The organism is Candidatus Caccoplasma merdavium (genome assembly GCA_018715595.1).
Taxonomy (GTDB): domain Bacteria; phylum Bacteroidota; class Bacteroidia; order Bacteroidales; family UBA11471; genus Caccoplasma; species Caccoplasma merdavium.
In genome coordinates this window covers 1-107,500 of the sequence record DVLI01000011.1, presented here as the reverse complement: position 1 = coordinate 107,500, position 107,500 = coordinate 1, and the positions used below count along the sequence as shown (strand labels likewise).

96 protein-coding genes, 3 tRNA genes and 1 pseudogene are annotated in these 107,500 nt (G+C 53.8%); 28 read left to right on the top strand and 72 right to left on the bottom strand.

What is annotated here, in order from left to right; genetic code table 11:
• From IAD09_03855 to ychF, 22 genes are all read right to left on the bottom strand, one after another.
• The coding region (locus IAD09_03855; GenBank protein ID HIT81361.1) for a hypothetical protein at positions 1–320 on the bottom strand (320 nt) is incomplete at its 3' end.
• Positions 321–346: 26 nt separating this feature from the next.
• Positions 347–1,219, bottom strand: coding sequence for a hypothetical protein (locus IAD09_03850; GenBank protein ID HIT81360.1), 873 nt, complete (start codon positions 1,217–1,219; stop codon positions 347–349).
• Positions 1,220–1,256: 37 nt separating this feature from the next.
• Positions 1,257–2,474, bottom strand: coding sequence for a DUF4857 domain-containing protein (locus IAD09_03845; protein ID HIT81359.1), 1,218 nt, complete (start codon positions 2,472–2,474; stop codon positions 1,257–1,259).
• A 2-nt stretch (positions 2,475–2,476) separates the two neighbouring features.
• Entirely contained in the window at positions 2,477–3,157 is a 681-nt protein-coding gene (locus tag IAD09_03840) for a hypothetical protein (protein ID HIT81358.1), read from the bottom strand.
• Positions 3,154–4,407, bottom strand: coding sequence for a DUF4857 domain-containing protein (locus tag IAD09_03835; GenBank protein HIT81357.1), 1,254 nt, complete (start codon positions 4,405–4,407; stop codon positions 3,154–3,156). Before IAD09_03835 ends, IAD09_03840 begins: the two co-directional genes overlap by 4 nt.
• Positions 4,407–5,090 carry a hypothetical protein gene (locus tag IAD09_03830; GenBank protein ID HIT81356.1) on the bottom strand — a complete coding sequence of 228 codons (684 nt, stop codon included), beginning with the start codon at positions 5,088–5,090 and terminating at the stop codon, positions 4,407–4,409. The genes IAD09_03835 and IAD09_03830 overlap by 1 nt, the downstream gene beginning before the upstream one ends.
• Before the next feature lie 6 nt (positions 5,091–5,096).
• On the bottom strand, positions 5,097–5,990 hold the full coding sequence (locus tag IAD09_03825; protein HIT81355.1) for an ABC transporter ATP-binding protein: 894 nt from the start codon (positions 5,988–5,990) through the stop codon (positions 5,097–5,099).
• A 22-nt stretch (positions 5,991–6,012) separates the two neighbouring features.
• Positions 6,013–7,518, bottom strand: a complete 1,506-nt coding sequence (locus tag IAD09_03820) for a hypothetical protein (protein HIT81354.1) — start codon at positions 7,516–7,518, stop codon at positions 6,013–6,015.
• Entirely contained in the window at positions 7,515–8,228 is a 714-nt protein-coding gene (locus IAD09_03815; protein HIT81353.1) for a DUF4843 domain-containing protein, read from the bottom strand. The genes IAD09_03820 and IAD09_03815 overlap by 4 nt, the downstream gene beginning before the upstream one ends.
• A 20-nt stretch (positions 8,229–8,248) precedes the next feature.
• Positions 8,249–9,706 (bottom strand): RagB/SusD family nutrient uptake outer membrane protein, encoded by a 1,458-nt coding sequence (locus IAD09_03810; GenBank protein ID HIT81352.1) that lies wholly within the window; start codon positions 9,704–9,706, stop codon positions 8,249–8,251.
• Positions 9,707–9,710: 4 nt separating this feature from the next.
• Complete coding sequence (locus IAD09_03805) at positions 9,711–13,058, bottom strand: SusC/RagA family TonB-linked outer membrane protein (GenBank protein ID HIT81351.1); 3,348 nt, start codon at positions 13,056–13,058, stop codon at positions 9,711–9,713.
• Positions 13,059–14,528 carry a RagB/SusD family nutrient uptake outer membrane protein gene (locus IAD09_03800; protein HIT81350.1) on the bottom strand — a complete coding sequence of 490 codons (1,470 nt, stop codon included), beginning with the start codon at positions 14,526–14,528 and terminating at the stop codon, positions 13,059–13,061.
• A 10-nt stretch (positions 14,529–14,538) separates the two neighbouring features.
• Positions 14,539–17,013 carry a hypothetical protein gene (locus IAD09_03795; GenBank protein ID HIT81349.1) on the bottom strand — a complete coding sequence of 825 codons (2,475 nt, stop codon included), beginning with the start codon at positions 17,011–17,013 and terminating at the stop codon, positions 14,539–14,541.
• 282 nt (positions 17,014–17,295) lie between these two features.
• Positions 17,296–17,369 (bottom strand) — tRNA-Gln (locus IAD09_03790).
• Positions 17,370–17,452: 83 nt separating this feature from the next.
• Positions 17,453–18,745: a tyrosine--tRNA ligase gene (locus IAD09_03785; protein ID HIT81348.1), complete on the bottom strand. Its 1,293-nt coding sequence runs from the start codon at positions 18,743–18,745 to the stop codon at positions 17,453–17,455.
• A gap of 139 nt (positions 18,746–18,884) precedes the next feature.
• Entirely contained in the window at positions 18,885–19,799 is a 915-nt protein-coding gene (gene yidD / locus IAD09_03780; GenBank protein HIT81347.1) for a membrane protein insertion efficiency factor YidD, read from the bottom strand.
• Between the two features lie 10 nt (positions 19,800–19,809).
• On the bottom strand, positions 19,810–20,220 hold the full coding sequence (locus IAD09_03775) for a ribonuclease P protein component (protein HIT81346.1): 411 nt from the start codon (positions 20,218–20,220) through the stop codon (positions 19,810–19,812).
• A 233-nt stretch (positions 20,221–20,453) separates the two neighbouring features.
• Entirely contained in the window at positions 20,454–21,035 is a 582-nt protein-coding gene (locus IAD09_03770; protein HIT81345.1) for a hypothetical protein, read from the bottom strand.
• Between the two features lie 330 nt (positions 21,036–21,365).
• On the bottom strand, positions 21,366–22,118 hold the full coding sequence (locus IAD09_03765) for a uroporphyrinogen-III synthase (GenBank protein ID HIT81344.1): 753 nt from the start codon (positions 22,116–22,118) through the stop codon (positions 21,366–21,368).
• Between the two features lie 33 nt (positions 22,119–22,151).
• Complete coding sequence (locus tag IAD09_03760) at positions 22,152–23,651, bottom strand: DUF4271 domain-containing protein (protein HIT81343.1); 1,500 nt, start codon at positions 23,649–23,651, stop codon at positions 22,152–22,154.
• Between the two features lie 5 nt (positions 23,652–23,656).
• Positions 23,657–24,244: a TIGR00730 family Rossman fold protein gene (locus tag IAD09_03755; GenBank protein ID HIT81342.1), complete on the bottom strand. Its 588-nt coding sequence runs from the start codon at positions 24,242–24,244 to the stop codon at positions 23,657–23,659.
• An 18-nt stretch (positions 24,245–24,262) separates the two neighbouring features.
• The gene (gene ychF, locus IAD09_03750) at positions 24,263–25,366 is read right to left on the bottom strand and encodes a redox-regulated ATPase YchF (protein HIT81341.1); all 1,104 of its coding nucleotides are present in this window, start codon (positions 25,364–25,366) and stop codon (positions 24,263–24,265) included.
• Between the two features lie 483 nt (positions 25,367–25,849).
• Between ychF and IAD09_03745 the strand changes: the two genes are divergently transcribed.
• Positions 25,850–27,178 carry a mechanosensitive ion channel gene (locus IAD09_03745; GenBank protein ID HIT81340.1) on the top strand — a complete coding sequence of 443 codons (1,329 nt, stop codon included), beginning with the start codon at positions 25,850–25,852 and terminating at the stop codon, positions 27,176–27,178.
• A 151-nt stretch (positions 27,179–27,329) separates the two neighbouring features.
• On the opposite strand, the gene polA is transcribed toward IAD09_03745, so the two are convergent.
• Positions 27,330–30,110: a DNA polymerase I gene (polA, locus tag IAD09_03740; protein ID HIT81339.1), complete on the bottom strand. Its 2,781-nt coding sequence runs from the start codon at positions 30,108–30,110 to the stop codon at positions 27,330–27,332.
• Positions 30,111–30,316: 206 nt separating this feature from the next.
• Here polA and IAD09_03735 point away from each other — a divergent pair, with 206 nt between their 5' ends.
• Positions 30,317–31,291, top strand: a complete 975-nt coding sequence (locus IAD09_03735) for a polyprenyl synthetase family protein (GenBank protein ID HIT81338.1) — start codon at positions 30,317–30,319, stop codon at positions 31,289–31,291.
• Between the two features lie 105 nt (positions 31,292–31,396).
• Here the strand turns inward: IAD09_03735 and deoC are convergent, their stop codons facing one another.
• The 8 genes from deoC to IAD09_03695 all read right to left on the bottom strand — a co-directional run bounded on the left by deoC (position 31,397) and on the right by IAD09_03695 (position 39,185).
• On the bottom strand, positions 31,397–32,275 hold the full coding sequence (deoC, locus tag IAD09_03730) for a deoxyribose-phosphate aldolase (GenBank protein ID HIT81337.1): 879 nt from the start codon (positions 32,273–32,275) through the stop codon (positions 31,397–31,399).
• A 40-nt stretch (positions 32,276–32,315) separates the two neighbouring features.
• On the bottom strand, positions 32,316–32,642 hold the full coding sequence (locus tag IAD09_03725; GenBank protein HIT81336.1) for a nucleotide pyrophosphohydrolase: 327 nt from the start codon (positions 32,640–32,642) through the stop codon (positions 32,316–32,318).
• A gap of 4 nt (positions 32,643–32,646) precedes the next feature.
• Positions 32,647–33,099, bottom strand: coding sequence for a D-tyrosyl-tRNA(Tyr) deacylase (locus IAD09_03720; GenBank protein HIT81335.1), 453 nt, complete (start codon positions 33,097–33,099; stop codon positions 32,647–32,649).
• A gap of 30 nt (positions 33,100–33,129) precedes the next feature.
• A complete protein-coding gene (uvrC, locus tag IAD09_03715) occupies positions 33,130–34,938 on the bottom strand; it encodes an excinuclease ABC subunit UvrC (protein HIT81334.1) in 1,809 nt (602 codons plus the stop codon).
• Positions 34,939–34,945: 7 nt separating this feature from the next.
• Positions 34,946–35,470, bottom strand: a complete 525-nt coding sequence (locus IAD09_03710; GenBank protein ID HIT81333.1) for an adenine phosphoribosyltransferase — start codon at positions 35,468–35,470, stop codon at positions 34,946–34,948.
• Between the two features lie 29 nt (positions 35,471–35,499).
• Complete coding sequence (mnmG, locus tag IAD09_03705) at positions 35,500–37,377, bottom strand: tRNA uridine-5-carboxymethylaminomethyl(34) synthesis enzyme MnmG (GenBank protein HIT81332.1); 1,878 nt, start codon at positions 37,375–37,377, stop codon at positions 35,500–35,502.
• Between the two features lie 3 nt (positions 37,378–37,380).
• Positions 37,381–37,836, bottom strand: coding sequence for an rRNA maturation RNase YbeY (gene ybeY, locus IAD09_03700; protein HIT81331.1), 456 nt, complete (start codon positions 37,834–37,836; stop codon positions 37,381–37,383).
• Between the two features lie 116 nt (positions 37,837–37,952).
• Positions 37,953–39,185 carry a spore maturation protein gene (locus IAD09_03695; protein HIT81330.1) on the bottom strand — a complete coding sequence of 411 codons (1,233 nt, stop codon included), beginning with the start codon at positions 39,183–39,185 and terminating at the stop codon, positions 37,953–37,955.
• A 195-nt stretch (positions 39,186–39,380) separates the two neighbouring features.
• Between IAD09_03695 and IAD09_03690 the strand changes: the two genes are divergently transcribed.
• Together IAD09_03690 and IAD09_03685 are read left to right on the top strand one after the other, a co-directional pair.
• Positions 39,381–40,349 carry a dihydrofolate reductase gene (locus IAD09_03690; GenBank protein HIT81329.1) on the top strand — a complete coding sequence of 323 codons (969 nt, stop codon included), beginning with the start codon at positions 39,381–39,383 and terminating at the stop codon, positions 40,347–40,349.
• Between the two features lie 17 nt (positions 40,350–40,366).
• Positions 40,367–41,098 carry a DNA alkylation repair protein gene (locus tag IAD09_03685; GenBank protein ID HIT81328.1) on the top strand — a complete coding sequence of 244 codons (732 nt, stop codon included), beginning with the start codon at positions 40,367–40,369 and terminating at the stop codon, positions 41,096–41,098.
• A gap of 204 nt (positions 41,099–41,302) precedes the next feature.
• On the opposite strand, the gene IAD09_03680 is transcribed toward IAD09_03685, so the two are convergent.
• From IAD09_03680 to IAD09_03645, 8 genes are all read right to left on the bottom strand, one after another.
• Positions 41,303–42,052 carry a glycosyltransferase gene (locus IAD09_03680; protein HIT81327.1) on the bottom strand — a complete coding sequence of 250 codons (750 nt, stop codon included), beginning with the start codon at positions 42,050–42,052 and terminating at the stop codon, positions 41,303–41,305.
• Positions 42,053–42,078: 26 nt separating this feature from the next.
• On the bottom strand, positions 42,079–43,530 hold the full coding sequence (locus IAD09_03675; protein HIT81326.1) for a lipopolysaccharide biosynthesis protein: 1,452 nt from the start codon (positions 43,528–43,530) through the stop codon (positions 42,079–42,081).
• 61 nt (positions 43,531–43,591) lie between these two features.
• Positions 43,592–45,631, bottom strand: a complete 2,040-nt coding sequence (metG, locus tag IAD09_03670) for a methionine--tRNA ligase (GenBank protein ID HIT81325.1) — start codon at positions 45,629–45,631, stop codon at positions 43,592–43,594.
• A gap of 28 nt (positions 45,632–45,659) precedes the next feature.
• Complete coding sequence (locus tag IAD09_03665) at positions 45,660–47,168, bottom strand: GH3 auxin-responsive promoter family protein (GenBank protein HIT81324.1); 1,509 nt, start codon at positions 47,166–47,168, stop codon at positions 45,660–45,662.
• A gap of 58 nt (positions 47,169–47,226) precedes the next feature.
• Positions 47,227–49,011 carry a DEAD/DEAH box helicase gene (locus tag IAD09_03660; GenBank protein HIT81323.1) on the bottom strand — a complete coding sequence of 595 codons (1,785 nt, stop codon included), beginning with the start codon at positions 49,009–49,011 and terminating at the stop codon, positions 47,227–47,229.
• 188 nt (positions 49,012–49,199) lie between these two features.
• Entirely contained in the window at positions 49,200–50,264 is a 1,065-nt protein-coding gene (locus tag IAD09_03655; protein ID HIT81322.1) for a tyrosine-protein phosphatase, read from the bottom strand.
• A 102-nt stretch (positions 50,265–50,366) separates the two neighbouring features.
• Positions 50,367–51,305 (bottom strand): carbohydrate kinase, encoded by a 939-nt coding sequence (locus tag IAD09_03650; protein ID HIT81321.1) that lies wholly within the window; start codon positions 51,303–51,305, stop codon positions 50,367–50,369.
• A 19-nt stretch (positions 51,306–51,324) separates the two neighbouring features.
• Positions 51,325–51,945, bottom strand: a complete 621-nt coding sequence (locus tag IAD09_03645; GenBank protein ID HIT81320.1) for an SIS domain-containing protein — start codon at positions 51,943–51,945, stop codon at positions 51,325–51,327.
• A 154-nt stretch (positions 51,946–52,099) separates the two neighbouring features.
• On the opposite strand from IAD09_03645, the gene IAD09_03640 reads away from it, so the two are divergent.
• Positions 52,100–53,323, top strand: coding sequence for an insulinase family protein (locus tag IAD09_03640; GenBank protein ID HIT81319.1), 1,224 nt, complete (start codon positions 52,100–52,102; stop codon positions 53,321–53,323).
• Positions 53,324–53,435: 112 nt separating this feature from the next.
• On the opposite strand, the gene IAD09_03635 is transcribed toward IAD09_03640, so the two are convergent.
• The 3 genes from IAD09_03635 to IAD09_03625 all read right to left on the bottom strand — a co-directional run bounded on the left by IAD09_03635 (position 53,436) and on the right by IAD09_03625 (position 57,031).
• Positions 53,436–54,449 (bottom strand): 2-oxoacid:ferredoxin oxidoreductase subunit beta, encoded by a 1,014-nt coding sequence (locus IAD09_03635; GenBank protein HIT81318.1) that lies wholly within the window; start codon positions 54,447–54,449, stop codon positions 53,436–53,438.
• Positions 54,450–54,451: 2 nt separating this feature from the next.
• A complete protein-coding gene (locus tag IAD09_03630; GenBank protein ID HIT81317.1) occupies positions 54,452–56,299 on the bottom strand; it encodes a 2-oxoacid:acceptor oxidoreductase subunit alpha in 1,848 nt (615 codons plus the stop codon).
• Between the two features lie 192 nt (positions 56,300–56,491).
• Positions 56,492–57,031, bottom strand: coding sequence for a shikimate kinase (locus IAD09_03625; GenBank protein HIT81316.1), 540 nt, complete (start codon positions 57,029–57,031; stop codon positions 56,492–56,494).
• 110 nt (positions 57,032–57,141) lie between these two features.
• Between IAD09_03625 and IAD09_03620 the strand changes: the two genes are divergently transcribed.
• Complete coding sequence (locus IAD09_03620; protein HIT81315.1) at positions 57,142–57,774, top strand: ribonuclease H family protein; 633 nt, start codon at positions 57,142–57,144, stop codon at positions 57,772–57,774.
• 129 nt (positions 57,775–57,903) lie between these two features.
• Here the strand turns inward: IAD09_03620 and IAD09_03615 are convergent, their stop codons facing one another.
• The 4 genes from IAD09_03615 to xerD form a co-directional block, all read right to left on the bottom strand.
• Positions 57,904–58,701: a hypothetical protein gene (locus IAD09_03615; GenBank protein HIT81314.1), complete on the bottom strand. Its 798-nt coding sequence runs from the start codon at positions 58,699–58,701 to the stop codon at positions 57,904–57,906.
• 72 nt (positions 58,702–58,773) lie between these two features.
• The gene (locus IAD09_03610) at positions 58,774–59,736 is read right to left on the bottom strand and encodes a glycosyltransferase (GenBank protein HIT81313.1); all 963 of its coding nucleotides are present in this window, start codon (positions 59,734–59,736) and stop codon (positions 58,774–58,776) included.
• Between the two features lie 102 nt (positions 59,737–59,838).
• Complete coding sequence (locus IAD09_03605; protein HIT81312.1) at positions 59,839–60,678, bottom strand: glycosyltransferase family 2 protein; 840 nt, start codon at positions 60,676–60,678, stop codon at positions 59,839–59,841.
• Between the two features lie 109 nt (positions 60,679–60,787).
• Entirely contained in the window at positions 60,788–61,696 is a 909-nt protein-coding gene (gene xerD, locus IAD09_03600) for a site-specific tyrosine recombinase XerD (protein HIT81311.1), read from the bottom strand.
• A 120-nt stretch (positions 61,697–61,816) separates the two neighbouring features.
• Between xerD and IAD09_03595 the strand changes: the two genes are divergently transcribed.
• The 6 genes from IAD09_03595 to IAD09_03570 all read left to right on the top strand — a co-directional run bounded on the left by IAD09_03595 (position 61,817) and on the right by IAD09_03570 (position 67,865).
• Entirely contained in the window at positions 61,817–62,248 is a 432-nt protein-coding gene (locus tag IAD09_03595) for a 3-dehydroquinate dehydratase (protein ID HIT81310.1), read from the top strand.
• Between the two features lie 16 nt (positions 62,249–62,264).
• Positions 62,265–63,731 (top strand): pyruvate kinase, encoded by a 1,467-nt coding sequence (gene pyk / locus IAD09_03590; GenBank protein ID HIT81309.1) that lies wholly within the window; start codon positions 62,265–62,267, stop codon positions 63,729–63,731.
• A gap of 1 nt (position 63,732) precedes the next feature.
• Positions 63,733–64,386 (top strand): O-methyltransferase, encoded by a 654-nt coding sequence (locus tag IAD09_03585; GenBank protein HIT81308.1) that lies wholly within the window; start codon positions 63,733–63,735, stop codon positions 64,384–64,386.
• Between the two features lie 54 nt (positions 64,387–64,440).
• On the top strand, positions 64,441–64,776 hold the full coding sequence (rbfA, locus tag IAD09_03580; protein ID HIT81307.1) for a 30S ribosome-binding factor RbfA: 336 nt from the start codon (positions 64,441–64,443) through the stop codon (positions 64,774–64,776).
• A 13-nt stretch (positions 64,777–64,789) separates the two neighbouring features.
• The gene (locus IAD09_03575; GenBank protein HIT81306.1) at positions 64,790–66,040 is read left to right on the top strand and encodes an ABC transporter permease; all 1,251 of its coding nucleotides are present in this window, start codon (positions 64,790–64,792) and stop codon (positions 66,038–66,040) included.
• Between the two features lie 97 nt (positions 66,041–66,137).
• Entirely contained in the window at positions 66,138–67,865 is a 1,728-nt protein-coding gene (locus IAD09_03570) for a hypothetical protein (protein HIT81305.1), read from the top strand.
• Between the two features lie 389 nt (positions 67,866–68,254).
• Here the strand turns inward: IAD09_03570 and IAD09_03565 are convergent, their stop codons facing one another.
• The 3 genes from IAD09_03565 to IAD09_03555 form a co-directional block, all read right to left on the bottom strand.
• Entirely contained in the window at positions 68,255–68,650 is a 396-nt protein-coding gene (locus IAD09_03565) for an HIT family protein (protein HIT81304.1), read from the bottom strand.
• A 67-nt stretch (positions 68,651–68,717) separates the two neighbouring features.
• On the bottom strand, positions 68,718–69,188 hold the full coding sequence (greA, locus tag IAD09_03560; GenBank protein ID HIT81303.1) for a transcription elongation factor GreA: 471 nt from the start codon (positions 69,186–69,188) through the stop codon (positions 68,718–68,720).
• Between the two features lie 179 nt (positions 69,189–69,367).
• Positions 69,368–70,525, bottom strand: coding sequence for an AhpC/TSA family protein (locus IAD09_03555; protein HIT81302.1), 1,158 nt, complete (start codon positions 70,523–70,525; stop codon positions 69,368–69,370).
• 341 nt (positions 70,526–70,866) lie between these two features.
• On the opposite strand from IAD09_03555, the gene pnp reads away from it, so the two are divergent.
• The gene (gene pnp / locus IAD09_03550; GenBank protein HIT81301.1) at positions 70,867–73,065 is read left to right on the top strand and encodes a polyribonucleotide nucleotidyltransferase; all 2,199 of its coding nucleotides are present in this window, start codon (positions 70,867–70,869) and stop codon (positions 73,063–73,065) included.
• Positions 73,066–73,240: 175 nt separating this feature from the next.
• Here the strand turns inward: pnp and IAD09_03545 are convergent, their stop codons facing one another.
• Positions 73,241–74,521, bottom strand: a complete 1,281-nt coding sequence (locus tag IAD09_03545; protein HIT81300.1) for a DUF2851 family protein — start codon at positions 74,519–74,521, stop codon at positions 73,241–73,243.
• A 546-nt stretch (positions 74,522–75,067) separates the two neighbouring features.
• Here IAD09_03545 and dapB point away from each other — a divergent pair.
• The 3 genes from dapB to IAD09_03530 are packed head-to-tail and all read left to right on the top strand — an operon-like array spanning position 75,068 to position 77,853.
• The gene (dapB, locus tag IAD09_03540) at positions 75,068–75,781 is read left to right on the top strand and encodes a 4-hydroxy-tetrahydrodipicolinate reductase (GenBank protein HIT81299.1); all 714 of its coding nucleotides are present in this window, start codon (positions 75,068–75,070) and stop codon (positions 75,779–75,781) included.
• 44 nt (positions 75,782–75,825) lie between these two features.
• Positions 75,826–77,226, top strand: a complete 1,401-nt coding sequence (gene lepB / locus IAD09_03535; protein HIT81298.1) for a signal peptidase I — start codon at positions 75,826–75,828, stop codon at positions 77,224–77,226.
• 3 nt (positions 77,227–77,229) lie between these two features.
• Positions 77,230–77,853, top strand: coding sequence for a WbqC family protein (locus IAD09_03530; protein HIT81297.1), 624 nt, complete (start codon positions 77,230–77,232; stop codon positions 77,851–77,853).
• A gap of 59 nt (positions 77,854–77,912) precedes the next feature.
• On the opposite strand, the gene rnc is transcribed toward IAD09_03530, so the two are convergent.
• From rnc to pdxB, 5 genes are all read right to left on the bottom strand, one after another.
• Positions 77,913–78,683: a ribonuclease III gene (gene rnc / locus IAD09_03525; GenBank protein ID HIT81296.1), complete on the bottom strand. Its 771-nt coding sequence runs from the start codon at positions 78,681–78,683 to the stop codon at positions 77,913–77,915.
• Positions 78,684–78,725: 42 nt separating this feature from the next.
• Positions 78,726–79,982: a beta-ketoacyl-ACP synthase II gene (fabF, locus tag IAD09_03520; GenBank protein ID HIT81295.1), complete on the bottom strand. Its 1,257-nt coding sequence runs from the start codon at positions 79,980–79,982 to the stop codon at positions 78,726–78,728.
• 22 nt (positions 79,983–80,004) lie between these two features.
• Entirely contained in the window at positions 80,005–80,241 is a 237-nt protein-coding gene (locus IAD09_03515) for an acyl carrier protein (GenBank protein ID HIT81294.1), read from the bottom strand.
• A 226-nt stretch (positions 80,242–80,467) separates the two neighbouring features.
• On the bottom strand, positions 80,468–80,731 hold the full coding sequence (locus tag IAD09_03510) for a hypothetical protein (GenBank protein ID HIT81293.1): 264 nt from the start codon (positions 80,729–80,731) through the stop codon (positions 80,468–80,470).
• A gap of 8 nt (positions 80,732–80,739) precedes the next feature.
• On the bottom strand, positions 80,740–81,867 hold the full coding sequence (pdxB, locus tag IAD09_03505) for a 4-phosphoerythronate dehydrogenase PdxB (protein ID HIT81292.1): 1,128 nt from the start codon (positions 81,865–81,867) through the stop codon (positions 80,740–80,742).
• A gap of 169 nt (positions 81,868–82,036) precedes the next feature.
• Here pdxB and IAD09_03500 point away from each other — a divergent pair, with 169 nt between their 5' ends.
• The 6 genes from IAD09_03500 (at position 82,037) to IAD09_03475 (ending at position 87,475) form a co-directional block, all read left to right on the top strand.
• Positions 82,037–82,642: a DUF4254 domain-containing protein gene (locus IAD09_03500; GenBank protein HIT81291.1), complete on the top strand. Its 606-nt coding sequence runs from the start codon at positions 82,037–82,039 to the stop codon at positions 82,640–82,642.
• Between the two features lie 4 nt (positions 82,643–82,646).
• Positions 82,647–82,841: a hypothetical protein gene (locus IAD09_03495; GenBank protein HIT81290.1), complete on the top strand. Its 195-nt coding sequence runs from the start codon at positions 82,647–82,649 to the stop codon at positions 82,839–82,841.
• A gap of 168 nt (positions 82,842–83,009) precedes the next feature.
• Entirely contained in the window at positions 83,010–84,098 is a 1,089-nt protein-coding gene (locus IAD09_03490) for a glycosyltransferase family 9 protein (protein HIT81289.1), read from the top strand.
• Between the two features lie 54 nt (positions 84,099–84,152).
• Positions 84,153–84,899 (top strand): hypothetical protein, encoded by a 747-nt coding sequence (locus IAD09_03485; protein HIT81288.1) that lies wholly within the window; start codon positions 84,153–84,155, stop codon positions 84,897–84,899.
• Positions 84,900–84,917: 18 nt separating this feature from the next.
• Complete coding sequence (ruvB, locus tag IAD09_03480; GenBank protein HIT81287.1) at positions 84,918–85,931, top strand: Holliday junction branch migration DNA helicase RuvB; 1,014 nt, start codon at positions 84,918–84,920, stop codon at positions 85,929–85,931.
• A 47-nt stretch (positions 85,932–85,978) separates the two neighbouring features.
• Positions 85,979–87,475, top strand: coding sequence for an oligosaccharide flippase family protein (locus IAD09_03475; protein ID HIT81286.1), 1,497 nt, complete (start codon positions 85,979–85,981; stop codon positions 87,473–87,475).
• Positions 87,476–87,478: 3 nt separating this feature from the next.
• Here the strand turns inward: IAD09_03475 and priA are convergent, their stop codons facing one another.
• Entirely contained in the window at positions 87,479–89,950 is a 2,472-nt protein-coding gene (priA, locus tag IAD09_03470) for a primosomal protein N' (protein ID HIT81285.1), read from the bottom strand.
• 157 nt (positions 89,951–90,107) lie between these two features.
• On the opposite strand from priA, the gene IAD09_03465 reads away from it, so the two are divergent.
• From IAD09_03465 to ung, 4 genes are all read left to right on the top strand, one after another.
• Positions 90,108–90,839, top strand: coding sequence for an HAD-IA family hydrolase (locus IAD09_03465; protein HIT81284.1), 732 nt, complete (start codon positions 90,108–90,110; stop codon positions 90,837–90,839).
• 7 nt (positions 90,840–90,846) lie between these two features.
• Positions 90,847–91,905: a 3-dehydroquinate synthase gene (aroB, locus tag IAD09_03460; GenBank protein HIT81283.1), complete on the top strand. Its 1,059-nt coding sequence runs from the start codon at positions 90,847–90,849 to the stop codon at positions 91,903–91,905.
• Between the two features lie 97 nt (positions 91,906–92,002).
• Positions 92,003–92,077, top strand: a tRNA-Pro gene (locus IAD09_03455).
• Between the two features lie 337 nt (positions 92,078–92,414).
• Positions 92,415–93,077, top strand: coding sequence for a uracil-DNA glycosylase (gene ung, locus IAD09_03450; protein ID HIT81282.1), 663 nt, complete (start codon positions 92,415–92,417; stop codon positions 93,075–93,077).
• A gap of 544 nt (positions 93,078–93,621) precedes the next feature.
• On the opposite strand, the gene IAD09_03445 is transcribed toward ung, so the two are convergent.
• From IAD09_03445 to mobC, 11 genes and pseudogenes are all read right to left on the bottom strand, one after another.
• A complete protein-coding gene (locus IAD09_03445) occupies positions 93,622–93,960 on the bottom strand; it encodes a hypothetical protein (protein ID HIT81281.1) in 339 nt (112 codons plus the stop codon).
• A 14-nt stretch (positions 93,961–93,974) separates the two neighbouring features.
• Positions 93,975–94,955, bottom strand: a complete 981-nt coding sequence (locus IAD09_03440) for a virulence RhuM family protein (protein HIT81280.1) — start codon at positions 94,953–94,955, stop codon at positions 93,975–93,977.
• A 77-nt stretch (positions 94,956–95,032) separates the two neighbouring features.
• Positions 95,033–95,265 (bottom strand): annotated as a pseudogene (locus tag IAD09_03435) (ATP-binding protein).
• Position 95,266: 1 nt separating this feature from the next.
• Positions 95,267–96,067: a hypothetical protein gene (locus IAD09_03430; GenBank protein ID HIT81279.1), complete on the bottom strand. Its 801-nt coding sequence runs from the start codon at positions 96,065–96,067 to the stop codon at positions 95,267–95,269.
• Positions 96,064–97,053: a hypothetical protein gene (locus tag IAD09_03425; GenBank protein HIT81278.1), complete on the bottom strand. Its 990-nt coding sequence runs from the start codon at positions 97,051–97,053 to the stop codon at positions 96,064–96,066. Before IAD09_03425 ends, IAD09_03430 begins: the two co-directional genes overlap by 4 nt.
• A gap of 8 nt (positions 97,054–97,061) precedes the next feature.
• Positions 97,062–98,171, bottom strand: a complete 1,110-nt coding sequence (locus tag IAD09_03420; GenBank protein HIT81277.1) for a DUF262 domain-containing protein — start codon at positions 98,169–98,171, stop codon at positions 97,062–97,064.
• Positions 98,172–98,174: 3 nt separating this feature from the next.
• Complete coding sequence (gene dinD, locus IAD09_03415) at positions 98,175–99,032, bottom strand: DNA damage-inducible protein D (protein HIT81276.1); 858 nt, start codon at positions 99,030–99,032, stop codon at positions 98,175–98,177.
• A gap of 5 nt (positions 99,033–99,037) precedes the next feature.
• Positions 99,038–100,072, bottom strand: coding sequence for an adenine-specific methyltransferase EcoRI family protein (locus tag IAD09_03410; protein HIT81275.1), 1,035 nt, complete (start codon positions 100,070–100,072; stop codon positions 99,038–99,040).
• A gap of 4 nt (positions 100,073–100,076) precedes the next feature.
• A complete protein-coding gene (locus IAD09_03405; GenBank protein ID HIT81274.1) occupies positions 100,077–100,277 on the bottom strand; it encodes a helix-turn-helix transcriptional regulator in 201 nt (66 codons plus the stop codon).
• Between the two features lie 85 nt (positions 100,278–100,362).
• Positions 100,363–101,283 (bottom strand): relaxase/mobilization nuclease domain-containing protein, encoded by a 921-nt coding sequence (locus IAD09_03400; protein ID HIT81273.1) that lies wholly within the window; start codon positions 101,281–101,283, stop codon positions 100,363–100,365.
• A complete protein-coding gene (gene mobC, locus IAD09_03395; protein ID HIT81272.1) occupies positions 101,280–101,645 on the bottom strand; it encodes a plasmid mobilization relaxosome protein MobC in 366 nt (121 codons plus the stop codon). The genes IAD09_03400 and mobC overlap by 4 nt, the downstream gene beginning before the upstream one ends.
• Positions 101,646–102,502: 857 nt before the next feature.
• On the opposite strand from mobC, the gene IAD09_03390 reads away from it, so the two are divergent.
• Positions 102,503–102,814: a helix-turn-helix domain-containing protein gene (locus IAD09_03390; protein HIT81271.1), complete on the top strand. Its 312-nt coding sequence runs from the start codon at positions 102,503–102,505 to the stop codon at positions 102,812–102,814.
• Between the two features lie 33 nt (positions 102,815–102,847).
• Entirely contained in the window at positions 102,848–103,150 is a 303-nt protein-coding gene (locus IAD09_03385; protein HIT81270.1) for a helix-turn-helix domain-containing protein, read from the top strand.
• Positions 103,151–103,225: 75 nt separating this feature from the next.
• Here the strand turns inward: IAD09_03385 and IAD09_03380 are convergent, their stop codons facing one another.
• The 5 genes from IAD09_03380 to IAD09_03360 form a co-directional block, all read right to left on the bottom strand.
• A complete protein-coding gene (locus IAD09_03380) occupies positions 103,226–104,350 on the bottom strand; it encodes a Fic family protein (GenBank protein HIT81269.1) in 1,125 nt (374 codons plus the stop codon).
• 199 nt (positions 104,351–104,549) lie between these two features.
• A complete protein-coding gene (locus IAD09_03375; protein ID HIT81268.1) occupies positions 104,550–105,416 on the bottom strand; it encodes a WG repeat-containing protein in 867 nt (288 codons plus the stop codon).
• A 4-nt stretch (positions 105,417–105,420) separates the two neighbouring features.
• Positions 105,421–105,780, bottom strand: coding sequence for a hypothetical protein (locus IAD09_03370; protein HIT81267.1), 360 nt, complete (start codon positions 105,778–105,780; stop codon positions 105,421–105,423).
• Between the two features lie 167 nt (positions 105,781–105,947).
• Positions 105,948–107,186, bottom strand: coding sequence for a site-specific integrase (locus IAD09_03365; protein HIT81266.1), 1,239 nt, complete (start codon positions 107,184–107,186; stop codon positions 105,948–105,950).
• Positions 107,187–107,429: 243 nt separating this feature from the next.
• Positions 107,430–107,499: transfer RNA gene (locus IAD09_03360), tRNA-Phe, on the bottom strand.
• Between the last annotated feature and the right edge of the window lies 1 nt (position 107,500).

Here is a 107,500-nt window from a genome sequence, read left to right as displayed (position 1 = left end):
AGTACCGAAATAAGAGCCTTGTTGCCCATGAAGGTTGCTTCGGGAATGGTGTTCTCGGCGTAGGAAGTTTCGCCGTCGGACGAAGCCACGATGTTGGCGCCGCTGAGGTCGAGGGTAGCCAGGGCGGGCATGCCGTTGAGGGTGTTGAGGTCGGCTTTGTTGATGGAGCCGGTTACGGTGAGGTCGGTCAGGGTAGCGGTCTCATCGGCTGTGAGGAGGGTACTGAGCGTACCGGCGGTTTCAACAGCCACGTTTTTGGTCTGTGCGTATCCCCAGGCAAAGCAGCCAAGGAATGCCGTGAAGAGTAAAATTTTCTTCATAGGATTTTTAATTAAAGGTGAATAGTTTATTTGGTTTCCTGTTTTTTGCGGAAGAAGAGGTAGGCCGAGAAGAGGAGGAAGACGACGAACATGATGATGATTTCGGTCTTGTACTGGCCCGGTTCGGTCCATATTTCGTGGAAGAAGTCCCAGCGGCCGAGAATTTCGACGAAATTCCAGAAGATGATGACCGTGGGAATGGCATAACGTATGGCGTATCCGATGTGTTTGATTTTCATGAGCTTCACAAAGAGATAGGCCGACCACACGAGACTGCCGAAGGCGATGAAGGCCGTGACGGGGTGGCGGTCGCCCAGCAGGTGGTCGTCATAGGCGAACATGAGCACCATGTAGCAGGCCCAAAGCAGCACGTTGGTCTCCATGAAGGTCGTGAGCGAGGGGTTGCGGTGGACGGTCTGCAACGACTCTTCGTGCCGGTTGAGGCCGAGTTTCTTTTGCACCCAGCAGAAGAATACACAGCGGGTGCGCGCGCTGAAAATGTAGAACATCATCACCACGGCAAAGAATCCTATCGACGACATCATCACCAGATATTCGGGTTTGGTGGCGACTTCTCCGTTTTCGATATAGGGAGCCACGCCGTAGCGGTGGGCGTAGTAGACGAAGGTAAATTCTATCCACCCGGTCCATGTCATGAGACCGCCGATGAGGCCGGCAAAGGTGGCTCCGTTTTCGTTTTTCATGTAGAAGCCCCAGATAGCCAGAGCGGCGCCCAGGAGCCCCAGTACGAAGGCCGCGGGGGTGAGATAGGTTTCTCCTAATGTCTTTTCCATGATAATCATGGCGGCATGACCCAGCGGCATGGTGAAAAGTACAATCATGAAGGCGGCGAACCCTACAAACGAGATTTTTTGTTGTTTAGCATTTGTTGTCTCCATAATAGTGATGAATTTTTGGGGTGAGAAGATAGATGGTTTATTTCCGGTTGGGGAAGAGCCATACGGCTATCAGGCCGTAGATACCTGTCAGCAGTATGACGATGGCATCGCCGATGTTTTCGGGGCGGCGGAACGAGCGGCGTTTGTAGGCTTTGACCGCGGCCCACACGAGGAAGCACACGAGGTTGGTTATCCAGAAGTCGCGCACCGGGTTAGGCAGGGGAATGAAGTGGGCATAGCCCGGAGTCTTCATCGTCGAGAAGGGGAAGAGGCGTCTCTCCCACGCGGCCTCGGGGGTGTCGTCGTAGTGGTCGATTTTCTCGGCGTAGCGGGCGACGAAGCCGAACGACGGGTCGAGGGCGAAGAGGATACTCGTGTCTTTCTCTGTCGTCTTGTAGGTGCGGAAGAAGTCGTTCGAGGTCATGAAGCAGCGTCCCGACGGCGTCTCTACCGGGAGCGGCAGCAGCCGGTAGTCGGTCGTGAGCACATAGAGGCGGTTGTCGGTGTCGAAGAGGTGGCAGAATATCTCTTCGTCGGTGTGGCATTTGATGTTCTTTATCTCGAATCCGGTCTCGATGGCGCGGCAGTAGGGTGCGCCTTTTACCATCATCAGGTGGAAGAGGCGGCCGTTGCGGTCGGTGATGAAGTAGCCGCTGTCCCAGCGTTTGATGATGGAGGGTATGCCATAGATGTCGCGGGCGGGTGCTTCAAAGCCGGCTGCCTGCATGGCCCGGGCAAAGCGGGCGCTTTTTTCTTGGAGCACCTCTCCCGTCGTGCAGTCGATAAACTCGATGCCCTTCTTCCCGATGCGGAAGATGTCGTCGGGGAGCGAGACCCCTACCCTTTCGGGTGCCGACTCGAAGAGCGGGGCAAGTCCGTAGCTGAACGAGCGGTCGGCCACGAGCATGCTGCGTTTCACGTTTTTCAGCACGTCGGTCGTGAGGGCGACACCGTCGAGCGAGTCGGGCATGAGGCCCATGAGTTTCAGTTTACGGCGGTTGTTGAAGGGCAACAGCTGCATGTATTCGGTCTCGGTGAGAAGATTACCCCGGGTGTCGTAGTAAAGCATGGCGGCTTCCTGGGTGGTGGAGTCGATGCTTTCGCGGGCAATGACGAAGTCGTGCGACACTTCGCTGAAATATATCATGGTTTTCAGCGGACGTTTCTCGACCGTGCGTTGGTAGAGCGACGGCAGATAGAACGACAGGGTGAAGATGGTGATGAGTATCAGGAGGAAACGTACAATCTTTGCCATAATCAGAGCTCTCCTTTGTTGAAACGGTGCGACGTGTAGATGACCGCCAGGCTCGACACCAGGGTGATGACGAGCAGCAGCGGGTAGGCGGTTACAGCATTTCCCACCCCGTAGCCGAGGTAGAAAAAGCGCAGGGTGAGATAGGCGATGAGGATATAGCCGAAGCGGAATTTCCACACTGGCTCAAAGGCTATCATCGCCGTGAAGAAGTAGGCGGTCATGCCGCCGAGCAGCCAGGGCAGCAGGGTCTGCAAGGTGGCGACGACCACCTCGGCGGGGAAGCAGGCCGCCAGCGTGGCCGTGGTGATGAGCAGGGCCGGGAGCAGCGTGCAGCAGAACACGGCGAGGCCGTAGAGCACCATCGTGTAGACGACGGCCGTGCTGCCCACGGGCAGGTGCAGGGTGAGGCGTATGCGCTTGTTGGTAATCTCGGGCAGGAATTGGGGCAACCCGATGAGCAGGGCTATTGCCAGGGGCAGGTATTTGAGCTGCGTCATGAGGGCGATATTGCCCGTGAGCAGGGTCGAGTAGAAGAAGGTGCCGCCCATGTCGTGGAAGGTGGAGACGGCATCGATGCAGGCATAGACCGACAGAATGAGGCTTCCTGCGAGCCCCACGGCGGCATACCAGCGTGTTTTTATCCACTCTTTGTAGAGCAGGTGTTTTATCTGTGTGCGTGTCATAGCGGGAGGTTTTCTTTTTTATCGTTACGGCGGTAAGGTATGGCAAATGCGCCAGCCATGCCGCAGAGGCCCAGCAGCAACACGAGGAGGGTGTCGATGAGCTGTGCCGGGAGTTTGTATCCCTGCCGGCGGCGCAGAACGAAGGTGATGATGGCCAGCACGACGTTGACGAGCAGGAAGCGGGCCGGGTCGCCCCAGCGGAGGTCGATGCCCGACGAGGCCGACTGGGTGATGCGCACCGGCAACAGGTAGTCGGCGGCTTTAAAGGCACGGTCGGGTGCGGGGTGTGCCAAGGTGTGGCGGTTTACCGGGCGCAGGGACTTGTCGACGACGACATACTCGGTGGAGTCGGCCGCATCGAGCGTGAAGAAGTAGTAGAAGAGATTGCCCGAGAGCGAGACGCTCTTTCCCTTGAACGAGGGCAGCGGCAGGCGGCGGTATGACGCGCGGTCGCGGGGCATGAGGTAGCTGCTGCCGTCGGTGGTGACGACGATGGCCAGGAAATCTTCTTCGTCGCCGAAGCTCATGAGAAGCACCTCCTTGTCGTCGGGGCGGGCGATCGGTTCTGCGACGGGGGCTCCCTCGGTCATGGAGAGGCGGAAGAGGCGGCCGTTGCGGTCGTTGAGGAAGAAACCCTGCTGTTCGATGTCGGTGCGGTTCGAGGGTGACCATATGCGGGTCATCGGCGCTTCAAAGCCACTCTCGGCGAGTGCCCAGTCGAAGATGCGGGTCTTGGCCGTGTCGATGCTGTTGCTTTCGGGAAGGAGAAATTCCAGCCCCGTTGCGGTGAAGCGCAGGAGGTCTTGCGTGTTGAATTTTTGCGACAGGTAGCTATGGCTGTCGACCAGGTCGTAGAGGCCATAGTCGAGAGCGGGCATCGATATGCGGTGGCGGAAGACGGCCTCTTCGGCCTGCCGTGCCGTAACGGCTACACCGCAGATGGTGTCGGGGAAGCGGTTTTCAAAAGCCAGTTGGGTGGCATTGTTGAGGGGGCAGAGCGAGTCGACGGCCGAGCGGTCGATGCGGTTGCCGCGGGAGTCGCGATAGACGGTATAGGCCGTTGTCTGCCCGTCTCGGTCGACGTATTCGTAGCGCGAGAAGATGAAGTCCTGCAAGATTTCGGAGTAGACGACGTCGGTATAGAGGTGGGAAAAGAACGTCGGGCTGCTCTTGCAGAAGTAGGGCAGGACGAGAGCGGCGGCTGCGGCCGTGAAAAGGGCGGCAATGATGTGCAGTATCTTGTGTGTCATTATCTTTCTCCTTTGTTTAATCGGTATCCGCTGAACAGGACGAGGGGGCAGGAAAGCAGCGCCAGCAGTGCCAACACGGGCATGGAGGTGCTGTAAGCCCCGTGGAAGGGAACGTCGTAGAGGTAGAGCGAGAGCAGGACAAGCCCCGTGAGGGCATAGAAGAGCTGCCGCATGCGGTTGGGTTCGAGGGCCGTGAAGGCGATGAAGTTGTAGACCCAGTATGCGGCGAGGAACCACCCCAGCAGGGTCTCACGCACGGGCACCGTCACCTCGGCCGGGAAGAGTGCGCTGTTTTTGAAACAGAACAGGGTGAGGACGATGGCGTTGAAGAGGGTGAGGAGCAGCAGTCCGTAGAGCGCCATGCCGGCGATGAGCGTGCGGTTGCCCACGGGCAGGTGCAGGGTGAGGCGTATGCGGCGTTGGGCCACTTCGGGGGCGTACTGCGACGCGCCTATGCACACGGCGGCCAGCAGCGGTATATAACGCAACAGGCCGTAGTAGATGACGGGCGGATTGTTGTAGAGCATATACAGGGTGTAGCCCTTGGCGCCCATGAGCGTGATGCGGTTTTCGACGCCGATGAAGATATAGAAGACCACGCCGATGCCCACTATCAGCGTGCCGAAGAAGGCGGCGCGGGTCTTAATCCATTCCTTGTAGAAGAGATGCCATATCGGTTTCATTGCCTCTTAGTATTTACCGGTGAGACCTATGAATGCGTCTTCGAGCGTGAGGTTCATGCGCGAGAAGTTGCGGTAGGCGAGCCCTTTGGCATCGAGCAGGGCCTTGACGGCCGTCTCGTCGTCGTAGGTGTAGAACTCGTAGTGGTTGTTGATGTGTTCGACGTTGGCCGCCTCGTCTTTGCCGAAGGTCACGTCGTCGCGGTCGAGGTCGAAGGCGAAGCCCTTGAAGCGGTCGGTAAAGTCCTTGACGGGCCCTTGCACCAGCATGCGGTTGTAGTCCATGATGATGACGTCGTCGATGAGGCGTTCCATGTCTTGAATGATGTGCGAGGTGAGGAACACGGTCTTGTGCTGGCTCTTGCAGTACTCTCTCATGTAGTCGATGAAGAGGCGGCGGTAACCCGGGTCGAGACCGAGCGAGAAGTCGTCGAGAATGAGCAGGTCGGGATCCTGGGCGAGGATAAGGCCGAGGGCCACCTGAGCACGTTGTCCGCACGACATGGTCGATATTTTCTGGCGGGGGGTGATTTTCAGGCGGTTTATCAGTGACCAGTAGGCGTCGCGGTTCCAGTTGTCGTAGAATCCGGAGTAGAATTTCTCTATCTGGTGTACGTTCATGAAGCTATACTGGATGTGCCCCTCGATGAGGTATCCGATGCGTTTCTTGGTCTCGGGCGAGAGGTTCTGCGTGTCTTCGCCGTAGATGAGGCATTGGCCCGAGCGGGGTTCGAGAAAGCCGTTGAGAATGTTTATCGTGGTGCTTTTCCCGGCGCCGTTCTTTCCCAGCAGGCCCATGATGTGGCCTTCGGGAACGACGATGTTCAGATTTTCGTAGACGAGTTTCTTCCCGTAGTAATGGGTGAGATTCCTACATTCGATGACAGGACGTTCTGCGTTCATATTTAGAGGATTAGGTTTACAATTATCGAGCTGTGAAGAAGACACCGCGACCCGGCAGCAGGTCGGTGTATTCGGCATAGATGCGGCCGGTTACCGTGTCGTAGACACACAGGGTGGTCTTGCGGGTCTCGGCGTTGTAGAGGAAGGCTACCGTACAGTCGTCTTCGTCGCGGAAGGTGCTGCCCTGCAAGACGAAGAGGTCGAGAAGTTCGAGGTTCTCGTCCCATTGTACCAGCGGGGCGGCTGCGGGGGTGAAGGCGGTCATGTCGTGGTAGTCGAATCGGTAGACGGCATTGCGGGTGGCGTAGAAGGCATACTCCTCGCCGAAGGAGCCGAACCAGTAGCGCACCTCTCCCACCAGGTCGGCCGGCAGGTCAAAGGCGGCTTCGTGTACGATGGGTTGCACCGTGGTCTTGACGTAGTCGACGTGGAAACGGTGCATCTGGTAGGCGCCGTTGCGTCCCCCTACGAGGAAGATGTCGTAGGGCTTGTTGGAGCCTTCGCCGGTGGCTTGTGAGAAGCAGCCGCAGATGGTATCGAGCATGAACGGTTCATTGCCCGCCGTCACCCACTCCATCACGTCGTTGTAGACGTGGAAGCAGCCTACCCGGCCGTCGTTGTGGCGCACGAAGGTGGCTTTCTTGAAACGCATGAACTGCTTCGAGGAGACGCTTTGGGCGACACCGGAGCTCTTGATGTAGGTGCTCTCGTCGTACATGGGCAGCCGCTTTTCGAGCCCGTTGAAGACGTGCAGCGTGCCGTTGCTGATGAGGTATTTGCTGGCGCCTTCGCCATACACGACGTCTTTGATGTCGAGCGTGGGTTCGCTGCCGAGGTACACGCGGCCGTAGATGTTGCCCACGATTTCGCCCACGTTGGCCACGAAGTCGTCGCCTTCGTCAGAGTCGATCATGCTCACGGTGACTCCGTAGTCGGGGGCGTGGCCGGTGAAGATGGCGATTTCGTCGGTCGAGTTGAAGGCTCCGATGAAGGGGCCCGGCACGGTGGTGCCGTTTACGCGCTCTATCATGTTGTCGTAGGTGCGGGTCCATTCATAGGGGGTACCTTGCAACGACATCCATTCGACGTTTCCCTCCTCGGTCTCGTAGATGGCGATGTACTCGGGGGTGTAGCCGGTGAAGAGGCGCATGGTGAAGGGTTGGCGGAATTCGAGCTCATTGACCGTGTTGCGCACCACCAGCACGCCGGGAATGTCGCTGTTGAGCTTGTAGCCTTCGGGCAGGGCGACTTCCCAGTCGAGGTTTTTCTCGCGCGAGATGACTTCGCTTTTCCCGATGACCCAGCGGTAGTCGTAGTCGCCGGCCCGGGTGCTGTCGGAGAAGGTAATCTGCGGCTCGCAGGTGAAGCGGTCGCCGAGGTAGAGGGTGTATGCGTCGCTCGAAATGCCCGACACGGCGATGACGTGGTCGGGTGTCCAAGTGGCCGTGCTGTCCTTGTCTTGCAGGCAGCTGCCGCACAGCCCGGCAACGAGCAGGCTCAGGGTGTATAGGAGAAGATGTCTTTTCATAGGTCGAAGTAGATGCGGTTTCCGGTTTCTTCGTCGTAAATCTCGTTTTCGAGGAAGTATTGCGTGCAGAGGTTTATCCAGTATTCGAGTTGTATGGTACCGCCGGCGTCGGTCCAGTCGGGGTCGGTGATGCCGCTTATTTCGAGGAATACCTCACATTTCTTGGGGTGGTAGGGTATCTTGGCCAGCTTGCTGTTGTTCGACCAGAAGTTGGGCATGGTGTTGAGGTTCTTCATGAAGTCGATGACGACATACTGGTAGTCGGGCACGCCGGCGTCGAAGGTCTCGCCGGGCACCAGTTCGAGCCAGATGCGGTAGTCGTCTTCGGTGTTGAGGGCTCCCACATGTATCGTTACCGTCACGGAGTCCTGATAGAGACCTTTCCGGAAGGTCTGTTCCTCGCTGAGCGAGTACTGCACGCCGTTCTCGGCATTCTGGCTTTTCCCGGGGTTGGCCCGCACCGTGTAGAGGCGGTCGTTATCGTAGTCGATGGTGCCTTGCAGGCGGACGGGGATTTGCAGCTCGTAGTCGCCCGCTCCCACGCCGAGGAAGTAGGCGTTGAACGAGTAGCTCTCGGGATAGGTGCCGGGGTTGAATTCACCCTTGGCGAAGTTGAGGGCGGGACGCTCGGCGTTGTAGAGGTCGATGACATCTTCGCGGCAGGCGGTGCAGAGGCTGAGTGCCACAAGCAGGTAGAGGTATTTTTTCATGTTCACGTCCTCCGTGTATTTTATTGGGCTCCGTAGCCGAAGTCCTGTTCATACTCGGGCAGCGGCCAAGTGTAGTTGGCCGTGCTCATTTTCACGGTGTTTCCCGTGTAGTAGCCGTCGTCGATGGCCTGTGCATTGCGGCGTTTGTAGTAGAAAAACAACTGCCCCTCGCCCTTGAACTCGCAGATGTATTCGCGGGTGAGCTGGGTCTCGACGGCGCTGTTGTCGGCTCCGGTGGGGAGGAGCGTGGTGTTGCGGTGGCTTTTCAGCGTGTTGAGCCAGTCGGCGGCACTCCGGCTGCTGCACGAGGGGTCGTTCAGTGCCGCTTCGGCAGCGATGAGGTACATCTCGCCCAGTTTGAGCATCGGCACGGCGGGGGTGTCGTAGAGGTGGGCATCTTCGGCCAACGTGGAGCGCTGGTAGCGAATGAGGTTTATCTTGTTGTTGGCGCTGGGGTTGGTATAGAGCCAGTTGCGGCGCAGGTCGCCGCTCTCGTAGCAGGCACCTGATTTGACGAAGTCGCCACCGAGGCTTTCATAGTAAGCTTGTGATATGCCGAGGATATTTTCATTGCCGAGGGTGAAAATCATCTCGGGCATGAAGAGACGGTCGATTTTCTGCTCTTTTCCGTAGATATCGGTCTCGATGATTTCCTCTTCTTCGATAAACCGGAAGGTGGGGCAGGCGATGACCTCCTCGGCATAGGCGCAGGCTTGGGCGTAGTTGCCCCGGTAGAGTTCGATGCGGGCCAGCAGTGCCGTGGCGGCGTAGTAGTTCATGCGGAAGCGACGGTCGTAGTTTACATATTTGTTCGTCGAGGCGATGCCGGTGATTATCGGGTCATGCTCTTTGAGCAGCTGACGGGCCATGGTGAGCTCTTCGACGAGGTAGTCGAGGGCCTGGGCGGTGGTGGCCTGTTCGCCAAGGGCGAAACCGAAATCTTTTTTCAGAGGCACGTTGCGGCAGGTGGGGTCGACGCTGTATGCCGTGTTGTAGATACGTAGCAGGTCGAAGAACATGTAGGCCCGCAGGCCGAGGGCTTCGCCGGTGAGTATCTCGCGCACCCCTTCGTCGAAGGGCGGGCAATCCTCTTTTTGCAGGTTTTCGATGAGCAGGTTGTCGTTGACAATCGTGTTGTACATTGTACCCCATACGGCGTCGATGAAGGTTTTGGCGCCGTCGGTGGTGTAGTCGTACTGGCCCCACTTCTGCCGGTCGGGGTCGTTGTCGGGCTGGGTGTACTGCTGGGTGAGCGGTTCGAGGGCCGCGAGCGGCAGGAGGCCGCCGTAGATGTCGGAGTTGCCCATATTGACATAGATACCCGTGATGGCCGTGTAGTAGCCGTCGGTGTTGAGAAACATCTCGTCGCCGTCGATTTCGGAGTTGCTGCCCACGTCGAGCCAAGCGCAGGCCGAGAACGAGGCCGTCAGTAGCAGCGAGGCCAGCAGGTGTGATATGTTGAGGTTGACGTTTTTCATACGGTTAGAAGTTTATGTAGGCCGAAAAGTTGATGGAGCGGGCGTAGGGATAGTTGAGACCCCTCTCCTGCTTGATGGTCGAACAGTAGAATATCTCGTTTCCGGTGACGGAGAATTTCAGCATCGAGAGGTTGCGGCCGCGCAGCACCGAGGCCGGTACCGTGTAGCTCACGCGCAGCGAGGTGAGGCTCAGCAGCCGCTCGCGTTGCACAAAGCGGGAGGTCGACTGCGTAACGCTGTTGTCGTTGATGGCTTTGTAACGGGCCACGTCGCCGGGTTGTTTCCAGCGTTCGGTAAGGGCGCGGCGGTCGTTGTTGACCATGTAGTCGACATTCTCTATTTTCTCGTGCAGGGTGTAGTTGTAGCGGTCGGCGCCGAACGAGTAGTTGAACGTGGCACCTATCTCCCACCCCTTGTAGCGGAAGTTGCTCCCGATGTACCCTTCGAGTATCGGCTCGTCGACACCTACCGGCACCTGGTCGTTGGCACTCCATGTGAAGGTCTTTTCACCCTCCTTGGTGAGGAAGATTTCCTTTCCTGTGCCCGGGTCTATGCCGAGGCTGCGCACGGCGTAGATGGTGTTCATCGACTCTCCCTCCTGGAAGAGGAAGACGTTGGCAGCTCCCTCTTCGGCCTCTTTGCTTATCTCTTCGTTGTACTTGCGCAGCGTGTCGGAGATGCGGGTGATGCGGTTGGTATTATGGGCACCGTTTAGGGTGAAGTTGAGCGTCAGGTCGCGGGTGCGCAGCGGGGTGTAGCTGAAACTGAATTCGACACCCTGGTTGGTGAGGTCGCCCATGTTGGTCTTGTAGGAGCTGAATCCTATCGAGGGGGCGATGGTGATTTCGGTAAGATTGCCCTGCGTGGTGTTGTAGTAGTAGTTGACGTCGAAGTTGAACTTGTTGTCGAAGAGTGTTCCTTCGGCGCCGATGTTGCGGTTGTAGGTGATTTGACCTTTGAGGTCGGGGTTACCGAGCGTGGAGATGATGGCACCGAAGTAGCCGCCATAGCTGGCGGTGAGGAACGTGTAGAGGCTGGTAGCCTGGCTCTTGGTGAAGTTCTGGTTGCCGGTGGTACCGATGTTGAGGCGCAGGGCCAACTTTTGCAGATGGTCGTTGCCTTTGAGGAACGACTCGTTGTGGGCGTTCCAGCGGAAACCGGCCGACCAGTACGGGGCGGTCTGCTGGTTTTTTCCATAAATCGACGAGCCGTCGATGCGTCCGGTGAGGTCGACCAGGTAGCGGTTGCGGAACGAGTAGTTGAAGTTGGCAAACGTTCCGGCGGCCCGCACCTTGCTCTCGCTGCCCGACGGCCGTCCGTAGAGCTCGTACTGCACGCCGTAGGAGAGGTAGTTGAGGGCATCGCCCAGGAAGCCGGTGAGTGTGTAGCCGTCGCTGTTGTAATCGTCCTGGCTCACTTCACCACCCCAGATGGCCTGTATGTCGTGGTAGCCGAACGAGCGGGTGTAGGAGGCTACCACGTTGCCCTTGTAGCTGAGCGAAGAACTGTTTCTCAGCGTGTATTTTCCCCGGCTGTACAGCGTGCTGGGAGTAGTCGACGAGTTGTCGTCGCTGTTGATGTAGGAGAAGCTTTGCGGGGAGATGTAGGCGTCGGTGCGGTTGAAGCCGTACGATACCGAGAAGTTGGCCCGAATACGCAGGTCGGAGAATACCTCCCAGTTGATGCTGGTGTTGTTGGTGAGGTTGTAGGTCTCTTTTTCGGTAAACGAGTTGAGGTATTTGGCTTCGTACACGGGCGATTCCTGCTGGGCGAGAATGGAGAGGCTCATGCCCTCGGGGGCGACATTGGCCAGCGACAGGGTGCGGTAGTAGTTGCCATCGGCATCTTTCTCGCGGTGGTAGGGCAGAGCCTGTGTGTAGCTCGAAAATTCGCCGTAGGGCGATTCGCTGTTGTCCACCATGCTGAATTGCAGGTCGTTGGTGACGTAGAGTTTCTTGCTGTTGTAGAGGAGCTTGGTGCCGGCCTCGTAGGTGGTGCGGTCGGAGCCTTTCATCACGCCGTTGTTCTGTCCGTAGGCGAGGTTCACCGAGTAGCGCATGCCCCCCTCCTTCTCGGCGTCTTCGTTTTTCACGCTGCCGTCGATGAGCAGCGAGTGTTTGTGCTGGAAGCCCACGCGCAGCGGTTTGGAGAGCCAGTAGGTATCGGTGCCGCTCATGATTTCCTGCTTGATGAGGTTGTAGGAGTTGAGGCGGGTACCGGGGTCTTCGCCTTCGGTGAGGGCGTCGAATACGCCGGCGGCTTTCTGGAATTCGAGCGCTTCGGAGGCGTTCATCAAGTTATAGGAAGAGAGGTCGGGTACTTGCAATCCCGCGGTGAGCGAGTAGTTGATTTGCAGTTTGCCGGCTTCGGGGCTGCGGGTCTCGATGACGATGACGCCGTTGGCGGCACGGGAGCCGTAGATGGCCGATGCCGAGGCGTCTTTGAGTATGGTGACGCTCTGTATGCGGTTCATGTCGAGGTCGTAGACCTTCTCGACATCGACTTCAAACCCGTCGAGAATGAATACCGGCAGACTGGTTTCGGTGCGCAGGTTGCTCTCGGAGATGTCGGGAAAACTGTTTTGACCGCGTATGTCGATTTGCGACGGCACGAAGTTGGGGTCCGACCCGAAGAGCTCGCGCGAGTCGACTACCTTGAACGAGGGGTCAAATACTTTCAGGGCGTCGAAGAAACTTGTGTTGTTGATGGTGCGCAACTCTTCGCCCTTGACCTGCACGGCGGTACCCGTGAAGCTGTTCTTGGCTTTGGGGGCATACCCGGTCACGATGACGTCGTCGAGCTCGTTCACATCGGCTTTGAGGAGAATGCAGAAGAACGTTTTCGAGCCGATGACGAGTGTCTGTTTTTCGTAGCCGATGAACGAGACGGTGAGGCTTTTTCCGCAGCTGGCCTTTGGGAGAGAGAAGCGTCCGTCTGCATCGGTGAGGGTGGCTCCTGAGGCTTTGCCCAAGTCGCCATACAGGGTGACTCCCGACAGGGGTTCTCCGTTCTCGTCGAGCACGAGACCGATGAGCCGGTTGTCCGGGGCTTTACGGGGGGTGACGACGAGCGTGTTGTCGATGATGCGGTATGAGAGCGTGTTGTCGACCTGGCTCAGCATGGTCAGGGGCTCGCTGTATTCGGTCGATACCGAGATGTTCTTGTCGATGTCGACCGACGGGTCGACGTAGAGGTAGAGCCGCTCGTTTTTCTGTACCGTGTGCAGCAGCTCTTTCAAGGGCCTGTTTTGCAGATGCACCGATGTCTTTTTCTGGGCACGGGCTTTTTCTGCCGGGAAGAGGAACAGTCCCGTCAGGAGTATCAGCAGGATATACAGGGTGCGCGTTTTCATTTATTGCAGGTTTACCGAGATGGTTCCGGCCGGGATAGGCCAGGTGTATTGTTCGTTGGAGATGTCGATGCTGTCGCCCGCGTAGGAGGCGATGCGGGTGTCGCCCATGCGTTTGTGGAAGAAGAAGCGCTGGCCTTCACCCCAGAACTCGCGTTGGTATTCGTCGCGAATGGCGGCCGCTATGGTCTCGACCGATATTTTCCCTTCGGCTTTCAGCTGTTCGACGAGGGTGCTTCTTTTCGACGATTGCAGTTCGATGAGCCACTCGGCCGCCTCGTCGGGCCGCATGTCATGGTTGAGGGCCTCGGCGGCGATGAGGGCCACCTCACCCAGCTTGATGACGGGAATGCGGGCCGGCAGGTCCGACTCGCCGCCGCTCGTGCTGTAAATGTATCCCGAGAGCAGGGTGCTTGACCCGAACTTGTGTTGCAGGGTGTAACTCCCGTCGTCCTGGCGGGTAAACCATTCACGGAAACGGGTGTCGTTGACGTCGGGAAAGACGGCTGCCAGGTCGCTGCGCACGCGTATCTTGCGCGAGGCGAACATCGTATCGGAGAGGGCGGTGAAACCGTCGGGCATCGACGATATGCCCCAGATGTGCTCGCGTGAGAAACAGAAGTCGCTGTTGTATTTTCCCGGGACGACGTAGTAGAAGAGTTGCGAAGCGGCCGCCACCTTTTGCAGGTGGGTGAATGTCTCCTGCGCCCTTTCGAGAGCCATTTCATAGTTGCCCATGTAGAGGTAGATGCGGGCTTGCAGGGCGGTTACGGCGTAGTAGTTGAGGAAGAATGTCCGCAACCGGTTGTCGATTTGCCCCGGTGATGTGTTGGTGTAGTTCCAGCCCGACAAGATGGGGTCGTACTCTCTGAGCAGCGTGGCGGCTTGTGAGAGGTCGTCGAGAATGTGGTTCAGCAGTTGCATCGAAGTCTGCGGCGCTCCCGTTTCGGTGCCGAATTGTGTCATGTAGGGCAGCCCCGCAAAGTCGGGTTCTTGGGTCACCGACGGGTGGAAGAGGCGTAGCAGATCGAAATGCAGGGCTCCCCGCAGGGCGTAGAGCTCGCCGGTAATGATTTCCTTCTGTCCGGCGTTGTAGAAAAAGACGTCGGTGTGCTCTATCTCGTCGAGGGTCTTGTTGCAGGAGGCGATGGCCCTGTACATCTGCTGCATGACGGTGGCGATGCGGGCGCTGTTCTCGGGCGTGTCGTAACGGAACCGGCTCAGGTCGCTGCTCGGGGTGTCGTAGGGGGCGAGGTCCTGCCCCATGAATTCGAGCATGGAGAGCGTGAGATTGCCGCCGTAGAGGTCGGTGCTGCGCAGTTGGGTATAGACGTCGACGAGCGCGTTGTAGAAGGCGTTCTCGTCGCCGAAGAATTTCTTGTCGGGAATGTTCTCGTTGTCGGGCACGGCGTCGAACCAGTCGGAGCAGGCCACCAACGGGAGAAGCAACAGAACTCGTATGTATCGTTTCATGTCTTTCATATCAGAGTTGTAGACGGAGTGCCAGCGTGAAGGTGCGGGCGCAGGGATAATAATAGCCGATGTTGCTGTCGGCCGAGGTATATCGCACCAGATTCTCGCCCGAGGCGATGACGGTCAGCCCGGCGACCTTCCACAGCGGGAACGTGTATCCCACCTGCACGTTGCGCAGGGTGAAGCGGTTGTCGCTTACATAAGGATTTGGGGCAGTGGAGGCCCGTTCGGCGTCGTAGGCTTTTGCCCCGGCCGAGAAAGTGGTGAGGAGGTTGAACTGCCATTTGCCGCATGTGCCCGACAAGCCCCAGTTGCCCTGTACCGTGGGTGTGGCCGGCCCTTCGGCGGTGAGTTGCCCGGTGGCGGGGTCGGTGCTGTAAAGTTCGGTGACGGAGTAGCCCGGTTGCAGGAATCCCGCGACGGCGGCGGTCCCTGTCGTCTCGGCATTACGGGCGACGGCCTCGTTGTAGAGCGAGGCAAAGTAGGCCGGCACCTCTTCGATGCGGTTGATGTTGTAGGCTACCGAGGCGAAGGTGAGCAGCGACAGCCCCTTGTGTCCCGGCAGCAGGTCGACGGAGAGTGAGCCTTCGATGCCCCGGTTGCTGATTTTCCCGCCGTTGCCGAATGTGTAGGGGTATCCCGTCGACAGGGGGAGCGGGGTGATGACGGGCAGGTCGGTCGTGATGCGCGAGTAGAAGAGCACCGAGCCTGCGAAGTTGCGGTAACGTGCCGAGAGCGACAGGTTGTCGCGCATGACGGTGTACCAGCGCAGGCGGTCGTTGGGCATGAGCACGATGGAGGAGCCTATGAGATAGTAGTTGTAGATGTACTCGTTGCCGATATTGTTGTCGTAGGTGATGGTGTAGGCGTTATTGGCAAAGCCTATGCCTCCGCTGGTACCGTGCGAGAGGGCCAGCGTGAGTTGTTCCAGGCCGCTGTTGCGCAGGAAGGCTTCGTTGTGGAGGTTCCAGAAGAGCCCGGCGTTGTAGAAGAGGGCCGTGCGGGCACGGGGGGCCAGCAGCGATGATTTCTCGATGCGGAGGCCGGCCGACACGCCGTAGCGGTTGTCATACTGGTAGTGGGCCGAGAAAAGTCCGGCCAGGTTGTGGTCGTATTCGCGTGTTGCCACAGGCTCTTCGTCGGAGTAGCTCTGGGTGAAGGAGATATAGGCCATGCGGTCGTTCAAGATGCCATATCCGCCGAGAGTCTCGCCGTAGCATTTCTCGCTGAGAAAGGCCACGGCCAGCGAGGTGCCGAAGGCCGATTTCTTCCACTTCTTGTCGTAACGCAGTGCCAGGTCGCCCTCGAAGGCAAGTTGGTTGTCGCGGGTGATGTCGTATCGCCCCGTGTAGCTGCCCTCTTCGGCATCGACATAGCGTCCCGAGGAGGGGGAGATGTAGAGGTCGTTCTGTGCCGTCTCCCGGGTGAATGAGAACGACCCTTCGATATACAGGTCGGCCGGGAGGGTGATGGTGGCTTTCAGCCGGTCTTGAATGGTGTGTATCTTTTCCTTGTTGAAGGAGCCGGTCGAGACTTCATGCAGGGGGTTGGTCGAGCCGTCGGGGAGGAGTGTCGCTATTTTTCCCTCGTCGTTGTAGGGCGAGAGCTCGGGCGAGAGGGAGAGGTAGTAGTCGTAGGTGCCGTAGGGGCTGGCGTTGTTTTTGCTTTGGTAGAACGACAGGTGGTTCGAAATCGACACGGCGTTACGCTGGTAGGCGATGTAGTTGCTCAGTCCCAGTGTCTTGTGGTAGTCGTCTTGCATGACACCTCGGCCTGCGGGGTCGCCCTCGACCGAGAAATTGTATTTCACATACCGGTCTCCGCCTCCGATGTCGAGTTTGTGCCGGTGGCTGAATGCCGTGCGTAGCGGAGCCTCTTTCCAGTCGTAGCCCGGGGTGCCGGAAATCTCAGCCGGGAGGTGTCGGTTGCTCCGGTCGACGGTTTGCAGTTGGGCATCGAAGAGGTAGTTGATGTGCAGTTTCCCGGCGTCGGGTTTGCGCAGCACGGCTTCGATGGCGCCGTTGCCGCCTTTTGTCCCGAAGCGGGTGAGCGACCGTGCGTCTTTGTAGATGATGATTTTCTCGATGTCGTTTATGTTGAGGCACATAAACTGGTAGGCCGATACTTGTGCCCCGTCGATGAGGAAAAGCACCGATGAGTTGCTGCCGTCGAGGCTCCAAGCCGTGGTCCCTTGCAGCGTATTGCTTTGCGGTGTATAGTAGGGCACGTCGCCGTAGAGGTCGCTGCCGTTGTCGACGAGCGAGGGTTCGAGCGCCACTATGGCATTCCAGAGGTCGCCTGTGCTGGCTCGGCGCAGGACGTCGCCCGACAAGATTTTGTCGCCAGCCGGGTAGTCTGCCTCTCTATACTGCGGTTGGCGCGTTGTTGTCGAGTCCTGCCGGGCACATAGTGCGATGACGGGAACATTTGTGAACAGCAAGAAACAGAAGAAGATTTTTTTGAATGTCCGTAGGTCGGATTTCATTTTGTTTAGGTTCTCTGAAATTTTTTGCAAAGTAAATATAAAATATGATATGGAAGATGTTTTTTGTCGCAATTTGTAAAAAATACCTATAAATAGGTAGGAAATGGCACATTCCTGTTACAAATTTTCCGCATATTGATTATTTATGTGGTTTTAAAAGTTTTTTGAGGAGTGTGTGCCGCTTTTGGTGTTGCAATCGAATGTGCCGGTAGGCGTTGTTGGGGGGGGATTCTTGATGAAGTGATGAATAAAAAAAGGAGTCATCGTGAGAATGACTCCTTGTGGTTGTCTTACTAGGATTCGAACCTAGACAAACAGAACCAAAATCTGTTGTGCTACCATTACACCATAAGACAATCCTGATCTTGAAGAGATGCAAAACCTCTAAAAGCGCGACAAAGATAGCGCAAGATTTTGTATCTGCAAGGGAAATTCGGTTTTATTTTGCAATAATTAAGAAATAATTTTTCTTTCCTTTTTGCACGAGGAGGTATTTCCCGTTGAGCAGATGGTCGGTCGACAAGGTGGTATCGAACTCGGTGAGTTTCTCCTTGTTGATCGAGACGCCGCCGCCTTGTGTGGTCTTGCGCATTTCTCCTTTCGAGGGGAATACGGCGGCTTTCTCGGTGAGCAGGTCGACGGCGCGTATGCCGGCAGCCAACTCGTCGCGGGAGATTTCAAATTGGGGCACGCCTTCGAATACGGCCAACAGGGTATCTTCGTCGAGGCGGTGCAACTGCTCCGAGGTGGAGTTGCCGAAGAGTATGCCCGAGGCTTCGACGGCGGCCTCGTAGTCGGCTTCGGAGTGTACCATGACGGTGACTTCGCGGGCCAGGCGTTTTTGCAGCGGGCGCAGGTGCGGGGCGGCCTGTTGCTCGGCAATGAGTGCCTCTATTTCTTCTCGTGTGAGCGAGGTGAATATCTTGATGTAGCGGGCGGCGTCTTCGTCGCTCACGTTGAGCCAGAACTGGTAGAACTTGTAGGGCGAGGTGTAGCGGGCGTCGAGCCATACGTTGCCCGACTCGGTTTTGCCGAATTTCGTACCGTCGGCCTTGGTAATGAGGGGGCAGGTGAGGGCAAACGCTTCACCGCCGTTGGTGCGGCGTATCAGTTCGGCTCCGGTGGTGATGTTTCCCCATTGGTCCGACCCGCCGAGTTGCAGTTTGCAGTTCTTGGTCTCGTAGAGGTGCAGGAAGTCGTAGCCTTGCAGCAGCTGATAGGTGAATTCGGTGAACGAGAGTCCGTCGCGGGCTTCGCCGTTGAGGCGTTTCTGCACCGATTCCTTGGCCATCATGTAGTTGACGGTGATGTGCTTGCCTACGGTGCGGGCGAAGTCGAGGAACGAGAAGTTTTTCATCCAGTCGTAGTTGTTCACCAGTTCGGCCCGGTTGGGGGCGTCCGATTCGAAGTCGAGGAAGTGGCTCAACTGCTTTTTGATGCACTCCTGGTTGTGGCGCAGGGTCTCTTCGTCGAGCAGGTTGCGTTCTTGCGATTTGCCCGAGGGGTCGCCTATCATGCCGGTGGCTCCGCCCACCAGCGCGATGGGTTTGTGGCCGCAGCGTTGGAAGTGCCGCAGCATCATCACGCCGCAGAGGTGCCCGATGTGCAGCGAGTCGGCCGTGGGGTCGATGCCCAGGTATGCCGTAACCATCTCCTTTTCGAGGAGTTCTTTTGTGCCCGGCATCGTGGTGTGTATCATGCCGCGCCATTCCAATTCTTCTATGAAATTCATCGAAGTAGTTTTTTATTTTTAGCGTTAAAATTTTTCGGTCGGTCGACGATGGGGCGCACCGGGGCGTTTGCTCCGCCTTTTGTGCCTGCCTTTTCGTGGAAACTCCGGCAAAGATAATGATTTTATGGGGAAATCCTTCTTATAGAGTGCTTTTTTGCCCTTCTTCATTTCGTGGTGCCGGCCACACTTCTCCGGCGCTTTCGGCTGTGCGTGCCACGGCGATGTAGCGGGGGATTTTCCATTCCCGGGCTGCGGTGCGGTAGAGTGTGTCGATGGGGGTGGGCTCTTCGTCGCTCTCGAAGAAGCAAAGGCCGGGTGCCAGCGTTTGCAGGGTCGCGGGGTTGTGTTTCGTGCCGAAACTTATCGTGATGCCTTCGTGCAGCAGTTGGCCGGCTTGCTGCGGTTTCCCGCGGAAACCGTGGATAATCCATGGTTGTGCGGGTTTCCATTTGCGCCGCAGGGCGATGAGCGTGTCGAAAGCTTTCACGCAGTGAATGATGAGCGGTTTTTGTACCTCTTCGGCGAGGGCGATGTGCCGCTCGAAGAGGGCGGCTTGGCGGCTCAGGTCGGCCCCGCGGGTCGTGTCGAGGCCGCACTCGCCGATGGCGACGACTTGCGGCAGGCGGGCGATGCGGGCTGTTTCGTCCCAGTCGGCTTCGGTCGTCGTGTCGCTCTGGTAGGGGTGAATGCCCACCGAGAAACGGCAGTCGGGGCGTTCTTCCACCACCGTCAGCGGATAGTGGGGATAGGGGTTGCAGATGGCATATTCGCGCGGGGTGACGGGGCGTAACCGATGGGTGTGGACGTCATACCGGGTGATGCCCGGGACGGGGTCGTATCCGCTCCCGCCCCAGGGGTGGCAGTGGCCGATGCGTTTCAGCGCGAGCCACAGGCCGAGACCCGGGCCGTGCAGGCGTATGGCCTCGATGGCATATTGCGAGCAGGTGGGCACATAGCGGCAACTGGGTGGTTTGAGCGGTGAGATGCAGGCCCGGTAGAAGTAGATGGGGAGCAGGAGAAGGGCCGAGAGTGCTTTTTTGATGAGCCGCAGCATGGTCGGGAGGTTAGTCGTTTGTGGTTTCCTCGGAGGCCGGGACGATTCGGGCGGCCAGCTTTTGCAGCAACTCCTTCATGCGCTTTTCGAGCAGGGTGTAGGGTTGCATCTCCTTGTCGAGGTAGATGAGGGCCATGTCGATGCTTTTCCCGGCGGCCAGCAACGGGGTGTTGAGAATCGTCTTGTTGAGGCGGAAGGCTTCTTTGGTGCAGCGGCGCAGCCGGTTGCGCTTGACGGCGCGTTTGAATCGTTTCTTGGGGATACTCACCAGCAGGGCTGTCGGGGCGGGACGTGCGGCTTCGCTCACGGTGTAGACGACGCGGTAGGGGTAGGCGATAAACGATTCGCCGGAGAGAAAGAGGTTGTTTACCCGTATTTCTCCCCGCAGGCGTTCGTCGCGTGTGAGTCGGTTATCGCACATGGTGTTTTGTGTTTTGCCGGAGTTTGTTTATTTCAACGGTTTGTTACAGTAGCCATTCAGAGACAAATGTACGACTTTTCTCGGAAAGAAGAGGTTTTTAAATGTTTTTCTTTTCATGGGCCGTGGCGAGACATAAAAGACTGCCGCAAACCGTATCGGGTCGGGCAGTCTTTTATATGAATTTTCCCGTATAAAGGGTTTGGTTCTAAAAAGTTCCGGTTGCTTATGTGTTTTTAATTTTTGTAAACGGCCCTGATGGGAAGTTTGTTGTCATGGATATCTCGGTTCCCGAACCATGGGGTCTCTTCGGCTTTGCTGAATTCAAGAAAATAAAAATAGTCTTCTTCGGCCGACGGTGTTTTTGTCCAGTATGCTCCCGACCCTTCATTGTTTATTTCCCATGAGTTGCCGGAAAGATGGGCTGCGGCGGGCAAAAAAATGCTGTTTCCGTTCGATGCCTCGAAAAGCATGCCGGCCGTGTCGTTAATTACGGTATGGCGTTGTGTGGTGTGGGCCATTAGTTCTTCGAATTGCTCCTTTGTCGGTGTGGAATAGCCTGCTCCCATTTTTTTCGTGGCTTCGTCGTTGTCGTAAGATATCAGGCAGTAGTCTCCAAAATCCGTTGAAGCAGAAGCCCCTACATTCGCGATGCACCATAATGTCCCGCTTGGCAATCCCAAGTCGATGACGTTGTCGGGTTTTCCCTGCTGGGTGGTAGATGTGATGCCGCTGCCTTCTTGGTCGTTTTCATCGTTGTCGCTGCAAGCAACCATTGTAAAAGCTAGGGCTGCGAGAAGAAAGAATCTTGTTTTCATAGTGATGTGTATATATATGTTTTAGGGTTTCTTAAAGATGATTTTTGTCGGACGCGAAAGCCCGGAACCGTGATGTCCATTTTCTGGGCCAAAGTCTCTTTGTGTGCCGATTGTGGACTGTGTGGTGAGGGCTTTGGGGGGTATTGGAAAGTGGCAGCCTTTCGGTTTGCAGGGGAAAGGTTCCTTTCTTTTTTCAATTCCAAAGGTAGCGAAAAAATATTATGTTCAAACGGCCTGTCGGGAAAATTTTCCCGTCGCGGTAAAAACGCCCCGTCCCCGCATTTCAAAAAGAATGCGGGGACGGGGCGGGATAAGGTTGTGGTCCGGCTTTTATTTTTTTGCTGCCTTGCTTTGTTCTTTGAGGAAGAGGTCGAGTGCTGCGGTCATCGACGGAGCTTCGGGACGGGGCGCTTCGCAGTCGAGGCGCAAGCCGGCTTCTTTCACGGCCTTGGCGGTGGTGGGGCCGAAGGTGCCGATTTTGATGTCGCCCTGCTCGAAATTGGGGAAGTTTTTCAGCAGCGACTGTATGCCGGCGGGGCTGAAAAAGATGAGCATGTCGTAGTCGAACGGCTCGTCGGGGCCGAAGTCGTTGCTTACCGTGCGGTACATGACGGCTTTGGTGTAGTTGATTTTATGCTTGTCGAGCAGCGGGTATTCGCCGTTGTTCACGTCGGAGACGGGCAACAGGAATTTCTCGCCGTTGTGCTTGTTGAGCGCCGGCATGAGATCGTCGAGTTTCCCCGTGTTGCCGAAGAATATTTTCCGCTTGCGGTACACGGTGTATTTTTGCAGATAGAGGGCGATGGCCTCGGTCGTACAGAAATATTTCATCGTTTCGGGTATGGTGACCCGCAGGCTTTCGCACAGGGTGAAGAAGTGGTCGATGGCCGTGCGGGCGGTGAAGATGATGGCGGTGTACTCGGGCAATGATATTTTTTGTTGACGGAATTCTTTTGACGACAGACCTTCTACTTTGATAAAAGGACGGAAGACAATGTTTACCCCGTATTTCTCGGCGATGTCGAAATAGGGAGATTTCTCTGACGGCTGGGGTTGTGAAACCAGTATCTTCTTGATTTTCAAAGTAATACGATTTATTGGTTAATAATAAATTGCTTATAAAATTCCCCAACTTTTACCTGCGAGAAGAAGGGGTGCTATTTCAAGGGCGCAAAGGTACAAAATAAAGTAGAGCAAACATCGAAAATCTCGCAAAAAAAGTTTTACACCTTTGATTATAAAGAGTATGCGGGTAAGCAAATAGAGAATTATTGCACAGATGAGACACGTTTGTGCCGCTTCGGGCAGGTAGGTGGCCACGAAGGCAAAGGGAAAGAGGCCGATGCCCAATAAGAGGTTGATGATAAGGTGGGTGTCGCACCACTCCCGTCCCCGGGCATCGGACGAGAAGATTGCCGCCAATAGCACGAAGATGCCTTGTTGGAGGAGGAAATAGAGGGCTGCCGGCAAAGCCAGCAGCAGGGCATTGACGGCATAACCGCCCGAGAGGGGGAGGGGCTGCCCCACGACAAAGAGGGCGATGGCGCCCAATGCCCCCTCGACAAGAAAGGTGTAGGCCAGGAACAGATTCCGCAGATGGGCGTTGATGCCGAGGAGGTGTTTGCTGCGGTTGCTGTCGCGGTAATGTTCGGTTTTTCCGTCGGACTGCCAGGAGAGGATTCTTTTACGGTGCCGGATAAAAAGGAGGAAGACTACCAGTCCGGCCAGGAGCAGGGCAAAGAACGTGTCGTCGTGAAGTGGCGCGTTCCCGGTGCGTTCCCGGCCCGGCAGACCTTCTCTGAGGGGTATTGTGGGAATATATTCTTGGCCGGTGACCGTGTCGGCGACCGTTCCTACGGTATCGAGGACGGTCTGTGTCGTGTCGGTGGGCAGGGGAGCGACGAGGGGCGGCGTGGTGTCGCCTCCGGCTTGTGTGAGGGGCTGTGGGTTTGTGGCCGTGGTGTCGGCGGGCAGGGGTGTGGCGATCTGTGCCGACGGGTTGTCGCCGGCGGGAAGGGGTTGTGTCGCTGCTGCGTGCGGGGTGCTGTCAGTCGGGGTTCCGGCACCGGTCAGCGTGTCGGCGGGTAAGGGAGCGACGAGGAACTGCGTGGTGTCGCCTCCGGCTTGTGTGAGGGGCTGTGGGCATGTGGCCGTGGTGTCGGCGGGCGGGGGTGTGGCGATCTGTGCCGACGGGTTGTCGCCGGCGGGAAGGGGTTGTGTCGTCGCTGCGTGCGGGGTGCTGTCGGCCGGGGTTCCGGCACCGGTCAGCGTGTCGGCGGGCAGGGGAGCGACGAGGGGCGGCGTGGTGTCGCCTCCGGCTTGTGTGAGGGGCTGGGAGCTTGTGGTCGTGGTGTCGGCGGGCAAGGGTGTGGCGGCCTGTGCCGACGGGTTGTCGCCGACGGGAAGGGGTTGTGTCGGCGCTGCGTGCGGGGTGCTGTCGGCCGGTGCCGGTATATCATTTTCCCCGCGGTGCAGGGGTGTTGCGGGGGAAGCGACGGTGTCTGTGCGTGTTGGAGTCGTGTCGAGGCTGTCGCGGGACGTCATGGCCACGGGGCGAGATGAGATGCTGTCGGGCATCTCGACGTAGGGGCCATATGTGGTTACGCTAACAGGCATGGCAGCTATATGACAGCCAGTTTACACAATGTCCGGTCCCATTCCGGGGCGGTGTAGAGCGCTTTTATCGCCTCTCCGGGTGAGCCGGCGGCCTGCCACATGGCGGTGTGTTCGGTGCGCATGAAATGCCGCTCGGTGGCCCGGTCGAGCATTTGCAGCAAGGGGTCGTAGTAGCCGTCGATGTTGAGTATGACGATGGGGTGGAGGTAGAGTCCCAGTTGTTTCCAGGTGATGATTTCGAGCAACTCTTCGAGCGTGCCGCAGCCGCCGGGCAGGGCGATGACGGCATCGGAGAGGTCGGCCATGCGTTGTTTGCGGCTGTGTATGTCGGGGGTGATTACGAGCTTTTCGAGGCGGGGGTGGTTCCACCCGTTGTCGTACATGAATTGCGGAATGACTCCCGTGATTTCGCCTCCCTCTTGCATCACGGCATCGGCCAATGCGCCCATGAGTCCTTGTCCGCCGGCCCCGTAGATGCAGCGTATCTCCTCCCGGGCGAGCAGTCGCCCCAGGGCTTGTGCGGCCTCGAAGTAGACGGGGGCAACCCGGGAACTTGAAGCGCAGTAGACACAGACCGAGCGTATCGTTCTCATGGGGAATGACGGTGGGTTTTATACGTTGAAGCGGAAGTGCATGATGTCGCCGTCCTGTACGACGTAGTCTTTGCCTTCGACATTGATTTTGCCGGCTTCGCGGCAGGCGGCTTCGGAACCGAGGGCGATGTAGTCGTCGTACTTGATGACCTCTGCGCGAATGAATCCTTTCTCGAAGTCGCTGTGAATGATGCCGGCGCACTGTGGTGCCTTGCTGCCTTTGAGGTAGGTCCAGGCCCGCACTTCGGGCTCACCGGCGGTGAAGTAGGTTTCGAGGTTGAGCAGCTTGTAGGCGGCCCGTATGAGGCGGGACACGCCCGACTCTTCGAGCCCTATCTCGTTGAGGAACATCTGCCGCTCCTCATAGGTCTCAAACTCGGCGATTTCCGACTCTATCTTGGCGGCCACGACGAGGATTTCGGCATTTTCGCCTTTCACCGCTTCGCGCACCCGCTCGACGTAGGCATTGCCGTTTACGGCGCTGGCTTCGTCGACGTTGCACACATACATCACCGGTTTGTTGGTGAGCAGGAAGAGGTCGTGGGCGATGCGTTGCTCGTCTTTGGTCTCGAAGGTCACCGTGCGGGCGGCTTTGCCTTGTTCGAGAGCCTCTTTGTAGCGGCTCAGTACTTCGTAGGCGAGTTTGGCGTTCTTGTCGCCGCCGGTCTGTGCCTGTTTTTGCACGCGGCTGATGCGGCTTTCGATGGTTTCGAGGTCTTTGAGTTGCAGCTCGTAGTCGATGATTTCCTTGTCTCTGACGGGGTCGACCGAACCGTCGACGTGGGTGATGTTGTCGTCGTCGAAGCAGCGAAGCACATGCAGTATGGCATCGGTTTCGCGTATGTTGGCGAGGAATTTGTTCCCGAGACCTTCGCCTTGGCTGGCGCCTTTGACCAGTCCGGCGATGTCGACGATTTCGACCGTGGTGGGTACGATGCGCTGGGGGTGTACCAGCTCGGCCAGTTTATTGAGACGGGCGTCGGGTACGGTGATGACGCCCACGTTGGGTTCGATGGTGCAGAAAGGGAAGTTTGCCGATTGCGCTTTGGCGTTGGACAAACAGTTGAAAAGGGTCGATTTGCCCACATTGGGCAGGCCGACGATGCCGCATTGTAATGCCATTCTGTTTCGGATTTTTTGTTTTCTGCCCGCAAAAGTACAAAAAAAAACAGCAAACTATCTTATATTCTTCCTCTTTCCGCGCTCCAAATCTTCCGGCGCGGGAAATGCCTGTCCCTGTTTCATGGGTCGGCACCGACCGTCTATGGCCGGTGCGGCCGCGAAAAGGCGTCGGCAGGCCCCTCGTGAATGAATTATATGGCCGTTTTTCGCATATTTCCTTCGTCGTTGTGCAATTTCTTTGTCGAAGTGGCATGGTTATACGATAAATCTCCGTATTTTTAGCTTCAGAATATAGTCCACAGCTGTTGCCGTGTCGCTTCGTTTGCATGGATTTAACGGTAGTATGGCTATATTTCTGATTTTTAGCAAACTGAAATTGTTATATCGTAGAGTTCCCGAACCGGAAGAATTCTTCACCCCCTCCTCCCGTCGGCTTGTGCGCCCCGGCACGCCGTCGGAGAGAGAGACAAGGATTGTGAGCGTATGGAAAATTTGGAGTATGTAGAAGACAAGTCGCGCCGCGTGGCCGAGCCGCTGTTGCGCGCCATCAAGGAGTTTTTGAAGAATCTCGGCCTGAATGCCGACGGAGTGGAGCGCTGGGAGAGCCTTATCTACCTCTTCCTCATCGTGCTCTTTTCCATTCTTACTGCATGGTTGCTGCGTGTGGTGCTCCACCGCATATTCCTGCGTTGGGCCGGTCACACCGGAAATGAGGTGCTGAAAACATTGATAAAGCGCCGTCTTTTCTCGGGTGTGGCCTATATCTTCCCGCCGCTCATTGTCATTGCCTTCCTGCCGTGGGTCTACCAGGACGCTCCTCATCTTATCGATTGGATAGGCCGTCTCTGCGGGGTGGTATTCATCGTGGCCTTATGTATCTACCTCAACCGGCTGACCGATACGGTGTGGCACCTACTCTCCCGGCGCGACGAGTGGCGCGACCGCCCGCTCAAAGGGCTTGTGCAACTCATCAAAGGTGTGCTTCTCGGTGTATCGGCTATTTTGGCCGTGGCTGTCTTTGCCGGAATTTCGCCCATGAAGCTGGTGACCGGGCTGGGGGCTTTTGCCGCGGTGCTGATGTTGATTTTCAAGGACGCCATTCTCGGTTTCGTGGCCGGCATACAACTGGCCGAGAACGACCTCGTGCGCCGGGGCGACTGGATTGTGCTGCCCGGCGGCATGGTCAATGGCGTTGTCGAGGACATCACGCTCGACACGGTGAAGGTGCGCAACTTCGACCACACCCTCGTCTCCTTGCCGCCCTATACGCTGGTCTCCTCGACGATGCAGAACTGGCGCGCGATGACCGAGAGCGGCGGCCGGCGCATCAAGAGGGATTTTCTCATCGAGAACGATTCGGTGTCGGCCTGTACCGAGGCGCAACTCGATACTTGGAGCACCTTGCCCTATATGAAGGAGTATATCGCGGCCAAGCGGCGCCAGCGCGATGCCGCCCGCGTCGAGAATACCAACAACGCCGAGGGGCTCGCCAACGGCACCATCGATACCAATCTGGGACTTTTCCGGGCCTATGTCAATATGTACCTCCTGCATTGCCCCACGGTGGCGCCCTCGTTCGAAATCATGGCCCGGCTGCTCGAACCTACCGCCAACGGCGTTCCCTTCGAAATTTACTGTTTCACAACCGTTACCGAGTGGGTGGCTTTTGAGTCGGTGCAGAGCGAGATGGTGGAGCATATCCTCGTTGCGGCCGGGTGGTTCGGCCTCCGCATCTACCAGAACGCCTCGGGTTATGACTACCTGTTGCAGGCCGAGATTAGCGCCGGCAAAGCCGTCCCGCCCCTGTCGTGACGGGTGCGCACAACCCTCTTTTCTTGGGAAAAAAGACTCGAATCCCCAACCTGCACGGTTGGGGATTCGAGTCTTTGAAGCTTTGTCGGGAACGGGCGACCTGTGCCGTCTTGGCACAGGTCGGGTGAGAACCGGGCGGGAGAGAGGGCGCTCAATGTGCTTCGAGCCAGTTGCTGCCGGTGCCGGTGTCGGCGATGAGCGGCACGCGCAGGGTGGCGGCCCGTTCCATCTCCTCCTTGACGATGCGCGACACGGTGTCGATTTCGCTCAGGGGCACGGTGAAGTTGAGTTCGTCGTGCACTTGCAGAATCATTTTGGCCTGCAACCCCTCGCGCTCGAAGCGGTCGAAGATGCGCACCATGGCTATCTTTATGATGTCGGCGGCGCTGCCCTGTATGGGGGCGTTGATGGCGTTGCGCTCGGCATATCCGCGCACGACGCTGTTGTGGGAGTTGATGTCGGGCAACATGCGTTTGCGGCCGTTGAGGGTCTCGACATAGCCTTTTTCGCGGGCCACTTCGATACTTTGCTCCATATATTGTTTCACGCGCGGGAAAGTCTCGAAATAGCCGTCGATGAGTTGTTTGGCCTCGCTACGGGGAATGTTGAGCCGCTCGGCCAGCCCGAAGGTGGAGATGCCGTAGATGATGCCGAAGTTGGCCGTCTTGGCCTTGCGCCGCATCTCTTTGGTTACCTCGTCGATACCTACTTTGTAGATTTTGGCGGCGGTGGCGGCGTGAATGTCGTGGCCCGAGACGAAGGCTTCGGTCATGGCCGGGTCGCCGCTGAGGTGGGCCATGATGCGCAACTCGATTTGCGAGTAGTCGGCCGAGAAGAAGAGGGCTCCCTCTTCGGGGATAAAGGCGCGGCGTATCTCGCGCCCTTCGTCGTCGCGAATGGGAATGTTTTGCAGGTTGGGGTTGCTCGAACTGAGACGTCCCGTGGCGGTGACCGTCTGGTTGAACGAAGTGTGTATCTTGCCCGTGGCCGGGTTGATGAGCTCGGGCAGGGCGTCGATGTAGGTGCTCAGCAGCTTGCGCAGGCCGCGGTAGGTGAGTATCTTGTCGACGACGGGGTGGCGGTAGCGCAGTTTTTCGAGCACCTCTTCGGTGGTGGAGTATTGTCCGGTCTTGGTCTTGCGGGCCTTCTCGTCGATTTTGAGACGCTCGAAGAGTATCTCGCCCACCTGCCGTGCCGAACTGATGTTGAAGGGCGTGCCGGCCAGCTCGTAGATTTCCTGCTCGATGGCGGCGAGCCGCTTGCCGAGGTCGGCCGACGAACGGCGCAGGGCTTCGGTGTCGATGCGCACCCCGCATATCTCCATCTCGGCCAATACCCGCACCAGCGGCATCTCGATGTCGTAGAAGAGCGGTTCCATGCCTTCACGGGCCAACTCGCCTTCGAGGCGGTTTTTCAGTTGCAGGGTGATGTCGGCATCTTCGGCGGCGTAGGGGTACACCTGTTCGGGAGCGACGTCGCGCATCGAGCGTTGCCCTTTCCCCTTGGGGCCGATGAGCTCTTCGATGTGAATGGTCTTGTAGCCGAGGTATATCTCGGCAAGGTAGTCCATGTTGTGTCGCTGCTCGGGTTGCAGGAGGTAGTGGGCCACCATCGTGTCGAAAAACGCTCCGGCGGGTCGCACGCCGTATCGCCGCATCATGATGTAGTCGTACTTGATGTTCTGGCCGATTTTTTGCGATGAAGGATTTTCCAACGCTTTTTTAAATATATTCACGATTCGCTCGGCTGCGGCTTTTTCGGCCGGGACAGGCACATAATAGGCTTCTCCCTCGTCGATGGCAAACGACATGCCCACCAATTCTGCCGTCATGGGTTCGATGCCGGTCGTCTCGGTGTCGAACGCAAATTTCTGACATGTTTCGAGTGTATGGGCCAATCGAACCATATCTTCTTCTTTATTAAATAGTTGATAGGTGTGTGTGGTGCTGTTTACGTCGCGGAGAGTTGAATATTTTTCTTCGCTCGTCCCTTCGGTCGCAAATAAATCAAAGAGCGAGCCTTGAACGGGCGTGCTTTCGGCCGCCGGTGGGGTAGGGGTGTTCTTGCCGAGGATTCGCTCGGCGAGGTTCCTGAATTCGAGTTCTTCAAAAATCTTGCGCAAGGCTTCTTCGTCGACGGGTGAACGGCGCAGGGCCTCTTCGTCGAACGTCACCGGCACGTCGGTTTTTATCGTGGCGAGGAATTTCGAGAATTTTATCTCCTCGGTGTGACTTTCGATTTTTGTCTTGGTGGCGCCTTTGAGTTTCTCTGTGCCGGCGAGGAGGTTTTCGATGCTCCCGAATTCCTGCACCAGCTTCATGGCCGTCTTCTCACCGATGCCCGGGCAGCCGGGAATATTGTCCGAGGCGTCGCCCATGAGTCCCAAGATGTCGATGACCTGTTCGGGGCGTTCGATGCCGTACTTCGCCGTGACTTCTTCGACACCCCGCACCTCGAAGTTGCCCCCGAAGAGCGGCTTGTATATGAAGATGTGCGGCGAGACCAGTTGGCCGTAGTCCTTGTCGGGGGTCATCATGTAGGTGTCGAAGCCGGCTTTCTCGGCCTCTTTGGCGAGCGTGCCTATCACGTCGTCGGCCTCATAGCCGGCAACCTCGATGAGCGGAATGTTGTAGGCGCGAATGATTTCCTTGATGACGGGTACCGACTGTCGGATTACCTCGGGCGTCTCTTCGCGTTGGGCCTTGTACTGTTCGAAGGCTTCGTGCCGGAAGGTGGGTCCGGCCGGGTCGAACCCCACGGCGATGTGGGAGGGATTTTCTTTGCGGAGCACCTCTTCGAGGGTGTTGACAAACCCGAAGATGGCCGAGGTGTTTACTCCTTTGGAGTTGATGCGCGGATTTTTGATCAGTCCGTAATAGGCTCGGTAGATGAGGGCGTAGGCGTCGAGCAGGAAGAGGCGTTTGTCGGTCATGGGCGGTAAAATTTCGGGTAAGGTTGAGTGCCGGGACAAACCGGCCTTCGGAAATATTCCGAGGTAAATTTACGATAAATCTGCCGAATCTTTTTGTTTTATTTCTAATTTTGCTCACCAAAGCGGTTTGCGACGCAAAAAATGAATGCGTTCGTTTTATTCTGCCCCCGCTTTGCATTATCTTTGCACCCACTAAAATGCCGCCAATGGATTTATTGTCGAAGATAAAACAGCCGATTGAAGGCGAGATGCAGCAGTTGAACGAAGTCATTGCCCGTGTACTCTCTTCGACGAGTCCGCTCCTGTCGCGGGTCGTGGAGCATTACCTCTCGATGACGGGCAAGCAGATACGTCCCATTCTCGTGCTGCTCACGGCACGTCTCATGGGTGACGTGAAGCCTGAGTCCATTTATGGCGCCGCAGCCGTGGAGTTGCTGCACAATGCCTCTCTCATACACGATGACGTGGTCGATGAGTCGAAACTCCGTCGCGGAAAGGTGACCATCAACGGCATTTGGGACAACCGTATTGCTGTGCTTGCCGGCGACTATTTCGTGTCGAGTGCCCTCGATGCCGCGCTTCCCACCCATTCGCTCCCGGTCATAGAAGTATTGGGGCGCCTGGGGCGCACCTTGGCTTGCGGTGAGATGGACCAGATAGAGGTGGCCCAACGCGAAATTGTCGATGAACAGGCTTATTTCCATGTCATCAGCCAAAAAACGGCTTCGCTCTTTGTCTCCTGCATGCACATCGGGGCTCTTACCTCGGGCATGTCTCCCGAACAGACTGAGGCCGTGAAGGCTTTTGGTGAACGCCTCGGCCTCTGTTTCCAAATTAAGGACGATATTTTCGATTATTTCGCACCCGATGAGGTCGGTAAGCCTACCCGCAGCGACCTCTCAGAGGGGAAGGTTACCCTCCCGCTTATATACGCGCTCACGCATACCTCCGATGACGAGAGCGAAGCGATGCGACGTTTGCTCGCCCGGCATGAGCTCAGCGATGCCGAGATAGCCCGTCTCACCGCCTTTGCCGTGAAGAACGGCGGTGTGGCTTATGCCGAGGAGGTCATGCAGCGCTTGCGCAGCGAGGCGGCAGATTATTTGCGGCCTTTTGCCCATTCGGTGGCCGCCGAGTCGCTGATGGCGGTTTTTGATTACACCATCTCCCGCACGAAGTAACGCGCCTTTCTTTTCAAGTCATATAAGATAAAAAACGGCAGTCCGAACTGGGCTGCCGTTTTTTTTGTGTGGTTGTCTGTTCCCGCTTTTTCATCGGAAAAACTGTCAGTTTTTTCCGGCGCTGACAATCGATTCGAGCAGGTTGGTGGCCAAGCGGCTGGCTCCGATGCGGAAGTATTTCTTGTCGAGCCACTCCTCTCCGAGAACGCTTTTGGCGATGGTGTAGTATTTCACGGCGTCGGCCGTGGTCGAAATTCCGCCGGCGGCCTTGATGCCGATGCGCGTCTGGGTGTGCTCGTAATATTCCTTGATGGCGGTGCACATGACATAGAAGGCTTCGGGGGTGGCTCCCGGCGTGAGCTTGCCGGTCGATGTCTTGATGAAGTCGGCTCCCGAATAGATGGCCAGCAGGGCGGCTTTTTTTACGTTGCTGCTGTTGCCGAGAGCTCCGGTTTCGAGAATGACTTTGAGCTGGGCTTCTCCCCGGCAGGTGTGTTTTATTTCGGCGATTTCATCGCAAATATCTTCATACTCGCCGCTCAGGAACTGGCCTACGTTCATGACGATGTCGATTTCGTTTGCACCCCCAGCGACAGCCAGGGCGGCTTCGGCGATTTTTACCTCGGTAAAGGTTTGTGCCGAGGGGAATCCTCCGGCGACGGCGGCGATGTTTACGTCGGAAACTTCGAGGTTCATGCGCACGCACTCGACAAAGTTGGGATAGACGCAGATGGCGGCGACGTGGTTCAGTTCGGGGTTCTGGTTGTCGAGCTCGTTGACCTGACGGGTGAAGGCAGCGATTTGGTTTTGGTTGTCGGTGGGATTGAGCGAGGTGAGGTCGATGCAGCCGAAGAGGAAGCGATATACCTCCTCGTTGCAGTTTTCGCGCAGTCCTTCGTAGAGAATTTTATCGGTCATCTGCGCGATTTCATCGTCGTGCAGGTCGGTGTTGTAGCCTTTCAGCATTTCGTTGTACGGGTCCATATCGTCAAATATTTTTTTTAGTTTTTTTCGATGAAAACGTTTATTTCAACTTTGGGTTCGATTGGTGGCGGGTCTTGTCGCGGGCGGTCTTCTTGTCGAGGTTGCGTTGCAGTGCCTCGGTGAGGTCTACGCCGGTCTGGTTGGCCAGGCAGATGACCACCCACAGCACATCGGCGAGTTCGTCGGCCAGGTCGGCCTGTTTGTCGCTCTCCTTGAACGACTGTTCGCCATAGCGGCGGGCCATGATGCGGGCCACTTCGCCCACCTCCTCGGTGAGGATTGCCATGTTGGTGAGTTCGTTGAAGTAACGTACGCCATACTCTTTTATCCAACGGTCGACGCTTTCTTGGGCTTCTTTCAGGGTCATGGGTTTATTCTTTTTGTTTTGAGTCGATGATGATGGTGACGGGGCCGTCGTTGAGCAACTCCACTTTCATGTCGGCGCCGAATTCCCCCGTTCCCGGTTTCTTGCCGCATTCTTCTTCGATGAAAGCGCAGAATTGCTCGTAGAGGGGTATGGCATGTTCGTGTTTCGAGGCTCTGATGTAGGAGGGACGGTTTCCCTTCTTGGTCGATGCGAATAGCGTGAATTGGCTGATGATGAGCATCTCCCCGCCGATTTCCTTTATCGAGCGGTTCATGACGCCGTTCTCGTCGTCGAAGATGCGCAGGTTGGCGGCCTTCTTGCTCAGCCACTCGGCATCGCTCGCATCGTCGGCGTCTTCGATGCCGACCAGTATGAGCAGCCCTTGCCCGATTTTTGACTTTATTTTCCCTTCGATGGTGACCGAGGCATGGGCGACCCGTTGTATGACAATTCTCATAATATCTTCTATATTAGAATGTTATGTTCGTTATTCGGCGGTATTCATTTGCGTGAGGGCTTCGTGTATGAGTTTTGCCTTCGCCGGGCCGATGAGTTGTGCCAGTTCCTCGTGCGGCACCTCCTTGATGCGTTTCACGCTCTTGTAGCGGGTGAGGAGAAGGTCGCGTGTTTTCTCGCCGATGCCGGCTATCTTGTCGAGGGCCGACTCGACCTGCTTCTTGCTGCGCCGGTTGCGGTGGTGGGTGATGCCGAAGCGGTGGGCTTCGTCGCGCATCTGTTGAATGAGGCGCAGGCTCTCGCTGTTTTTGTCGAGATAGAGGGGTATGGGGTCGTCGGGGAAGAAAATCTCTTCGAGGCGTTTGGCGATGCCGATGATGGGGATTTGCAGTTGCAGGTCGCGCAGGGCTTCGCAGGCGGCGCTGAGCTGCCCTTTTCCGCCGTCGACGACGACAAGGTCGGGCAGGGGCTGGCTCTCTTCGGAGAGGCGTTTGTAGCGACGGTAGACCGCTTCGTACATCGATGCGAAATCATCGGGGCCTTCGACTGTTTTTACGTTGAAGTGACGGTAGTCTTTTTTCGATGGTTTCGCTTTCTTGAAGACCACGCACGACGATACCGGCAGGGTGCCCTGTATGTTGGAGTTGTCGAAGCACTCGATGTGCATGGGCAGGTTGTGGAGCCTGAAATCTTTTTGTGCCCGCGACAGTATGCGGGTGACGCGTTGCTCGGGATTGAGCTTCTCGGCGCTTTTTACCTTGTCGAGCTTGTATTGTTTGACGTTTTGTTCCGAGACTTCGAGCAGTTTGCGTTTGTCGCCCCGTTGGGGCACGGTGAAGAAGGTCTCCCTGAATTCCGATTCGGGCAGGAACGGCACGATGATTTCGCGAGACTGGCTTTTGAAGCGACCGCGCAGTTCGGCAATGGCCAGCGACAATATTTCTTCCTTGCTTTCGTCGAGCCGTTTCCGGTATTCGATGGTGTAGCTTTGTACGATGGAACCGTTGCGCACATGCAGGTAATTGACGTAGGCGTCGTTGTCGTTTTCGGTGTAGGAGAAAACGTCGACATTGTGTATGGTGCTGCTCACGATGACCGATTTGGCTTTGTATTTTTCGAGCAGGAGGTATTTTTCTTTGAGCTGCTGCGCTTCTTCAAATTTGAGTTGCTCGGCCAGTGTGTTCATCTCTTCTTTGAGATGCTCGGTCAGTTGCTGTATGTTGCCGTTGAGAATCTGCCTTATCTGTTCGATGTCTCTCAGGTAGTCGGCTTCGCTTTGCATGCCTTCGCAGGCGCCTTTGCAATTTTTGATGTGGTATTGCAGGCACACCTTGTATTTGTGGCGTTCGATGTTTTCGGACGTGAGCAGGTGCGAGCAGGTGCGCACGGGATAGAGCGACCTGATGAGCTCTATGACGGTGCGTGCCAGCTGCACGTTGGCGTAGGGGCCGTAGTATTTCGAGCCGTCGTGTATGACCTTGCGGGTGAGGAAAACCCGCGGGAAGGGCTCGTTCCTTACCGTAATCCAGGGATAGGTCTTGTCGTCTTTGAGCAGGACGTTGTAGCGCGGCTTGTACTCCTTGATGAAGCTGTTTTCGAGGTGAAGGGCGTCTTCTTCGCTGCCTACGACGGTGTATTTGATGTCGCAGATGTTGCGCACCAGCATGGTGGTGCGCAGCGATTCGTGGGTTTTGTTGAAGTAGGAACTGACGCGTCGTTTCAGGTTCTTGGCTTTGCCCACATAGATGATGTTCCCTTCTTTGTCGAAGTATTGGTATACTCCGGGCGAATCGGGGAGGAGCGACAACAAGTGATGTATGTGTTCGTTTTGCGCAGCCAACGTGGGGTCAGAGTTTGATGAGAGCGTCGATTTCTGTGCCTTCGGGGAATGCCTTGCGGCCGTTCAGCTTGACAATTTCGGAGAGGAAATTGATGTAGATTTTTTTCGGATTGAAGCGTTGCAGCAGATGGTATGCGGCCAACATGGTACCACCGGTGGCCAACACATCGTCGTGGAGCAAAATGACATCGTCTTCGGTAATGGCGTCCTGATGTACCTCTATCGTGCCGCTGCCATACTCGTTGTCATAACGTTCCTGCCATGTGATGGCCGGGAGTTTGCCGGGCTTGCGCATGGGCACAAAACCGGCGTTCAGCTTATAGGCGGCGATGGAGCCCAGTATGAACCCTCGCGATTCGATGCCGACGACTTTGGTGATGCCGGCACTTTTGTAGCGTTCATAGAGTTCGTCGCTCACCATTTTCAGCGCGTCGGGTCTTTTGAAAACCGTTGTGAGGTCTTTGAAGATGACTCCTTTTATGGGGAAGTCAACAATGTCTCTTACTTGACTTTTAATAAATTCTGTATCCATATATCATTGGGTTTGTTCCACGTGGAACATTATCTTCCTAAAAGTACCAAAAGAATGTTGATGTCACTGGGCGAAATGCCGGGTATGCGGGAGGCTTGCGCAATGGTTTCCGGGTCTATTTTCGCCAGTTTTTGCCGGGCTTCGATAGATATTTGCTGTATGGTGCTGTAATCGAATTTTCCTTTGATGCGAATGTTTTCGAGTCGGGCGATTTTGTTGGCGATGAGTTTTTCCCGCTCGATGTAGCCGTCATATTTGATGCATATTTCGGCGGCTTCAACGATTTCTTCTCGGCGCGAGGGTATGGTGTCGAGAAGGTTTTTGAGGGAAGGAATCCATTGGGCGATGGTCTCGATGTCGAGTTGCGGACGCAAGATGAGGTCGATGAGTTTCATGCCTTGTTTCATGGGGGTAAGTCCGGCCTGTTCGAGGCCGGGATTTACCTGGTGCATCTTCACCGAGTATTCACGGGCGAATTGAATCAGCCGGTCGCGGTACTCTTTTTTCTCGACCAGCAACCGGTAGCGTTCGCTGTCGGCCAATCCCAGTTCGTGGCTCCGGGGGGTGAGCCGCATGTCGGCGTCGTCTTGGCGGAGCAGGATCCGGTATTCGGCGCGTGAGGTGAACATGCGGTAGGGCTCGTCGACGCCTTTGGTTACGAGGTCGTCGATGAGTACGCCGATGTAGGCTTCGTCGCGTCCCAACACAAATTCGTTGTCCCCGTGGCAGCGCAGGTGGGCGTTGATGCCGGCGACGAGTCCTTGTCCGGCGGCCTCTTCATATCCGGTCGTGCCGTTGATTTGACCGGCGAAAAAGAGGTTGCGCACGGCTTTGGTTTCGAGCGTGTGGGTGAGCTGCGTCGGGTCGAAGTAGTCATATTCGATGGCGTAGCCGGGACGATAGATGTGAATGTCCTTGAAAGCCGGTATGGCTTGCAGGGCGCGCAACTGTACGTCGATGGGGAGTGACGACGAGAAGCCGTTGAGGTAGAGTTCCTGGCTGGTTTCTCCTTCGGGTTCGAGAAAGAGCTGGTGCTCGGCCTTGTCGGGGAAGGTGACGATTTTGGTCTCGATGCTGGGGCAGTAGCGGGGCCCGATACTTTTTATCTGCCCGTTGTAGAGGGGTGAGTCGGGCAGCCCTTCTCGCAGGATTTCGTGCACCCGTTCGTTGGTGTAGGTAATCCAGCAGTTGCGTTGCGTGAGGGTGCGGTGCACGTTGTCGAGGTAGGAAAACTTGTGGAAGTCGTTTTCTCCCTCCTGGGTGGTCATCAGGTCGAAATGCACGCTTCGGCCGTCGATGCGCACGGGGGTTCCTGTTTTCATGCGGCCGGCGACGAAGCCCCGCTCGACGAGTTGCTCGGTGAGCCCGTATGCGGCCGGTTCGGAAATTCTCCCGCCGCGGAGTTGTACCCGTCCGATGTGCATGAGCCCGTTCATGAAAGTGCCGCAGGTGAGGACGACGGCTTTGGCCGTGAAAGTTACCTCCATGTTGGTGATGACTCCCGAAATGGCTCCTTTTTTATTGAATATCAGTTGTTTAACGCTGTCTTGCCACATCGACAGGTGCTCGGTGTTTTCAAGTACCTCGCGCCAGGTCTGAATGAATTTCTGCCGGTCGCTTTGCGCCCGGGGGCTCCACATGGCCGGGCCTTTGGAACGGTTGAGCATGCGGAACTGCAAGGCGGTCTTGTCGGTGACGATTCCCATCTGCCCGCCGAGGGCGTCGATTTCCCGCACAATCTGACCTTTGGCAATACCTCCTACGGCCGGATTGCAGCTCATTTGGGCTATCTTGTTCATGTCCATTGTGATAAGGAGTGTTTCCGACCCCAGCCGTGCCGCTGCTGCGGCGGCTTCGCAGCCGGCGTGGCCGGCTCCTACCACAATGACGTCGTAGTTGAATTTCATTGCTTATTTCCGTTGCAGTTGTTTGATGGTTGATTTCAATCCTTCGGGAAGGAGGGCCAGCGCCTCGTTCTCTTTCCGGGTCATGATTTCGCGTTCGCCGGGGCCTTTGTCGTTGATGCCGCAGAGGTGCAGCACGCCGTGTATGAGAATGCGGTAGAGTTCTTCTCCGTAGGTGGAGCCGAAAGTTTGCGCATTGCTTTGCACCGTGTCGAGGCTGATGAATATGTCGCCGCCTATGCGGTTGCCTTCGGTGTAGTCGAAGGTGATGATGTCGGTGTAATAGTCGTGTTGCAGATACTCTTTGTTGACGGCGAGAATTTTCTCGTCGGAGCAGAAGATGTAGGCGATGTCGCCGCATTTCTTGTCATAGAGGGCTGCGACGGTGCGTATCCATTCGTTGGTGTCTCTTTTGCGGAGAGCCGGGAGTTTTACCTCTTCGGCGTAATAGCTGATGGCCATAGTATTGGATATTGTGTAAAAGTCTACAAAGGTAATGTTTTGTGCCGACAAAAGGCTGTCTTGTTCCGAAAAAACGGCGCATTGCGTCGTGGCTTGACGACGCCGGCGTGTCATTTTCAGTGGAAGAAGATGTACGACACGGTGATGGCGGCGATGATGCCGGCCAGGTCGGCGAGCAGGCCGTAGCCGGCGGCGTAGCGCGTGTTGCGTATGCCCACGCTGCCGAAGTAGACGGCCAGGATATAGAATGTCGTGTCGGTCGAGCCCTGTATTGTCGAGGCGACGCGGCCAATGAACGAATCGGCGCCGTAGGTGGCCATGGCATCGACCATCATGCCGCGGGCGCCGCTGCCGCTGAGGGGTTTCATCAGGGCGGTGGGCAGTGCTCCCACGAAGTCGGAGTTGATGCCCAGGGCCTCTACGCCCCGGGTGATGCCGGCGATGAGAAAGTCCATGGCGCCCGAGGCGCGGAACACGGCAATGGCCACCAGTATGGCCACCAGGTAAGGTATGATGGTGACGGCTGTCTTGAATCCCTCTTTGGCGCCTTCGATGAAGGCGTCGTAGACGTTTATCTTTTTGCGTATGCCGGCCACCAGAAATCCGATGATGATGGTAAACAGCAGGCAGTTGGCGCCGAATCCCGAGTAGAGCGACACTTTCTCGGGGGGCAGTTGGGCAAAGAAGTAGAGCAGTCCGCCGATGAGGAGGGTGAGGCCGCCGATGGTGCCGAGTATCACTTTGTCGAGCAGGTTGATGTGCTGTTTCAGGCACACGGCGATGAGCCCCACGAGGGTCGAGCAATAGGTGGCGATGAGAATGGGCAGGAAGATGTCGGAGGGGTTGGCGGCTCCCATCTGGGCGCGGTACACCATCACGCCGAGCGGGACGATGGTGAGCCCTGTCGTGTTGAGCACCAGAAACATGAGCATGGGGTTGCTGGCCGTCTCTTTCTGCGGGTTTATCTCTTGCATCTCCTTCATGGCTTTCAGCCCCAGCGGCGTGGCCGCGTTGTCGAGCCCCAGCATGTTGGCCGAGATGTTCATGAATATCGAGCCGAAGGCGGGGTGGTTGCGGGGCAGGTCGGGGAAGAGCCGGGTGAAGAGGGGGCTTATCCATCGCGAGAAGATGGCGATGACGCCGCCGCGCTCGCCAATTTTCATCAGCCCCAGCCACAACGACAGCACCCCGGTAAGTCCCAGGGAAATTTCGAAGGCGGTCTTGGCCGACGTGAAGGTCGAGTTCATGATTTCGCTCCAAATGTCGAGATTCCCAAAGAAGAGGCTTTGCACCACGGCAACGGCAAATGCCGTGAGGAAGAAAAATATCCAGATGTAGTTGAGAACCATGACTCGATGATTTTTACGGTAGTTTTTGCAAAAATAGATTTTTTATGCGATTGTCCGAAAGAAAAACAAAACTTATTCATGCCCGTTGCCTTCTCTTGCGCTCTTCTTCCACGATATGGTGGTATGCTTACAAAAAGACGACCTTTTTTCTCCTAAAAAGAAAAATTGCTATTTTTGTACCAAAATATGGAATAAATGGAAAAGAAAAAAGTCTTGGTTACCTACAATATGTGGCGCGACGGTTATGCCGAACTCATGCAGAAATACGATGTGACTTTCCCGCCCGACGGGGTCGAGTCGTTTACCTACGACGAGGTGTTGCGGGTGATTGCCGACTACGATGCCTTGCAGTCGATGTATGACTTTCCCGTCGACCGTCGGCTCATGGACGCTGCTCCGAAACTGAAAATCGTCTCGAACTATGCCGTGGGCTACGACAATATCGACATTCCTTACGCCACCCTCAAAGGCATACAGGTTACCAACACGCCCGACCCCGTGACCGAGCCTACCGCCGACCAGGCCATGGGGCTCCTCCTGGCCGCCAGCCGGCGCATCTCGGAGCTCGACCGCCGCTTGCGCATTCCCGGCTCGGTGAAGGTGGAGTTGCTGGCCAATCTCGGCCATTCGCTCTACGGTGCCACGCTGGGTATCGTGGGCATGGGACGCATAGGCCGCGCGCTGGCACGTCGGGCACGGGCGGCCGGCATGAAGATTGTCTATCACAACCGGCACCGTCTCTCTCCCGAGGTCGAGCGGCAGTATGAGGCCACTTATCTGCCCTTCGACGAGTTGTTGCGCACGTCCGATGTCGTCTCGCTCAATGCGCCCCACAATGCCGATACCTATCATCTCATCGATGCCGAGGCCCTGCGTAAGATGAAGTCAACCGCCATTCTCATCAACACCGCGCGGGGACCCTTGGTCGACGAGCGGGCTTTGGCCGAGGCGTTGCGCACCGGGGTGATATGGGCTGCCGGTCTCGATGTCTTCGAGCACGGCAACTATCCCATTCCCGAGCTTACCTGCCTCGACAATGTGGTGATGACGCCGCACACCGGTACGCAGACCGTCGAGATACGCCACGAAATGGCGGCGCATGTCTCGCGCAACATTATCCATTTTTTCGAGGGTGGCCCCATCGACAAGGTCAATCTGATATAATATCCTTTTTTCTTCCGATGAATGCGCGAGAATACACCCTTTCACCGGCAGCTGCCCGGGCGCGTGGGGCTCTCTTTGCCCAGGCTTCGGCCGAATATGCCGTGACGGCTGCCCGCTTTTTCAAGACCGGCCGGGGCGACTACGGCGAGGGTGACTGTTTTATCGGGGTGCGGGTGCCCGACGTGCGCAAGACGGCCAAGCACTTCTTTCGGGAGCTGACGCCTGCCGAGGTATTGCCGTTGCTTACCGATCCCGTGCATGAATGCCGCCTGTTGGCACTGCTTCTTTGGGTGCAGCAGTTTGCCCGGGGCGACGAGGCTTGCCGCGAGGCGATTGTCGCGCTTTATCTGGCTCACACCGATTGTATCAATAATTGGGATTTGGTCGACTTGTCGGCCTATGAAATCGTGGGTGCCTATCTGCTGCCGCGCGACCGTTCGTTGCTCGACCGGCTGGCCGGCAGCACTTCGCTGTGGGAACAGCGCATTGCCATCGTTTCGACGTGGGCGTTTATCCGTCGCGGCGAGTTCGACGACACGCTGCGGCTGGCCGACCGGCTGCTTACTCACCCGCACGACCTCATACAGAAGGCCGTGGGCTGGATGCTCCGTGAGGTGGGAAAACGCGATAAAAAACGGTTGGAATCTTTCTTGGAGAGCCGTTGCCGTTGCATGCCCCGCACCATGTTGCGTTATGCCGTGGAGCGTTTCTCGCCCGAGGAGCGGGCCCGTTATATGCGGCGCGGTTGAGGCTTTTTGCCGTTGTGGCGGTAGTTGGTTTGTTTTGTGGGGCCGGCGGCTGTCAGGCGGGGGAACCGTCCGTTTTCCGTCTCTCGTCTTGCCCTTGCTTGCTTGCGCGGCGCGACCCGTATGCCGGGGCAAGCGTTGTTTTATTATCGTTTTTCTCCTTTTTTCCCCGACCTTTGCCGGCTTGGCGATGAATGAGGGTCGTTTCTATACCTGTCGACCCAGCAGGCGGGTGGTGTAGTAGCGCACGGCAAACCACAGGTGCAGCAGCATGACCGGTATGCGGCCGTAATATTTCACCATGATGTGATAGCGCTCTTTGAGCGAGGCTTTGTGGTTGCGCGTGGTGACCCCTTCGTTGAGGTAGTTGATGAGGGTGAGATGCGTGTTGACAATCGAGTCGGCTTTTTTCATGCAGCGAATGCACCAGTCGAAGTCGCCCGAGAAGCGGTAGGTAAGGTCGTAGGTCGGAGCCAGCCGGCGGCGTGCGATGAAGGCTTGGTGGCATACCAGCATTCCCATGCGGAAACTTTTCCAGGTGAGTTTTTCGGGCGCTTTCAGCCTTCTCATCGAGATAAAACGCCGCTCGCTGTCGACGATGGCCGTCTCGCCGTAAATGATGTCGGGACGGTTTTCTCCGATGAAATCGGCTATCTTTTGCAGCGTATCGGGTGCATAGAGGCTGTCGCCCGCGTTGAGAAAGATGAGGTATTCGCCGTTGGCCGCGGCAATGCCTTTGTTCATGGCGTCGTAGAGGCCGCGGTCGGGTTCGCTCACGATGTGCGACACGCAGGGGTATTGCCGGGCAAGTTCTACCGTTGCATCGCGGGAAGCCCCGTCGATGATGAGATATTCATAGCCTTTGTAGGTTTGGGCGGCTACCGATTCGAGGGTGGGCCTTAGTGTCGATTCGGCGTTGAAGGTAATCGTGATAATCGAAAAAAGCGGTGTTTCCATGGCGTTGGCGATTGGGAGGGGGTGAATCATGATGCTTTCGGGTTGCGGCGTTCTTCTTTCCACTTGAAGAACTCTTTCCATATCTCGACGCGTGCCAGATAGGTGCACAGCAGGTAGACGACGGTGAAGGTGAGCAGGGGGGCGATGAGTCGCAGAAGGAGTGTCGGGCACAGAAGAAACACGCCCCACGCTGCGACGCCCGCCACGGCCGACAACAGGAGGCACGGCGTGATGTCGCACACGAAACGTGCGGCGCGGTAGGCGGTAAACGACTGCCCCAGCAGCATCGAGGCCAGCAGGGAGGCCAGCGTGTAGGCCACCCACAGCCAGATGAGGGCGATGATGCCTTTGCCGAAGCAGAGGAGTATACCGGCCGTGAGGAGGATTTTCTTCACGATTTCTGTTTTCAGGTTGATGTCGGAGCGGCCTATCGTGTTGAACAGGTCGTAGTAGAGAATGATAAACGGAGAGAAGGCTCCGGCTATGCACAGGCGTTGCAGGTAGGGTATGGAGGCTGCCCATTTTTCCGAGAGCAATACCAGCACGAGGGGTTCGGCGATGACGATAAAGAGTGCCATCACCGGGAAGATGAAGAAGGAAATCGTGCGAATGTATTTGCCGAAGATGCGTATCATGCGGTCGGCGTCGTCGTTGATGGTCGAGAGCACCGGGAATGCCACGCTGCGGAAAATCGTGGCCACGAGCGACGAAGGTATCTCCTGGAACCGGTGCGCCTGCGTGTAAAAGCCTACCGATGCCGTGCTGTATCCTTTGCCGATGAGCATGGGGTAGATGTTGTTGTAAATGGCGTTGAGCACGCCGGTGCCGATGAGCTGGCTGCTGTAAGAGAGAAATTCGCGTATCGATTGGAGGCTGAACCGCGCCCGGGGACGCCAGTGCCCGTAGACCCACAGCAGTATGGCGCGGAGCAGGGTGATGAGCAGTTGCTGCACGACCAGGGCCCACACGCCGCCACCTTGCCAGGCGTAGATGATGGCGGCCGTCGAACCGAACAGTATGGCTGCGATGTTGATGCGGGCCAGATGGGTGAAGGCGATGTGCTTGGTGAGCCGCACCTGCTGTATGAGTCCGCACCCTTGGAAGAGTATCGACAGGAACAGTATGCGGGCGACGAGCGTGAGGGAGGGTATCTCGAAGAAGTCGGCGATGTATGGGGCGGCCGCGAAGAGGATAAGGTAGAAGACGAGGCTGACGGCCAGATTGAAGTAGAATATCGTGCTGTAATCGGCCTCAGTGGCGTTTTTTTTGCGAATGAGGGCCGAACCGAACCCGCTGTCGACCAAGATGCCCGAGAGGGTGATAAAGAGCGTGAGGACGCCTATTTGGCCGTAATCTTCGGGGGTGAGGAGATTGGCGAGGATAATGCCCGAGACAAAATAGAGCAGTTGTTGCCCGCATTTGTCGATGAAACTCCAAACGAGGGCATTGAGGGTTCTTTTTTTGAGGGAGTCGGGCATGGGCGTCGGGAAAAAAGTCCACCCCGGCAGCGGGGGCCGGGGTGGGACTGATTGATGGGGGTTATTTTACGCACGAACCGGCCGTTACGTCGTCTTGCGGTGTGATGACCACGAGGCGGCCGTCGGCATCTTCGGCCGAGAGTATCATACCCTGCGACTCGATGCCTTTGAGCTTGCGGGGGGCGAGGTTGGCGATGAAGCACACCTGTTTGCCCACGAGTTCCTCGGGACGGTAATGCTTGGCGATGCCCGATACGATGGTGCGGCCACCCAGTCCGTCGTCGATTTTGAATTGCAGGAGCTTGTCGGCTTTGGGAACCTTTTGGCATTCGAGCACCTTGCCCACGCGAATGTCGAGTTTGGTGAAGTCGTCGAATTCGATGGTCGGGGCGATGGGTTCGGTCACATGGTTGGCCTTTTCGTTGGCGATTTTGGTGTCGTGAAGTTTTTTGATTTGGGCGTCGATGACGCTGTCGTCGATTTTCTCGAAGAGCAGCTCGGGTTGTGCCAGTTGGGTGCCGACGGCAAGAATGTCGGTGTGTCCCAGCATGTCCCAGTCGATGGTCGACAATCCCAGCATCGTGCGTATCTTGGCGGCCGAGAAGGGCAGGAAGGGCTCGAAGGCGATGGCCAGGTTGGCCGAGATTTGCAAGGCGAGATTGAGTATCGTTGCCACACGGGGCATGTCGCTCTTGGCGAGTTTCCAAGGCTCGGTATCGGCGAGGTATTTGTTGCCGATGCGGGCGAGGTTCATGGCCTCTTTCAGCGCGTCGCGGAAGCGGTAGTTTTCGATGCTGCTTTCGAGGCGGGCCTTCACGTCGGAAAATTCGCGCAGCGTGTCGCGGTCATAGTCGGTGAGTTCTCCGCAGGCGGGTACTTTCCCTTCGAAATATTTGTGGGTGAGCACCAGGGAGCGGTTGATGAAGTTACCCAGTATGGCCACGAGCTCGTTGTTGTTGCGGGCCTGGAAGTCTTTCCAGGTGAAGTCGTTGTCTTTGGTCTCGGGGGCGTTGGCCGTGAGGACGTAACGCAGCACGTCCTGTTTGCCGGGGAACTCTTCGAGGTATTCGTGCAACCACACGGCCCAGTTGCGCGAGGTCGAAATCTTGTCGCCTTCGAGGTTGAGGAATTCGTTGGCCGGCACGTTTTCGGGCAGGATATAGCTGCCTTCGGCTTTGAGCATGACGGGGAATACGATGCAGTGGAACACGATGTTGTCTTTCCCGATGAAATGCACGAGTTTGGTTTCGGGGTCTTTCCAGTAGCGTTCCCAGGTGTCGGGCAGCAGTTCTTTGGTGTTGGAGATGTATCCGATGGGGGCGTCGAACCACACATAGAGCACTTTGCCTTCGGCTCCTTCGACGGGTACGGGTACGCCCCAGTCGAGGTCACGGCTCACGGCGCGGGGTTGCAGGCCCATGTCGAGCCACGACTTGCATTGTCCGTAGACGTTGGGTTTCCACTCTTTGTGGCCTTCGAGAATCCATTCCCGCAGGAAGCCCTCGTAACGGTCGAGGGGGAGGTACCAGTGTTTGGTCTTGCGCAGCACGGGACGGCTTCCGCTGATGGTCGACTTGGGGTTGATGAGGTCGGTGGCATTGAGCGATGTGCCGCAGGCTTCGCATTGGTCGCCGTAGGCATGTTCGTTCTTGCAGTGGGGGCAGGTGCCGGTGATGTAGCGGTCGGCGAGGAACTGTCCGGCCTCTTCGTCGTAATATTGTTCGCTCTCTTTCTCGATGAAGACGCCTTTGTCGTAGAGGGTGCGGAAGAAGTCCGACGCCATTTTCTCGTGAATGTCCGATGTCGTGCGTGAATAGATGTCGAAGGAGATGCCAAATTCCTCGAACGATTTTTTGATGATGTTGTGGTAACGGTCTACTATATCTTGGGGCGTAACGCCTTCTTTGCGGGCTTTGAGGGTGATGGGCACGCCGTGCTCGTCGGAGCCTCCGATGAGAATGACGTCGCGGCCTTTGAGCCGTTGGTAGCGGGTATAGATGTCGGCGGGTACATACACGCCGGCCAGGTGTCCGATGTGTACCGGGCCGTTGGCATAAGGTAATGCCGTAGTGACGAGTATTCGTTTGTAATTTTTTTCCATTGGCAATAGGGTCTTATGGTGGAAAGGGTTAATGATTCATTTTCAACATGCTTTCGATGAGGTCGCGGGTGTTGCTCAGGCGGGGTATCTTGTGTTGTCCGCCCAGCTTTCCTTTTTCGCGCAACCAGTCGTCGAAGAGGTGGGGTCTTGCTTTGACGATTTCGAGGCGGTCGAGGAAGATGCCTTTGTAGCGTTTGGCTTCGTAGTCCGAGTTTACCTCTTGCAGGGCCTTGTCGAGTATGTCGGCGAAGGCTTCGAGGTCGGCGGGAGCCTTTTCAAACTCGATGAGCCACTGGTGGTGTCCGCGGCTCTTGTCTGACATGAATACCGGGGCGGCGCTGTAATTGAGTACTTTGCTGCCGGTCATCTCGCAGGCTTTTGCCATTCCTTTTTCGGCGTTGGCGACCATCAACTCTTCGCCGAATGCGTTGATGAAGTGTTTGGTGCGTCCCGAGATGGTGAATTTTACCGGGCGTGTCGAGGTGATTTTTACCGTGTCGCCGATGATGTACCGCCACAGGCCGTTGGTCGATGAGATGACGAGGGCATAGTTGCCGCCCTCTTCGATTTCCCACAACGGGAGTATGCGGGGATTTTCTTTTTCGAGTTCGTTCAAAGGGATAAATTCGAAGAACACGCCCAGGTCGAGCATGAGCAGCATGTCGTGTCGGGCGGGGTCGTTCTGTATGCCGAAGAATCCTTCGGAGGCGTTGTAGGTCTCGACATAGTGCATGGCGTCTGTGGGTATCAGCTCTTTGTAGTATTGCCGGTAGGGCTCGAAACTGATGCCTCCGTGGAAAAAGACTTCGAGGTTGGGCCATACTTCGGTGAGGTTTTGGACGCCTTTTTCCAGCAAGATTTGCTTGATGAGGGTCATCATCCACGATGGTACGCCCGAGAGGCTCACGATATTGCGGTGCATCGTGTCTTTGACGATGGCTTTTATCTTGGCTTCCCATTCGCTCATGAGGGCGATTTTGAGTTTGGGGGCACGCATGCAGTTGACCAGCGTGCTGGTGTTTTGCAGCAGTATGGCCGAGAGGTCGCCGCAGGAGATGCCCGGCGACAGGGGGTTGATGGCGTGGCTGCCGCCCAAGATGAGGCTTTTCCCGAAGAAGAGCTTGTTGTGGGGGTAGTTGCGGAAGTAGGTTGCTACGACGTCGAATCCTCCCTGGTAGTGGCACCGTTTGAGACATTCATCGCTTACGGGAATGAATTTGCTCTTGTCGTTGGTGGTGCCCGACGACTTGGCAAACCATTTTATCCGCGAGGGCCATATCAGGTTGTTCTCGCCGTGGAGCATGCGGTCGACGTAGGGTTTCAGGCCCTCGTAGTCGATGACGGGGAGGCGAGAGGCGAAGTCGGCATAACTTTTCATGCCGGCGAAATCGTAGCGTTTGCCGATTTCGGTGTTTCGTGCCGAGTGCAACAGGTAGTGCAGTTGCTCCTTCTGTATGGTATCGCCGGCAACCGCGTAGCGGTCGTGGGCGTGCTGCCTGCGAACGAAGTAAAGATTGAATATCGAAGGTGATCGCATATGCTTCTTTTTTAGTGAAACAAAAGTACAAAATATTTCACTGCCCCGATAGACTTAATTACTTATTTTTGTGCGCTTTCTTTCCTGAATAGTTGTGGCTTTTTCCTTTTCTCTCGTCGAAGGCATAGCCTTTGCGGCGGGGCCGGGAAGGTTCGTGTTCGCTTTTTTTTCGATGAATGCGCGTTTTCTCGACATTTTCCTGCTCGTCTTTGCCGGTGGCGGAGTCGAGGGATACTTGCACCCGTTTGCCGAAAAAGTTGAGGTTTTTGAGCATGGCCAGGGTGCGATGTGACTCTTTTTCTTCGATTTCGAAGCGGGCGAAGTCGGGGAGAATGTCGATTTTCCCGATGGCCACCCGGCCGGGCACGTTGCGGTTGATCATGTCGATGAGCGTGTTGGGATAGAAGCCGTCGGCTTTGCCCAGGTTGATGCGCAGGCGGGTGAATCCCGGGGTGGCCTGCCGGTTGCGGCTGTGCGTGCGTTCTTTGGTTTTCGCTTCGCGGGGCGTGTTGTCGTCGGGTATGTCGAGTTCGTCGGCATCGGCATAATAGTCGATGAGACGGTTGAATTCGAGCGAGACGACTCGTTTCACGAGGTCTTCGGTCGAGAGCCACGAGAGCCGTTTGAGGGTGACGGGCAGGTAGGTGGCAATCTCTTCTTCATTGACTTTTACTTTCTCGATGCGGTCGATGAGGTTGTAGAGTTGTTTTTCGCAAATCTGTTTCCCGGTGGGTATGGTGCCTTTTTCGAATTTTTTGCCGATGATGCGTTCGATGTCGCGCATGCGGCGTTTCTCTTTCACATGTATGATGGCGATGGAGGTGCCTGTCTTGCCGGCCCGGCCGGTGCGTCCGCTGCGGTGGGTGTAGGTCTCGATGTCTTCGGGCAGGCCGTAGTTGATGACATGGGTGAGGTTGTCGACATCGAGTCCCCGGGCGGCGACGTCGGTGGCGACGAGCAGTTGCAGGTTGTGCAGGCGGAACTTCTGCATCACCGCGTCGCGTTGTTGTTGCGAGAGGTCGCCGTGCAGGGAGTCGGCGTTGTAGCCGTCCTTGATGAGGGCGTCGGCGATTTCCTGGGTTTCGAGGCGGGTGCGGCAGAAGATGATGCCGTAGATGTTGGGGTAGTAGTCGGCAATGCGTTTCAGTGCGAGGTATTTGTCTTTGGCGTGGACGAGGTAATAGACGTGTTTGACGTTTTCGGCGCCTTCGTTTTTGCTGCCGATGACTATTTCGCGGGGGGCGTGCATGTATTGCTGGGCGATGCGGGCGATGTCGGCGGGCATGGTGGCCGAGAAGAGCAGCATTTGGCGCTCTTCGGGTACTTGGGAGAGTATCTCGTTGATGCTGTCGGTAAATCCCATGTCGAGCATCTCGTCGGCTTCGTCCATGATGACGGTGCGCACCTGGTCGAGGTGCACCATGCCGCGGTTGATGAGGTCGATGAGGCGACCGGGGGTGGCGACGATGATGTGCACGCCTTTTTTCAGGGTGCGTATCTGGCTCTCGATGCTCGAACCTCCGTAGACGGGGAGCACTTTCAGCCCCTCGATGTGGGCCGAGTAGTCGTTGAGGTCGCCGGCGATTTGCAGGCAGAGCTCGCGGGTGGGGCTGAGAATGAGGGTCTGGGTCGAGAGGGTCGAGAGGTCGGTCTTCTGTATGATGGGCAGCCCGAAGGCGGCTGTCTTGCCGGTGCCTGTTTGGGCGAGGGCTACGATGTCGGTTTTCTCGTTGAGCAGGAGCGGTATGACCTCTTCTTGCACGGGCATGGGCTGTTCATATCCGAGCTCGGTAATGGCTTTGAGAATTTCGGGGCAAATGCCCAATTCTTCGAAAGTCTTCATGTGTGTGGCGTAATTAGTGCAATGAATGATTTCTCTTCGCGTAGCTGCTGGGCGATTTTTGCGGGAGGTGCGGCAAGAAATCGAGGCGAGACAGGCCGTTGGAAAAGATTTGCCGGCAAAGGTAAGGGATAATTTCGGTATTTGGGCCATGTGCCCTGATATTTCGGCGGGGCTTGGCGGCGGGAGGTTCAGTAAAGGAGTATGTCTTGCAGTGTTTTCCGCTTCTCGGGGGTGAGGCCCATCTCTTTTTCGAGGTACCCTTGGAGGCTTTCGTAGCGGTTTTTGATGCGGCGTATGGCGCAGAAAAGCTGGCGTTTGCGTACGGTCATGAGCGCCGTGGCCGCTTCTTGGGTGTCGGTCGAGCTCTCGGCGCAGTCAAATGAGATGGCGCGCCGGTCGAGGTATTGGTTGCTCAGGGTGAAGTCTTGGTAGATGGTCTCCTCGGGTATATCGAGGGCTGCGAGCACGAGGGCGCTGGCAAAGCCCACATAATCTTTTCCGAATTTGTCGCTGAGTATGACGGGATAGTTGTTCTCGTCGAGAAGTATGTCGAACATTTCCCGATAGAGGGGGGCGCCCGAGTCGATGAGGGCGATGAAGAGGTCTTGCAGGAAGATGTTGGCGTCGCCGCGTCGCAGGGTCTCGTTTTTCAGCCGGTCATAGATGTGGCTTGTCGTGATGAGGTTGATGGGCAGATGCCGTATTTGCCCGATTTTCAGTTCCGGGTCGAGTGCTGCATGCCGGGAGTGGTCGGAGAAATCGATGAGGGTGCCGATGCCGAGGCTGTTGATTTTTTTGATGCCGGTGCTGTCGATGTCTTGCATGCAACCCGAGCGGAACAGGTAGCCCCATTTCACGGCGTTCTTGTGGCTGCTTTCGTAGCCTCCCAAGTCTCTTAGGTTGTTGACGTTTTCGATGTGGGGAGCGCGTGTGGCAACGACGTAATGGTCTTTCTTGTTGAATTGCAGCAGGAAATAATACCGTGTGTCAACGGCTTTGTCAAAGGTGATGTGGCAGATTTTATCGGAAATCTTGCATCGGGCAACGGGTTCGCTTTTGAGGTCGAATGTTTTGGGGCTGGTCGATGCATAAATCTTCACATGTCCGTGACTTTCGGGCCATACTTCCCACTTGATGATATAGCACGAATCGTTGGTGTTTTCGCAAATTGCCTCTATATCAGTGAGTTTTGGTGTGCAGGATACCAAAACGAGCAGGAGTGCCAAAAGACATTTCGATGTGAGTTTCGCCATGTGGGAATCCGGTTCTGTTAAGACAAAGATAACCAAATATATAGAGGGAAACTGAAACTTTAATTCCTTTAATGATTATTAATACCGGATAAAAAATGGATTTTAATGGTCTGTCTCTTTGTAACGGGCGGCAAAAGAGGTGGAAATGTAGTTGTCGAATGATTGGCAAACTTCTGATGCAAAGGCGATTCCGTGCTTTGCGACCTCTTCCCAGCGGTCGATGGGCAGTGTCGGAAGCTCTTCCCGGGTGATGTTGTTGTGCCACAGGGCGAAAAGTATACCTGCGTTAAAATTATCTCCGGCGCCTATGGTGCTGACTGTTTTTATAGGCGGCGTGTCGAGATGGCGATGCCCGTCCAGGCAGAAAACGTCGACGCCGTTTCCTCCGTCGGTGAAGATGAAATTGGGGGTGTCGAAGACGATGCGCCGGCGGTAGAGTTTTTCGGGGTCGTTCTCATGGAGGAGTATCTCGAAGTCTTCGGCCGAGCCGCGCACGATGTCGGCATATTCGAGGTTCTCGATGAAGGCCGGCATGATGCGCATGGCTTCATGGGCATGTGACTTGCGGAAGTTGACGTCGTAGTAGATAATGGCTTTCTGCTCGTGGGCGTAGGAGATGAATTCCTGTATCTTGTCCCGCAACAGAGGGTCCACGGCAAAATAGGAGCCGAAGATCACCAGGTCGTCGGCCTCGACGATGGGCCATACGAAGTCGAGCCGTTTCTGGGGGAAGTTGTGGTAGAAGGCATATCGGGCATCGTTGTTCTCGTTGAGGAATGCCAGGGAGATGGGCGACTGGGCATATCCGTCGTCGAAGAGGTCGATGTTTTCGGTCGACAGGCCGTTGGCGCGCATGAAGTCGAGAATGATGTTTCCTACCGTGTCGTTGCCGATTTCGGTGATGAAACGCACGGGGAGTCCCAAGCGTCCCAGAGAGACCATGGAGTTGAAGGTGGAACCGCCCGGCACGGCTTGTGTGGGGCGGCCGTTTTTGAAAATGATGTCGAGAATGGTCTCTCCGATACCGATGATTTTGCGCATAAGACGGGTGTGTTGGGGGTTATTTGGTCGATTGTTCCGATTGTTCGCGGGAGCGTTGTCCCAGGTAGCCGCCGTGGTGGCGCAGGGCATATTGGGTGGCGTCGAACCCGGTTTCCTGCATGATGCTCACCACGAGTATGTCGCCGATGACGGTCATCATCGTCGTCGAGGTGGTGGGGGTGAGACCGAGGGGGCATACCTCGGCCGGTGCTCCGGTGAAGAGGCATACATCGGCTTTTTGTGCCAACTCGCTGCGGTCGTTCCCGGTGATGACGATGAATTGCAACTCGGGTCTTAAACGTTTTGCGAGCGTGAGTAATTCGAGAATCTCCCGGGTTTTCCCCGAATTGGAGATGACCAGCATCACATCGTTTTCCTGCAAGATGCCGAGGTCGCCGTGCTGGGCTTCGCTGGGGTGGAGAAACACGGCGGGAATTCCCGTGGAGCAGAAGGTCGTGGCAATGTTCATGGCGATTTGCCCGGCTTTGCCCATGCCGCTGGTCACGAGTTTGCCTTTTTTGCGGTGCACCTGTTCGATGATGAGGGCGATGGCCTTCTCGTACGGGTCACCGAGGGGGATATTGAGAATGGCGGTTGCTTCTTGTTGCAGGATTTTCTGCATGCGTTCTTGCGAGGTCATGTTTTCGGGCGGGCTTTGCGTGAAACATTTTCACGAAGGTACATATTTTTTGGGGAATCTTTTTCCCTTTTTCCCGATTTTCTGAGTGCCGTTGCGCTTTTCTTTTCTCCCCGTCGTTTTATTGTCGTATTTTTGTCGCGTAAAAATTCTTGTTATGGCCGATTATTCGACATATATGTTGCCCAACGGGTTGCAGATGATTTACCAGTTTGTCCCTTCGAAGGTCTCTTATGCCGGTTTCACGGTACATGCCGGTTCGCGCGACGAGGGCGAAGGCGAGGACGGATTGGCCCACTTCGTGGAGCATCTGCTTTTCAAGGGGACCGGGCGGCGCAAATCGTGGCACATTCTCAATCGCATGGAGACGGTGGGCGGTGAGCTGAACGCTTACACGACCAAGGAGGAGACGGTCCTCTATTCGGTGTTCTTGTCGGAGCATCTTGCCCGCGCCGTCGAGTTGATGAGCGACCTCATACTCCACTCGCGTTTTCCCGAGTCAGAAGTTGAGAAAGAGGTGGAGGTGATTCTCGACGAAATCAACTCTTATCGCGATACCCCTTCGGAGTTGATTTATGATGAGTTCGAGAATTATCTGTTCGGCCATCACCCCTTGGGACACAACATCTTGGGCGACCGCGACACGCTGCTCTCGTTCGGACCTTCTCACGGGCTCTCTTTTTTGTCGCGCTATTACCGCCCGTCGAACATGGTCTTTTTCTATCGCGGGGAGCTCCCTCTCTCCCGGGTGGTGGCCACGCTTGCGCGCCACATGGGCGAGGCCGGTGCCGGTGCTCCTTTGTCGCGGCGCGCTCTTCCCGGCCGTTATGAGCCTTTTGTGAGGCGCGTGCCGCTCGATACGCATCAGGCGCATGTCTTGGTGGGTAACCGGGCTTATGACATGTATGACCCTCGTCGCACGGCGCTTTTCCTTCTCAACAACCTCTTGGGCGGCCCCGGCATGAACAGCCGCCTCAATATCGCGTTGCGCGAAAAGACGGGTTGTGTCTATACGGTGGAGTCGTCGGTGACCACATATACCGATACGGGGGTTTTTGCCGTCTATTTCGGTACCGACCCGTCGAAGGTCGACCGTTGTCTCTCGCTTCTGTCGCGGGAGTTGCAGCGGCTGCGAGAGCACCCTCTTACCGGCTTGCAACTGGCCATGGCGAAACGTCAGTTCATGGGGCAGATTGCGGTGGGTACCGAGAACAGCGAGAATATGGCGCTGGGCATGGGCAAGGCGTTCCTCTACTATGGCAAGTACGATTCTCTCGAAGAAACCTTTGCCCGCATCGAGGCCGTTTCGGCGGAGGAACTGCGTGAGGTGGCAAACGAAATTTTCGATGAATCGGCGCTTTCCACGCTGATATATGAATGACGTTTCTCTCCGGTTGTCATGCGAGGGAGCGTCGGTCGTTCTCTTTCACGGGTAAAAAAGGAAGGGCTGCCGAGACACTCGGCAGCCCTTCGCCATGTATAGGGGGGAACGATTATTTTACCTCCCAGGTGTCGCCTTCGAGGAGCAGGTCGCGCAGGGTCTTGTTGGGATTCTTGGCGCGCACGGCATTGACTTGGGCCTCGACCTCCTTTTCGTAGGTCGGTGCTTCGACGTCGCGTATCACGCCGACAGCCAGGGGGAGTTCGTGGCCGTCCATCATGGCAAGCATCTGGTGCATGATGTCGTTGGCCGAGGTGGCGTCGTGGGTGAGAATGTCGTCGAGGGTGACGCCGTTTTCGCCTACGGTGACGGCTTTGAGTTTATAGCCGTCGAGAACGAGACCTTTGTCCATGTTCTTGCCGAAGAGCATCTTTTCGCCCTGGCGCAGGTGTATGGTGCGGTCGGCGCGGAACTCGCGGTCGGCCACATAGCTGTGTATCTTGTCGTTGAAGATGACGCAGTTTTGGAGTATCTCGACCACGGCGGCTCCTTTGTGGCGGCCGGCGGCTATCATGCACTCTTTCGAGACTTCGAGGTCGACGTCGATGGCGCGGGCGAAGAAGTGTCCGCGGGCACCGAAGGTGAGCTCGGCGGGAATGAAGGGGTCTTCGACGGTGCCGTAGGGCGACGATTTGGTTATGGCTCCGCGGTCGCTCGTGGGGGAGTATTGTCCCTTGGTGAGGCCGTAGATTTTGTTGTTGAGCAGCAAGATGTTGACATCGACGTTGCGGCGTAGAATGTGTATGAAGTGGTTTCCGCCGATGGCGAGGCAGTCGCCGTCGCCGCTGACCTGCCATACGGTGAGGGCGGGATTGGCGGTTTTCACTCCGGTGGCGATGGCGGCGGCACGACCGTGAATGGTGTGGAAGCCGTAGGTGTTCATGTAGTAGGGCAGGCGCGAGGAGCAGCCGATACCCGAAATGACGGCGATTTCATGCGGGGGAACGCCCAGCTCGGCCATGGCTTTTTGCAGGGTGTTTACGATGGCGTGGTCGCCACACCCGGGGCACCAACGCACATATTGGTCGCTTTTGTAATCTTTTGCGGTATATACTTTGTTGTCCATGGTTATTCCTCCATAAGTTTAATGAAATGTTCTTTCAGCTCGCTTACCATGAAAGGCTGGCCTTGTACGCGGTTGAAGCGGTTGACGACGAGCCCCGGGATTTTGCCGCAGAGCTGGGTGGCGAACTGTCCGTTGTTCTGTTCGCATACGACCACTTTCTTGTAGCGTTTCAGCACCTCGGCGGTGTTGGCGGGCAGGGGGTTGATGTAGTTGAAGTGTGCGAGTGCCACTTTCTTGCCTTCGTGGTTCAGCTCATCGACGGCCGAGAAGAGGTGTCCGTAGGTGCCGCCCCAGCCTACGACGAGCAGGTCGGCATCGGGGTTCCCCTTGACTTCGAGGGCGGGAATGCAGTTGGCGATGTAGTCGATTTTGGCCTGACGCAGGTCGGTCATGCGTTGGTGGTTGGCGGGGTCGGTCGATATGGCACTGGTCACATTGTCTTTTTCGAGACCGCCCAGCCGGTGCATGAAGCCTTCGGTGCCCGGTATGGCCCAGTAACGGACGTGTGTCTCGGGGTCGCGTTTGTAGGGTTTCCAGTCCTCGGCGAGCATTTCGGGTTTTACATAGTTGGGCTTGATGTCGGGGTATTCGCTCATTTCGGGAATGCGCCAGGCCGAGGAGCCGTTGGCGATGAAGGCGTCGGTGAGCAAGATGACGGGGGTCATGTGTTCGAGCGCGATTTTGGCGGCTTGGAAGGCCATGTCGAAGCAGTTGGTCGGGGTCGAGGCGGCCAGCACGACAACGGGCGACTCGCCGTTGCGGCCGTAGAGGGCTTGCAGCAGGTCGGTCTGTTCCGACTTGGTGGGCAGGCCGGTCGATGGTCCGCCGCGTTGCACGTCGATGATGACGAGCGGCAATTCGGCCATGACGGCGAGACCTATGGCTTCGCTCTTCAAGGCGAGACCGGGTCCCGAGGTCGAGGTGGCGGCCAGGTCGCCGGCGAAACTGGCGCCGATGGCGGTGCATACGCCGGCGATTTCGTCTTCGGCCTGTACCACTTTCACGCCGAGGTCCTTGCGTTTGGCCAATTCGTGCAGAATGTCGCTGGCCGGGGTGATGGGGTAGCTGCCCAGGAAGAGGGGGCGTCCCGATTTTTCGGAGGCGGCGATGAGCCCCAGTGCCGTGGCGCGGTTGCCGTTGATGTCGGTATAGATACCTTTTCTGGCATCGCTGGTTTCGATGTGATAGGTGGTGACCGAGGCGTGAATGTTTCCGCCGTAGTGGTATCCGTCGGTCATGACCTTGATGTTGGCTTCGAGAATCGACGGCTTTTTGGCGAATTTGTTTTGCAACAGGTGTTCGGCCTGTTCGAGCGGGCGTTCAAAGAGCCAGCAGATGAGGCCGAGGGCGAACATGTTCTTGCAACGCAGTATGGCTTTGTTGTCGAGTCCTGAGTCGGCGAGGGAGTCTTTCACCATGGTGGTGATGGCCACGGGCACGAGTTGTTGGGTGATGCCGAGTTCGGCAAAGGGGTCGTCGGTCTTGAAAGCGGCTTTTTCGAGGTCGCTTTTCTCGAATGAGTCGGTGTCGAAGAGTATGACACCGTTGGGTTTTACATATTTGATGTTGGTTTTCAGCGCCGCAGGGTTCATGGCTACCAGCACATCGGCTTTGTCGCCGGGGGTGTAAACGCCTTTGCCTATGTGTACTTGGAATCCTGATACTCCGCCCAGTGTTCCTTGCGGGGCGCGTATCTCGGCGGGATAATCGGGGAAGGTCGATATTTCGTCTCCGATGGCGGCCGAAATGTTAGAAAAGAGGTTGCCGGCCAGTTGCATGCCGTCGCCCGAGTCGCCCGAGAAACGAACGACTACATTTTCTAATTCTTTCACATGTGTTTGTTCTGACATAATGCCTTGTTTTATGTTGATTCGTACTTTATCTTATGTCGTTTTGTTAACTGTTTTTTTTTGTTCTTTCATTGCGTAGCAAAAACTGTCGTATTGCAAACAGATTTCTTTTGAAACCGCAAAGGAAATAAAAAAATGTAATTCAAACAACTGGTTTGTGGAAAAATCGTTCTTTTCCTCTCTCTTGCGTTGTCAAGCCATCTGTTTGTCGCGGAGGTGTTGCAGCAACCGTTCTACCGTGTTGTCGATTTCGCGCCGGGTATTGAGTGTCCCGGTGTCGAAATGGAGGGCGGCGCGGGAGTAGAAGGGGTCGCGTTGCGACAGGGTGTGTTCGATGTATTGCCGCAGCTCCTCATCGTTTTTTCCCTGCAAGAGGGGGCGGGTGTCGCGGCCGTTGGCCAGCCGGTGGCATAGCTCGTCGGTCGTGGCCTTCAAGTAGATGCAGGTCCCGTGCGCGTTCATGTAGTCGATGTTGTCGAAGAAGCAGGGGGTTCCTCCGCCGGCTGCAATGATGACGTTTTCGAAGTCGGCGACTTCGTGCAGGAGTGATTTCTCGATTTGCCTGAACCGTTCTTCTCCACTTTCGGCAAAGATTTCCCGTATGGTTTTGTGGTATCGGGCTTCGATGTAAAGGTCGAGGTCGATGAAGTCGATGCCTAACTGGCGGGAGAGGGCTTTGCCGAGGGTCGTTTTTCCCGAGCCCATGAATCCGATGAGGAAGATGCGTTTCATTGGGTTGTTTCGTGTCTGCTGTGTCTCTTGCTTGACAACTGCAAAAATAACCTATTTTGCCGACAACTCAATAAATATCCCTATATTTGTGTGGCAAAAGCAACGGTAAGATGGGAAATTCGAAATATTATGTGGTGTGGGAGGGCGTTTCGCCGGGAATATATTCTTCTTGGGCGGAGTGCCGTAGGCAGGTGCAGAACTATGCCGGCGCCAAATACAAGAGTTTTGCTTCGCAAGAAGAGGCTACGGCGGCTTTTCGGGAAGGTTATTCGGCCTATTATGCCGGGCGGTCGGCCTCGGGGAGCGGGGCGGCGCCGGTGACGGCGTCGTGCCCCGAATGGTTGCTCGACTCGGTGGCGGTCGATGCGTCGTGTCTCGGCAATCCCGGTGTGATGGAGTATCGCGGGGTGTATGTGCGCACGGGCCAGGTGCTTTTCAGGGTGGGACCTTTTCCCGACGGAACCAACAATGTGGGTGAGTTCTTGGCGCTGGTGCATGCGTTGGCGTTGTTGAAAAAGAACAACAGCGCGATGACCGTCTGCTCCGACAGCCGCAATGCCATTGCCTGGGTACGGGCCAAGCAGTGCAAAACCAAGTTGGCGCGCACCGAGAAGAACGCTCCCATATTCGACCTTATTGCCCGCGCCGAGAAGTGGTTGCGGGAGAATGCTTATGCCAACAAAATTGTCAAGTGGGAGACCCGCGAGTGGGGAGAGGTGCCGGCCGACTTCGGTCGCAAATAGCGCTCTGTCTTCTTTTTCTGTACGTTCTTTCCCGCGTCGATTTTCTCTTTTTCTTTTTTCTCTTGTGTAACGGCCGTCTTGCGGTGCGTTGCCAGAGGCGTGCACACTCTTTGCTGCGTTTGGGACGGGTTATTGCCGTGTTTCAGGCTCGGGGGTATAGGGAATGTGGTTCTTCCAGAATTTGAAGAGCCGCGGTTTGGTCCACCCGTGACAGCCGAACGGCAGTTTTTCGCCGCTCATCTCATAGAGCAGGCCGGGTTTCACATCGAATGAGAAGCCCAGTGCCTCTTCGACCGTGGGGTATTTGAATTCTTTGGGAATGACGGCCCAGAAGACATCTTCGTTGTAGAGGTGGTGCCGGTGCCGGCAGAAGTGGTCGATGGTTTTCTGGTATTTTGCGCAAGCGTTTCTGAACGAGCCGACCCGACGCAGCGAGAGGCCGCCGTTGCCGATGCGGCCGAGCGTGTCGAGCCGGTGCACGAGTCGTTGCGGGTGGAATGCCTTTTGCAGGTGGAGCCATGCCCGGGGAATGAAATGCTTGTATCTCGGGTGCTTGATCCACGGTGCCCCCACATAGTCATAGCCTTTTTGGCACCATGCCTCCAATTCATCGCGGAATATCCACACGTCGGGCTGGCAGATGAGAATATACTCCATGTCGGAAAACAGGTCGTAAAATTCGCGTGACATCATCATGCGGTTATAGCCGCCGATGCCGTTTTTGCGACCCAGCCATTCGTCACTCACGGCGATGATTTCGGCCTGGGGGACGAGTGCTTGGAGGCTTTCGGTCGATAATCCTTGCGGCACGACGAAGCATATCGGATAGTTGTGCAACACTTTTGCCGACTGTTTTACCGACAGTTCCTCCTGCGGGGTGAGGGGCACCTGGTATACGGGAATGACGATTTTGACGTTTGAAGACATGTCTGTAAGCGTTTCGAGGTATATTTATAAAATGGCCGAGTGTCGCCTATTGCTGCACGCGGGGAGGTGGAATCAGGGCATATACGGTTTCTCGTCGCGGTAGATGTGCAGGATTTTTGCCAGGCGGTACCAGACGATGGCCGTCAGCGGGTTCTGTATATCGCCCCAATAGTCGTAAATCTCTTCGATGGTGTCGTGTCGGTATTCAAAGCCTTTGTGCAGGCGTTTGATGCGTACCAGGAAACGCCCGTAAAGAAAGAGCTTGAATCCTCGCGGCGGATTTACCTGCCGGCAGATGTCCTGCATCAGGTGGGCCATCTCTTTGTAGTTGTTTCCCGTGGAAATCGATTTCGAGGTGGTGTTCTTGCCGTGTTGGCGGAAGTAGTCGAGGGGCTTGTCGATATACACGGCGTCGCCGTTGAGCAGCAAGCCTACCCAGAAAAGCCAGTCGCCCACATAGCGGTATTTTTTGTAGGCTTCGTTTGTGGGGCGGGCGTCTTTGCGGAAAACGACCATGCTGGCGTTCATGATATAGTTCTGGTAGAACATGCGGTGGTTGATAAACGCCCGGCCGTCGAAAAGGGTGTAGGGCGTGTCGCGTTTTTTGTCTCTCAGCCGGTAGGAGAGTTGCAATTTGGGCTCGTGCAGGTCCTCGGTGTTTTCGTCGACAAAAAGGCAGTCGGAGAAAGCTATCGTGGCCGAGGGGTGTTTTTCGAGTTGGGTGACGCATTCTTCGAGGAAGGTAGGGGCGGCCTCATCGTCGCTCTCGGCAATCCAGATGTATTGGCCTTGTGCCAGTTCGAAGCCCTTGTCCCATTGCACGAAGGTCGACCCGCTGTTCTTTTCGTTGTAGACGATATGCGACACGCGGGGGTGGTGGCGGTATGTCTCGATGATGTCGCGGCTGTTGTCGGTGGAGCAGTCGTCGAGAATGATGACCTCGAAATCGTCGTAGGTCTGGTTGAGTACCGAGTCGATGCGTCTGTTCAAAAAGCGGGCGTGGCAGTAATTGGGAATAATCACAGAAACTTTCATGTCTTTTTCTTGTGCTCTTTTGAGGCTGCAAAGGTAGGTTAAATTTGTCTTCCGGCAACAGGGCGGTGTAGAGATTGTTTCAGCTTTTTTGTCGGGTATGCCCTATTGCTTGCCCAACAGGGCGCGGTATAGTCTCTTGTACCATCGGTTTCGCCGTCGTTCACGGTATTTGACGACTTCGCTACGCAGGGCTTCGGCCTCTGCGGCCATGATTTCGGCGCCTCCGATACCGTTGAAAGGCAGCGGATAGAATTGCTGGTAAAGAGCCCGGTTCTTGTCGAGCAGGTAGTATTGGGTGTCGGAAAGCCGTTTGACGGCTTCGGTGTTCCGCGACAAATTCTTGATGCGGTAGTTGAAGAGTGTTTCGGGTATTTGGTAGATGTGTCCGTCTCCGCCGAGGAGGCGAATGAAGAAATCCCAGTCTTCATGTCCCGAGATCATTTTCTCGTCGAATCCCCCGATGGCCTCGGCGTCGGCTTTGCGGAAGAGGGTCGTGACGAATATCGAATTGACAACGAGCAGTGTTTTATAGTCGCGGTATTTGACTCCCCAGGGTCCCTTTTGGCTGCCGAAGAGTTGCGCTTGGCAATAGACGGCTTTGAGGGCCGGATTGTTGTCGAGTGCGGCTTTGGCTTTTTCGAGATAAGTGGGGGCGATGGTATCGTCGGCGTCGAGCGGTAGGATATACTCGCCTTGGGCGATGGCGATGCCCCGGTTTCGGGCTCGGGCCACGCCGCCGTTTTCGAGCGGCAGATATTTGATGCGGGGGTCCTTGGCAGCGTAGGCGAGGGCGATTTCCTCGGTGTGGTCGGGTGACCCGTCGTTTACGACAATCGCTTCCCAGTTCTCAAAAGTTTGGGCGATGAGCGAGTCGAGCGCTTCGGGCAGATATTCGGCCTGCTTGAAACAGGGAACGATGATGCTTATTGCCGGTGAAGTCATGTGTCGATAGTTGTGTGACGAGCAAATGTAGCGAATATATTTTGTCTTTGCAAGCCGTGGATATTTCCCGCGCTTGTCTCGTGCCGGATGGGGTCGGAGCGATGATTTTTCACTTCCGGTGGTTGCGGGGGTGGTGGGTGAGTATCTCGCTGCGCAACAGGGCATTGTCGAGATGCACATAGATTTCGGTGGTGGTGATGCTTTCGTGGCCGAGCATTTGTTGTATGGCGCGCAGGTTGGCTCCCCCTTCGAGCAGGTGGGTGGCAAAGCTGTGGCGCAGGGTGTGGGGGCTGATGTTTTTTTGTATGCCGCAGGCTTCGCACCGTTCCTTGATGATGTAGAATATCATCACGCGGCTCAGGCGTCCGCCGCGCCGGTTGAGGAAGAGTATGTCTTCGTCGCCCCGTTTGGGGGTGAGGTGGCGGCGGTCTTGCAGGTAGAGCCGTATCTCGTGCAGGGCGTTTTGCGAGATGGGGACGAGCCGCTGCTTGCTGCCTTTTCCCTCGACGATGATGTACTCGTCGTCGGCATGTATCTGCGAGAGGCGCAACCCAACGAGTTCCGAGACCCGCAGCCCACAGTCATACATCGTCTCGATGATGGCGCGGTTGCGTTGGCTTTCGGGGCGTGACATGTCGAACGACCCGATGATGGCATCTATCTCCTCGACGGTGAGGACTTCGGGCAACTTGCGGCCCAACTTGGGACCTTCGATGAGTTCCATCGGGTCGTTGTCGATGTACCCTTCGAGGCGCAGGAAGGTGTAGAAGGCTTTCAGCCCCGAGATGATGCGGGCTTGGGAGCGGGCCTGTATGCCGAGGTCTTGCAACTGGCAGATAAACTGGGTGATGTTGGCTCCGGCCAGTTGGTCGATGCTGGGTTCTGAGTCGGGGGAGAGGTAACGGAAGAGTTTGTCTACGTCATGCAGATAGCCGTCGATGGTATTGTCCGAGACTCCTTTTTCGAGTTTCAGGTGGCGCGAGAACGATTTTAACAACTTCGAATGGCTAACAATCATGGTGATATTGCGCTGTATTTCGTAATCTTTTTGTACTTTTGCCGAAAATTTTGTTACAATCGAACTTCTCTCCCTGATTGGAGGTTTTCCTGGTGGCAAAGATACGAAATCTTTTGACTTATGGATATATGGATTATTAACGGACCGAACTTGAATTTGTTGGGGAAACGCGAGAAGAGCGTTTATGGCGACGCTTCGTTTGAAAGTTATCTCGAAACGTTGCGGGCCCGCTATCCCCACCACACCATTCACTATTACCAGTCGAACGTCGAAGGCGAGTTGATAAACCAAATCCACGCGTGCGGTTTCTCGCCCGTGGGCATTGTGCTCAATGCCGGAGCCTACACCCACACCTCCATTGCTCTTTCCGATGCCATCAGGGCCGTGCCGGCACCTGTGGTCGAAGTGCACATTTCCAATATCCATGCCCGTGAGCCTTATCGCCATGTGTCGATGATTGCCGCCGCCTGTCGGGGTTCGATAGCCGGTTTCGGGCTCGACTCTTACCGCCTCGCCGTCGAGGCGCTTCTCGAAACAGAAAAAAACAAGTAAACCTATCCTATATAATATGACATCAAAACAGACAAAGATTGTTGCTACGGTTTCGGACAAGCGTTGCGACGTCGATTTCGTGCGTGCACTTTTCGAAAACGGAATGAACGTAGTGCGAATGAATTCGGCCCACCTCACCGCCGAAGGCTTCGACCGTATTATTAATAATGTAAGAGCTGTTTCCAATACGATAGCCATTCTCATGGACACGAAAGGCCCCGAAGTGAGAACGACTTTTATAGAGAATGACGGGAGCATTTCCTTTACCGCCGGCGATATTGTGCGCATGTCGGGCAAGCCCGATGCTTTTACGACACATGACCAAATCAACGTATCGTATGTCGACTTCACCAAAGACCTTTCGGTCGACAGTGTCGTGCTCATCGACGACGGCGAACTCGAATTCCGCGTACTCGAAAAGCACGAAGACTACCTCTTGTGCGTGGCGCAGAATGCCGGAGAACTGGGCTCGCGTAAGAGTGTGAACGTGCCCGGTGTGCGCATCAACCTGCCCGCCCTCACCGAGAAGGACCGTCGCAACATTCTCTATGCCATCGACAAGGACATCGATTTTATCGCCCACTCGTTTGTGCGCAACCGGCAAGATGTCTTGGCCATACAGGAGATTCTCGATGCCCACAACAGCAAGATAAAAATCATTGCCAAAATCGAGAACCAGGAAGGTGTCGACAATATCGACGAGATACTCGAAGTGGCCTACGGCGTCATGGTCGCCCGCGGCGACCTGGGCATCGAGGTGCCGCAGGAGAAGATCCCCGGCATACAGCGCCGTCTCATCAAGAAATGCGTGCAGGCCAAGAAGCCTGTTATCGTGGCCACGCAGATGTTGCATTCGATGATAAAAAATCCGCGTCCCACCCGCGCCGAGGTGACCGATATTGCCAATGCCATCTATTATCGCACCGACGCCCTCATGCTGAGCGGCGAGACCGCCTATGGCAAATATCCCGTGGAGGCCATTGCCACCATGTCGCGCATCGCCAAGGAAGCCGAGCTTTCGAAACTCTCCGACAACGATATTCAGGTAAACGTCGAAGGGGAAGTCATCGACACCACCTCGTTCCTGGCCAAGCATGCCGTGGAGTCGGCCAAGGTGCTCGGCGTGAAAGCCATCGTTACCGACAGCTACACCGGCCGCACGGCTCGCAACCTGGCCGCCTATCGTGGTCAGGACCCGGTGCTGGCCGTATGTTACAGTGAACGCACGATGCGTCAGTTGGCCCTTTCCTATGGTGTCATAGCCTTCTACCAGCATGAGATGTCGACTTCGCGCGAATATCTCTTCAAAGGGCTCTCGTCGCTCATCGAGAACGGAATGATTACCAGCGACGACCTGATTGCCTACATCGGAGGGGCTTTCGGTGAAGGGTCGGGCAGCTCGTTCCTCGAAATCAACAAAGCCGGATTGGTGCTGAAAGGATATGACCGCTATATCCTCCCCAATCTCGAAGACGTGTGTTGAGATGGCCGAAGAGGAGAATATTCAAGAATATATTCTTGCCCACATCGATGCCGAGGGCGATTTGTTGGCTCGCCTGAGTCGCGATACCTATATCCATTCGTTGCGGCCCCGCATGATGTCGGGTCATTTGCAGGGACGCATTCTCAAAATGATATGCCGCCTGCAACGTCCGCGGCGCCTGCTCGAAATAGGCACGTTTACCGGTTACTCCACCCTGTGCCTGGCCGAGGGTATGCCTGCCGACGCCGAGTTGCACACGGTCGAAATCGACGATGAAATCGAAGATTTTACCCGGGCGCACTTGTCGCAGTCACCGGTCGCCGACCGCATACATCTGCACATGGGCGATGCCTTCGATGTCGTGCCCCGGCTCGGCGGCATGTTCGATTTGGTCTTTATCGATGCCGACAAGCGCCGTTACTCCGACTACTACGACATGGTCTTCGACCGGGTCTCTCCCGGAGGGGTGATATTGGCCGACAATACGTTGTGGGACAGCAAGGTGTGCGACGGTCATTCCCACGACACCCAGACGCGCGCCGTCATGGCCTTCAACGATAAAATCGCGGCCGACGACCGCATCGAGAAGGTCATTCTTCCCTTGCGCGACGGCCTTACCGTGATGTGGAAAAAACATTCTCCCTCGGCGCTTTGATTTTTCACCGGGAAAATGTAACTTCGACCCCAAACCTCCTAATCTCAATATCTTATGGAAACTACCCGTCAAAACAAGATAAGTCGTCTGTTGCAGAAAGAGCTCAGCGAGATATTCCGCCAGGAAACCAGCAAGACCCACGGCGTGCTCGTGTCGGTGAGCGTCGTGCGCGTGAGTCCCGACCTCAGTGTGGCCAAGGCTTATCTGAGCATATTCCCCTCGGAAAAGGCGGCCGAGATACTCCAATCGATACAGGCCAGCGCCAAGACCATACGTTATGAGCTGGCCTCCCGCGTGCGTTACCAGTTGCGCAAGACGCCCGAGCTGATGTTCTTCCTCGACGACTCGCTCGACTATATCGAGAACATCGATTCACTTCTCCAAAAGTAATCTTTTCACCGCTATGCCCCTTTCGCTGAAAATAGCGGTGAGGTATCTTTTCTCCCGTAAGTCGCACAGCGCCATCAACCTCATTTCGCTCGTATCGGTGCTGGGAGTTGCCGTGACGACGATGGCCATCATCTGCACGCTGTCGGTCTACAACGGCTTCCAAGACGTCGTCTTCTCGCTCTGTTCGCGGCTCGACCCGCAGGTGAGAGTCGAGTCCGTGCAGGGGAAGACCCTCGACACTTCGGCTCCTGAGCTGGTTGCCCTGCGCGATTGTGCCGAGGTGGCGGCGCTGACGCCTGTTGTCGAGGAAAATGCGCTCGTCGTCTTCGGCAACCATCAGATGCCGGTTTTTCTCAAAGGCGTAGGGGACGATTATCCCGCCGTGCATCCGCAACTCGATGAGACGTTGCTCGATGGAGAATTTCTCCTTGCCGACACCGCCCTTTGGCATGTGGGGCTGGGGGCCGGGGTGGCGACCCGCCTCGAAGCCGGAGCCTTTTTTTCGCGCCCGTTGCGGTTGTATGCCCCCAAACGCAAGTCGGCCGTGAACTTGGCCAATCCCTCGGCCTCGTTCCGCGAAAGAGAAGTATATGCCTCGGCCGTCTTTGCCGTAAACCAGCAAGAATATGATGAGGCTTGGGTCATAGCGCCCCTTGCCCTCGTGCGCGAGCTCTATGACTACACCACCGAGGCCACGGCGCTCGAAGTGCGCCTGCATGACCGTGTCGATGAACAGGCTTTCATCGCTCGCCTGCAAACCCGGTTGGGCGACGGTTATCGCATCTCCGACCGTTTGCAGCAACAGGCCTCGGCCTATAACATGATGCAGATTGAGAAGTGGATTACGTTCTTGATTCTGCTCTTTATCCTCCTCATTGCCACGTTCAACGTCATCGGTTCGCTTTCGATGCTCATCATCGACAAGCAGGCCGACATACGCACGCTGCACAACCTGGGTGCCGACGACACCCTCATCTCCCGCATCTTTTTTGTCGAGGGGTGGCTCATCTCGGCCATCGGAGCCGGAGGCGGGTTGCTGGCGGGAATCTTCCTCTGCTGGCTGCAACAGACTTTCGGGCTCCTGCGCATGGGCGGAACCCCCGGCACGTTTGTCGTCGATGCCTACCCGGTGCATTTCCTTTGGAGCGATGCCGGGGTGGTGCTTGTGGTTGTCGTTCTTCTGGGGTTGGTCGCTTCCTGGTTCCCGGTGCGTTATCTGCGCAAACGGTGGCTGGCACGAAGCCACACGGCCGATGTCGACTGAGCCGGTAAGCGATACGGTGGAAAAACTCTTGGCAGAAATTCTTGCGATTTCTCTCCAAATTCCTATTTTTGCCTTTGATATTAAAAAACATTGAGTTATGATGGAAAAATGGTTTTGGCTACTTTGTTTGCCTCTGATGATGTTTTCTTGCGATTTCTTTTCCGACGGAGAAGACGATGATGACGGTCTTATCATAGATCCGCCCGCGACATTCTCTTTTTTCTATGACCTTCAAGCGATAGCGGGTGATACCCTCACCCTGACTACTTACACGCGTCTGGTCGACCCGAAAGTTTTCCTCAATGATATGCCGATGGAGGTGACCGTGCTTGACCGCCTCCCGGACGGAATGACCGGCGACGGGAATATGCCGGTTTCCGGTTCCGATGCAGCCTATTATGTCAAGGTGTCGCTGCCCGCATCGTTGCAAGGAGAGTATGAGCTGCGTGTCGCCGCTTCGCGGGCCGATTCTCCCCAAATGGGAGAGCTGAGCCTCTTGCTCGGATATGTGGGTATTTATGAGATGCAGGCCGACGACTTGGGTGAGTTCCACATGGGGCAACCGGCGTGGGTCGACCTCTCCGATGCCCAGGCCCTGATCGAAATGGTCGAGCCTCACCCCGAAATGAAGATTCGCAGCGGCGCGAAATTTACGGCACACGGTACGCTCGACACACTCATGTGCTTCGATGCCCGGCAACAGCCGTTGCCTCACGCCCGCCTCTACGCATTCCATAAAATCTCGGCTCGCTATATCTATGCCACTCTCTCCTATGTGTCGCATGTCGATACGATATATTCCGAGATGGACAATTATATTGCCTATCGCGAGCCGTCTGAGGTAACCCGACAGGTTATCGTACTGCCCGAGAACGGTCTTATCCTGTCGCTGGAAAAGGCTGCCGAAGCCTATCCGTCGGCCTTCTACAACATGTACCGGGTGCAGTTCCGTTGCGAGTCCGACGATGAATTCTATTTCATGCCCGAATATGAGTGGAGCCCCTCGGTGACCGATGCTCCCATTTACCGCCTGCGGGTCGACCGGGACCTCCTCGCCATGATTTCCCTGCCGATGGAGGCCGAAGAGTATGCCTTCCTTTCGAGTCGGATTGTGGAGGTGGAGCAGGTCTATGACGGAGGTGTGGGAGCTGCTAATACGGCCTCTTTCTCGTGGCTGGTGTACGACGGAAAGATTGTCCTGAACGAGTCGACGCTTCTCGACGGCGAGGCTGTGTGCACGATTCAGCCCAACAGCGGCACGCCTTCGTCGGGCTTTGCCGGTATGCCGTCGGTATTTATTACGCCGCAAGGCTCTCTTTGTGCGCTGCGCCGCACTACCAAAGGATATTACCAAACCGAGCAGCTGGGCTCGTCGAACGGCTCTTACCGCTGGTATACCCATCATCAGTATTTCGATTTTGAGCCGGGCAGCTATATTGTTGTTACCCGCACGGCCGATAAACTCTATATCTCGGCTTCGGGCCGCTATTACAGTTGGGGAGCCGACGGTAGGGTGGAATCGACCGACTGTCAGGCCTATGACGAAAGTTTCGTTGTGGCCAAGAACTACTATCCCTATGCCGACAGCTATCTGTACTCGATGGCAACGGAGGGGCTTTTCCGCACCCGTCTTGATGACCGCAGTGAGCGGACTCTGATACTGCCGGCTTCCGAAGGAGAGATTGCCTGGGTAGAGATGTCGGGCGAACGCGCTCTGATTACCACCCGCGATGGTGCCTTCTTCCTGAACGACGGGCAGGATACGCATGCTATCGAGCCTGAGGGAGGCTGGGGCCTCTCGGGCTACGGTGTGCTGGTGCGGTAATCTGGCAGGAAAAGAGATAAAACCGAGAGCGGGTCGCTTCTGTGAGGCGGCCCGCTTTTTTCTTTGCAATGAATGTGTGCCTTCCCGTCGTATCGTGCAGCACGCTGTTATTACCTTTTGTCGCAAGACATCGGTGCGGATAAGTAGCGATGGGGGAAAGGGGTGTGGCGATGAAAGGTGCAGCCTCTTCTCTTGCCGGTAGGGCGTTCGGTGAGCGGGTGGAAAAAAGTATAGCCCCGTGGGGTCCGGGGCTATATGGAGTGTTCTTGGAATGTAGAAACTTACCTTTTCTTGGGCGAACGGCGGGACTTCCCGGGCCGGCTGTGCAGATGCTATCGTGTAGCGGTTGCCGGGGTGTCGTTCCCGTTTACCGGTAGGGCGAAGAGTCGTTATTTCATTTCGGCCGCGATGGCGGCGGCGATGGCCTGCATCTCTTCGGGAGCCAGTGCCAGTTTGGGGTTGGAGATAATCATGTCGCTCTCTTTGTTGATGGGTATGAGGTGTATGTGGGTGTGCGGCACTTCAAGACCCATCACGGCTACGCCGACGCGTTGGCAGGGAATTGCCTTTTCGATGGCGTGGGCCACTTTCTTGGCAAAGAGTTGCAGCGAGACGTAGGCTTCGTCGTCCATGGCGAAGAGATAGTCGCCTTCGGCTTTGGGAATGACCAGCGTGTGGCCTTTGGCGAGGGGATTGATGTCGAGGAAGGCGAAGTTTCTTTCGTCTTCGGCTATTTTGTAGCAGGGTATCTCTCCGGCTACGATGCGGCTGAAAATAGTAGGCATATTGCAATCGGTTTTTTTAACGGACGGGGTATGGGTGCGGGGCTTGGCGATAAGGAGCCGTCGCGCCTCAGATAGAAATGTTTACAATCTCGAACGTCATGGTGCCCGAGGGAACTTTTATTTCGACGATGTCGCCGATTTTCTTTCCCAGCAGACCCTGCGCAATGGGGGTACTCGATGCGATCTTGCCCTCTTTGAGGTTGGCTTCGCTTTCGGTGACGATGGTATATTCCATCATCATGTTGTTTTTGGTGTTTTTTATTTTGACGCGGTTCAGGATTTGCACCGTGTGGGTGTTCAGTTTCGAGTCGTCGATGATACGGGCATTGGCCACTTTGTCTTTGAGCTGCGATATTTTCATTTCGAGCAGACCTTGCGCCTCTTTGGCGGCGTCGTATTCGGCGTTTTCCGACAAATCGCCTTTGTCTCGGGCTTCTGCAATCTGGCGCGAGATTTCGGGGCGTTTTACCGATTCGAGATAGTTGATCTCTTCCATCATTTTTTTATAACCTTCTTCGGTCATGTACACGATAGCCATAAGAAAATTCTCCTATACTTTGATTTTGGGCATTGTTGATAATCTGTGTTAGCGGTAAGGGATAACAAAAAAGAATCCCGGCTGTGCACAACCGGAACTCTCTGTTCTCTTATCAATATGTGGCGAAGATAATCTCTTTTTTTTGATATTCCAAATAAATTGGGCAAAATCGAGCGCAATTATTTTTGTTTGAGTAACTTTTCTATGGCCTGCGGCAGGTCTGAAAGTTTGGCCACGCGCTGTTGCAAGGTGTTCTGGCGGTCGATGAGAAATGCCGTGGGGAGCGACTGCACGTTGTAGGAGAGAGCGGCGCGGGAGCGGGTCGTGTCGGCGTCTCGCACGCAAATCCAGGGGAGGTTATCGGCCGATACCTGCCAGAGGTTTTCGTTGGGGTCGATAGATACCTGGTAAATTTCGAGTCCTTGCCGGTGGTATTTCTGGTAGAGTTGGGCCAGGGCGCGGTTGTAGTCGGGGGAGTATTTGCCTTCGTAAGCCGAGAAATCGAGGAGCACGACTTTTCCTTTGAGGTCGCTCAGGCGGCGTATCTTCCCATACAGGTCGGGCAAGGCGATGTCGATGAGCGAAATCTCGTTGGCTGCGGGCATCTGCGGTTCTTTGCCGGCTTCCTGCTTGGCTTCGCGCTCGTTCTGCAAGATGGCCAGGGCGAGGCGGTAGAGGTGCTGTGTGCGGGGCGATTCGGGCAGGAAGGTGTTGTAGGCGTTGGCGACGGTCAAGATGTAGCGGTAGTCTTCGCGCTTGGTGCGGTCGAAGATGTCGAGCCCGTTGACCTGCTGGAAGATGGCGAAGTAGGCCGACGGAGAGGCCGGGTCCTCGACGATGTAAGGAATGACGGTCTCTTTGTAGCGGCGCACCTCGTCTTGCAGTCCTTCGAGAATCCGTCGCTGTTGGTCGGTCGAGGTGATACGTTGCCGCGACGCTTTTTCGATGGCGCCTTTCAGGGCGTTTCCGGCAGCGGCGATGTGGCGTATCTTCTCACTCTCTTCCGAGCCCGACACTTGGTAATCGGCGGCGATGGGCAACCCGGGTATCTCTACGGTTATCGTCTCGGTCGAGTCGACCGCCAGGTGGATATAGGAGTTGTCGAGCCGCAGCCGATAAAACTCGGGATAGGGGGTGCCGGGTGCTGCAAACGAGAATGCACCGTCGGTCGGGAGTTTTGTCGAATCGAGCAATTCCGTGCCGGTGAGTTTTACGGCTTCGAAGTAGAGGGTTTTGCCTTCGCTGCCGGCAATGTGTCCTTCGATATGGAAATCGTTGCGGTGGCAACCGCTGACCAGGAATGCCAGCAAGAGTATGGGAAAGAATTTTTTTGTCATGGGTAAAGCGATTGTTTCCAGCACAAAGATAGAAAAAGACGAGAGCAGAAGCAAACGGGAGCGGAAGTTTTCACGCACGACCGGGACGGGTCGCCATCTATCTCCTTCAAAAATAGAAAAATTGAACGGAATATCAAACCTGCCGGGCGCTTCTCCTGCCCCCCTTTTTTAGCCTTCGGCCATATAAATCGGAAGGTGAAAAATAGACCGTGGAAACGCTCCTGTGACAAAAAGACCCTCCAAATGGCTCGTTTTTAATGAGATTTTCATATCAATAACACAATCGGCCCATAAATTTTGCTTATCTTTGCCTGATTTTTAGAAGTTAGAAGAAATAGAAAATGAAAATTGTAAAGAAAACAATTGATTTGGGCGATGGAAGAACCATCACCATCGAAACCGGAAAGTTGGCCAAGCAGGCCGACGGCGCCGTAGAGGTGCGCATGGGCAACACCATGTTGCTGGCCACCGTCGTATCGGCCAAAGAGGCCGGCGAAGGCGTCGATTTCATGCCTTTGCAGGTGGAGTATAAAGAAAGATATTCGGCCATCGGCCGTTTCCCCGGCGGATTCACCCGTCGCGAGGGTCGTGCTTCGGATTATGAAATCCTCACGGCTCGTCTCGTCGACCGTGCGTTGCGTCCCTTGTTCCCCGATAATTATCACGCCGACACGTTTGTCAATGTGATGCTTTTCTCTTCCGACGGAAAAGACATGCCCGATGCCTTGGCCGGGCTGGCTGCTTCGGCTGCTCTTGCCGTCTCGGACATACCGTTCAACGGCCCCATCTCCGAAGTGCGGGTGGCCCGCATCGACGGACAGTTCAAGGTGAACCCCACCTTTGAGGAACTCGAACGTGCCGATATGGACATCATGGTAGGTGCCACCTACGAAAACATCATGATGGTCGAAGGTGAAATGAACGAGGTTTCGGAGGCCGACCTGCTCGCTGCCATGAAATTTGCCCACGATGCCATCAAGGTACAGTGCAAGGCACAGATGGAGTTGGCCGAAGAGGTAGGTTCGACCGTAAAACGCGAATACTGCCACGAAGTCAATGACGAAGAGTTGCGCAAGGACATTTGGGCCAAATGCTATGACGAAGCGTATGCCATCGCCCGCTCGGGAAATACCAACAAGCACGCCCGCAGCGACGCTTTCGACGCCATCGTCGATAAATACCTCGCTGCCATGGAGCCCGAAGAGGCCGAGGCCAAGAAAGACCTGGTGAAACGTTACTATCACGACGTGGAGAAAGAGGCCATGCGCCGCTGCATTCTCGACGAAGGCCAGCGTCTCGACGGCCGCACCACGACGCAGATACGTCCCATCTGGTGCGAAGTCGACTATTTGCCCGGTCCTCACGGTTCGTCGATTTTCACCCGTGGCGAGACCCAATCGCTCTCGACCGTTACCCTCGGTACGAAGCTCGATGAGAAAATCGTCGACGATGTGCTCGACCAGAGCCGCGACCGTTTCCTCCTTCACTATAACTTCCCGCCGTTCTCGACCGGTGAAGCCAAGGCCAGCCGCGGCGTGGGCCGCCGCGAGATAGGTCACGGAAACTTGGCCAACCGCGCCCTCAAACGCATGATTCCCGATGACTATCCCTATGTAATCCGCATCGTGTCGGATATTCTCGAATCGAACGGTTCGTCGTCGATGGCCACCGTTTGTGCCGGAACCCTCGCCCTCATGGACGCCGGTGTGAAAATCAAGAAACCGGTGTCGGGTATCGCCATGGGATTGATTACCGACAAGGACAATGTGAAATATGCCGTTCTCTCCGATATTCTCGGAGACGAAGACCACCTCGGTGACATGGACTTCAAGGTGACGGGTACCCGCGACGGTATCACCGCCACGCAGATGGACATCAAGGTCGACGGGCTCTCTTACGAGGTACTCGAAAAGGCTCTCAACCAAGCCAAGGAAGGACGTATGTATATCCTCGACAAACTGCTCGAAACCATACCCGAACCGCGTGCCGAGTTCAAGCCTCATGTTCCTCGCATCGAAGTCATCGAAATACCCAAGGACATGATTGGTGCTGTTATTGGCCCGGGCGGTAAGATCATTCAAGGTATTCAGGAAGAGACCGGTGCCATTGTCACCATCGACGAAATCGACGGTGTGGGTCGTGTCGAAGTGGCTGCTCCCGACCGCGATGCCATCAATGCCGCATTGGCCCGCATCAAGAGCATCGTAGCCATTCCCGAAGTGGGCGAAGTATATACCGGAAAGGTGAAATCGATACTTCCCTTCGGTGCCTTTGTTGAGTTCATGCCCGGCAAGGACGGTCTGCTCCACATCTCCGAAATTTGCTGGAAACGTCTCGAAACGATGGAAGAGTCCGGCCTGAAAGAGGGTGATGAAGTGACCGTGAAACTCATCGAAATCGACCCCAAGACCGGGAAGTTCCGTCTCTCGATGAAAGAGTTGCAACCGCGTCCCGAGGGAATGCCCGAGCGTCGCGAAGGCAATGGCGGCGGAAACGGTGGCAATCACTATCACCGTCCGCGTCGTGAGAAGAAAGACTAATGCGAGCGGTATCTGCACCGCTTAACCTGCAACGGGGTGGCACCATGTGTGCCACCCCGTTTTTCTTTCTTCTGCTCAGTGTAAAGGCCGTGCAAGAGGTCCGTTTTTGAGGGGCAAGAAAAGCCCTTGTGGAAGCCGGCACCGGGCTTGGGCGTGATGGAGCGCGATGCCCCGGTTACTTTTTCTCCCGGCGGGCGAGCAGCCGGTGTCCTATGCGGCAATAGATGCACTTGTGCGGTTCGCAGTAGGCGGTGTAGAGTTGCAGGGCTGCCTGGCTGTCGAGCGCCGACTCCATGACGATACCGGCTGCCGACACGCGGCGCATGATGTGGTTGTCTTCGGCAGGCAGGCTTTCGAGCAACCGCATGGCCCGGTCGGCGAAGATTTCGCTCCCGATGCGTGTCGCGTAGGCGTAGAGCAGGGGAGCCACACAGTTGATGATGAGCAGTCGCACGGCACCCCGTCCCAGTGTCTTGATGCGGGGCGGAGATTCCACGCCGAAGGAGTAGTGCGTGTCCCAGTAACCTTCGAGGTGAATGTCGAAGAGCGATTGTATGGCCTTCTCGTCTTCGCATTCGAGCAGGCGGGCAAAGAGGGTGAATCCCCGGTGTATGAGTTGCGCCAGCAGGGCGATGCGCTGGTGGGGAAAGTTGGCCGGGCGCAGCCGCATGAATTTCCAGGCTGTCGGGTCGATGGGCGTGAGTGAGAATTTGTCGCGCAGGAAGTCATACTCCCGGCTCAGACGCGAGGCATAGGGGTCGGCAGCTCCCTTTTCACGGTCGAGCAGACCGGCCTGTCCGAAGAGGAATGCCTCGACTTGCAGCAGCGAGTCGGCATGCTTTTGCAGGAAGAGCAGCGGCAGGCTGCGTGCCAGCCGCTCGAAGGCATCGCTGTTCACCCCGAAGCCCATGCTCCGGGCCAGGGTGATGTAGCACACCTCTTCCCAGTTGCCCTGGTGCTGTGCGAGCAGGTCGTCGATGCGGCCGCTCTTCTGTTGCAGGCGTTCGAGTGCGAGGGCGGTGAGCCAGTCGGTGAGAAAAAGGGGCGGGAGCTCACCGATGCGTTCGCGGCAGGGTAGCGATTCGCTCTGCGAGGTGAGGAAGGCATAGTCGTCCTGCAATGTCTGGGGAATGGTCACGACCCATTGCGGCACCGCCTCGCCGTTGGAGCGGAACACCTTGGCATCGGCTTCGGTCACGACGTGCAGCACCACCGAGTCGTAGGCTTTGTCGGCCGAGTGTCCGTGCACCGTCCAGTCGCTCGCCCGCAGGTGCATCTCTACATTGCCCGCCCACAAGCGGTCGCCGATGCGCACCTTGGCGTTGAAGAAGTCGGGCCCGGCATTCGGGTTGCGCCGACCCGGGTCGACGACCTCGATGGCCTCGCCCCGGGTGGTCAGCGCCGGCACATGGCTCAGCAGTCGCTGTTCCCACATATAATACAGGAGTTTTTCCATAATCGTGTTACGATGTGAAACCTTGTTTTTCGAGAGAAAAAGTCTTTTTTATTTTATTCGGGCGAGAAGCGGCGTTTCCCCTTTTTGCGTGAGGCCGCCGTCGCGTTGTGAGGCCGCCGTGTGCTCGACGGGGATTCCATACAGGCACTCCCGACGCCGGGTCGTTGTATTCCCGCTCGTGGGCGGGAATGACGGTGCCCTCTGCGCTCACCTTTCGCTATATTTTCAGAATATAGGATTCGGTTCGGCATAGCCAAAAACAGAAAACTTCGTTTTCCTTTTGTCTCTGCGCTCACCTTTCGCTATATTTTCAGAATATAGGATTCGGTTCGGCATGGCCAAAAGCAGAAAACTTCGTTTTCCTTTTGTCTCTGCGCTCACCTTTCGCTATATTTTCAGAATATAGGATTCGGTTCGGCATAGCCAAAAGCAGAAAACTTCGTTTTCCTTTTGTCTCTGCGCTCACCTTTCGCTATATTTGCAAAAATATAAGATAATGGGCTGAAAAGCCGATGATTTGTTTATGTTATAAAACACAAGACAGCTATGAAACTTGCACTGATAGGATATGGAAAGATGGGACACGCCATCGAGCAGATAGCCCGCAGCCGCGGACATGAAATCGTGTCGATTATCGATGTGAACAACCCCGAGGAGTTTGAGTCGGAGGCTTTCCGCAGCGCCGATGTGGCCATCGAGTTTACGGCTCCGTCGGTGGCGCTCGGCAACTACCGCAAGGCTTTTGCCGCCGGTGTGCCGGTCGTGTCGGGCACGACGGGCTGGCTCGAACATCTGCCCGAGGTGCAGGAGGCCTGCCGCAACGGGCAGACATTTTTCTATGCCTCCAATTTCAGCCTCGGCGTGAACATCTTTTTTGCCCTCAACAAGTATTTGGCCCGTATCATGAACCAGTTCCCGGCCTATGAGGTGAAGATGGAAGAGACGCACCACATACACAAGCTCGATGCTCCCAGCGGTACCGCCATCACGTTGGCCGAAGACATCATCGCCTGCCTCGACCGCAAGACGGCGTGGGTCGAAGGGCGCGAACCGGCCGAGGGTGAAATCGGCATCAAGGCCATACGCCGCGACGAGGTGCCCGGCATTCACACCATCTGCTACGAGAGCGATGTCGACACCATCACCATCACCCACGATGCCAAGAGCCGCATGGGCTTTGCCCTCGGTGCTGTCGTGGCTGCCGAGTTTACTTGCGGCAAAAAAGGTTTCCTCACCATGCAGGATATGCTCAAATTCTAAATACGGTTGTTATGTCTTTCTCATCACCTACGTTGAAAGAGCGGTTGCAGGCCGTGAAGAAGACCCGCTGGATACGTTTTGGCGTGGCGGCCGTCCTTTTTATCCTTTTTGCGGTGTGGCTCGACAATTACTATATTTTGCCGTTGCTCATCGTCATGGCCGACATCTATCTTACCCATTATGTGCCTTGGACGTTCTGGAAGCGGTCGAAAAACAAGACCGTGTTGCGTGTCATGGAGTGGGTCGATGCCATCGTGTATGCCTTGGTGGCAGTCTATCTTATCAATATTTTCCTTTTCCAGAATTATAAGATACCCACCTCTTCGCTCGAAAAATCGTTGCTCGTGGGCGATTACCTTTTTGTGAGCAAAGTTAGCTACGGGCCGCGCGTGCCCAACACGCCGCTCTCGTTCCCGCTCGTGCAGAACACCTTCCCGATACTCAACATCAAGTCCTATGTCGAGTGGCCGTCGTGGCCCTATCACCGGTTGGCCGGCCTTGGCGAGGTGAAACGGGGCGACATCGTCGTCTTTAATTTCCCGGCGGGCGACACGGTGGCCGTGCGGGTGCCCAATCCCGACTATTACACGCTGGTCCATTATGTGGGACGGGAGGCGTTGAAACACAACAAGGAGCAGTTTGGGGAGATTGTCTATCGACCCGTCGACCGGCGCGAGAACTATGTGAAGCGTTGCATCGGCATGCCGGGCGACACGTTCGAGATACGCGACAATCAGGTCTATGTCGATGGCCGAGCCATCGAGAATCCCCGCAACATACAGTTCAATTACTTTGTGATGCTGCAACCCGGCTACCGTTTTGTCGAGAAGCAGTTCAGGGAGTTGGGCGTGAGTGCCGATGACCGCCGTTTGGTATCGGCCGATCGCGGCTGGTATAACGATTTGCAGGCATTGGGCTTTTATCCCGATTCCGACGGTACGTTTCCCACCATTTATCACATGCCGCTTACGCCCGAAGCCCTGGCGCGGGTGAAGAAATATCCCTATGTGTCGAAGATTGTGCAGGAGCCGGGTGTCTATGGTGGAGAGGCTTATCCGCTGGGGTATGGCAAGGGGTGGACGCGAGCCGATTTCGGCCCGCTGTGGATTCCCCGTCGCGGCGATACCATACGGCTGACGGCAGAGAATTATCCGCTCTATGAACGGGCAATCCGAGACCACGAGGGCAATCGTCTCGAACGGCGTGACGGCCGCATCTTCATCAACGGAGAGGAGACCGATACCTATTGCTTCAAGATGGACTATTACATGATGTTGGGTGATAATCGCGACAACTCGGCCGACAGCCGTTTCTGGGGGCTTGTGCCCGAAGACCATATCGTGGGCAAGCCGCTCTTTGTGTGGTTGTCGATAGATAAAGACCGCAGCTGGTTCGACGGACATATTCGTTGGAACCGCCTCTTCCGTCCTGTTTCGTCGTTGTAGTCCATGTCTGTCGTTTATCTTTCCACGGCCTATTTGGCTCCTGTCGCCTATTATCGGGCCTTGTGCCGCTACGATAGGGCGGTGGTCGAGGCGTGGAGCCATTATGTGAAGCAGTCCTACCGCAACCGTTGCACCATCATGTCGGCAGGTGGGGAGTTGTCGCTCTCCATTCCGGTGGAGCGTACGCGTCCCGGCAAGCCTTTTACCCGGGACATGCGCATCTCGACGCATGATAACTGGCAGCATATCCATTGGAATGCCATCGCATCGGCCTATGGTTCGTCGCCATTTTTCGAGTATTATCGCGACGACCTTTTCCCCTTTTACGAGAAGTCGCAGGCGGGGCGTTTCCTGCTCGATTACAATCGCGAACTGCAAGAGACGGTGTGCCGCCTGCTGGGTATTTCGCCCGACGTCTCATACAGCGACTCATATCTCTCGCCGGGTGACGATGCCGACGATTTGCGCGATGCCATCAACCCGAAACGCCCTCCCGTCGAAGCGCTCCTGCCGCGTCCGTATTATCAGGTTTTTTCGATGAAATGGGGCTTTTCGCCCAATCTTTCGATTATCGATTTGTTGTTTAACATGGGGAACGAGTCGCTTCTTGTGCTCTATGACCGCTGATGTCGACTCCCTTTTCGAAAACGACGGCGGCAGAGATTTGTTCTCTGCCGCCGTCGTTTTTACTTCTCTTTCCCGTTTTCGTCGGTCGCCGCTTTCTGTGGCGTGCCCTGGTAGAGAATGGCCCGCAAGAAGTCTTTGTCTTGGTGCAACTGTTTCAGAATCTGTTGTGAGGCTTTCTGTTGGGCTTCTTTCTTGGAATATCCCGTGGCCGGATTTCCTTCGACGTGTCCCGCAATGGCCCGCACGGTGAAGAGGGGGTTGTTGTTTTCGTCGAAAGAGGAACTTTCGAGTTTCCAGTCGACCTCGACGCGGTGACGCTGTCCCCACTCGACGAGTTTCGATTTGAAATTGATGTCGGTCTGGGTGACCTGTTTGAGGTCGATGTGGCGGGCGAAGATGCGTTCGGCGATGAATCGGCGGCAGAATTTGAAGCCTTGGTCGAGGTAGATGGCTCCGATGAGGGCCTCAAAGGCATTGCCGTAGATGTAGTTGTTGTGTGAGGTGTACTGTATGTCGGTCTGCACCAACTTGTCGAGCCCCATTTCTTCGGCGATGCGGTTGAGGTTTTCCCGGCGGATGATGCGGGAACGGGCATTGGAGAGGAATCCTTCGCGGTTCTCGGGGAAGGCGTGGTACAAGATGTCGGCCGTGACGAGCGTGAAGACGGCATCGCCCAGGAATTCGAGCCGCTCGTTGTTGATTTTGCGGCCGTTTTCGTCGGCCACGGTGGCCGAGCGGTGGGTGAGTGCCTGCTGGTAGAGCCCGATGCGGCGGGGATAGAAACCCAGCAGGCGGTAGAAAGACGAATAAGGCTCCTTATGTCGTGACATAAAGAGCCTTACGGAAAAGATGATCTTCTCAAACACGATTTCTTACTTCGAGAATTTTTTCACAATGAGACTGGCGTTGTGGCCACCGAATCCAAACGTGTTGGAGAGGGCTACATTGATGGTTCTCTTTTGTGCTTTGTTGAATGTGAAGTTGAGTTTGTAGTCGATTTCAGGATCTTCATCGCCTTCGGTGAAGTTGATGGTCGGGGGCACGATGTCGTTCTCGATGGCTTTCACGCATATCATCGCTTCGGTGGCGCCGGCAGCACCGAGGAGGTGTCCGGTCATCGATTTGGTGGAGCTGATGTTGAGCTCGTAGGCGTGATCGCCGAAAACTTGCTTGATGGCTTTTGCCTCGGAGATGTCACCTACCGGAGTCGAGGTACCGTGCACGTTGATGTAGTCGACCTCTTCGGGTTTGATGTGGGCGTCGGCCAAGGCGTTTTCCATCACCAGTTTGGCACCCAGTCCTTCGGGGTGGGTGGCGGTGAGGTGGTAAGCGTCGGCCGAGAGACCGCCGCCAATGACTTCGGCGTAGATTTTGGCTCCGCGGGCCAAGGCGTGTTCGAGCTCTTCGAGCACGAGGCAGGCGGCTCCTTCACCCATGACAAATCCGTCGCGGCTGGCGCTGAACGGACGGCTGGCGTGTTCGGGGTCATCGTTGCGGGTCGAGAGGGCGTGCATGGCGTTGAATCCGCCTACACCGGCTACCGAAACGGGGGCTTCGGCTCCTCCGGAGAGAATCATGTCGGCCATACCCAGACGCACATAGTTGAAGGCATCGATGAGCGCGTTGGTCGACGAGGCGCAAGCCGATACGGTGGCGAAGTTGGGACCGTGGAAACCGTAAATCATCGAGATTTGGCCGGCAGCGATGTCGGCAATCATCTTGGGAATGAAGAACGGATTGAATTTCGGCCCTTTCTCGGCGTCGTAACTGCGCATTTCGTCTTCGAAAGTGCGGATACCTCCGATGCCCGACGTGTAGATGACGCCAACCCGGTTTTTGTTTATTTTCTCCAAGTCGACGCCCGAGTCTTCGATGGCTTCCTTGGCCGAGGCTACGGCCAGTTGAGCATAACGGTCGAATTTGCGAGCCTCTTTTTTGTCGAGGTATTTGGTGGGATCGAACCCTTTGACTTCACAGGCAAATTGCGTCTTGAAGAGTGACGCATCAAAATGAGTAATAGGCCCGGCACCACTTACTCCATTTATAAGGGCATTCCACGTCTCTTCGACGCCGATGCCCAATGGGGTAACTGCTCCGAGGCCTGTTACTACGACTCTTTTTAATTCCATAAGGTGTTAAGAGGGGTCGTTTTTACTTTGCGTTAGCTTCGATGTAAGATACAGCGTCGCCTACGGTCGTGATTTTTTCAGCTTGATCGTCGGGAATGGTAACATCGAATTCTTTTTCGAATTCCATAATCAACTCAACCGTGTCGAGAGAATCGGCACCCAGGTCGTTGGTGAAGCTGGCTTCGTTGGTTACTTCAGATTCTTCGACACCCAGTTTGTCGACGATGATAGCTTTAACTCTTGATGCAATTTCAGACATAACTTCCAGTTTTTAGTTAGTGAATTAGTTGGTCTAATTGTTATTTTGCGAGGCAAAGAAACGGCTTTTTCTCCAAACAAAAAAATATTTTGCGCAGAAAGTTGCATATTCTTGCACACTCGACCGTCTTTTGTGCAATAAATACCCCCGTTTTGGCTATTTGAAAATGACAGTTTTTCTAAAATCTGTTGCAAGAGGCCAAATTTTCTTGAATGGCATATTCCTGCTATCTGGGGTGGATATAGGCCATGAGTTCGCCTACCGTGCTGTCGGGCGTCAGGGGCGCGTCAGTGCCCAGGAACGGCAGCGTGAGGGGGGCGAATGTGGGGGCGTCGCTGGCTGTATCCAGTTCTTCTTCGAGGGCGAGAAGCAATTCTTCGATGTCGACTTCGTCGAGACCCAGGTCGCCGAGGGAGCGGTCGTCGGTCAGTTGCGAGATGTCGATGCCGAGATGGTCGGCCAAGATGCTTTTGAGGTTGTCGGTGTGCATGGTGGATATTACAGTGAAGGTTGTGCGGGTGAGGTGGCAAAACCCCAGTTCTCGAACCGCCGTGCCAAGGCGGGTGGGGTGAGGGTGTAGGCGCCGAATTCCCGGCGCAGGGGGTAGTTGCCGCGTAACTGTTCGAAGGTGTCGGGGCGACTCTTCAAGGCGGCGCTGTCGGTCATCGGGTCGTATGTCGCCCACACGGCACGGGCGGTGTCGTCGTCTTCCCCCGTCAATGTGATGAGCGGGCGGGCCGGTGCCGGGGGGACGATGGCCGACAGGTCGATGGCCACGCCGAGTCGGGTGGCGACGGCGGCGACCATGGCCCGGGTGGCATTGGCTTTCCCGTCGGCCGAATATCCGGCGATGTGCGGAGTGGCGATGAAGGCTTTTTGCAGCAGCTCGGCGGAGATGTGCGGCTCCCCTTCCCAGCAGTCGATGATCATGTCGCTTACGGTGCTGTTGCGGTAAGCGTCGAGCAGGCACTGTTCGTCGACGACACCGCCGCGGGCGGCGTTGATGATGACGGGGCGGCGTCGCAATCCGGCGAAAAACGCGCTGTCGGCCAGGTGGTAGGTGGGGTGGTTCCCTTCCCGGGTGAGCGGGGTGTGGAAGGTGATGTAGTCGCACCGGTCGGCTATCTCGTCGAGGGCGACGAAGTTCTCGTTGCCTTCTTTCTCGGCGCGGGGCGGGTCGTTGAGGAGTACCTGCATGCCCAGCCGCCGGCAGTGGGTCTCGACCTGCCGGCCCACATGGCCCACGCCCACGATGCCGATGGATTGTGACGAGAGGTCGATGCCTCTTCGGGCGGCGTGCCGCAGCAGCGAGGCGGTGATGTACTGGGCGACCGAGGCGGCGTTGCACCCCGGCGCGTTGAGCCATTCGATACCTTGGCGGCGGCAATAATCGGCATCGATGTGGTCGTAGCCGATGGTGGCTGTGCCGATGAAGCGGCAGCGACTCCCGTCGAGCAGGTCGGCGTTGCAGCGGGTGCGGGTGCGGACAATCAGCACGTCGGCATCATGCACGGCCGTGCGGTCGATGTCGGCCGGTGCGAGGTAGCGCACATCGGCATACGGCTCCAAGATGCCGCGGATAAATGGTATTTTGTCGTCGATGACGATGACTTTTCTTCCTTTCATGACAAGCAGGCTTGTTTTGACACTCCGCCACAAAGATAAGATTTGCGAAGAGGATTTCCGGCGTCGAAGAAAGCAAAAATGAAATTATTTACTTTAAAAATTGACAAATTCATAAAGTATGCGTAAGTTTGTCCCTTATTCCGGAATCTTAAATTATCATACATCTATGATGACATTCAGCGAGAAGAGCAATCACATCTTTTGGAACGCTACACAAGACTATCATAAGCACGATGATGTCGATGCCCCGATGATCAACCCTTTTTCCGAGAACACCATCGAATATGACCTTTACCACAAGAATTGGATTGATGCCGTACAATGGCATCTCGAAGATATTGTGCGCGACCCCGAAATCGACCCCGTGAAGGCGTTGGCCATCAAACGCCGCATCGACAAGTCGAACCAGGACCGCACCGACCTGGTGGAACGCATCGACAGCTATTTCCTCGGGAAATATGCCGACGTGAAACCCTTGCCCGATGCGGTGATCAACACCGAGAGCCCGGCTTGGGCCATCGACCGCCTGTCGATACTGGCGTTGAAAATCTACCACATGCAGCAGGAGGTGGAGCGTCGCGATGCTTCGCCCGACCACATCGAGCGTTGCCGGGCCAAACTGGGGGTTCTTCTCGAACAGCGCACCGACCTCTCGTCGGCCATCGACCAGTTGCTGGACGACATCGAGCAGGGTCGCCGTTATATGAAGGTCTACCGCCAGATGAAAATGTACAATGACCCGTCGTTGAATCCGGTCTTGTATAATCAGAAATAACAGAATGGGAAAAATCGCCTTTCTCTTTCATGACGGGAAGAACCGAAAGTTTCCCTATTATTTGCGCAACGTCTTGCGTTATCAGTGTCCGTCGATGCTTTATCGCCGGGCACTGTCCGCATTATTGGAAGAGATTGAGTCGCGAAGTGATGCCGCTTGCATCAAGGAGCGTATCGATTATGATAGCCGTCTCGCATGAGGAACCGTTGCACTACTGCATCTCCCACCCCGAAGAGATGAAACGTATCATTGCCAATGCCACCGTTATGTCGATGCGTTCAGGGACCGTCGCCGGGAAGACCTTATTTCGACAGGCGTTTTATACAAGTACTTTGTTCCTACCGGACAAATATGAACCTTTTTATCTATGAAAGAACAGTCAGCAGACAACAATAAGCCGGGTGGCCGTCATGTGGCCATCTTCCGGTTTTCGGCTCTGGGTGATGTGGCCATGACGGTGCCGGTCGTGTATGAAGTGTGCCGGGCCTGTCCCGATGTGCGATTTACCTTTTATACCAAGAAGGCGGTGGCGTCGCTCTTCCTTTATCCGCCGGCCAATCTTTCTGTTTTCCCGGTCGACACGCACGGCCGTTATCGGGGCTTGCGCGGTCTTTGGCGCCTGTTCAGGGAGGCTCGTGGGCAGGGGGTCGATGTGGTGGCCGACCTGCACAATGTCTTGCGCACCCGCATTCTCGGCCTCTTTTTCATGATGGCGGGCGCCCGTCGTGCCGTGCTCGACAAGGGTCGCTCGGCCAAACGCCGGCTGACGGCGCGGAAAAAGCCTTCTCCCCTGCACCCGCTGCCTACCTCGTTCGACCGGTACAAGAAGGTGTTTTCCCGGTTGGGATTTGAGACGCCCGATACCTTTGTCTCGGTTTTCGACAACGACCGTCTGCCCCTGCCGTTGCCTGCCGGCATAGAGCCTCGACGCCCGGGAGAACACTGGGTGGGAGTGGCTCCGTTTGCCAAGCATGAGGGCAAGATATATCCGCTCGACCGCAGCGAGGAGCTGGTCGCACGCCTGTCACAACGTGGCGATTGCCGCGTCTTTCTCATGGGGGGCGGCGGTGAAGAGGCGACCCGGCTCCATGACTGGGCGACCCGCTATCCGCAAGTCGTTTCGTTGGCCGGGCAACGGTTGGGTTTTGCCGTGGAGCTCTCGATGATGCGCCGCATGTCGCTGGTCGTTTCGATGGACTCGGCCAATATGCACCTAGCTTCGCTGGCCGGGACGCCGGTCGTCTCGGTGTGGGGGCAGACTCACCCGTTTGCCGGCTTCCTGGGCTGGCGGCAGCGCGAGGAGAATGTCATGCAGTTGCCCGACATGCCTTGCCGCCCCTGTTCCATTTTTGGCAACAAACCCTGCTACCGGGGCGATTATGCCTGCATGCACCACCTCGTTGTCGATAAAATTTACCGCCGCATCGAGGAGATCCTACAACAGGAAAAACAATAGGAGGAGACATCTTTCGCACAAATCCGTTATATTTGCAGGAGAAACCTGCCGCACATGAAAATTGTCATCGACCCGCAATACACTTCGCTGCACCGCTATGTAGAGCAGTTGCCCGGCCAGTTCGACCGGGGAGAGGTCGTGTATGAGGCGCGGAATGTGTTGCGCCGTTTCTGTTGGGACGGGACGGTCGTGGTCGTCAAGAAATACAAGATGCCAATCCTCATCAACCGGTTCATTTACGGTACCTTCCGCAAATCCAAGGCCCGCCGCTCGTTTGAGTACGCCCATGTCTTGGAGGAGAAAGGTTTCCGCACGCCATCGGCAGTGGCCTATATCGAGGAGCGCCGCTGCGGCCTGTTCGCGGAGAGCTATTTGGTGACGTTGAATGAGGAGTACCCCCAAATGATGCGCCGCTTCCTCCCTGACGAGTCTCTTACCGGCGAGGGGAAAAAGGTGTTGCGGGCATTCGCCGCTTACACGGTGCGCCTGCATGAGGCCGGCGTCCTGCACGAGGATTATTCTCCCGGAAACATCGCCTTTGAGATAGCAGGCGACAAGGTTTCTTTCTCGCTTTTCGACATCAACCGCATGCACTTCGGGCGGCTTTCGCGCAAAAGATGCCTGCACAATCTTTGCCGCATCACCCCCTCGATTGTCGTGCTTTCTTATCTGGCGGGCGAGTATGCCCGGTTGCGGGGGTGGAATGTCGAGGAGTCGGTGGCGGAGGCCCTGCGGGCGCAGACCCGCTTCTTCAACTGGGCGACCTACCGCTATGTGCGCCGCCGGAGCAGGAAGCCGTGAAAAAAACTGACTGACGAAATGGAAGATTTTGATATAAGAAAACAACGCTACGATAAGGAGCAGGAGTTTGAGAAAGCCTTGCGCCCGTTGGCATTTGAAGATTTCAGCGGGCAGGAGAAGATTATCGAGAACTTGCGCGTCTTTGTCTCGGCGGCCAAGATGCGCGGCGAGTCGCTCGACCATGTGCTGTTGCACGGGCCTCCCGGGCTGGGAAAGACGACGCTCTCGAACATCATCGCCAACGAGCTGGGGGTGGGTTTCAAGATAACCTCGGGACCCGTGCTCGACAAGCCGGGCGACTTGGCCGGCATATTGACGTCGCTGGAACCCAACGACGTGCTGTTCATCGACGAGATACACCGGCTCAGTCCCGTGGTGGAGGAGTACCTCTACTCGGCCATGGAAGACTTCCGCATCGACATCATGATCGACAAGGGACCCAGCGCGCGGTCGATACAGCTCGACCTCAACCCCTTCACGCTGGTGGGCGCCACCACGCGCAGCGGCCTGCTCACCAGTCCGTTGCGGGCCCGCTTCGGCATCAACTGCCACTTGGAATACTACGACCACGAGATATTGAGCCACATCGTGCAGCGGTCGGCCGCCATATTGAAGGTGCCCTGCACGACCGAGGCGGCCGTGGAGATTGCCATGCGCAGCCGGGGTACGCCCCGCATCGCCAACGCCCTGTTGCGCCGCGTGCGCGACTTCGCGCAGGTCAAGGGCAGCGGGCGCATCACCATAGAGATTGCCCGTGTGGCGCTCGAAGCACTCAACATCGACCAATATGGCCTCGATGAAATCGATAATAAAATATTGATGACCATCATCGACAAGTTCAAAGGCGGCCCCGTGGGGCTTACCACCATCGCGACGGCTTTGGGCGAAGACCCCGGTACGCTCGAAGAGGTGTATGAGCCTTACCTCATCAAGGAGGGATTTATCAAACGCACGCCGCGGGGACGCGAGGTGACCGAGTTGGCCTATACCCATCTGGGGCGCAGCCGCATCGACCAAGGGTTGCTCTTCTGACCTGCACGGCCTGCTGGTGAAACGTAACGACAAAAAACGAAAACGAAATGTCCGGAATAAAAAGTTTGGCCAAGGATACCGCCGTTTACGGCATGAGCAGTATCGTGGGGCGTTTTCTCAACTGGTGCCTGGTACCGCTCTACACCCACGTCTTCACGCAGGCCGAATATGGTGTGGTGACCTACCTCTATTCTTTGGTGGCGCTGTTGCTGATTATCCTTACATACGGTTTGGAGACCGGCTTTTTCAGGTTTGCCAATCATGAGAAATACAGCGACCCGATGCGTGTCTACACCACGGGGCTTGTTTCGTTGGCCGTTACGTCGTCGGCGTTCCTGCTGGCGGTGTGGATTTTCCTCGCGCCCATCTCCTCGGTGCTCGGGTCGTCGGGCGACCCCCGTTATGTGATGATGTTGGCCGCGACGCTGGCCATTGATGCCTTCACGTCGTTGCCGTTCGCCTATTTGCGATACAAGCAGCGCCCGCTTCGTTTTGCGGGCATCAAGCTGTTGTCGATATTCCTCAACATCGGACTGAACCTCTTCTTTATTCTGTTGTGCCCGGTCTTGCAGAGAAACCACCCGGAGTGGATAGCCTGGTTTTACCGGCCCGACTTCGGGGTGGGCTACATCTTCCTTTCCAACCTGATTGCTTCGGCCGTGACGCTGGTGGTGCTCTTCCCCGAAGTGGCGAAGGTACGCTACCGGTTCGACGCCGAGATTTGGCGGCGCATGATTGTCTATTCGTTCCCGCTCCTGATCATGGGCTTGGCCGGGATTATGAATCAGACCATCGACAAGCTCATCTATCCGTGGCTGGTGGGCGACCCCGACCGGGCCATGGCCGAGCTCGGCGTGTATGGCGCCAATTACAAGATTGCCATCGTCATGGTCATGTTCATTCAGGCGTTCCGTTTTGCCTATGAGCCGTTTGTCTTTGCCAAGAGCCGCAGCCGGGGCGAAGACAGCCAGAAAGCCTATGTCGATGCCATGCACTATTTCATCATCTTCGGGTTGTTGATTTTCCTGGGCGTGATGTTTTTTCTCCCGGTGTTGAAATATTTTATTTCTCCGCGCTATTTCTCGGGACTTGCCGTGGTGCCCATCGTGATGGCGGGCGAGTTGTTCTTCGGTATCTTCTACAATCTTTCCCTGTGGTACAAACTGACCGACCGCACCTACTGGGGTACGATTTTCTCGCTCTTCGGACTGGCGATAACCCTGCTCGTCAATATTCTTTTCGTGCCCCGCTACGGTTACATGGCCTGCGCGTGGGCGGCGTTCCTGTGCTACCTGTCGATGATGGTGGCCTCATATGCCGTGGGGCGCAAGTATTATCCGGTGCCCTATAAGTGGGGGGCGGCCTTCCGGTATCTCCTTTTGGCCGCCGTGCTTTATGTGGCGGCGATGTATGTGCCCATTGCCCATACGGCGGCGTTGTTGGCCTTCCGCACGGTGCTGCTGGTGGTGTTTGTCGCCTATGCGGTGAAGAAAGACGTGCCGCTGGCCGAGTTGCCTTTCGTGGGGAAATACTTCAAGCGGTAACCGTTACAGCGGGTCTACGTCGTAATAGATGATGAGCCCCTTGAAACGGCTGTCGTCGGTCACTTCTTCCTGGGCCTGACGTAAAATTTCTCGTACTTTCTTGATGGACGCCGTGTGCTCTATTTTGAGCATGACGCGGCGAATGTATAGCAGCTGTATGCGCGCAACGGGTGGCGTGTGCGGTTCCGAGACCCGTTGTCCGAAAATGGGATAGAGGCGCCGGGCCAGGTTGCGGGTTGCGGCTTCGAGCGTCGTTTCGTCGCGGTGTTTGAGGTAGATGTAGATGAGGCGCGTGAAGGGCGGGTAGTTGAACTGTTGGCGTTCGGCAATCTGGGTGGCATACATGCCGGCATAGTCGTGACGCATGATTTGCCCGATGACCGGGTGTTGTGGTTGCGCCGTTTGTAGTATGACGCTCCCCTGCCGGTTTTTGCGTCCGGCGCGCCCGGCCACCTGCTCCATCATTTGGAACGCCCGCTCGTGGGCCCTGAAATCGGGATAGTTGAGCAACGTGTCGGCGCTGAGTATGCCCACGACGCTCACATGGTCGAAGTCGAGCCCTTTGGTCACCATCTGCGTGCCGATGAGAATGCGGCTCTTCTGTTGCTCGAAGTCGGCGATAATCTGCTCGTAGGCTTTGCGGTTGCGGGTGGTGTCGAGGTCCATGCGGGCAACAGGGTAACCGGGAAAGGTGTGGTGTATCTCTTCCTCGATGCGTTCGGTGCCGAAGCCGCGAATCACGATGCTTGCCTCGCCGCAGGAGGGACAACGGGTCGGCACTTCCTGCTCGTATCCGCAGTAGTGGCACACGAGGCGGTTGGTGTGCTTGTGGTAGGTGAGGCTCACGTCGCATCGGGTGCAACGGGGTGTCCAGGCGCACAGGCGGCACTCGACCATGGGGGCGAAACCCCGGCGGTTCTGGAAAAGGATTATCTGTTCGCCCTTGTCGAGAGCCTCTTCGCAAGCCTCTTTCAGTTGCGGGGAGAGGTTGCTGTCGTACGATACGCGGCGTTTGCGGCGCAGGTCGCCCATGTCGATGGTGAGAATGCGCGGGAGGTCGATTTCTTCGTGCCGGGTAAGGAGTTCCACCAGTCCGTATTTGCCGTTCTGGGCGTTGTAGTAACTCTCTATGGCGGGGGTGGCGGTGCCCAGCAGGGTCTTGGCGCCGTGCATCGATGCCAGGACGATGGCGGCGTTGCGGGCATGGTAACGGGGGGCCGGCTCTTGCTGCTTGTAACTGACCTCGTGCTCTTCGTCGACGATGACCAGTCCCAGGTCGCGGAACGGCAGGAATATCGAGGAGCGCACCCCGAGGACGATTTGGGCGCCCCGGTCGTGCAGCAGGTTGTTCCATATCTCCACCCGTTCGTTGTCGGTGAATTTGGAGTGGTAGATGACCAATTTGTCGCCAAACACCCGTTGCAGGCGGGAGGTGAGTTGGGTGGTCAGTGCAATTTCGGGAACGAGGTAGAGGACCTGGCGACCCTGTCGCACGACGGTATCGATGAGGTGCGTGTATATTTCGGTTTTTCCGCTCGACGTGACGCCGTGCAGCAGGGTGACGGCGTGGGTGGTGAACCGCTCGATGATGGCCCGGTAGGCTTTTTCCTGTATGGTTGTGAGGGGGTGGGGGGGCTCGGTGCGCAGGGGCCGGCAGGAGAGGCGGCTGACTTCTTTGGCGTAATTCTCGAAGATGCCTTTTGACAGGAGCGCGCTGAGAATCTGTTGGGAGACTTCCGCCCGTTCGAGCAGCTCCTTGCGGGAGACTTCGCGTGGCTCTCCCTTTTGCATGAACCGCGACAGTTCGAGGTAGCACATGAGCAGCCGCAACTGTTTCTTGGCGTTTTTGAGTTCCTCGAAGAGGTCGCGCAGTTTGTCGCCATCGCCCGGGGCGATGTGCGCCAGCCGTATGTAGCTCTCGGTGCGGGGTCGGTATTTGTGCCGCAGCTCTTCCGAAACGACAATCGCCTGTTTCTCCATGAGCGAGCGCACGAGCGGCAAGATGTTGCGCAGGCCGCTCTCTTTTTCGAGATCCTGCACGCTCATTTTCTCGTGGAGGCTCAGGGTGTCGAGCAGTGTGGCTTCGCGGTCTTTCAGCGGCGATTCCCCTTCGACGAACGCGTCGTTGCAGGAAATCTGCGTCTCGCTCTCGATTTTCAGCCCCGAAGGTACGGCGGCCTTGAAAACGTCGCCTACCGAGCAGAGGTAGTAGTCGGCAATCCATTCCCAGAAGCGCAGCTGCGGCCGCCGCAATATGGGGTCGCTGTCGAGAAGGGTCGAGATCTCTTTTACCTCATACCCCTGCGGTTCGTTGTCGTGCAGGTGGACGACGATGGCCGTGTAGTAGCGCTTGCGTCCGAACGGAACGATGACCCGGCTGCCCGACACGAGGCTCTCCTGCCACGTTTCGGGTATGCGGTAGGTGAAGTATCGCGCCAGCGGGAGCGGAAGGATTACATCGGCAAATCGGGCCATGGACGGAGAAATGTGTGCGGGTTTGTCGCACCCTGCGCCAGAAAGGAATCGCAGGGTTTGATGCATACAAAAGTAGAGAAAAATTTCGCTTTTTCATAATCCTTTTCTCGGCACCTGCCAAATAGTTTGTACCTTTGTGTGGTATTATCCTGTTTCTATGAGCGTATTGACAAATTCGTATTTGCAGAAAACCGGTTTCGGACACACCGACCTCCAAGCCGTGCTTATCGATATGGACGGTGTTCTCTACGACTCGATGCCTTATCATGCCGACGCTTGGTATCGGGCCATTTCGTCGTTGGACATACCTTGCACGCCCGAGGAGTTTTACCGTTACGAGGGGCGCACCGGGGCGTCGACCATCGATTTGATTTTCAACCGGGCCTATGGCCGCAATGCCACCGAAAGCGAAAAAGAGACGATATATGCCCGCAAGAGCGAACTCTTTGAGGCTTGCGGCAAGGCGCCGCTCATGCCGGGCGCTCTCGACTTCTTGCAGCAGGTGAAGGCGCGCGGCCTCACGCCGGTGTTGGTCACCGGCTCGGGACAACATTCGCTGCTCGACAAGCTCGCGCACGACTATCCCGGCATTTTTACTCCGCAGACGATGGTCACCGCTTTCGACGTGAAATATGGCAAGCCCAATCCCGAACCCTACCTCATCGGATTGCGAAAAGCCGGCGTGGAGCCTTGGCAGGCGATGGTGGTCGAAAACGCCCCCCTGGGCGTACAGGCCGGCGTGGCAGCCCGGGTGTTTACCGTGGCCGTCAATACGGGGCCGTTGCCCGACAGCGAACTGCTCGATGCCGGCGCCGACTGCCTCTTGCCCGATATGCTCTCGTTGGCCCGCCGCTTCGAAGAGATTTATTCACAATTAAAACTGCAATAAAACCGTCATGGCACAACAACTCCTTTTTACTCCCGATGTGGCCGCCACCCTCGATGAGGTGCTGGGTCGCTATGCCTACGACCGTCTGTTTGTCCTCACCGACGATAACACGCGACGCAGTTGCCTGCCCCTCCTTGCGCGCAGTCGGGCGCTCGCGACAGCCGATTATATCGACATTCGCCCCGACGATACCCACAAGACGCTCGAATCGCTTACCTCGGTGTGGCAGGCATTGAGCGACCGTCATGCCACCCGTCACTCGATGATCGTCAATCTCGGCGGCGGCATGGTCACCGACCTGGGCGGATTTGCCGCTGCCACGTTCAAGAGAGGAATACGCTATGTCAACATACCCACCACCTTGCTGGGAGCCGTCGATGCGGCGGTGGGCGGCAAAACGGGCATCAACTTCAACGGCTTGAAAAACGAAATCGGCGCCTTTGCTCCGGCCGAAGCCGTGTTGGTGACCACCGCCTTTTTTGCCACGCTCTCGCGGGAACATCTCCTCTCGGGTTTTGCCGAGATGCTCAAACACGGCCTCATCAGTTCGCCCGAGGTGTATGAGCCCTTGTTCTCCCTCGACCTCACCCGACCCGACACGCCCGAGATGCTCTCCCGTCTCGAAGAGTCGATAGGCGTGAAACAGCGGGTCGTGGCCGAAGACCCCTTTGAGAAGGGACTCCGCAAGTCGCTCAATCTGGGACACACCGTCGGGCATGCCTTCGAGAGCCTTTCGCACCATCGCCATCGCCCGGTGCAGCACGGCTATGCCGTAGCCTGGGGGCTTGTGTGCGAATTGCTGCTTTCGCATCAACGGCTCGGCTTCCCGCTCGAAACGCTGCGCCGTTTCGCCTCGTATGTGCGGGAGAACTACGGGACCTTTGTCATTACTTGCGATGATTATGATTATCTCTACGAGCGCATGACCCATGACAAGAAAAACGATGCCGATACCGTCAATTTCACGCTCCTCTCCGATGTGGGAGAGGTCGTTATCAACCAGACGGCCACCCGCGAGGAAATCACCCTTTCACTCGACCTTTATCGCGACATGTTCGGAATTTAATTTTCGTGATGCGGGTAAAGAACAAATTTTTCTGCAAAAAACGGTTAATTTGTTTGCAGGTATAAATAAAAGCCTTACCTTTGCGCTCACAAACAATCGGGGCGTAGCTCAGTCCGGTTAGAGTACACGTCTGGGGGGCGTGTGGTCGCTGGTTCGAATCCAGTCACCCCGACACAATACCTCGCAACTATTTGACAATCAGATAGTTGCGAGGTATTTGGTTTTTCAGCCGGGACAAAAACGGGACGGCTTTTTCTCAATATTCGCTCTCTTTTTCAAAATGGAGCGTTAAAAAAAGGACGAGATGGTTCCCTCTTGGACAGGGCGTATGTCGGGGACAGGGTGATTGCCTGTGTAACACGATTTTATCGAATCTTGCTGACTGCATCTTTCCTTTCGGGAAGACGCCCGTTTGTCGGCCGGGAATTTTCGATATTGCAGGCGGCGTGTTCCATTCCCGGCTAAGAATGAACGCATAGTGTCCGATGACCTGATAAATGATCGAGACGATGGAAGTGAAAATAGAAGAGAGTTGGCGCTGTCGTTTGCAGAAAGAGTTTGATAAGCCCTATTTTGGGCATTTGGTCTCTTTTTTGCGCGAAGAATACGCTCATGCCCATGTCTTGCCCAAAGGCTCGCAGATATTCCACATGTTCAATGCCTGCCCGTTTGAGAAGGTGAAAATCGTCATCTTGGGGCAGGACCCGTATCCCACCCCCGGACAATATTACGGAGTCTGTTTCTCTGTACCCGACGGTGTGACGGTACCCCCGTCATTGGCCAATATTTTCCGGGAAATCCATCGAGATGTGGGCACGCCCGTTCCTGTCTCGGGAAATCTCGACCGCTGGGTCGAACAGGGTGTTTTTTCGTTGAATTCGATTCTTACGGTGCGGGCATATCAAAGCGGTTCGCACCGCAATCAAGGTTGGGAGCAGTTTACCGATGCGGTGATTCGGCTGTTGAGTGAAGAGCGGGAAAACTTGGTGTTTATGTTGTGGGGGAGTTATGCCCGCGAAAAAGCGCCACTGATTGACGCACGCAAACATTTGATTCTCACGGCCGCACACCCTTCACCGCGTTCGGCCGACAAAGGCTTTTTCGGTTGCCGGCATTTCAGCCGGGCCAATGCATACCTCCGGGAGGACGGCCTTTCCGAAATCGTGTGGTGACATCGTCGTCGGTAACACCTGATAAAATCTCGATTCATTCTCATCGTTTCGATTGCACAAGGACGACATGTCGTGACGTCGCTTACTGCATCACACCCCTGACCGTGCGCGGTGCGGACATCGTTTTAGCCCTGTTCATGACAGAAACACCATCTTCGATGGCATTCGTGGGAATCGCTCCGATAAACTTCCCGTCAAAACAAGCCCCTTTTGCAGGATAATTTACAAGTAAGGCTTTGGCATTATCGACAGAATCTATCGCCCTGTTATTGATAGATTCACATAATAAAAAAGACCCGATGAAGTTCGGGTCTTTTTGTGGTGCCACCAGGAATCGTAATCTAACGATAAATGGCTGAATATCTTTGATGTATCTTTTAGCTAAAGAAGTAATCTCCCGCTATTGCTCCACCGGATGCTTGCAATATTTTGCAGTGTCTTGCGGAGTCGATTTCCTATTACTCTACAAAGGTAACGCTTTATTTTGAAATACAAGCAGATGCCTTGTATTTTTGCTCCACTTCGGTGTGGAATTCCAACCGATTTATTTTTTATTCAAATTACCAAGCATATCAATAAGCAAAGATATACCATCTACCATAGTCATTGTTTCATGTTTGGCTATTTGTTTGTTGCATTCTTCAATTTGCCGTTGGCACTCCAAAGCTAAATCATATTCTCCTTGTGTGCATTCTCCTATGATTCTAGCTTTGTACACAATATAGTTGCATATTTGTGATAACTCCACAATCATAGATCGGAAACGAGCAACTTGAGTTATGTTATATGCTAAAGAAGCACCTTCAACAATCATTTTTGCTTTCTCATCTTTTAATGTAGCTACTTTTGCCGTAAGAAAGGCTAAATCAATTGCATTATTCATATTATAATATCACTTTATTTCTTGTTTAATCTTTTAACCTCTTTGTCGAAATCACTTTCAAGCATATCCATTTCTCGCTTGCGGTATATCTCAAATTCCTTTTCAGCTTTTTCTATGGCTTGTTTATGTGAAATATTGCCTTTGCCAATCAGGATTTTTCGTTTGTGAGCTATAATCTGATTGTCAAGAGCTTCTATCCAATCCTTCATAGACATAGGGTTCATCTCCAATGCCTGGAATTCTGCAAAATCAAGAAATCCTGAAACTAACAGATTCAGTCGTTGCAGTTCTATTTCAGATAAATAGTTTTTCGCAATTTTTACATCATCTTTGGTTACGTAATTACCTTTGAAATTAGTCATTCCGACAAACGGTTTTTCATTGTCCACACGGTTGTATATTATTTCTGCAGCTGTATTCTCATGAACCGCATAATGCAGTTTGTTTTGCACGGTGGCGAAAAAAGTTTTAGTCATTTCACTACGAGGATCATAGTCCGTAGCTGTAGCATATATGTCCGTAACCTGCTGGTAAAAATTTCGTTCGCTACTGCGAATATCCCTGATACGCTGCAATAACTCTCGGAAATAGCGGTTTCCTCCCTGTTTCAGCCGTTCATCGTCCATCGCAAAACCTTTCTGAATATATTCATGTAAACGTTGTGTCGCCCAACGCCGGAAGCGTGTTGCTATTTGAGACTGGACACGATATCCCAAAGCTATGACCATATCGAGATTATAATGGTCTATATTACGCCTTACTTGACGATTGCCTTCCTGACGAACTAACAAGAATTTCTTGTTAGTTGCTTCTGCTATAAGTTCTCCATCCTTGTAGATATTGTCTATATGCTGACTAATATTCTGTTGTGATGTGTCATATATCTCTGCTAACTGACTCTGTGTCAACCATAAGTCTTCATCGGCAAAGCGTACCGATACACGAGTTATTTCGTTATCGTCCTGATATAGGATTATTTTATTTTCTTCGTTCATGTTTATTATCTAAATTATTGCCATTTGCTATTCCTCAAACTTACTTTCAATGCTGAACCTTTTGCCGTAAGGCGATATTATTGCAACCAACTTTGCTTGTCGTTAGGAAAAATAAACTCTATGTAGCTCACGTATTTGTTAGGAAAACCTTCCATTATTTTCTTGTTATCTGGATACCATATATTTCACCATTGTCTTTTATACCAATGTAAAGTACACCGCCTTGTGTGTTAGCAAAACCGCATATCCATTTTAGATATTCGTTGCGCCAAGATTCTTTGAACTCTATGTTTGGGGATTCAGTTTGCATATTATAGATTCATATTGTAAAAAAAGTTCCAAATAACAAGACTTATTATTAAGCATATAAAAAATATGATTATTCCTTTTACAATAGAAAGATTAAATCCGCATTCACGTTTAAATGTTTCTGAAATCTTTTCTTCATTATAAATCTGAATATCAGGTCTTCTTTTTAAAAAGTCCAATCTAATATACTGATACATATGGCAAATTGCATAAAAACATATGATAAAGAAATCTATTAAAAAATAGACAATACAAAATCTTATTAGAAATACCAATACCAAATTTAAAGTTGTAATAAGAGTTTCATTATTCCACTGTTTATAAGGGATAATATGGTATTGCGAAAAATCTACTTTTACGTTAAAACTTAATGTAAGAAGTATTAATATAATAACAAAGACAGATAGTAAGATTGCATAAGATGTTAATGCATTAAATTGATAAAAAAAATTCCATAAATGGAAATCTGTTACAGAGGCTTCTGTTTTATTGGAAGTCTCATCTTCTCGCTTTTTTATATTTAAAGACTCAATATGTTTGGATTTATCAAAGACGACAATTATTAAACTTAAAAATAGAGCAACCATGATGGATAGACAAGTCAAAATATGATCTGTTGCATCTGTCGTTAATCCTTGAGGAACAGAGATACAGAATAAAACGCTGATACATAATGCAATAATTTGCAAAAATGAAAAATATAATTTAGGCTTGCTCCCTTTTCCGTTAATATTTTTATATTGCCATTCATGTCCATCTTTAATGAGCTTAAATAAATAATATATAAGAATGTTACTATTCATTTGTGTTCAAAACCATATATTTCTAATTTTATTTTCTCTAAAAAGTTATCGCATAGTGATTTTAAATCATTTCTCTTAAAACCTCCATTTTCATCAGCAGAGATATACTCATCAATTGGTATGATAGGATGAATTTCATCTTCCTTATCTATTATAAAGGGTAATGATTTTTTTAAATCTTCATTTCTCATTACTCCTTTCTTTTTGCTAAAAGATGAAAGTGAATGTGTATTTCCCCCAATTCTTATACCAAAAAAATTTCCTATTTTATTTATTACAGTATCAGAATTGGACATATTCTCTCTACCTGTTTTGGGAATAATAGTTACTTTAATATCAAATTCTTCTGATTTTATCAAAGTTTCTTGTTCAGTCTGAATTTGTGTAACAAATTCTTGCTCATACGACAAACTACATAAATTTGCACCATCTATAAAATGCTCTTTTAACCATTTGGGATAGTATGTATTGACTCTGCATCCTTTTATAGTGTCAATTTTAAATAAATTCTCCATAAATGGTTTTATAGCTCTACGAATAGATGAATTTTCTTTAGATTGAACCATTAATATACCAATACTCGAATCCCAAGGAAAATATAAATAGAAGTAATATCTGTCTGTTATAATATCACTTTTATTAATTGTACGTCTTTTTGATAAATCTGATAACTTAGCAAGTTTACGAATAGAATTATAAGGACCGGCATCTATAAACCCTTCAATAACAAAAGATGAAGAATGAGATGTTAAGATTGTATTTATTTTCTCACCCTTCCCTTTGAATATTGTTAGTCCCATTTTTTTAGAATCAATACAAAAGACACTACTCCCTATTAATTCTAATAAGTTCCTATAAAAGAGATTAAATATCTTTGCTTTTGTTATAGATGAATCTGTAATTTTATTTTTCTTAATTATAACATTTTTGAGTGTCCCTGAACGTTTGGGAAGACATATCTGATATATATCGAGTTTATTAGCCATAATAAATATTATTTCCCTCCTTTTATTCTATTACAATTCTTACAAAGCATCTGGCAATTCTCAGCCACAGTAGTACCACCTTCTTTCCATGGTGTGATATGATCAGCTTCCATTTCCTCCAGCTCAAAGTGTTTTCCACAATGTACACAAATACCTTTCTGGCGTTCGTAGGCTTCACGTTTCTGTTTTTTATCAAAAGTACGGAAACTTAAATCACGTAAATCACCGCTCAGGACATAACGGTAAATACCGGATTTTTTCATGATTTCATCATCTTCCATCAAATCATGAATTTGTTTTTCCAACGCAGCGGTATCATAGACACCATCACCATATTTGTCGAACATTTCGCCCCAGTCCAAACCTTTCATTTCACGGCGGTACTTAACAAATGTAGAACGTATCCATGTGATGATTGATACGAAATAAGCCCAAAGTTTATTGGCATTTGGATCAAACTGATGCAAAGCCATATACTTGTCAATACTCTCTACACCGTCATGACGAGCTGCCCATTTTAAGATTGTGGATAAATATGCTTGTTCTATTGCATTTCCGTTCAGAAAATCTGCCCCCATTTTATATGCCGGGCAACCGTTCTTTGAGAAGTGTCTACGTGCGTCAGTTACAAAAGGTCCAGAATAAACTGCATTTAATAATTCTTGGTCAAGAAGTTTTTCTCCAGCAATGTTGATTACACGAAACCAATCCAACTTTTCCTTATCAGTTCCTTCACAAAAATAGACTGTTAATTCATAATTGAGGAATTTCTCTTTTTCCTCAGCTGTAAGTGTTGAATAATAAAGTGTACCTCGGTTAGGGTCAACTATATTGAAGTCATGGGTATAGAATCCGCAGATTGAAAGAGTACGTTGCTGTCCGTCGATCATTTCAAAATTGCCATTATCATCCACACTCCAATACATGATATTGAGAGGAAACCCTTTAAGTATAGTATCTATTACAGCCTGTTGTTGCTTTTCATCATAACGGAACTCACGCTGATAAGGTGGGCGTATATCCAACTTTCCATGGTAGCCTTTAACACCTGTATCCGGATCATTGACATAACCATCAATAAGATCTGCAATTTTTATTGATTTCAATTCTATCTGCATATCTTACTCCTTTCCTTTTTTTGAAGTTTTGCTTGTGCTTTGTTTCTTGGTCAAGGATTTTTCCTCAGATTTTAATCGCCGTTCTACCTTTTTTACATCCTCTCCCGGTGGCAACTGTTCCGGAACAATTCCACGTTGAAGCAGCATATTCCTTACAGCAGCATTGTTGTCTACATGCTCACGGGTTATTTGTTCTTGGCCATGCAAATCTTTCTGTTGTACATTCACTGAAGTCATTTCTGCAGCGAAATCTTTTGCTTTGATACTGATTGTTGGGAGAAAGTCTGCTAAAGGTCGATTGTCAGGAGCGCCTAATCTACGCTTTAATAATGCTGTGTCTAAATGAAATAATGCCTTGTCGCCTTTAGAACGGATAATGCCGAATCCTTTGTTATCCACGCCACGCTCATAAAGAATGCCAGACAGGCGGTTTTCCGTTTCAGCTAATTTGTTGCGTGCCACAACACGCTCATGTTCCAATATCCTCTTTTGTACCAATTCTGCTCGGCGTGTCTGTACAGCAAAGTAGTTTTGTGCAAATGCTACTTGTGCTTTGCGGGGGTCTCCATTTTGTGCTATAAGATAGCAGGCATATCGCGTCAGCATGTAGTCATTTACCTCACGTACAGAGCCAGAACCAAGCGTGACCATTTTGCTGACGTCAGCAAAATGGTATGTTGTTTCTTGACCTGCATTTTCACATGCTGTTTTTGCTTTCTCTATGATATTCTCAAAGTTACGCCATTGAGCATAACCCAATAAGGTAGATAGTTCTCTTGCACTCCAGCATTCCACACCTTCGTATTCATTGGCGATGGACTCAAATTGCTGGAATAGTTCTATTATTTCTTCGGCTTTCATAGTTCTTATTTTTTTCTTTGAATAAGGATTCTACTATATGGAACAACAACTTCCTCTCCATTCATCATATACAAATCTCCATCAACAGCACCTCGTTTTTGAATTTCTTTACGGTATTTTTTATGTTCAGGCTTATATGGTTTGACACCAGCAGCCAATCCTAGTCCTGCTATACCTACCCCAAGAATCTCAAATTGTTCTGGGTTATATTTATCCATAAATGTAATAGGAACCCCCATGACACCATTATAGTCACAAGGAATATCTTCTGTACGATTTATATTAATGGCATCAAAATTCTCAAATTTAGGATATTCCTCAGGAGTATAGTGCTTATAAAGGATTAAGTTTTCGTGCCGTTTCTTTATTTCAAGATTTGTAAACCAAGTAACACCAGACACGCGAATCATTCCTTCACGATGATCTCCAGCAGTAGCAGTATCTTCGTAATGTGAAATGAAATGTCCTGCACCACCCTTAAATCCGTAACCAAGCCATAACTTGTTTTGTTGGATTAGTGGAAATATCTCTTTATATTTAATTGCATTTTGATGTCCTATAATCAAAAACTTCTTGTCATATTCAATCAGTTGAGCAACATATTCTCTAAATAATGAGAATGGAGGGTTGGTAACTACAATGTCTGCTTCTTTGAGTAATTCTATACACTCTTTACTTCTAAAGTCGCCGTCTCCTTTCAGTGGCATTACTCCTATTTCATTTGCATCCGGAGTATGATTTCCATTCTTGTCTCCTTCATAAATTAGATATACAGCCTGTTCACTTTGGTTTTGGCTGAATAAATCCATATTCTGGTTCTTGTAGCATGTAGTAATCAGCTTTTTCAAACCAAGGAACTCAAAATTATATGCAAAATAGGTAAAGAAGTTACTTACTCGTGGATCATCACAGTTACATAATACAGTTTTACCACGAAAATGTTCGCGATAATGTTTTAGCTCATTATTGATATCATCAAGCTGAGTATAAAACTCATCTTTCTTTGCTTCCTTTGCCTTATTTAGATTTTTATTTGCCATACTTTTACATGCTTTTATTTAATAGCTCTCTAATATCCACATTTAGCAATCCTGCAATTTTAGACAAGGTCGCTAAATCAGGTTGAATCTTATTGGAGCACCATTTAGAAACGGTGGAACGATCTTTTCCAAGTTGTTCAGCCAACCACTTTCCCGTTTTGTTTTGTTCTACTAATACGACTTTTATTCTATTCAAATTTTCCATTATAGACCGCATTGTTGGTATATAATACAAATATAGTGTTTATATATGAAACAAACATATATAGCGGAAATATTTTTTTCATACTTTACCATCTTATTTTACGTTGTTTTTTCTTTTTCTTCTTTCTCAAATAATCGTCCGGATAGCCTTCAGGTTGTTCCGGTTGCGGGTTAGGTGTGAACAGACCTAAAGAACCGCTGTATAATTCATAGCCATGCGGTTCCTGTTGATATGCCGGTTCACTCTGAACAACTACCTGTCTTTTTGTTTCCGAATATGCTGGTGTCTTTAACGCGGCATCTATCTTGGAATAGCTGAACTGCCTGTCAATTTTGGAACCGCTGAAGGAATAGCCGTTCATGATGAACACGATACCCTGTACTTCATCGGATTTCCCCTTGTATTTGAACCGTACATCCACTCCCTTTTCGTTTAATCCGGCAATCAGCTCCTTCCAGTTTCCGGCTTTTCTGACTTCCGTTTTAAGCAGACTGTAAAGTTCATACTTTGTCTTGTCCGGTTCCCTTAAGCGTTCAGTCTTGACATGATCCTTGCCTTTGGCCATGTGAAGACCATATTTCAAGGTCAGTTCCTTGCAGATGCGTGCACTCCGTAACCGCTCGTTTTTGTCGGATATGGTCCTGCCGTCATTATCTATCCGGTTGTAGGCAATATGTATATGGGGATGCTCCTTGTCGAAATGTCTAGCTATAAAGAACTGTGTGTTCCTTATGCCCATCCGTTCCATGTATTCCAAAGCTATTTCTGCCATAATCCGGCTGGTCAGCCTGCTTTCATCCTCTTTGGAAAATCCCAGTGCAATGTGTCCGACCGGTCTGGATACTTTCGGATTCATGCCGGCCTGTGCTTCGAAAGCCTTTGTTATTGTAGCAACATCCTCAATGAACAAACCGGCATGTGCGATAATCCTGGCATCCTTTTTACTGTCAATGATATAGCCGGTAACCTCACGGAATCCGCTTCCCTTTACAATCTTCGCAATCATAGCAGGATATGGTTCAGAAGTTCTTCGATTCTTGCCACCTGTACACGGCATTCCAGCTTTGCCGTATCGAACCCTCCGGCATTTGCCTTATGAGCCAGCTGGTTCAGATTGTTCGCCATACCGCATAGCTTACGGATATAGTCGGAATGTTCCGCTGTAAGTCTTTGCCGGACATATCCCTTACGGAAACATTCCCTCAAGTATTCGCTTGCCGATATGCCTGCGCTTCTTGCCCTGCTTTTCAGCGTGTAGTAATCCGGTGTCGCCAGTTTCACGGTAACACGATATTTCAGTTTGTCGGTCGTACTCTTGGGAGGACGGCCGCCCTTGTTGTTTCTTTCTGTATTCTGTTTCTTTTCCATCTGTTGACTATTGTATAAAATGAATGTACTGATTAGACCAGCGGGATGAACCTCTCACTGCATCCAGTAGTGGGAGCAAGCGGTTTCGGTCTGCCCGAAACACAAACTTGCTCCACTAAAAATCAGAATCCCGCTATTTTGAGCGTCTCTGAATATGCTCCCTATAAATTGGGGAGAAATAATACCGTTGTCGGTATCATCTTATGGAGGGGACAGGCCTGTTTTTCCGTTTCTGTTCATCATGTATTTTCTCATTTTGTTTGCCATGTTCCGATATGTCTCGGTATGAATTGTCTGGCAAAAAAAGAATATAAGTTTCCAATAGTCAAACAGTTGGTCGGGATGTGACAACAATGTGGCCTGTTGCAGTTTGCATGCGGAGCAATCGGTGTGGAATGCGGTATTTTTCTTGTTTGAAGAAACAATGAACCGGGGAGTCAAACAGTTACTGATCTATTGACTTGAATATTTACTGACTTAATGTCGTATTGTCGTACTGTAGTAAATATTCATGTCTGTGAATCATTGAAGGAACACTTCTTTGCTTCCTTATCTAATCAATGGCTTGGAAAAGTGATGAAGTAAGGTTACATGGAAATAAACCATTCCTTATCCATTGCTATGGACCTTTATTGAATCAGGTTCATAGATCTTTTATTCTGTAATTCATTATTGGATGGAGTCCCTGAATGTAGGAATATTTGCAGAAAAATGATATGAATGTGACCTCATAACTAGGATAATCAGCGCCACATGCTGCCAGTTAAGCGGAAACCATTGCCTTTCAGAATATATGGCTTTTCTTTGTCGCAAACAACGAAAAAGAATAAACATCAATCAACAAAAAAGGAAACGATATGGAATTTGTAGGAATAGAAAAGCAACTGTTTGAGGAATTGGTGCGTAAGTTTGAATACTTTGAGCATCGGGTCATGGAAATTTGCAACCGGGAGAACGACAGGACGCTGCACAAGTGGATGGACAATCAGGACGTATGCCGGTATCTGAACATTTCGCCCCGCACCTTGCAGACACTCCGTGATAACGGCACACTGCCTTTTTCTCAAATCAATCACAAGATATTCTATAAGCCGGAGGATGTACAGGGTATCGTCAAGAAAGTTGAGGACAGAAAAAAAGAGGCTATTTACAGAGGACGTAACATATAACAGTTAAACAATAACCACTAAATCCATAATAACATGAGTGAACTGAGAACAGACAGCAGAGAATGGGTACACCGTATCATGGGAAGTCTTGACCGTATGCTGGTCGGGATTGAGAATCTGGCGGTCGGAAACCGTCCCGTACTGGGTGGCGAACGCTATCTGACTGATAAGGAAGTGTCGGCACAATTAAAACTGAGCAGACGTACGCTTCAGGATTATCGTAATGAAGGAAGAATATCCTATCACCAGTTGGGAGGTAAAATCCTTTACCGGGAGAGTGATATTGAGAAAATGCTTCAGGAGAATTATCGGGAAGCATATATGAGTGGTAAATAAAAGATAGGCATAAAGGCTGTGTGCCGGTCTGGATGAACCGATGTCACACAGCCTTTATGCTTGTATGATGAACAATTATACATCTTCAGGCATGGGGATGACAAGGATAGAGTCACTGCACCGGATTCCGTAGAATACGTCACGAACCCGCCCCTGCTGAGGAACCAGCACACCTTTTTCCACCAAATCTTTTATATCGCGTGCTGCTGTATCTGGTGATACCTTTACACGTTTTGCCCAGTTTTTAGCCGTCAGTTTGCCGGGATAACCGTCCAAATATAAATTCAAAACTTCACGTTGTCGTTCGGACAGGGCTGTTTCGGCATGGGTTTGCCAGAATATGGCCTTGTTAAGAACCTTCGACAATGTTTCGTCGGATTGCTCGACGGAACGGAGCAGGCAGTCAAGATACCAGATAATCCATTCAGTAATTTCACAATCTCCCTTCTGCGTTTTCTCCAATATGTCGTAATACTGTTTTTTATCCTTATTTATCTGATGGGAGATACTGAAGAAACGCATCTTTGAGTCTTCAGCCTGTGAAAGTGCCATATCAGCAATGGCTCGTCCGATTCGTCCGTTTCCGTCATCGAAAGGATGGATACAGACAAACCACAAATGGGCTATCGCCGATTTGACATAGCCGTTATGTACATCTGAATTGAACCAGTCCAGAAATCGATTCATTTCTTCGTCTATTCTTTCAGGAGCAGGCGCTACATAATGTACCTTTTCCCGACCGAACATTCCAGAAATAACTTTCATCTCTCCACTGCGGTATCGGGCTACATCTATTTTCGTTGGACCGCTCCATCCGGTAGGAAACAAGCAGTTGTGCCAGCCAAAGAGTCTTTCATGGGTAAGCGGACTGTTGAAATTGACAGTTGCATCAAGTGCCATTTCCACTACTCCGTCTATATATCGTGAGGATTCGGTCGGATTCGGTAGTTGTACTCCAAGTTTGCGGGCTACAGATGAACGTACCTGCTCATTGTTCAATTCCACTCCTTCAATTTCTGATGATGCAATGATGTCATGAGAGATGGATTCAACTACGGCAGACATCTTGTCGTTAAAACCGATTACACTAAGGCGTCCAATCAGATAACCGACAGCTTTGTTTACCTTGTTCAGCTTCTCACCGACAAGTTCCTTGTTCCACGAAAAATAAGGCCATTCTTTATGTTCATGTATATACATAGGTATCACTGTTTTCTGCAAATATACGGTTTTGCGGATAATTAACCGCAAATTTTGCGGCTTATTATCCGCATGAAATAGTGAAATCAATATTTATCAGCATTTTAGATATGCTTGACTAACTCTTGTGATTTTACTTTGTAAACCTTAAATAATTTATAGATTAAAGTTTCTTTTGATTTATTTTTTCAGAAATGAATTATTCGTATGTATCAGCTAATCCAGACTCGACATCTTCTCTAGACCAACCATCATAATATGCCCGTTCGTCTCCATATGGGTCACTCCAACTGTCTGAATCTATTGTATTTTCTTCTTCATATTCCCAAAAAGTTGTATTAGAAAGTTGTTTAGATGATTTTTCCCTATGTCTTTTATAAATACTTTTTTCAAAGTTTGTTTTTCCCGTATCTTCTTTTTCATGTAGAAGCAAAAAGAGAGAACCGGCACTATTGGTAACTACTGATATAACTGGCGAAGTTGGTTTACATTTTAATGCAACATATCCAGTGTGGCACCCGTAAGAGAAAAATAGCTCTTCTGTCTTTGGATTTACCTTAACATCTATACGTGTACAATTAAAAATAGCTTTGAAATCTTCTATCGGATATGTTGCTATATATTTGAGATCATCAAAAATAACATATTTAGGAATGGCATAAAGATTTATTAAAATCTCTTTATTATTAATGAAAGCTTTAATCGAATGTAGATAACTTTCATTAAGAGACCATATCTTATCATATTTTATAGGTACAATGACATTACCATTTGTATCTATAATTCCCCATTTGTCTTTCCGGCTTATTGTATTATAGCGTACAACCCGCGCATATCCACAAACGAATTGTGGGTCACACCAAGAATATAAATCGAATGGCACTATGAGTTTATTATCTTTATTTATATAACCGTATTGGAACTTATTGTTTCTAACAAGAGCTAAGCCGCAACTGAATGGAAACATCTCCTTATACTGGGGTGAAATAATGACATTACCATTATAATCTTTTAGACCATAAAGTCCGTTTTCTTGGTATATTATTAAATCAGAATTAGCTGTCATATAGCTACATGTTTATATACATTATAGGATTTTGTCGATTATGCACAATTTTTGATATATCTTGATTCAGATAAGGAGAATCGAATATTTGTTCTCCTTCAAATTCCCATCTTCCTTTGTATCTCTCACATTGAGTCGTAAACCAGCGATGCGGCTTGAAGACCCCAATAATATAACCTCTACAAATTGCAAAAACTAAATCTGCATTATTGGCTCGTTGACCATTTAATCTCCAATATTTGCGGGTACATTCATATAAATTCGGACGTTCACAACCCAAATATGTTTTGCTTACATTGAAACAGATAATTCGCTCATCTTTCTGAGGTACAAAATCTCCATAATCTCTGAACGGCTCAATCATATCTTTTCTTTAATATTTATTTTCAAAGATAAGGATTTGTCTCGATAAAGCTAATATAAAGCTTATCTAAAAGAATCATGCGGATAATTAACCGCAGAATTTGCGGCTTATTATCCGTATGATAGAATAATTCAACATAATTTCTAAATTGTTTGAATGGGTTGCTGTTAACGAGAAAGATTGCCTGAAAGTACATCCCTTACATTATTCATATCTTTCAGAATGGAACTGTCGAGTACCCTCGCATAGTGCTGCGTCATCTTGATATTGGAGTGACCGAGCATTTTGGCTACATTCTCAATGCTTACCCCATTGGCCAAACAGACAGATGTGGCGTACGAGTGGCGGGCAGTGTGTGTAGTCAGGTTCTTCTTTATCAGGCATAGGTCGGCAATCTCTTTCAGGTAGCTGTTCATCTTCTGATTGCAGGGGACAGGCAGCAATACTCCTTTCTTTTTGCAGGCAGGATAATCTGCATATTTTCTCAGGATTTCCAAAGGAATATCCAGCAGCGGAATATTGCACATGTTCTTTGTTTTCTGACGCGGCTTCCTGATCCACAGGTTTCCGTTGTTGTCTTTTACGATATGCTCAGGGGAAAGCTGTTGCACGTCGATGAAAGCCAGACCGGTAAAGGCGGCGAAAATAAAAACATCACGGACTACGGTGATTCGCTCCAGAGGAAACTCCTTGTGGTAGATGGTCAGCAGTTCGTCCGTGGTAAGAAATTCACGGATTACTTCTTTTTCGTGGAACTTGATACCGATAAACGGATCCTTGGCTATCCATTCATTGGCCAGTGCCAGATTGGTAATCTTCTTCAGACACTTCATATAACGGATGACGGTATTCTGCTGACATTCCTTTTCCGTCTTCAGATAAAATTCGAAGGCACGTACCAGTTCACCGTTGACTTCCGCCAGCGGCAGATCATCCTTTCCGTATTTCTGTCTGATAAGTTCGGCAAGATAGCGCTTGCAGCTTTCATAACGGCGAACGGTAATCAGGGCATAGTCTTTACCGACCAGGGCACGGCATTGGTCATTGTGCTCCTGCATGGTACCGATGAGGGTGCGTACCGCTTCCGGTTCTTTGTCCTGTCCGAAAAATATTTCCTGTAACAGACGTGCCGTTATCGGCTGGTTCTGTTCTTCCAGCTCACAAAAAATCTGATGTAATTTGATTCTCGCATTTTCGATATAGGCATTCAGATCGCATGATTTGCGACTTTTGCCTCTGGCAGATTCCTTTGCCTGACTCCAAAGGGATGGGTCAATGCTCTTGCGGATGTTGTTTTCAACTCGCGTACCATCTACAGTGATACGCATACAAACGGATGCTTCTCCGTTTTTCAGCAGCTTGGTCTTCTTCAAGAAGAAAAGCACATTAAATGAACTTCTTTTCATTTTCCTACAGTTTTTAGTTTGGACAAAAGTAGGAAACCGACCACGTTTTCTTGATACGCAAAACATTGCAAATCAGTGAGAAAGGCTCTAATTCGGTGGAGATTTTTGCTCCACCTTTTATCTCCACCTTTTGCTCCACCTCGAACGGTAATATTTTGCCGTTTTTTGCGTGCTTGGGGAAAACAAAAAATCCCGATTTCGCTTGGAAATCAGGATTTTACTGTCTTTTGCTTTTCTTCAAAGTGGTGCCACCAGGAATCGAACCGGGGACACAAGGATTTTCAGTACTTTGCTCTACCAACTGAGCTATGGCA

Coding starts and splice junctions, on each gene's coding strand:
- IAD09_03850 (HIT81360.1), bottom strand. CDS start 1,219: ATGGAGACAACAAATGCTAAACAACAAAAAATCTCGTTTGTAGGGTTC.
- IAD09_03845 (HIT81359.1), bottom strand. CDS start 2,474: ATGGCAAAGATTGTACGTTTCCTCCTGATACTCATCACCATCTTCACC.
- IAD09_03840 (HIT81358.1), bottom strand. CDS start 3,157: ATGACACGCACACAGATAAAACACCTGCTCTACAAAGAGTGGATAAAA.
- IAD09_03835 (HIT81357.1), bottom strand. CDS start 4,407: ATGACACACAAGATACTGCACATCATTGCCGCCCTTTTCACGGCCGCA.
- IAD09_03830 (HIT81356.1), bottom strand. CDS start 5,090: ATGAAACCGATATGGCATCTCTTCTACAAGGAATGGATTAAGACCCGC.
- IAD09_03825 (HIT81355.1), bottom strand. CDS start 5,990: ATGAACGCAGAACGTCCTGTCATCGAATGTAGGAATCTCACCCATTAC.
- IAD09_03820 (HIT81354.1), bottom strand. CDS start 7,518: ATGAAAAGACATCTTCTCCTATACACCCTGAGCCTGCTCGTTGCCGGG.
- IAD09_03815 (HIT81353.1), bottom strand. CDS start 8,228: ATGAAAAAATACCTCTACCTGCTTGTGGCACTCAGCCTCTGCACCGCC.
- IAD09_03810 (HIT81352.1), bottom strand. CDS start 9,706: ATGAAAAACGTCAACCTCAACATATCACACCTGCTGGCCTCGCTGCTA.
- IAD09_03805 (HIT81351.1), bottom strand. CDS start 13,058: ATGAAAACGCGCACCCTGTATATCCTGCTGATACTCCTGACGGGACTG.
- IAD09_03800 (HIT81350.1), bottom strand. CDS start 14,528: ATGAAACGATACATACGAGTTCTGTTGCTTCTCCCGTTGGTGGCCTGC.
- IAD09_03795 (HIT81349.1), bottom strand. CDS start 17,013: ATGAAATCCGACCTACGGACATTCAAAAAAATCTTCTTCTGTTTCTTG.
- IAD09_03785 (HIT81348.1), bottom strand. CDS start 18,745: ATGAATTTCATAGAAGAATTGGAATGGCGCGGCATGATACACACCACG.
- yidD (HIT81347.1), bottom strand. CDS start 19,799: ATGCTGCGGCTCATCAAAAAAGCACTCTCGGCCCTTCTCCTGCTCCCC.
- IAD09_03775 (HIT81346.1), bottom strand. CDS start 20,220: ATGTGCGATAACCGACTCACACGCGACGAACGCCTGCGGGGAGAAATA.
- IAD09_03770 (HIT81345.1), bottom strand. CDS start 21,035: ATGAAAACAAGATTCTTTCTTCTCGCAGCCCTAGCTTTTACAATGGTT.
- IAD09_03760 (HIT81343.1), bottom strand. CDS start 23,651: ATGCCTGTTAGCGTAACCACATATGGCCCCTACGTCGAGATGCCCGAC.
- IAD09_03755 (HIT81342.1), bottom strand. CDS start 24,244: ATGAGAACGATACGCTCGGTCTGTGTCTACTGCGCTTCAAGTTCCCGG.
- ychF (HIT81341.1), bottom strand. CDS start 25,366: ATGGCATTACAATGCGGCATCGTCGGCCTGCCCAATGTGGGCAAATCG.
- IAD09_03745 (HIT81340.1), top strand. CDS start 25,850: ATGGAAAATTTGGAGTATGTAGAAGACAAGTCGCGCCGCGTGGCCGAG.
- polA (HIT81339.1), bottom strand. CDS start 30,110: ATGACCGACAAACGCCTCTTCCTGCTCGACGCCTACGCCCTCATCTAC.
- IAD09_03735 (HIT81338.1), top strand. CDS start 30,317: ATGGATTTATTGTCGAAGATAAAACAGCCGATTGAAGGCGAGATGCAG.
- deoC (HIT81337.1), bottom strand. CDS start 32,275: ATGGACCCGTACAACGAAATGCTGAAAGGCTACAACACCGACCTGCAC.
- IAD09_03725 (HIT81336.1), bottom strand. CDS start 32,642: ATGACCCTGAAAGAAGCCCAAGAAAGCGTCGACCGTTGGATAAAAGAG.
- IAD09_03720 (HIT81335.1), bottom strand. CDS start 33,099: ATGAGAATTGTCATACAACGGGTCGCCCATGCCTCGGTCACCATCGAA.
- IAD09_03710 (HIT81333.1), bottom strand. CDS start 35,470: ATGGATACAGAATTTATTAAAAGTCAAGTAAGAGACATTGTTGACTTC.
- mnmG (HIT81332.1), bottom strand. CDS start 37,377: ATGAAATTCAACTACGACGTCATTGTGGTAGGAGCCGGCCACGCCGGC.
- ybeY (HIT81331.1), bottom strand. CDS start 37,836: ATGGCCATCAGCTATTACGCCGAAGAGGTAAAACTCCCGGCTCTCCGC.
- IAD09_03695 (HIT81330.1), bottom strand. CDS start 39,185: ATGGTTCTCAACTACATCTGGATATTTTTCTTCCTCACGGCATTTGCC.
- IAD09_03690 (HIT81329.1), top strand. CDS start 39,381: ATGGAAAAGAAAAAAGTCTTGGTTACCTACAATATGTGGCGCGACGGT.
- IAD09_03685 (HIT81328.1), top strand. CDS start 40,367: ATGAATGCGCGAGAATACACCCTTTCACCGGCAGCTGCCCGGGCGCGT.
- IAD09_03680 (HIT81327.1), bottom strand. CDS start 42,052: ATGGAAACACCGCTTTTTTCGATTATCACGATTACCTTCAACGCCGAA.
- IAD09_03675 (HIT81326.1), bottom strand. CDS start 43,530: ATGCCCGACTCCCTCAAAAAAAGAACCCTCAATGCCCTCGTTTGGAGT.
- metG (HIT81325.1), bottom strand. CDS start 45,631: ATGGAAAAAAATTACAAACGAATACTCGTCACTACGGCATTACCTTAT.
- IAD09_03665 (HIT81324.1), bottom strand. CDS start 47,168: ATGCGATCACCTTCGATATTCAATCTTTACTTCGTTCGCAGGCAGCAC.
- IAD09_03660 (HIT81323.1), bottom strand. CDS start 49,011: ATGAAGACTTTCGAAGAATTGGGCATTTGCCCCGAAATTCTCAAAGCC.
- IAD09_03655 (HIT81322.1), bottom strand. CDS start 50,264: ATGGCGAAACTCACATCGAAATGTCTTTTGGCACTCCTGCTCGTTTTG.
- IAD09_03650 (HIT81321.1), bottom strand. CDS start 51,305: ATGCGCAAAATCATCGGTATCGGAGAGACCATTCTCGACATCATTTTC.
- IAD09_03645 (HIT81320.1), bottom strand. CDS start 51,945: ATGACCTCGCAAGAACGCATGCAGAAAATCCTGCAACAAGAAGCAACC.
- IAD09_03640 (HIT81319.1), top strand. CDS start 52,100: ATGGCCGATTATTCGACATATATGTTGCCCAACGGGTTGCAGATGATT.
- IAD09_03635 (HIT81318.1), bottom strand. CDS start 54,449: ATGGACAACAAAGTATATACCGCAAAAGATTACAAAAGCGACCAATAT.
- IAD09_03630 (HIT81317.1), bottom strand. CDS start 56,299: ATGTCAGAACAAACACATGTGAAAGAATTAGAAAATGTAGTCGTTCGT.
- IAD09_03625 (HIT81316.1), bottom strand. CDS start 57,031: ATGAAACGCATCTTCCTCATCGGATTCATGGGCTCGGGAAAAACGACC.
- IAD09_03620 (HIT81315.1), top strand. CDS start 57,142: ATGGGAAATTCGAAATATTATGTGGTGTGGGAGGGCGTTTCGCCGGGA.
- IAD09_03615 (HIT81314.1), bottom strand. CDS start 58,701: ATGTCTTCAAACGTCAAAATCGTCATTCCCGTATACCAGGTGCCCCTC.
- IAD09_03610 (HIT81313.1), bottom strand. CDS start 59,736: ATGAAAGTTTCTGTGATTATTCCCAATTACTGCCACGCCCGCTTTTTG.
- IAD09_03605 (HIT81312.1), bottom strand. CDS start 60,678: ATGACTTCACCGGCAATAAGCATCATCGTTCCCTGTTTCAAGCAGGCC.
- xerD (HIT81311.1), bottom strand. CDS start 61,696: ATGATTGTTAGCCATTCGAAGTTGTTAAAATCGTTCTCGCGCCACCTG.
- IAD09_03595 (HIT81310.1), top strand. CDS start 61,817: ATGGATATATGGATTATTAACGGACCGAACTTGAATTTGTTGGGGAAA.
- pyk (HIT81309.1), top strand. CDS start 62,265: ATGACATCAAAACAGACAAAGATTGTTGCTACGGTTTCGGACAAGCGT.
- IAD09_03585 (HIT81308.1), top strand. CDS start 63,733: ATGGCCGAAGAGGAGAATATTCAAGAATATATTCTTGCCCACATCGAT.
- rbfA (HIT81307.1), top strand. CDS start 64,441: ATGGAAACTACCCGTCAAAACAAGATAAGTCGTCTGTTGCAGAAAGAG.
- IAD09_03575 (HIT81306.1), top strand. CDS start 64,790: ATGCCCCTTTCGCTGAAAATAGCGGTGAGGTATCTTTTCTCCCGTAAG.
- IAD09_03570 (HIT81305.1), top strand. CDS start 66,138: ATGATGGAAAAATGGTTTTGGCTACTTTGTTTGCCTCTGATGATGTTT.
- IAD09_03565 (HIT81304.1), bottom strand. CDS start 68,650: ATGCCTACTATTTTCAGCCGCATCGTAGCCGGAGAGATACCCTGCTAC.
- greA (HIT81303.1), bottom strand. CDS start 69,188: ATGGCTATCGTGTACATGACCGAAGAAGGTTATAAAAAAATGATGGAA.
- IAD09_03555 (HIT81302.1), bottom strand. CDS start 70,525: ATGACAAAAAAATTCTTTCCCATACTCTTGCTGGCATTCCTGGTCAGC.
- pnp (HIT81301.1), top strand. CDS start 70,867: ATGAAAATTGTAAAGAAAACAATTGATTTGGGCGATGGAAGAACCATC.
- IAD09_03545 (HIT81300.1), bottom strand. CDS start 74,521: ATGGAAAAACTCCTGTATTATATGTGGGAACAGCGACTGCTGAGCCAT.
- dapB (HIT81299.1), top strand. CDS start 75,068: ATGAAACTTGCACTGATAGGATATGGAAAGATGGGACACGCCATCGAG.
- IAD09_03530 (HIT81297.1), top strand. CDS start 77,230: ATGTCTGTCGTTTATCTTTCCACGGCCTATTTGGCTCCTGTCGCCTAT.
- rnc (HIT81296.1), bottom strand. CDS start 78,683: ATGTCACGACATAAGGAGCCTTATTCGTCTTTCTACCGCCTGCTGGGT.
- fabF (HIT81295.1), bottom strand. CDS start 79,982: ATGGAATTAAAAAGAGTCGTAGTAACAGGCCTCGGAGCAGTTACCCCA.
- IAD09_03515 (HIT81294.1), bottom strand. CDS start 80,241: ATGTCTGAAATTGCATCAAGAGTTAAAGCTATCATCGTCGACAAACTG.
- IAD09_03510 (HIT81293.1), bottom strand. CDS start 80,731: ATGCACACCGACAACCTCAAAAGCATCTTGGCCGACCATCTCGGCATC.
- pdxB (HIT81292.1), bottom strand. CDS start 81,867: ATGAAAGGAAGAAAAGTCATCGTCATCGACGACAAAATACCATTTATC.
- IAD09_03500 (HIT81291.1), top strand. CDS start 82,037: ATGACATTCAGCGAGAAGAGCAATCACATCTTTTGGAACGCTACACAA.
- IAD09_03495 (HIT81290.1), top strand. CDS start 82,647: ATGGGAAAAATCGCCTTTCTCTTTCATGACGGGAAGAACCGAAAGTTT.
- IAD09_03490 (HIT81289.1), top strand. CDS start 83,010: ATGAAAGAACAGTCAGCAGACAACAATAAGCCGGGTGGCCGTCATGTG.
- IAD09_03485 (HIT81288.1), top strand. CDS start 84,153: ATGAAAATTGTCATCGACCCGCAATACACTTCGCTGCACCGCTATGTA.
- ruvB (HIT81287.1), top strand. CDS start 84,918: ATGGAAGATTTTGATATAAGAAAACAACGCTACGATAAGGAGCAGGAG.
- IAD09_03475 (HIT81286.1), top strand. CDS start 85,979: ATGTCCGGAATAAAAAGTTTGGCCAAGGATACCGCCGTTTACGGCATG.
- priA (HIT81285.1), bottom strand. CDS start 89,950: ATGGCCCGATTTGCCGATGTAATCCTTCCGCTCCCGCTGGCGCGATAC.
- IAD09_03465 (HIT81284.1), top strand. CDS start 90,108: ATGAGCGTATTGACAAATTCGTATTTGCAGAAAACCGGTTTCGGACAC.
- aroB (HIT81283.1), top strand. CDS start 90,847: ATGGCACAACAACTCCTTTTTACTCCCGATGTGGCCGCCACCCTCGAT.
- ung (HIT81282.1), top strand. CDS start 92,415: ATGGAAGTGAAAATAGAAGAGAGTTGGCGCTGTCGTTTGCAGAAAGAG.
- IAD09_03445 (HIT81281.1), bottom strand. CDS start 93,960: ATGAATAATGCAATTGATTTAGCCTTTCTTACGGCAAAAGTAGCTACA.
- IAD09_03440 (HIT81280.1), bottom strand. CDS start 94,955: ATGAACGAAGAAAATAAAATAATCCTATATCAGGACGATAACGAAATA.
- IAD09_03430 (HIT81279.1), bottom strand. CDS start 96,067: ATGAATAGTAACATTCTTATATATTATTTATTTAAGCTCATTAAAGAT.
- IAD09_03425 (HIT81278.1), bottom strand. CDS start 97,053: ATGGCTAATAAACTCGATATATATCAGATATGTCTTCCCAAACGTTCA.
- IAD09_03420 (HIT81277.1), bottom strand. CDS start 98,171: ATGCAGATAGAATTGAAATCAATAAAAATTGCAGATCTTATTGATGGT.
- dinD (HIT81276.1), bottom strand. CDS start 99,032: ATGAAAGCCGAAGAAATAATAGAACTATTCCAGCAATTTGAGTCCATC.
- IAD09_03410 (HIT81275.1), bottom strand. CDS start 100,072: ATGGCAAATAAAAATCTAAATAAGGCAAAGGAAGCAAAGAAAGATGAG.
- IAD09_03405 (HIT81274.1), bottom strand. CDS start 100,277: ATGGAAAATTTGAATAGAATAAAAGTCGTATTAGTAGAACAAAACAAA.
- IAD09_03400 (HIT81273.1), bottom strand. CDS start 101,283: ATGATTGCGAAGATTGTAAAGGGAAGCGGATTCCGTGAGGTTACCGGC.
- mobC (HIT81272.1), bottom strand. CDS start 101,645: ATGGAAAAGAAACAGAATACAGAAAGAAACAACAAGGGCGGCCGTCCT.
- IAD09_03390 (HIT81271.1), top strand. CDS start 102,503: ATGGAATTTGTAGGAATAGAAAAGCAACTGTTTGAGGAATTGGTGCGT.
- IAD09_03385 (HIT81270.1), top strand. CDS start 102,848: ATGAGTGAACTGAGAACAGACAGCAGAGAATGGGTACACCGTATCATG.
- IAD09_03380 (HIT81269.1), bottom strand. CDS start 104,350: ATGTATATACATGAACATAAAGAATGGCCTTATTTTTCGTGGAACAAG.
- IAD09_03375 (HIT81268.1), bottom strand. CDS start 105,416: ATGACAGCTAATTCTGATTTAATAATATACCAAGAAAACGGACTTTAT.
- IAD09_03370 (HIT81267.1), bottom strand. CDS start 105,780: ATGATTGAGCCGTTCAGAGATTATGGAGATTTTGTACCTCAGAAAGAT.
- IAD09_03365 (HIT81266.1), bottom strand. CDS start 107,186: ATGAAAAGAAGTTCATTTAATGTGCTTTTCTTCTTGAAGAAGACCAAG.